The 106,501-nt window shown below is 73.2% G+C and carries 99 protein-coding genes, 2 pseudogenes and 1 riboswitch; of the genes and pseudogenes, 47 read left to right on the forward strand and 54 right to left on the reverse strand.

Features of this window, described 5'->3' with window-relative positions; all coding sequences use genetic code 11:
* Positions 1-129: 129 nt before the first annotated feature.
* Positions 130-1,344, reverse strand: coding sequence for an acyl-CoA dehydrogenase family protein (locus tag ACIRQY_RS17240; RefSeq protein WP_403926288.1), 1,215 nt, complete (start codon positions 1,342-1,344; stop codon positions 130-132).
* A 161-nt stretch (positions 1,345-1,505) separates the two neighbouring features.
* On the opposite strand from ACIRQY_RS17240, the gene ACIRQY_RS17245 reads away from it, so the two are divergent.
* Positions 1,506-2,153: a TetR family transcriptional regulator gene (locus tag ACIRQY_RS17245; RefSeq protein ID WP_351783693.1), complete on the forward strand. Its 648-nt coding sequence runs from the start codon at positions 1,506-1,508 to the stop codon at positions 2,151-2,153.
* Between the two features lie 194 nt (positions 2,154-2,347).
* Here ACIRQY_RS17245 and def read toward each other — a convergent pair whose 3' ends face one another.
* A complete protein-coding gene (gene def / locus ACIRQY_RS17250) occupies positions 2,348-2,908 on the reverse strand; it encodes a peptide deformylase (RefSeq protein ID WP_351783691.1) in 561 nt (186 codons plus the stop codon).
* Positions 2,909-3,034: 126 nt separating this feature from the next.
* Here def and ACIRQY_RS17255 point away from each other — a divergent pair, with 126 nt between their 5' ends.
* The 6 genes from ACIRQY_RS17255 (at position 3,035) to ACIRQY_RS17280 (ending at position 8,562) form a co-directional block, all read left to right on the forward strand.
* A complete protein-coding gene (locus tag ACIRQY_RS17255; protein ID WP_351783689.1) occupies positions 3,035-4,282 on the forward strand; it encodes a MurT ligase domain-containing protein in 1,248 nt (415 codons plus the stop codon).
* A gap of 20 nt (positions 4,283-4,302) precedes the next feature.
* The gene (locus ACIRQY_RS17260) at positions 4,303-5,031 is read left to right on the forward strand and encodes a glutamine amidotransferase (protein ID WP_351783687.1); all 729 of its coding nucleotides are present in this window, start codon (positions 4,303-4,305) and stop codon (positions 5,029-5,031) included.
* A 149-nt stretch (positions 5,032-5,180) separates the two neighbouring features.
* Entirely contained in the window at positions 5,181-6,206 is a 1,026-nt protein-coding gene (locus ACIRQY_RS17265; RefSeq protein WP_366442662.1) for a 6-phosphofructokinase, read from the forward strand.
* 106 nt (positions 6,207-6,312) lie between these two features.
* On the forward strand, positions 6,313-7,263 hold the full coding sequence (locus tag ACIRQY_RS17270) for a cytochrome c oxidase assembly protein (RefSeq protein WP_351783683.1): 951 nt from the start codon (positions 6,313-6,315) through the stop codon (positions 7,261-7,263).
* Positions 7,264-7,532: 269 nt separating this feature from the next.
* Positions 7,533-7,751: a hypothetical protein gene (locus ACIRQY_RS17275; RefSeq protein ID WP_351784028.1), complete on the forward strand. Its 219-nt coding sequence runs from the start codon at positions 7,533-7,535 to the stop codon at positions 7,749-7,751.
* Positions 7,752-7,857: 106 nt separating this feature from the next.
* Entirely contained in the window at positions 7,858-8,562 is a 705-nt protein-coding gene (locus ACIRQY_RS17280; protein ID WP_403926498.1) for a lysophospholipid acyltransferase family protein, read from the forward strand.
* Between the two features lie 168 nt (positions 8,563-8,730).
* Here the strand turns inward: ACIRQY_RS17280 and ACIRQY_RS17285 are convergent, their stop codons facing one another.
* From ACIRQY_RS17285 to ACIRQY_RS17315, 7 genes are all read right to left on the reverse strand, one after another.
* The gene (locus tag ACIRQY_RS17285) at positions 8,731-10,254 is read right to left on the reverse strand and encodes an alpha/beta hydrolase (protein WP_403926500.1); all 1,524 of its coding nucleotides are present in this window, start codon (positions 10,252-10,254) and stop codon (positions 8,731-8,733) included.
* Between the two features lie 234 nt (positions 10,255-10,488).
* Positions 10,489-11,232: an urease accessory protein UreD gene (locus tag ACIRQY_RS17290; RefSeq protein ID WP_403926503.1), complete on the reverse strand. Its 744-nt coding sequence runs from the start codon at positions 11,230-11,232 to the stop codon at positions 10,489-10,491.
* Positions 11,229-11,903 carry an urease accessory protein UreG gene (ureG, locus tag ACIRQY_RS17295; RefSeq protein WP_351783679.1) on the reverse strand — a complete coding sequence of 225 codons (675 nt, stop codon included), beginning with the start codon at positions 11,901-11,903 and terminating at the stop codon, positions 11,229-11,231. The genes ACIRQY_RS17290 and ureG overlap by 4 nt, the downstream gene beginning before the upstream one ends.
* Positions 11,904-12,121: 218 nt before the next feature.
* The gene (locus tag ACIRQY_RS17300) at positions 12,122-12,784 is read right to left on the reverse strand and encodes an urease accessory protein UreF (protein ID WP_403926295.1); all 663 of its coding nucleotides are present in this window, start codon (positions 12,782-12,784) and stop codon (positions 12,122-12,124) included.
* A gap of 13 nt (positions 12,785-12,797) precedes the next feature.
* Positions 12,798-14,519 (reverse strand): urease subunit alpha, encoded by a 1,722-nt coding sequence (locus ACIRQY_RS17305; protein ID WP_403926298.1) that lies wholly within the window; start codon positions 14,517-14,519, stop codon positions 12,798-12,800.
* Positions 14,512-14,844, reverse strand: a complete 333-nt coding sequence (locus tag ACIRQY_RS17310) for an urease subunit beta (RefSeq protein ID WP_384859603.1) — start codon at positions 14,842-14,844, stop codon at positions 14,512-14,514. The genes ACIRQY_RS17305 and ACIRQY_RS17310 overlap by 8 nt, the downstream gene beginning before the upstream one ends.
* A 14-nt stretch (positions 14,845-14,858) precedes the next feature.
* Entirely contained in the window at positions 14,859-15,161 is a 303-nt protein-coding gene (locus ACIRQY_RS17315) for an urease subunit gamma (protein WP_351783671.1), read from the reverse strand.
* Positions 15,162-15,721: 560 nt separating this feature from the next.
* A riboswitch (cyclic di-AMP (ydaO/yuaA leader) is annotated at positions 15,722-15,904 on the forward strand.
* 3 nt (positions 15,905-15,907) lie between these two features.
* Between ACIRQY_RS17315 and ACIRQY_RS17320 the strand changes: the two genes are divergently transcribed.
* Positions 15,908-16,384, forward strand: coding sequence for a C40 family peptidase (locus ACIRQY_RS17320; RefSeq protein WP_351783670.1), 477 nt, complete (start codon positions 15,908-15,910; stop codon positions 16,382-16,384).
* 327 nt (positions 16,385-16,711) lie between these two features.
* On the opposite strand, the gene ACIRQY_RS17325 is transcribed toward ACIRQY_RS17320, so the two are convergent.
* Together ACIRQY_RS17325 and ACIRQY_RS17330 are read right to left on the reverse strand one after the other, a co-directional pair.
* Positions 16,712-17,149, reverse strand: a complete 438-nt coding sequence (locus ACIRQY_RS17325; RefSeq protein WP_403926303.1) for an ATP-binding protein — start codon at positions 17,147-17,149, stop codon at positions 16,712-16,714.
* A gap of 169 nt (positions 17,150-17,318) precedes the next feature.
* On the reverse strand, positions 17,319-18,497 hold the full coding sequence (locus tag ACIRQY_RS17330; protein ID WP_403926306.1) for an 8-amino-7-oxononanoate synthase: 1,179 nt from the start codon (positions 18,495-18,497) through the stop codon (positions 17,319-17,321).
* Positions 18,498-18,640: 143 nt separating this feature from the next.
* Here ACIRQY_RS17330 and bioB point away from each other — a divergent pair, with 143 nt between their 5' ends.
* From bioB to ACIRQY_RS17350, 4 genes are all read left to right on the forward strand, one after another.
* Complete coding sequence (gene bioB / locus ACIRQY_RS17335; protein WP_403926308.1) at positions 18,641-19,885, forward strand: biotin synthase BioB; 1,245 nt, start codon at positions 18,641-18,643, stop codon at positions 19,883-19,885.
* Between the two features lie 68 nt (positions 19,886-19,953).
* The gene (locus tag ACIRQY_RS17340; protein ID WP_351784000.1) at positions 19,954-21,174 is read left to right on the forward strand and encodes an adenosylmethionine--8-amino-7-oxononanoate transaminase; all 1,221 of its coding nucleotides are present in this window, start codon (positions 19,954-19,956) and stop codon (positions 21,172-21,174) included.
* Positions 21,175-21,194: 20 nt separating this feature from the next.
* On the forward strand, positions 21,195-21,914 hold the full coding sequence (bioD, locus tag ACIRQY_RS17345) for a dethiobiotin synthase (protein WP_351783662.1): 720 nt from the start codon (positions 21,195-21,197) through the stop codon (positions 21,912-21,914).
* A gap of 113 nt (positions 21,915-22,027) precedes the next feature.
* Positions 22,028-22,198 carry a hypothetical protein gene (locus ACIRQY_RS17350; RefSeq protein WP_403926311.1) on the forward strand — a complete coding sequence of 57 codons (171 nt, stop codon included), beginning with the start codon at positions 22,028-22,030 and terminating at the stop codon, positions 22,196-22,198.
* A 46-nt stretch (positions 22,199-22,244) separates the two neighbouring features.
* Here the strand turns inward: ACIRQY_RS17350 and ACIRQY_RS17355 are convergent, their stop codons facing one another.
* The 4 genes from ACIRQY_RS17355 to ACIRQY_RS17370 all read right to left on the reverse strand — a co-directional run bounded on the left by ACIRQY_RS17355 (position 22,245) and on the right by ACIRQY_RS17370 (position 26,681).
* Positions 22,245-23,153, reverse strand: coding sequence for a hypothetical protein (locus ACIRQY_RS17355; protein WP_403926314.1), 909 nt, complete (start codon positions 23,151-23,153; stop codon positions 22,245-22,247).
* 294 nt (positions 23,154-23,447) lie between these two features.
* Positions 23,448-23,819: a hypothetical protein gene (locus tag ACIRQY_RS17360; RefSeq protein ID WP_403926317.1), complete on the reverse strand. Its 372-nt coding sequence runs from the start codon at positions 23,817-23,819 to the stop codon at positions 23,448-23,450.
* 1 nt (position 23,820) lies between these two features.
* Positions 23,821-25,308, reverse strand: coding sequence for an amino acid permease (locus ACIRQY_RS17365; protein ID WP_403926320.1), 1,488 nt, complete (start codon positions 25,306-25,308; stop codon positions 23,821-23,823).
* The gene (locus tag ACIRQY_RS17370) at positions 25,308-26,681 is read right to left on the reverse strand and encodes a glutamate decarboxylase (protein WP_403926323.1); all 1,374 of its coding nucleotides are present in this window, start codon (positions 26,679-26,681) and stop codon (positions 25,308-25,310) included. The genes ACIRQY_RS17365 and ACIRQY_RS17370 overlap by 1 nt, the downstream gene beginning before the upstream one ends.
* A gap of 447 nt (positions 26,682-27,128) precedes the next feature.
* Between ACIRQY_RS17370 and ACIRQY_RS17375 the strand changes: the two genes are divergently transcribed.
* The 5 genes from ACIRQY_RS17375 to ACIRQY_RS17395 all read left to right on the forward strand — a co-directional run bounded on the left by ACIRQY_RS17375 (position 27,129) and on the right by ACIRQY_RS17395 (position 31,779).
* Positions 27,129-27,473 (forward strand): VOC family protein, encoded by a 345-nt coding sequence (locus tag ACIRQY_RS17375; RefSeq protein ID WP_351783652.1) that lies wholly within the window; start codon positions 27,129-27,131, stop codon positions 27,471-27,473.
* Positions 27,474-27,686: 213 nt separating this feature from the next.
* Positions 27,687-28,352 (forward strand): methyltransferase domain-containing protein, encoded by a 666-nt coding sequence (locus tag ACIRQY_RS17380; protein WP_351783650.1) that lies wholly within the window; start codon positions 27,687-27,689, stop codon positions 28,350-28,352.
* A 174-nt stretch (positions 28,353-28,526) separates the two neighbouring features.
* Positions 28,527-28,952, forward strand: coding sequence for a GNAT family N-acetyltransferase (locus ACIRQY_RS17385; protein WP_351783648.1), 426 nt, complete (start codon positions 28,527-28,529; stop codon positions 28,950-28,952).
* A gap of 470 nt (positions 28,953-29,422) precedes the next feature.
* The gene (locus ACIRQY_RS17390) at positions 29,423-30,763 is read left to right on the forward strand and encodes a hemolysin family protein (RefSeq protein WP_351783646.1); all 1,341 of its coding nucleotides are present in this window, start codon (positions 29,423-29,425) and stop codon (positions 30,761-30,763) included.
* Positions 30,760-31,779 (forward strand): hemolysin family protein, encoded by a 1,020-nt coding sequence (locus tag ACIRQY_RS17395; RefSeq protein ID WP_351783644.1) that lies wholly within the window; start codon positions 30,760-30,762, stop codon positions 31,777-31,779. Before ACIRQY_RS17390 ends, ACIRQY_RS17395 begins: the two co-directional genes overlap by 4 nt.
* Positions 31,780-31,876: 97 nt before the next feature.
* Here ACIRQY_RS17395 and ACIRQY_RS17400 read toward each other — a convergent pair whose 3' ends face one another.
* Positions 31,877-32,902 carry a maleylpyruvate isomerase N-terminal domain-containing protein gene (locus ACIRQY_RS17400; protein WP_403926331.1) on the reverse strand — a complete coding sequence of 342 codons (1,026 nt, stop codon included), beginning with the start codon at positions 32,900-32,902 and terminating at the stop codon, positions 31,877-31,879.
* Between the two features lie 64 nt (positions 32,903-32,966).
* On the opposite strand from ACIRQY_RS17400, the gene ACIRQY_RS17405 reads away from it, so the two are divergent.
* From ACIRQY_RS17405 to ACIRQY_RS17420, 4 genes are all read left to right on the forward strand, one after another.
* Positions 32,967-33,749: an SGNH/GDSL hydrolase family protein gene (locus tag ACIRQY_RS17405; protein ID WP_403926334.1), complete on the forward strand. Its 783-nt coding sequence runs from the start codon at positions 32,967-32,969 to the stop codon at positions 33,747-33,749.
* 85 nt (positions 33,750-33,834) lie between these two features.
* Complete coding sequence (purB, locus tag ACIRQY_RS17410) at positions 33,835-35,277, forward strand: adenylosuccinate lyase (RefSeq protein WP_351783638.1); 1,443 nt, start codon at positions 33,835-33,837, stop codon at positions 35,275-35,277.
* Positions 35,278-35,339: 62 nt separating this feature from the next.
* Entirely contained in the window at positions 35,340-35,837 is a 498-nt protein-coding gene (gene mug, locus ACIRQY_RS17415; protein WP_403926338.1) for a G/U mismatch-specific DNA glycosylase, read from the forward strand.
* Between the two features lie 530 nt (positions 35,838-36,367).
* A complete protein-coding gene (locus tag ACIRQY_RS17420) occupies positions 36,368-37,519 on the forward strand; it encodes an ROK family protein (protein WP_351783634.1) in 1,152 nt (383 codons plus the stop codon).
* A 43-nt stretch (positions 37,520-37,562) separates the two neighbouring features.
* Here the strand turns inward: ACIRQY_RS17420 and ACIRQY_RS17425 are convergent, their stop codons facing one another.
* Positions 37,563-38,303: a GntR family transcriptional regulator gene (locus ACIRQY_RS17425; protein ID WP_351783633.1), complete on the reverse strand. Its 741-nt coding sequence runs from the start codon at positions 38,301-38,303 to the stop codon at positions 37,563-37,565.
* A gap of 503 nt (positions 38,304-38,806) precedes the next feature.
* Positions 38,807-39,685 (reverse strand): annotated as a pseudogene (locus ACIRQY_RS17430) (RNA polymerase sigma-70 factor); the annotation flags it as partial.
* Positions 39,686-39,808: 123 nt separating this feature from the next.
* On the opposite strand from ACIRQY_RS17430, the gene ACIRQY_RS17435 reads away from it, so the two are divergent.
* A complete protein-coding gene (locus ACIRQY_RS17435) occupies positions 39,809-40,639 on the forward strand; it encodes an alpha/beta fold hydrolase (RefSeq protein ID WP_403926343.1) in 831 nt (276 codons plus the stop codon).
* Between the two features lie 157 nt (positions 40,640-40,796).
* Here ACIRQY_RS17435 and ACIRQY_RS17440 read toward each other — a convergent pair whose 3' ends face one another.
* A complete protein-coding gene (locus ACIRQY_RS17440; RefSeq protein ID WP_403926346.1) occupies positions 40,797-41,906 on the reverse strand; it encodes an EamA family transporter in 1,110 nt (369 codons plus the stop codon).
* Positions 41,907-42,201: 295 nt separating this feature from the next.
* On the opposite strand from ACIRQY_RS17440, the gene ACIRQY_RS17445 reads away from it, so the two are divergent.
* The 9 genes from ACIRQY_RS17445 to ACIRQY_RS17485 all read left to right on the forward strand — a co-directional run bounded on the left by ACIRQY_RS17445 (position 42,202) and on the right by ACIRQY_RS17485 (position 56,020).
* The gene (locus ACIRQY_RS17445; RefSeq protein ID WP_403926348.1) at positions 42,202-43,830 is read left to right on the forward strand and encodes a hypothetical protein; all 1,629 of its coding nucleotides are present in this window, start codon (positions 42,202-42,204) and stop codon (positions 43,828-43,830) included.
* A gap of 120 nt (positions 43,831-43,950) precedes the next feature.
* Complete coding sequence (locus tag ACIRQY_RS17450) at positions 43,951-44,289, forward strand: PadR family transcriptional regulator (RefSeq protein ID WP_351783626.1); 339 nt, start codon at positions 43,951-43,953, stop codon at positions 44,287-44,289.
* Positions 44,286-45,161: a hypothetical protein gene (locus ACIRQY_RS17455; protein WP_403926351.1), complete on the forward strand. Its 876-nt coding sequence runs from the start codon at positions 44,286-44,288 to the stop codon at positions 45,159-45,161. Before ACIRQY_RS17450 ends, ACIRQY_RS17455 begins: the two co-directional genes overlap by 4 nt.
* A 442-nt stretch (positions 45,162-45,603) precedes the next feature.
* The gene (locus ACIRQY_RS17460) at positions 45,604-46,503 is read left to right on the forward strand and encodes a DUF4184 family protein (protein WP_403926353.1); all 900 of its coding nucleotides are present in this window, start codon (positions 45,604-45,606) and stop codon (positions 46,501-46,503) included.
* 105 nt (positions 46,504-46,608) lie between these two features.
* Positions 46,609-48,183, forward strand: a complete 1,575-nt coding sequence (locus ACIRQY_RS17465) for a PLP-dependent aminotransferase family protein (RefSeq protein ID WP_403926356.1) — start codon at positions 46,609-46,611, stop codon at positions 48,181-48,183.
* Between the two features lie 299 nt (positions 48,184-48,482).
* Entirely contained in the window at positions 48,483-50,078 is a 1,596-nt protein-coding gene (locus ACIRQY_RS17470) for an alkaline phosphatase D family protein (RefSeq protein ID WP_403926358.1), read from the forward strand.
* A gap of 69 nt (positions 50,079-50,147) precedes the next feature.
* On the forward strand, positions 50,148-51,566 hold the full coding sequence (locus ACIRQY_RS17475) for an SWIM zinc finger family protein (RefSeq protein ID WP_403926361.1): 1,419 nt from the start codon (positions 50,148-50,150) through the stop codon (positions 51,564-51,566).
* Between the two features lie 127 nt (positions 51,567-51,693).
* Positions 51,694-54,483: a DUF6493 family protein gene (locus ACIRQY_RS17480; protein WP_403926364.1), complete on the forward strand. Its 2,790-nt coding sequence runs from the start codon at positions 51,694-51,696 to the stop codon at positions 54,481-54,483.
* An 88-nt stretch (positions 54,484-54,571) separates the two neighbouring features.
* Complete coding sequence (locus ACIRQY_RS17485) at positions 54,572-56,020, forward strand: GNAT family N-acetyltransferase (protein ID WP_403926367.1); 1,449 nt, start codon at positions 54,572-54,574, stop codon at positions 56,018-56,020.
* Here ACIRQY_RS17485 and ACIRQY_RS17490 read toward each other — a convergent pair.
* Positions 55,938-57,158, reverse strand: coding sequence for an aminotransferase class I/II-fold pyridoxal phosphate-dependent enzyme (locus tag ACIRQY_RS17490; RefSeq protein ID WP_351783610.1), 1,221 nt, complete (start codon positions 57,156-57,158; stop codon positions 55,938-55,940). The two genes, ACIRQY_RS17485 and ACIRQY_RS17490, sit on opposite strands and share 83 nt — an antisense overlap.
* 59 nt (positions 57,159-57,217) lie before the next feature.
* Here ACIRQY_RS17490 and ACIRQY_RS17495 point away from each other — a divergent pair, with 59 nt between their 5' ends.
* Genes ACIRQY_RS17495 through ACIRQY_RS17505 form a run of 3 tightly spaced genes read left to right on the forward strand, consistent with a single transcriptional unit; the run spans position 57,218 to position 59,986 of the window.
* Positions 57,218-57,715, forward strand: coding sequence for an Lrp/AsnC family transcriptional regulator (locus tag ACIRQY_RS17495; protein ID WP_351783608.1), 498 nt, complete (start codon positions 57,218-57,220; stop codon positions 57,713-57,715).
* A gap of 40 nt (positions 57,716-57,755) precedes the next feature.
* Positions 57,756-59,468 carry a DUF885 domain-containing protein gene (locus tag ACIRQY_RS17500; protein ID WP_403926370.1) on the forward strand — a complete coding sequence of 571 codons (1,713 nt, stop codon included), beginning with the start codon at positions 57,756-57,758 and terminating at the stop codon, positions 59,466-59,468.
* A 32-nt stretch (positions 59,469-59,500) separates the two neighbouring features.
* On the forward strand, positions 59,501-59,986 hold the full coding sequence (locus tag ACIRQY_RS17505) for an Lrp/AsnC family transcriptional regulator (protein ID WP_351783998.1): 486 nt from the start codon (positions 59,501-59,503) through the stop codon (positions 59,984-59,986).
* Positions 59,987-60,113: 127 nt separating this feature from the next.
* Here ACIRQY_RS17505 and ACIRQY_RS17510 read toward each other — a convergent pair whose 3' ends face one another.
* From ACIRQY_RS17510 to ACIRQY_RS17520, 3 genes are all read right to left on the reverse strand, one after another.
* Complete coding sequence (locus ACIRQY_RS17510) at positions 60,114-63,176, reverse strand: AAA family ATPase (RefSeq protein WP_403926373.1); 3,063 nt, start codon at positions 63,174-63,176, stop codon at positions 60,114-60,116.
* Positions 63,173-64,402, reverse strand: coding sequence for an exonuclease SbcCD subunit D (locus ACIRQY_RS17515; protein WP_403926376.1), 1,230 nt, complete (start codon positions 64,400-64,402; stop codon positions 63,173-63,175). The genes ACIRQY_RS17510 and ACIRQY_RS17515 overlap by 4 nt, the downstream gene beginning before the upstream one ends.
* 418 nt (positions 64,403-64,820) lie before the next feature.
* Entirely contained in the window at positions 64,821-65,447 is a 627-nt protein-coding gene (locus ACIRQY_RS17520) for a YigZ family protein (protein WP_403926378.1), read from the reverse strand.
* Between the two features lie 124 nt (positions 65,448-65,571).
* Here ACIRQY_RS17520 and ACIRQY_RS17525 point away from each other — a divergent pair, with 124 nt between their 5' ends.
* Positions 65,572-66,015 (forward strand): CoA-binding protein, encoded by a 444-nt coding sequence (locus ACIRQY_RS17525; protein WP_403926381.1) that lies wholly within the window; start codon positions 65,572-65,574, stop codon positions 66,013-66,015.
* 944 nt (positions 66,016-66,959) lie between these two features.
* Here the strand turns inward: ACIRQY_RS17525 and ACIRQY_RS17530 are convergent.
* The 6 genes from ACIRQY_RS17530 to ACIRQY_RS17555 form a co-directional block, all read right to left on the reverse strand.
* Positions 66,960-67,805 carry a helix-turn-helix domain-containing protein gene (locus tag ACIRQY_RS17530; RefSeq protein WP_403926385.1) on the reverse strand — a complete coding sequence of 282 codons (846 nt, stop codon included), beginning with the start codon at positions 67,803-67,805 and terminating at the stop codon, positions 66,960-66,962.
* A gap of 13 nt (positions 67,806-67,818) precedes the next feature.
* Positions 67,819-68,340, reverse strand: coding sequence for a DUF6879 family protein (locus ACIRQY_RS17535; RefSeq protein ID WP_403926388.1), 522 nt, complete (start codon positions 68,338-68,340; stop codon positions 67,819-67,821).
* Entirely contained in the window at positions 68,312-68,554 is a 243-nt protein-coding gene (locus ACIRQY_RS17540; protein WP_403926390.1) for a hypothetical protein, read from the reverse strand. Before ACIRQY_RS17540 ends, ACIRQY_RS17535 begins: the two co-directional genes overlap by 29 nt.
* 260 nt (positions 68,555-68,814) lie before the next feature.
* Positions 68,815-69,378, reverse strand: a complete 564-nt coding sequence (locus tag ACIRQY_RS17545) for a YbaK/EbsC family protein (protein ID WP_403926392.1) — start codon at positions 69,376-69,378, stop codon at positions 68,815-68,817.
* A gap of 179 nt (positions 69,379-69,557) precedes the next feature.
* Positions 69,558-70,130, reverse strand: coding sequence for a helix-turn-helix domain-containing protein (locus ACIRQY_RS17550; RefSeq protein WP_403926506.1), 573 nt, complete (start codon positions 70,128-70,130; stop codon positions 69,558-69,560).
* 284 nt (positions 70,131-70,414) lie between these two features.
* Entirely contained in the window at positions 70,415-70,969 is a 555-nt protein-coding gene (locus ACIRQY_RS17555; RefSeq protein ID WP_403926395.1) for a hypothetical protein, read from the reverse strand.
* Positions 70,970-71,361: 392 nt separating this feature from the next.
* On the opposite strand from ACIRQY_RS17555, the gene ACIRQY_RS17560 reads away from it, so the two are divergent.
* Positions 71,362-72,177, forward strand: coding sequence for a thioesterase family protein (locus tag ACIRQY_RS17560; RefSeq protein ID WP_403926397.1), 816 nt, complete (start codon positions 71,362-71,364; stop codon positions 72,175-72,177).
* Between the two features lie 44 nt (positions 72,178-72,221).
* Here ACIRQY_RS17560 and ACIRQY_RS17565 read toward each other — a convergent pair whose 3' ends face one another.
* Entirely contained in the window at positions 72,222-72,485 is a 264-nt protein-coding gene (locus ACIRQY_RS17565) for a DUF6225 family protein (RefSeq protein WP_403926400.1), read from the reverse strand.
* A 24-nt stretch (positions 72,486-72,509) separates the two neighbouring features.
* Positions 72,510-73,256, reverse strand: coding sequence for an acyltransferase (locus ACIRQY_RS17570; protein ID WP_403926403.1), 747 nt, complete (start codon positions 73,254-73,256; stop codon positions 72,510-72,512).
* A gap of 131 nt (positions 73,257-73,387) precedes the next feature.
* Here ACIRQY_RS17570 and ACIRQY_RS17575 point away from each other — a divergent pair, with 131 nt between their 5' ends.
* On the forward strand, positions 73,388-73,915 hold the full coding sequence (locus ACIRQY_RS17575) for a gamma carbonic anhydrase family protein (protein WP_351796858.1): 528 nt from the start codon (positions 73,388-73,390) through the stop codon (positions 73,913-73,915).
* A gap of 220 nt (positions 73,916-74,135) precedes the next feature.
* On the opposite strand, the pseudogene ACIRQY_RS17580 reads toward ACIRQY_RS17575, so the two are convergent.
* Together ACIRQY_RS17580 and ACIRQY_RS17585 are read right to left on the reverse strand one after the other, a co-directional pair.
* A pseudogene (locus tag ACIRQY_RS17580) lies at positions 74,136-74,759 on the reverse strand (DedA family protein); the annotation flags it as partial.
* A gap of 230 nt (positions 74,760-74,989) precedes the next feature.
* Positions 74,990-75,442 carry a DUF4442 domain-containing protein gene (locus ACIRQY_RS17585; protein WP_351796257.1) on the reverse strand — a complete coding sequence of 151 codons (453 nt, stop codon included), beginning with the start codon at positions 75,440-75,442 and terminating at the stop codon, positions 74,990-74,992.
* 133 nt (positions 75,443-75,575) lie between these two features.
* On the opposite strand from ACIRQY_RS17585, the gene ACIRQY_RS17590 reads away from it, so the two are divergent.
* Both ACIRQY_RS17590 and ACIRQY_RS17595 read left to right on the forward strand, forming a co-directional pair.
* Positions 75,576-76,718: a hypothetical protein gene (locus tag ACIRQY_RS17590; RefSeq protein ID WP_403926408.1), complete on the forward strand. Its 1,143-nt coding sequence runs from the start codon at positions 75,576-75,578 to the stop codon at positions 76,716-76,718.
* Between the two features lie 250 nt (positions 76,719-76,968).
* A complete protein-coding gene (locus ACIRQY_RS17595; RefSeq protein ID WP_403926411.1) occupies positions 76,969-78,333 on the forward strand; it encodes an MFS transporter in 1,365 nt (454 codons plus the stop codon).
* Here ACIRQY_RS17595 and ACIRQY_RS17600 read toward each other — a convergent pair.
* Positions 78,295-79,140 (reverse strand): spermidine synthase, encoded by an 846-nt coding sequence (locus tag ACIRQY_RS17600; RefSeq protein ID WP_403926414.1) that lies wholly within the window; start codon positions 79,138-79,140, stop codon positions 78,295-78,297. The two genes, ACIRQY_RS17595 and ACIRQY_RS17600, sit on opposite strands and share 39 nt — an antisense overlap.
* Before the next feature lie 67 nt (positions 79,141-79,207).
* Positions 79,208-79,894, reverse strand: a complete 687-nt coding sequence (locus ACIRQY_RS17605; protein WP_403926509.1) for a DNA alkylation repair protein — start codon at positions 79,892-79,894, stop codon at positions 79,208-79,210.
* A gap of 427 nt (positions 79,895-80,321) precedes the next feature.
* On the opposite strand from ACIRQY_RS17605, the gene ACIRQY_RS17610 reads away from it, so the two are divergent.
* Complete coding sequence (locus tag ACIRQY_RS17610; protein WP_403926417.1) at positions 80,322-81,086, forward strand: TVP38/TMEM64 family protein; 765 nt, start codon at positions 80,322-80,324, stop codon at positions 81,084-81,086.
* A gap of 148 nt (positions 81,087-81,234) precedes the next feature.
* Here ACIRQY_RS17610 and ACIRQY_RS17615 read toward each other — a convergent pair whose 3' ends face one another.
* Positions 81,235-82,404: a thiolase family protein gene (locus tag ACIRQY_RS17615; RefSeq protein WP_403926420.1), complete on the reverse strand. Its 1,170-nt coding sequence runs from the start codon at positions 82,402-82,404 to the stop codon at positions 81,235-81,237.
* 135 nt (positions 82,405-82,539) lie between these two features.
* Between ACIRQY_RS17615 and ACIRQY_RS17620 the strand changes: the two genes are divergently transcribed.
* The 3 genes from ACIRQY_RS17620 to ACIRQY_RS17630 all read left to right on the forward strand — a co-directional run bounded on the left by ACIRQY_RS17620 (position 82,540) and on the right by ACIRQY_RS17630 (position 85,851).
* Complete coding sequence (locus ACIRQY_RS17620) at positions 82,540-83,010, forward strand: helix-turn-helix domain-containing protein (RefSeq protein ID WP_351796239.1); 471 nt, start codon at positions 82,540-82,542, stop codon at positions 83,008-83,010.
* An 81-nt stretch (positions 83,011-83,091) separates the two neighbouring features.
* Positions 83,092-83,964 (forward strand): undecaprenyl-diphosphate phosphatase, encoded by an 873-nt coding sequence (locus ACIRQY_RS17625; protein ID WP_403926424.1) that lies wholly within the window; start codon positions 83,092-83,094, stop codon positions 83,962-83,964.
* A gap of 351 nt (positions 83,965-84,315) precedes the next feature.
* Complete coding sequence (locus ACIRQY_RS17630; RefSeq protein ID WP_351796233.1) at positions 84,316-85,851, forward strand: alpha/beta hydrolase; 1,536 nt, start codon at positions 84,316-84,318, stop codon at positions 85,849-85,851.
* 78 nt (positions 85,852-85,929) lie between these two features.
* Here ACIRQY_RS17630 and ACIRQY_RS17635 read toward each other — a convergent pair whose 3' ends face one another.
* Positions 85,930-86,334 carry a PPOX class F420-dependent oxidoreductase gene (locus tag ACIRQY_RS17635; RefSeq protein WP_351796230.1) on the reverse strand — a complete coding sequence of 135 codons (405 nt, stop codon included), beginning with the start codon at positions 86,332-86,334 and terminating at the stop codon, positions 85,930-85,932.
* A 182-nt stretch (positions 86,335-86,516) separates the two neighbouring features.
* Between ACIRQY_RS17635 and ACIRQY_RS17640 the strand changes: the two genes are divergently transcribed.
* Positions 86,517-86,963 (forward strand): nuclear transport factor 2 family protein, encoded by a 447-nt coding sequence (locus ACIRQY_RS17640; RefSeq protein WP_403926428.1) that lies wholly within the window; start codon positions 86,517-86,519, stop codon positions 86,961-86,963.
* A gap of 226 nt (positions 86,964-87,189) precedes the next feature.
* Here ACIRQY_RS17640 and ACIRQY_RS17645 read toward each other — a convergent pair whose 3' ends face one another.
* The gene (locus ACIRQY_RS17645) at positions 87,190-88,095 is read right to left on the reverse strand and encodes a Gfo/Idh/MocA family protein (RefSeq protein ID WP_403926431.1); all 906 of its coding nucleotides are present in this window, start codon (positions 88,093-88,095) and stop codon (positions 87,190-87,192) included.
* Between the two features lie 135 nt (positions 88,096-88,230).
* Here ACIRQY_RS17645 and ACIRQY_RS17650 point away from each other — a divergent pair, with 135 nt between their 5' ends.
* Entirely contained in the window at positions 88,231-88,767 is a 537-nt protein-coding gene (locus ACIRQY_RS17650) for a DinB family protein (RefSeq protein WP_403926433.1), read from the forward strand.
* Positions 88,768-89,176: 409 nt separating this feature from the next.
* Complete coding sequence (locus ACIRQY_RS17655; protein ID WP_403926436.1) at positions 89,177-89,656, forward strand: hypothetical protein; 480 nt, start codon at positions 89,177-89,179, stop codon at positions 89,654-89,656.
* An 8-nt stretch (positions 89,657-89,664) separates the two neighbouring features.
* Here ACIRQY_RS17655 and ACIRQY_RS17660 read toward each other — a convergent pair whose 3' ends face one another.
* From ACIRQY_RS17660 to ACIRQY_RS17695, 8 genes are all read right to left on the reverse strand, one after another.
* On the reverse strand, positions 89,665-90,138 hold the full coding sequence (locus ACIRQY_RS17660) for a hypothetical protein (protein WP_402284122.1): 474 nt from the start codon (positions 90,136-90,138) through the stop codon (positions 89,665-89,667).
* Between the two features lie 69 nt (positions 90,139-90,207).
* On the reverse strand, positions 90,208-90,891 hold the full coding sequence (ung, locus tag ACIRQY_RS17665; protein WP_403926439.1) for a uracil-DNA glycosylase: 684 nt from the start codon (positions 90,889-90,891) through the stop codon (positions 90,208-90,210).
* Between the two features lie 85 nt (positions 90,892-90,976).
* Positions 90,977-92,554: an ABC transporter substrate-binding protein gene (locus ACIRQY_RS17670; protein ID WP_403926442.1), complete on the reverse strand. Its 1,578-nt coding sequence runs from the start codon at positions 92,552-92,554 to the stop codon at positions 90,977-90,979.
* A gap of 148 nt (positions 92,555-92,702) precedes the next feature.
* Complete coding sequence (locus tag ACIRQY_RS17675) at positions 92,703-93,470, reverse strand: SDR family oxidoreductase (protein WP_403926445.1); 768 nt, start codon at positions 93,468-93,470, stop codon at positions 92,703-92,705.
* A gap of 25 nt (positions 93,471-93,495) precedes the next feature.
* Positions 93,496-94,257, reverse strand: coding sequence for a 3-oxoacyl-ACP reductase FabG (fabG, locus tag ACIRQY_RS17680; RefSeq protein WP_351796206.1), 762 nt, complete (start codon positions 94,255-94,257; stop codon positions 93,496-93,498).
* Between the two features lie 181 nt (positions 94,258-94,438).
* Entirely contained in the window at positions 94,439-94,822 is a 384-nt protein-coding gene (locus ACIRQY_RS17685; RefSeq protein ID WP_403926448.1) for a DUF3037 domain-containing protein, read from the reverse strand.
* Positions 94,819-95,664 carry a HipA family kinase gene (locus ACIRQY_RS17690; protein ID WP_403926451.1) on the reverse strand — a complete coding sequence of 282 codons (846 nt, stop codon included), beginning with the start codon at positions 95,662-95,664 and terminating at the stop codon, positions 94,819-94,821. Before ACIRQY_RS17690 ends, ACIRQY_RS17685 begins: the two co-directional genes overlap by 4 nt.
* A 406-nt stretch (positions 95,665-96,070) precedes the next feature.
* On the reverse strand, positions 96,071-97,036 hold the full coding sequence (locus ACIRQY_RS17695; RefSeq protein WP_403926454.1) for an ArsR/SmtB family transcription factor: 966 nt from the start codon (positions 97,034-97,036) through the stop codon (positions 96,071-96,073).
* A gap of 84 nt (positions 97,037-97,120) precedes the next feature.
* Here ACIRQY_RS17695 and ACIRQY_RS17700 point away from each other — a divergent pair, with 84 nt between their 5' ends.
* Positions 97,121-98,194: an alpha/beta hydrolase family protein gene (locus ACIRQY_RS17700; RefSeq protein WP_403926456.1), complete on the forward strand. Its 1,074-nt coding sequence runs from the start codon at positions 97,121-97,123 to the stop codon at positions 98,192-98,194.
* Positions 98,195-98,547: 353 nt separating this feature from the next.
* Here the strand turns inward: ACIRQY_RS17700 and ACIRQY_RS17705 are convergent, their stop codons facing one another.
* The 8 genes from ACIRQY_RS17705 to ACIRQY_RS17740 form a co-directional block, all read right to left on the reverse strand.
* Entirely contained in the window at positions 98,548-99,243 is a 696-nt protein-coding gene (locus ACIRQY_RS17705; RefSeq protein WP_403926459.1) for a GNAT family N-acetyltransferase, read from the reverse strand.
* 692 nt (positions 99,244-99,935) lie between these two features.
* Positions 99,936-101,606, reverse strand: a complete 1,671-nt coding sequence (locus tag ACIRQY_RS17710; protein ID WP_403926512.1) for an alkaline phosphatase family protein — start codon at positions 101,604-101,606, stop codon at positions 99,936-99,938.
* Positions 101,607-102,423: 817 nt separating this feature from the next.
* Complete coding sequence (locus tag ACIRQY_RS17715; protein WP_403926462.1) at positions 102,424-103,059, reverse strand: contact-dependent growth inhibition system immunity protein; 636 nt, start codon at positions 103,057-103,059, stop codon at positions 102,424-102,426.
* 14 nt (positions 103,060-103,073) lie between these two features.
* Positions 103,074-103,382 carry an RNase A-like domain-containing protein gene (locus ACIRQY_RS17720; RefSeq protein ID WP_351795350.1) on the reverse strand — a complete coding sequence of 103 codons (309 nt, stop codon included), beginning with the start codon at positions 103,380-103,382 and terminating at the stop codon, positions 103,074-103,076.
* Positions 103,383-103,991 carry a hypothetical protein gene (locus ACIRQY_RS17725; protein ID WP_403926465.1) on the reverse strand — a complete coding sequence of 203 codons (609 nt, stop codon included), beginning with the start codon at positions 103,989-103,991 and terminating at the stop codon, positions 103,383-103,385. It abuts the gene before it with no gap.
* Positions 103,992-104,005: 14 nt separating this feature from the next.
* Positions 104,006-105,712, reverse strand: coding sequence for an RNase A-like domain-containing protein (locus tag ACIRQY_RS17730; RefSeq protein ID WP_403926468.1), 1,707 nt, complete (start codon positions 105,710-105,712; stop codon positions 104,006-104,008).
* Positions 105,712-106,011 carry a WXG100 family type VII secretion target gene (locus tag ACIRQY_RS17735; RefSeq protein WP_403926471.1) on the reverse strand — a complete coding sequence of 100 codons (300 nt, stop codon included), beginning with the start codon at positions 106,009-106,011 and terminating at the stop codon, positions 105,712-105,714. Before ACIRQY_RS17735 ends, ACIRQY_RS17730 begins: the two co-directional genes overlap by 1 nt.
* A gap of 43 nt (positions 106,012-106,054) precedes the next feature.
* Positions 106,055-106,489, reverse strand: a complete 435-nt coding sequence (locus ACIRQY_RS17740; protein WP_403926515.1) for a WXG100 family type VII secretion target — start codon at positions 106,487-106,489, stop codon at positions 106,055-106,057.
* Positions 106,490-106,501 lie beyond the last annotated feature (12 nt).

Raw genomic sequence — 106,501 nt, forward strand, 5'->3', positions numbered from 1 at the left:
TGCCGGCCGGCACGGGGGGGGGGGCCCGCCCGGGGGCCCGGGGCGGGGGGGCCCCGGGCGGGGGGGGGGCCCCCCGGGGGGGCCCGGGGGGCGGGGGGGGGGGGGGGGGCCCCCCGGGCCCCGACCTGTCTACTTGGCGAGGGCGCGGCTGATCACCATGCGCTGGATCTCGCTGGTGCCCTCGAAGATGGTGTAGATGGCCGCGTCGCGGTGCATCCGCTCCACCGGGTACTCCCGGGTGTAGCCGTTGCCGCCGAGGATCTGGATGGCCTGGGCGGTGACCGTCTTGGCGACCTCGCTGGCGTACAGCTTGGACATCGAGCCCTCGGCGTGGGTGAAGGGCCTGCCCGCCGTCGCCATCCAGGAGGCGCGCCAGACGAGCAGCCGGGCGGCGTCGATCTGGGTGGCCATGTCGGCGAGCTGGAAGGCGACGCCCTGGTTCTCGATGATGGGGCGGCCGAACTGGACGCGGGTCCTCGCGTAGTCGAGGGCCACCTCGTAGGCGGCGCGGGCGGTGCCGACGGCCATCGCGCCGACCGCCGGGCGGGAGGCCTCGAAGGTGGCCATGGCCGCGTTCTTGACGCGTTCCCCGCCCGTCTTCGCCTTCTCGCGGGCGCGGGCGAGGCGCTCGTCGAGCTTCTCCTTGCCGCCGAGGAGGCAGCCGCCCGGGACGCGGACGTCCTCCAGGACGACCTCGGCGGTGTGGGAGGCCCGGATGCCGTGCTTCTGGAACTTCTGGCCCTGGGAGAGGCCGGGGGTGTCCGGCGGGACGATGAAGGAGGCGTGCCCCTTGGAACCGAGTGCGGGGTCGACGACGGCGACGACGACATGGACGTTGGCGATGCCGCCGTTGGTCGCCCAGGTCTTGGTGCCGTTGAGCACCCAGGTGTCCGTGGCCCCGTCGTACACGGCGCGGGTGCGCATGGCGGCGACGTCGGACCCGGCGTCGGGCTCGGAGGAGCAGAAGGCGGCGACCTTGACGTCGGAGGCGTCGCCGTACATCTGCGGGATCCAGGTGCCGATCTGCTCCTCGGTGCCGTTGGCGAGGACGCCGACGGCGGCGAGGCCGGTGCCGACGATGGAGAGGGCGATGCCCGCGTCGCCCCAGAACAGCTCCTCCATCGCCATGGGGATGCCGAGGCCGGTCGGGTCGAAGAACTGCTGGGCGTAGAAGTCGAGGGAGTAGATGCCGATCTTGGCCGCTTCCTGGATGATCGGCCAGGGAGTCTCCTCGCGCTCGTCCCATTCGGCGGCGGCCGGCCGTATGACATCGGCGGCGAATCCGTGCAGCCAGTCGCGGACCTGTCTCTGGTCCTCGTTGAGTTCGAGCGTGAAGTCGCCCATACGTCCCTCCAAGGAGTACGTTACTTCCGGTAACAGCAGTCTGTTACCGGCTGGTAAGCGCTGTCAACCTGCGGCGGAACGATTCGCCCGACCGGCAGCGGAGAGCGGGCGGGTGTTACGTTGCGAAGCCTCAGGCAGACGCGGCGCGGGGAGACACGCTCATGGACATCGCACACCGGACCACCGACCGGCAGACGCCCGCCGACCAGCGGCGGCGCGAACTGCTGGAGGCGGCGGACCGGGTGGTGCTCAGGGACGGCCCCAAGGCCTCCATGAACGCGATCGCGGCCGAGGCGGGCATCACCAAGCCGATCCTCTACCGCCACTTCGGCGACAAGGGCGGCCTCTACCGCGCCCTCGCCATCCGGCACACCGACGCGCTCCTCGACGCGCTCAGGGCCGCGCTCGACGCGCCCTCCGACCGGCGCCGCCGGGTCGAGGCCACCCTCGACACCTATCTCTCCTCGATCGAGGCGATGCCCCAGGTCTACCGCTTCCTCATGCACCCGGCGGAGGAGTCCCACCAGACCGAGCGGGGCTTCGACGTCGGCCGCCACTCCGCCCCGCTGCTGCGCCGCATGGGCGAGGAGCTCGGCCGGGTCATCGCCGAACGCATCGACCTCGGGCCCGGCGCCGAGGTCCAGGCCCGGATCTGGGGCCACGGGATCGTCGGGATGATGCACGCCGCCGGGGACTGGTGGCTCGGCGAGCGCCCCTGCTCCCGCGAGGAACTCGTCCGGAGCATGGCGGACCTCCTCTGGGGACGGCTCGCCCAGGCCCCGGACCTGCCCGACGGCCCGGGCTTCTGACGGGCCCGCGCCCGCGATCGGGCCCGCACTCGCGACCGGGCCCGCGCCCGTGATCCGGCTCCCACGTGTGATCCGGTGTGATCCGGCTCTCGTTCCCGACCGGCTCCGCGCCTTCCGCGCCCGGGGACCGGAAGGCGCGGAGCTCAGGAACCCCGCCCCGCCCGGCGCCTCCCCCGGTCCCCCGTACCCGGTGCTCAGTCCTCCAGCACCGAGGACTTCGCGCCCCACGGCTGCTTGCGGATCGCGCGCAGCAGCCGTGACTTGCGCCACCCCGTGACGTGGTCCGCGTAGACCCCGCCGTCCAGGTGGTCCGTCTCGTGCTGGAGGCAGCGGGCGAAGAAACCGGTCCCCTCGATCCGTATCGGCGAGCCGTCGATCCGTACGCCCTCGACCACCGCGCGGTCGTGGCGGGGCGTCGGCGCCTCCAGGCCCGGCAGTGAGAGACAGCCCTCAGGGCCCCGGAACACATCACCGTCGGCGGCCACCAGGCGGGGGTTCACCACATGGCCCAGATGGCGGGTCTCCTCGTCGTCGGGGCAGTCGTACACGAAGACCCGCAGGCCCACACCGACCTGGTTCGCCGCCAGGCCCACACCGTGCGCCGCGTACATCGTGGCGAACATGTCCTCGACGAGACGGGCCAGTTCGGGGCCGAAGTCGGTGACGGGCTCGCAGGGGGCGTGCAGCACGGGGTCGCCGAGGAGGGTCATCGCTCGGACGTGGCCGGAACTGCCGGGGATGGGCCGGTTTCGCATGGCCGTAAGGGTACGGTCCGCCATGACCTCGGCGTTTCGCGCGTCCGCTCGGCGGTGCCGCTGTTCGGGCTGCTGACCGGATCTCGATAGGCTGAGCACGGACCGACGCAAGGAGGAACAAGAACGATGTCAGGACACCCCGGGAATCCAGAGCCGCTGTCGCCGCGCGCCAAGCTGGCCGTGACGGCGGGCAAGGCCGCGGCCGCGGTGTCGCGGGCGGCGGGGCGCGGCAGCGGATCGGTGATCGGCGGTCGGGTCGCGCTGAAGCTCGACCCCGACCTCCTCGGTCGGCTCGCCCAGCACCTGGACGTCGTCCTGGTGTCCGCGACCAACGGCAAGACCACGACGACCCGGCTGATCGCGGAGGCCCTGCGCGCGGCGGGACCCGTCGTCTCCAACGCCCTCGGCGCCAACATGCCCGCGGGCATCACCTCCGCGCTGGCCGGGGGCTCGGACTCCAGGTACGGCGTGATCGAGGTCGACGAGAAGTACCTCGCCGGGGTCGCCCGTGACACCACGCCCAAGGTGATCGCGCTGCTCAACCTCTCCCGCGACCAGCTCGACCGCGCGGCCGAGACCCGGATGCTGGCCGAGAAGTGGCGCGAGGGCCTCAACGGCACCAAGGCCGTGGTCGTCGCCAACGCCGACGACCCGCTCATCGTGTGGGCCGCCTCCTCCTCCGCCAACGTGGTGTGGGTCGCGGCCGGCCAGGAGTGGAAGGACGACGCCTGGTCCTGCCCCGCCTGCGGCGGTGTGATGCAGCGCCCCGGCGACGACTGGTTCTGCGGCGAGTGCGGCTTCCGCCGTCCCGCGCCGAGCTGGGCCCTCAACGGCGACCACGTCCTCGACCCGCACGGTTCGGCCTGGCCGATCCGGCTCCAGCTGCCCGGCCGCGCCAACAAGGCGAACGCCGCCACCTCGGCCGCCGTCGCCGCCGTCTTCGGGGTGCCGCCGCAGGTGGCCCTGGAGCGGATGTACCAGGTGCAGGCCGTCGCCGGACGCTACGACGTGGTCTCCTTCCAGGGCCGTGAGCTGCGGCTGCTGCTCGCGAAGAACCCGGCGGGCTGGCTGGAGACGTTCTCCCTGATCGACGGACCGCCCGCGCCGGTGATCCTCTCGGTCAACGCGCGCGGCGCCGACGGCACGGACACCTCCTGGCTGTGGGACGTCGACTACGGCCGTCTCGCCGGACACCCGATCATGGTGGTCGGTGACCGCAGGCTGGACCTCGCGGTCCGCCTGGAGGTCGCCGGAGTGGACTTCCGCGTCTGCGAGACGCTGGACGAGGCCGTCTCCATGGCCCCGCCCGGACAGATCGAGCTGATCGCCAACTACACCGCGTTCCAGGACGTCCGCCGCCGCGTCGGCAACTGACCCGCAAAGGACTTTGCAGCATGAGTGAGAGCAGCCTGCGGCTGGTCTGGGTCTACCCGGACCTGCTCAGCACCTACGGCGACCAGGGCAATGTGCTCGTGGTCGAGCGCCGCGCGCAGCAGCGGCGCCTCAACGTCGAGCGCGTCGACGTCCGCAGCGACCAGCCGGTCCCGACCTCCGGCGACATCTACCTGATCGGCGGCGGCGAGGACCGTCCGCAGCGGCTCGCGGCCGAGCGGCTGCGGCGGGACGGCGGCCTCAGCCGGGCCGCGTCCAACGGCGCCATCATCTTCTCGGTCTGCGCCGGGTACCAGATCCTGGGCCACGAGTTCATCAACGACCTCGGCGAGCGCGAGGCCGGTCTCGGCCTCATCGACGTGATCTCCACCCGGGGCGAGGGCCAGCGGTGCGTCGGCGACGTCCTCGCGGACATCGACCCGCGCCTGGGCCTCCCGCAGCTCACGGGCTTCGAGAACCACCAGGGCATCACCCACCTCGGCCCGTCGGCCCGGCCGTTCGCCCGGACCGTCTTCGGCAACGGCAACGGCACCGGCGACGGCACCGAGGGCGCGTACAACGAGACCGTCTTCGGTACGTACATGCACGGCCCGGTCATGGCCCGCAACCCGCAGATCGCGGACCTGCTCCTGAAGCTGGCCCTCGACGTGAACGCGCTGCCGCCGACCGACGACCGCTGGTACGAGGCGCTGCGCGCCGAGCGCATCGCGGCGGCCACCCAGCCCGCCTGACACGACCCGCGCGGGGCGCCGTCCACCCGTACGTTGTCCACTGTGCGGACATCCGGTTCGGCCCCGCCATCCTGCACAGATAGGGTGGCGGGGATCCAGCCGGACGACGGGGTCCGGGAGTCGGCCCACGTTGCAAAGGTTTTCGGGCTATGCGCATTGGCGTGCTCACCTCCGGCGGAGACTGCCCCGGTCTGAACGCTGTCATCCGTTCCGTCGTGCACCGCGCCGTCGTCGACCACGGCGACGAGGTGATCGGTTTCCACGACGGATGGCGGGGTCTCCTCGAGTGCGACTACCGCAAGCTCGACCTCGACGCGGTCGGCGGCATCCTCGCGCGGGGCGGCACCATCCTCGGCTCCTCGCGCGTCCAGCCCGCGCATCTGGTGGACGGCGTCGAACGCGCCAAGGGACACGTGGCCGACCTGGGCCTCGACGCGATCATCCCGATCGGCGGCGAGGGCACCCTCAAGGCGGCGAACCTGCTGTCCGAGGCGGGACTGCCGATCGTCGGCGTCCCCAAGACCATCGACAACGACATCGCCTCCACCGACGTCACCTTCGGTTTCGACACCGCCGTGACCGTCGCCACCGAGGCCCTCGACCGGCTGAAGACCACCGCCGAGTCCCACCAGCGCGTCCTGGTCGTCGAGGTCATGGGCCGTCACACCGGCTGGATAGCGCTGCACTCCGGCATGGCGGCGGGCGCGCACGCGGTCGTCGTGCCCGAGCGGCCCTTCGACATGGACGAGCTGGCCGCCCGGGTCGGCGAGCGCTTCGAGGCGGGCAAGCGGTTCGCGATCGTGGTCGTCGCCGAGGGCGCCAAGCCGCGTGAGGGCTCGATGGTGTTCCACTCCGGCGGCAAGGACGAGTACGGCCACGAGCGGTTCACCGGCGTCGCCAACCAGCTCTCGGTGGAACTGGAGCGCCGGCTCGGCAAGGAGGCCCGCCCGGTCATCCTCGGCCATGTCCAGCGCGGCGGCACCCCCACCGCGTACGACCGCGTCCTGGCGACCCGCTTCGGCTGGCACGCGGTCGAGGCGGCGCACCGGGGCGAGTTCGGCATGATGACCGCGCTGCGCGGCACCGACATCGAGATGGTCCCGCTGGGCAAGGCCGTGGAGACCCTCAAGACGGTCCCCTCGGACCGCTACGCCGAGGCCGAGTGCGTGCTCTGAGCGCCTCCGTCGCCTGACAACCGCCCCCGGTCGTGGCCGCGACCGGGGGCGGTTCTAGTCTGGTGCGGACAACAAGCGCGAATCGGGCTCCAGGAGTGCACACACGATGGATCACAGCGGGCACGGCATGACCACGGATCTGCCGCCGTTCACGCTGGGGCGGGCCCTGGAGTTCTCCCCCGACCTCTTCTTCCTGATCGGCTGCCTCACGGCGCTCGGTCTGTACGGGTGGGGCGTGACGCGGCTGCGGCGGCGCGGGGACGCGTGGCCGGTGAGCCGGACGGTGTTCTTCACGGTCGGCGTGCTGTCCGTGGCCCTGGTGATGTGCACCAAGCTCAACGACTACGGCATGGTCATGTTCAGCGTGCACATGGTGCAGCACATGGTGATCTCCATGCTGTCGCCGATCCTGCTGCTCCTGGGCGCGCCGGTGACGCTGGCGCTGCGGGCGCTGCCGGTGGCCGGGCGCGGTGCGACCGGCCCGCGCGAGCTGCTCCTGAAGCTGCTGCACAGCCGGTACCTGCGGGTGATCACCCACCCGGTGTTCACGATCTTCCTGTTCATCGCGAGCCTCTACGGTCTGTACTTCACGCCGCTCTTCGACACCCTGATGGCTTCGAAGCCGGGGCACATCGGGATGATGGTGCACTTCCTCATGGTGGGCCTGGTGTTCTTCTGGCCGATCATGGGCGTGGACCCGGGGCCGCACCGGCCGGGGTACGTGATGCGGATGCTGGAGCTGTTCGCGGGCATGCCGTTCCACGCGTTCTTCGGCATCGCGATGATGATGGCGACGGAGCCGCTGGTGGACGCGTACAAGAACCCGCCCGCCTCGCTGGGGATCGACGCGCTGGCCGATCAGAACGCGGCGGGCGGCATCGCCTGGGCGTTCAGCGAGATCCCGTCGGTCCTCGTGCTGATCGCGCTGGTCTACCAGTGGTACCACTCCGAGCAGCGGCAGGCGGTCCGCATGGACCGGGCGGCCGACCGGAACGGGGACAAGGAGCTGGAGGCGTACAACGCGTATCTGGCCTCGCTCCAGACGCGCGGGCGGTGACGCGCCCGCGCGCCTGACGCTTCGCCTCCGGGCCCGGAGCGGAGACCCTCACGGGGTCCCGTCCGGGCCCGGAGTCGTTTCCGGGGACGGGGCGAGGTTTTGTCGCGGCGGGGCGGAGGCGCTGTCGGGGCAGGTCAGGGGCGGGTGCGGGCGCCTTCGGGGCGGGTCCGGCGCACGCCGGAGTGTCTGGGGAGTAGCGCGCGCCCCCCTCGCGGGGTCACGATGGGCTGGACGGCTTCCGCGACCCCGGTCGGGAGAAGGGCGGACCGATGTCCGGTCCCACGAAGGCGATGGCGGCGCTGACCTGCGCCGCACTGGTGCTCACGACGGCGTACACGGTGGCGCTCGGCAGCAGCGGCTGGCTCTGGCTCGGCTGGGTGGTGCTCGCCGTGGCCACGATCGGGATGGCCGCGGCGGACGGTCAGGGCCCGTCGGCCCCGCGCGCCCGCCCCCCTACGGGCCGGGGCCCCGGCACCGTACGGCCCTGAGCCCTTCCCCTACGGGCCGGGCACCCGCCCGCTGGACCGTGGGGCCCCGCGCGGTGACCACGGGTGGACGGACGACGAACGGGGATGTCGCGTGTTCTACCAGCTGATGAAGCACGTCCTGCTCGGGCCCCCGCTGAGACTGCTCTTCCGGCCCCGGATCGAGGGCCTGGAGAACGTCCCCGAGGAGGGCGCGGCGATCGTCGCGGGAAACCACCTCTCCTTCTCGGACCACTTCCTGATGCCGGTGGTGCTCGACCGGCGGATCACGTTCCTGGCCAAACAGGAGTACTTCACCGGACCGGGACTCAGGGGGCGGCTGACGGCGGCGTTCTTCCGGGCGGCCGGACAGATCCCGGTGGACCGGTCGGGCAAGGAGGCCGGGAAGGCGGCGATCCGCGAGGGGCTCGGGGTGCTGGCCCGGGGCGAACTGCTCGGGATCTATCCGGAGGGGACGCGCTCGCACGACGGGCGGCTCTACAAGGGCAAGGTCGGGGTGGCGGTGATGGCGCTGACGGCGGGGGTGCCGGTGGTGCCGTGCGCGATGGTGGGGACCTTCGAGATCCAGCCGCCGGGGAAGGTCGTGCCGAGGATCCGGCGGGTCACGATCCGGTTCGGGAAGCCGCTGGACTTCTCGCGGTTCGCGGGAGCGGCGGACCAGCGGGCCGTGGTCCGCGCGGTGACCGACGAGATCATGTACGAGATCCTGCGGCTGTCCGGGCAGGAGTACGTGGACGAGTACGCGGCGGTGGTGAAGGCCGCGGCGCCGGACGGGGCGGCACCGGCGCGAGAGTTCCCGGGGCCGGAACAGTGAGGGCGCGTCCGCCGCGCACGGCGCGACCGCCCGGTCCGGTCGGCCCGGCGGCCGTGGCGTCCCCGGCGGGCACGGCGTCCCTGACGGCGGGCTCCTGGCTCGCGTCGCGGGGTGAGCGGGGGACGGCGGGAGGGGCGGCCGTCGGACGGCCGCCCCTCCCGTCACTCCTTACGGCCTCGGGGTGGCGTGCGGGGCGCAGGTCTGGTCCCTGGCGTCCAGCTTCCCGGTCAGCAGATAGTCCTCGACCTTGGTGTTGAGGCAGGGGTTGAGCAGGTTGGTGATGCCGTGCGAACCGGCGTCCCGCTCCGTGATCAGACGCGAGTTCGTGAACCGCTTGTGCAGCTCGACGGCGCCCTCGTACGGGGTGGCGGCGTCGCGCTCGGACTGCGCGATGAGCACCGGCGGCAGGCCCTTGCCGGTCTTGACCTCGGTCGGGCGCTGGCGCGGGCCCGACCAGGTGGCACAGGGGAGGTTCATCCAGGCGTTGGACCAGGTCAGGAAGGGGTACTTCTGGTGGAGGCGGGTGTTGTCCCGGTTCCACTTCTTCCAGCTGGTCGGCCAGGGGGCGTCGGCGCACTCGACGGCGGTGTAGACGGCGTTGCCGTTCTCCGAGGCGATGTTGCCCGCCGTGTCGGAGAGGTCGGCGGCGGCGGCGTCGATCAGCGGCTGCGGGTCACCGGCGGCGTAGGCGCTCCACGCCTCGGCCACGGGGGCCCACATGGAGTCGTAGTAGGGGGCGTTCTGGAAGAAGCCGATGAGCTCGGCGGGGCCGACCTTGCCGCCCAGCGGGTTCTTCTTGGCGGTGGCGCGCAGGGTGGTCCACTGCTGCTTGACCTCCGCCAGGGTGTCCCCGAGGTGGTAGGCGGCGTCGTTGTCGGCGACCCAGGTCATCCAGTCCTTGAGGCGGCCCTCGAAGGCGACGTCCTGGTCGAGGTTGACCTCGTACCAGATCTTGTCCTTCGACGGGTTGACGACGCTGTCGAGGACCATCCGGCGGACGTGGTCGGGGAAGAGGGTGCCGTAGACCGCGCCGAGGTAGGTGCCGTAGGAGACGCCGACGTAGTTGAGCTTGCGCTCGCCGAGGGCGGCGCGGACGACGTCGAGGTCGCGGGCGGTGTTGGGCGTGTTCATGAAGGGCAGCATGTCGCCGCTCTTCTCGGCGCAGCCCTTGGCGTACGCGGCGGCGAGCTTGCGCTGCGCGGTCTTGTCGGCCTCGGAGTCGGGAACCGGGTCGGCCTTGGGGCCCTTGACGAAGTCGGTCGGGTCGACACAGGAGATGGGGGCCGACTTGCCGACGCCGCGCGGGTCGAAGCCCACGAAGTCGTAGGCCTTGGCGGCGCTCGCCCAGATGGCGTTGTTGGTGGTGACCCGGCGCGGGAAGCGCAGGCCGGAGCCGCCGGGGCCGCCCGGGTTGTAGAGGAGCGCGCCCTGGCGCTCCGCCGGGGTGCCGGTGGACTTGACGCGGTCGACGGCGATCTTGATCTTCTTGCCGTCGGGCCTCGCGTAGTCGAGGGGGACGGTGACCCAGCCGCACTGGATCGGCTTCTCCAGGCCCCAGTCGGCCGGGCAGTCCTTCCAGTCGATGCCCGCGTGGGCGGCGCGCGCCGCGGCGACGGCGACGCCGATCGACTGGGCGTCCCGCAGGTGCCGGTTGCTGTCGGCGTTCGCCGCCGGGGCGGCGAGCCCGCCCATGACGAGCGTGCCGGCTATCAGGGTGCCGGCCGAGCCGAGCACTGCCGTGCGTCTCACGTGTCCTCCCCCAGTGGGGCGCCGCCCCCGTGGCAGCGCCGCTTTCGGTTGTCGGGGGATCCTTTCGCCTCGGGGGCTCACGATGAAAGGGCGTACACCTGTTTCTTTGCCGAACCAATAACCGGTGCCGCGTGTACCGCTGAGCGGTGACACCGCCCGGAGGCGTCCGGGGAACGGTCAGGACGGGGCGAGTGCCGCCGAGGCCTCGTCGAGGAGGCGGCGCAGGACCAGCGCGTCCGGCGCGACCGCGGTGACCAGGGCGGCGGGCCCCGCGAGAGGGGCCAACGCCGCGTACTCCCCCAGCAGCCGGGACTCCACCGGCTTCTCCTCGAACACCGGGTCCACGACGAGGAGTTGACCCACGGCCCGGTGCCCGCCCAGGACCGCGCCGCCGTCCCAGCCGTCGGGAGCGCCGGGGCCGAAGGCGAGTTCCTGGTCGAGCAGGGGCCGTCCCGCCCGGCGGACGGTGAGCCGGGTGGTGAGGGTGCCCGGTGGTTCGCCGTACCGCCCGAGGACCTGCTCCTCGCGCAGCACGAGCCGGGCCGTGGCCGCGAGGTCGACGACGGTCCGCATCCGCAGCTCCGAGCCCTGGACGGAGACCAGTTGTTCGGGCAGCCAGCGGAGCACCGCCCCCGCGCCGACCCGCAGCCGTACGTCGTACGTGGCGGGCCCGGTGTCCCGGCCCGGCAGGGCCAGGGTGGCGGCGGCCGAGTCGACGAGGAGCCGGGCCCCTTCCCGTACCTCGGCCTCGACGGCGAGCCGGTCACCGCCGAGCGGGGCGCTCATCGCCCCGACGACGGTGACCCGGGTGTACGGCCCCGGTGTCCTGGTGCGCCGCAGGGCGAGGGGGCCGTCGCTCACCAGGAGCGGCAGCCCGCCGTCGGCGTCAGCGGCGATCCGGGCGGTGGCGCGCAGGCTCACGCGGTCCATGCCCCGATCCGCTCCCGGACCCAGTCGACGACGGGGGCGACGCCGTTCTCGGCGCGCAGCGAGGTGAAGGCCACGGGCAGGTCGCCGCGCTGCTCCCCGGCGTCGCGGGCCATCCGCTCCAGGTCGGAGCCGACGTACGGGGCGAGGTCGGTCTTGTTGACGACGAGGAGGTCGGCGGTGGTGACGCCGGGGCCGCCCTTGCGCGGGATGTCGTCGCCGCCCGCGACGTCGATGACGAAGATCTGGGCGTCGACGAGGCCCCTGGAGAAGGTGGCGGTGAGGTTGTCGCCGCCGGACTCGACGAGGATGAGGTCGAGCGGCCCGACCGCGTCCTCCAGTTCCTCGACGGCTTCGAGGTTGGCGGAGATGTCGTCGCGGATGGCGGTGTGGGGGCAGGCGCCGGTCTCGACGGCGCGGATGCGCTCGGGCGGCAGGACGGCGTTGCGGAGCAGGAACTCGGCGTCCTCCCGGGTGTAGATGTCGTTGGTGACGACGGCGAGGGAGAGGGTGTCGCGCAGGGCCCGGCAGAGGGCGGCGACGGTGGCGGTCTTGCCGGAGCCGACGGGGCCGCCGAGTCCGATGCGCAGGGCGCGGCGGGTGCCGTCGGGGCGGTGGGCGTCGGCGGAGACAGCGCCGTGGTGGTGTCCGTGGTCGAGGTGCATGGGGCGGCTCCCTGGTGTGCGGGCGGGTCGTGGACGTGAGGGTGGAGGTGGAGGTGGAGGTGAGGGTGGGAGTGAGGGTGGGGTCGGGGTCCGGCGGACCGGCCCCGGGGTCAGGTGGCGGTCACGAGGTGGCCGGAGCCGGTCGGAGGACGGCCCCGGGGGCGGCCCTGAGGCGCCACGAGGCCGCCTGAGACCGCCATGAGGCCGTCACGAGGCCGTCATGAGGCGAAGAGGCGCACCGGCCAGGCGGCGTGCTGTTCGGCGGTGAGGTCGAGCAGGGGCGCGGAGGCCGCGGGCAGGGCGTCGACGCCCTGCCGGGCGGCCGCCACGGCCTCCGCGGCGACCTCGTCCATCTCGGGGGCGAGGCGGGCGAGGACGGCGGTGGCCTGGTAGGGGTCGAGGCCGAGGAGGCGGACGACGGCGGTGGCCGGTCCGCCCACGGTCTCGTACACGACGCAGTGGGCGGCGTCCCCGGGGCCGAGCCCGGCGGCGCGGGCGGCGGTGCCGAGGACGACGGGCTGATGGGCGCCGCGCGGGAACAGCGCGGCCAGCGCGTCGAGTTCGGGGCCGGGCCAGGCGGCGCGGGCGGCCCGCATCATCTGGCGGCCGAGCCTGCGCGCGGCGGCGCGCAGGGCGGGCGAGGGGGTGCGGGCGTCGGCCGCCGCGTCGAGTCCTGCCGGGTCGAGTCCGTGCGCGGCCCCGGCGGCCAGCGCGGCGGAGGTGAGGCCGGTGGTGCGCAGTCGGCCGCGGCAGAAGGACTCCAGTCCCGCGGCGTCCCGGATGCGTCCGGCGCGGACGGCGGCCTCGGCGCCGCCCGAGTGGGCGTGCCCGCCGGCGGGAAACCGTCCGTCGGCGAGCACCAGCAGTGCGGAGCGTGTCATGGAGGGGGCGCCGTCAGAAGAGGAAGTAACGCTGGGCCATGGGCAGTTCGGCGGCGGGTGCGGGTTCGACCACTTCGCCGTCGATGCTCACCGAGAAGGTGTCGGCGTCGACCTCGACCCGGGGTACGGCGTCGTTCTCGACCATGTCCGCCTTGGTGACCCGTCGGGTGGAGCCGATGGCGGCGAACTCCTTGTGCAGTCCGAGCCGCTGCGGGAGGTCGTCCTCGATGGCCGCCTGGGCGACGAAGTTGATCGAGCCCGCCGCCGCCGCCCGGCCGAGCGCGCCGAACATGGGGCGCGGCAGCACCGGCTGCGGGGTGGGGATGGAGGCGTTGGCGTCGCCGAGCTGCGCGTACGCGATCTGTCCGCCCTTGATGACGAGGAGCGGCTTCACGCCGAAGAAGGCGGGTTCCCACAGGACCAGGTCGGCGAGCTTGCCGGGTTCGACCGAGCCGATGACATGGCCCATGCCCTGGGCGACGGCCGGGTTGATCGTGTACTTGGCGACGTAGCGGCGGGCCCGGTGGTTGTCGGCGCGGCCGTCGCCGGGGAGGGCGCCGCGCCGCTTCTTCATGACGTGGGCGGTCTGCCAGGTGCGCATGATCACTTCGCCGATGCGTCCCATGGCCTGGGAGTCGGAGGAGATGATCGAGATCGCGCCCAGGTCGTGCAGGACGTCCTCGGCGGCGATGGTGGAGGGCCGGATGCGGGACTCCGCGAAGGCGAGGTCCTCGGGGACGGCCGGGTTGAGGTGGTGGCAGACCATCAGCATGTCGAGGTGTTCCTCGATGGTGTTGACGGTGTGCGGCCGGGTCGGATTGGTGGAGCTGGGAAGGATGTTCGGCTCCGAGACCACGGTGATGATGTCGGGGGCGTGCCCGCCGCCCGCGCCTTCGGTGTGGTACGCGTGGATGGTGCGCCCGGCGATGGCGGCGAGGGTGTCGCCGACGAAGCCCGCCTCGTTCAGGGTGTCGGTGTGGATGGCGAGCTGGGCGCCCGTCTCCTCGCAGACGCCGAGGCAGGCGTCGATGACGGCGGGGGTGGCGCCCCAGTCCTCGTGGATCTTGAACCCGAGTGCTCCGCCGCGCAGTTGGGAGTGCATGGCCTCCCGGGACATGGTGTTGCCCTTGCCGAGCAGACCGATGTTGACGGGGAAGGTGTCCAGCGCCTCGAACATCCGGGCCATGTGCCAGGGGCCGGGGGTGATGGTGGTGGCCTTGGTGCCCTCGGCGGGACCGGTGCCGCCGCCGACGAGCGTGGTGACGCCGGTGGCGAGGGCCTGCTCGACCACGGTCGGGGAGATGAAGTGGACATGGGTGTCGACGGCGCCCGCGGTGACGATGCGGCCGTTGCCGACGATGACCTCGGTCTCGGGGCCGATCACCAGGCCGGGGTGGACGCCGTCCATGGTGTCGGGGTTGCCGGCCTTGCCGAGGGCGACGATCCGGCCGTCCCTGATGCCGATGTCGGCCTTGACGATCCCCCAGTGGTCGATGACCACGGCGCCGGTGATGACGGTGTCGGGGGCGCCCTCGGCGCGGGTGGTGCGGGCCTGGCCCATCGACTCGCGGATGACTTTGCCGCCGCCGAAGACGGCTTCGTCCCCGGCGCGGCCGGGGCCGCCGCTGCGGTCCTCCTCGATCTCGACGAAGAGGTCGGTGTCGGCGAGCCGGAGGCGGTCGCCGGTGGTGGGGCCGAACAGGTCGGCGTAGACGGCGCGGTGCAGATCAGGCACGGGAGTCCTCTTCGTTCGCGTCCAGGGGCCCCGCGGTCTCGCCGCGCAGACCGGGGACGATCCGGCGGCCGGTGAGGGGGACGAGTTCGACCTCGACGGGGATGCCGGGTTCGAAGCGGACGGCGGTTCCGGCGGCGATGTGCAGCCGCTGTCCGCGCGCGGCGGCTCGGTCGAACTCGAGTCCGGGGTTGACCTCGGCGAAGTGGTAGTGGGAGCCGACCTGGACGGGCCGGTCGGCGGCGTTGAGCACGGTCAGACGCGTGACGGGGCGCCCCTCGTTGAGGGGGACGGGGCCGTCCGCGTACAGGATCTCTCCGGGGATCATCGGCGGCGGTCCGTTCAGACGATGGGGTCGTGGACGGTGACGAGCTTGGTGCCGTCCGGGAAGGTGGCCTCGACCTGGACGTCGTGGATCATCTCGGGGACGCCTTCCATGACCTCGTCGCGGGTGAGCACCTCGCGGCCCGAGGCCATCAGTTCGGCGACGGTGCGGCCGTCCCTGGCGCCTTCGAGGACATGGGCGGTGATCAGTGCGACGACCTCGGGGTGGTTGAGTCGCACACCGCGCGCCCTGCGCTTCTCGGCCACGTCCGCGGCCACATGGATGAGCAGGCGTTCCTGCTCGTGCGGGCTCAGTTGCACACTTCCACCTCACAGTCGTCTGCCGGGACGGGACCCGGACAGCTGCGGACCCTACCGACCTTCAACACCTTGTTGAAATGCTGGAACGCGGTGCAGCGGCAGACATTGCACGTTAGGGCGGAAGTTTTTCCGGCTGGTTAACTACGCCTTTGCGATCGCATGATCATCGGACCGCCGACGGCCTCCACGGAACCGGCCCCTCCCCCTCCCTGACGGGTTGACATCCGGCCGTGTCGCGTCGAGGGCCGGACGGCCGACACGCGTCGCAGATTCCCTCCCCCGTTCGGAGTAGCCGCCGAGTCGATGTTCAGACCGGTCAACTTGCGCCACTGATGTACGCATCTGGCGGAATCGAACGTTCCATCGCTGGTGCGGGACTCGCCGGGGGTATCTCCGATGATCACGAAACCCTCCTGTCCACCCGAATGGATCAGTCGTGAGGAGCCTCACATATCGCCGTTTCCGCTCGGATTTCAGCCCCGGTGTGGGTCAAGATCCCTGTCGACGACAAGCCCCCGCCGCCGCGGCGGGGCGGTCCGGGCGGACGCCGAGTCCTGCCGCTGTCCCGGACGTCTGGTCGACAGGATTGGACCGGCAGGAGTGGAGGACCCGATTTTTACGGGGCGAACGCGCTGTTTCCCACAGCGGGGCCGCCCCTTGGGGTGAAGCCGCAGCCGCGGCCGGGCATCTTCGCCTGCCCGAACCCGACAGGTCATCCTTCACAGGCGGCTGACGAAGGGTTGCGCATGACTGCGCAGATGCACGTCCCGTCCCTGCTGTCCCGGGTCGGAGCCGTCTCGGCTCTCACTCTCGCCGCCGTCGGCGGCACGCTGCTCGCACCAGGTGCGGCGCCGGAGGCCCAGGCAGCGACGAACTACGCGAACAAGGCACTGAGCGTCGCCGCGTCCAAGAAGGGAGCACCGTACCGGTACGGGAGCGCCGGACCCTCCAGGTTCGACTGCTCCGGTCTGACGCTCTACGCGTACCAGAAGGCGGGCAAGTCGCTGCCCCGCACCGCGCAGCAGCAGTACAACAGAACCACACGCGTCTCCGCCGCCTCACGGCAGAAGGGGGACCTGGTCTTCTTCCACTCCGGCGGAAGGGTCTACCACGTGGGCATCTACGCCGGGAGCGGCAAGATCTGGCACTCGCCCAAGACGGGGTCCTGGGTGAAGCTCGACAAGATCTGGTCGTCGAAGATCTACTACGGCCGCGTCCGCTGACCCGGCGGAACCGACGGCCCGTCCGTGAGCCGGTCCGGCGGAACTGACGGCGCCGGTCCGTGAGCCGGTCGGGCGGAACCGACGACCGGTCCGTGAGCCGGGCCGTGCGGGATGCGGTGGCGCCGCCGCATCCCGCACGTCCCCGGACCGCCCCTGGCGGTACGGCCCCGGCGACCGCGCGTCCCCGCGGCAGCCGCCCCGGGTCGCCGCGCCCTCGCGGCCCCGCTACGACCGGACCGGGCGGGGCGACGGGTCCCGCCCGGGCGGGGTGTCGGCTCGGCGGACGGCCCGTCCGGGCCCGGCGGACCCGCCGCCCGCGCGGGTCCGTCAGCGGTCGGTCGGCGGGGCCGGGGTCCACGGGAGGGAGATCCGGACCGTCTTGCCGCCCTCCCGGATCGGGGTCACGGTGAGACGTCCGCCCGCCTCCGCCGCGAGGACCCTGACGATGACCATGCCCCTGCCGTTGTCCTGCTGGACCGCGGCGGGCAGACGGCGCGGCAGCCTCGGATGACTGTCGGTGACACCGATGTACAACTGCTCCTCCCGGTCGAGCCGGAGGCCCACCGTGAAGGTGGGCGACTGGCCGAGGGTGTGCAGCACGGCGTTGGTGGCCAGCTCGGAGACGATGATCCGGATCGCGTCCGCGGTCTCCGTGGCGTCGTCCAGGCCCCAGCCGCCGAGAACCTCCGCCACGAACCGCCGGGCCGTGGCCACCGAGGCGGGTTCGCTCGGCAGAGTGACGGATGCTTCCTGCTGGTCTGCCATGGCGGCGCCGTCCCTTTCCCGCCGGGGCCGCTGCCCCGGATCGCACTGCGCGCCAGACTGCCACCGATCGGGCCGCGCCGGGAGACGTTCTCCCAAGATATGTCCCCATCTGTCGCCCGAAGCGGTGAACGCGAAGGCCCCGGGACACACCGGGCCGCCGCCCGCCGGGTCAGCCGGCCGGTGCCGTCCGCAGGATCGTTTCCACCGCGTACGCGATCCGCTCGTCCGTCAGATCCGCGCGGGCCGTGAGCCGTAGCCGCGAGACGCCGTCGGGCACGGAGGGCGGCCGGAAGCAGCCGACCGAGAGCCCCCGCTCCCGGCAGTCCGCCGCCCAGCGCAGCGCCGCCCCGGGGGAGGGCGCGCGCACCGAGACCACGGCCGCGTCGGGCCGGGCGGCCGTCAGACCCGCCCCGGTGAGGAGCCGGTGCAGGGTGGTCGCGACCGTGCGGGCCCGCTCCGCGAGCCCCGGTTCGGCCGCCAGCACACGCAGGGCCGCCAGCGCGCCACCGGCGGCGGCCGGGGCGAGACCGGTGTCGAAGATGAAGGTGCGGGCCGCGTTGACCAGGTGCTCGATCACCCGGGCCGGGCCGAGGACCGCGCCGCCCTGGCTGCCGAGGGACTTCGACAGGGTGACGGTGGCCACCACGTCCTCGTCGCCCGCGAGCCCGGCCTCGTGGAGGGCCCCCCGGCCGCCGTCGCCGAGGACGCCCAGGCCGTGGGCGTCGTCCACGACCAGACCGGCGCCGTGCGCGCGGCAGGCGGCGGCGAGCGCGGACAGCGGCGCCCGGTCACCGTCGACGGAGAACACGGAGTCGCTGACGACCAGGGCCCGCCGCCCCGGATGCGCGTCGAGGGTCTTGCGTACGGCCTCCGGGTCGGCGTGCGGGACGACGGCGGTCTCGGCGCGCGCCAGACGGCAGCCGTCCACGATCGAGGCGTGGTTGGAGGCGTCGGAGACGATCAGGGCGTCCCGGCCGCCCAGCGCGGTGAGCGCGGCCAGGTTGGCGGTGTAGCCGGAGGAGAGGACGAGGGCGGCCTCGAAGCCGCAGAAGTCGGCGAGTTCGCGTTCCAGCCGGGTGTGCAGCCGGGTGGTTCCGGTGACGAGCCGGGAGCCGGTGGAGCCCGCGCCCCAGCGGCGCGCCGCCTCGGCCGCCGCCCCGGTCACCTCGGGCCGTCGGGTCAGGCCGAGGTAGTCGTTGCCCGCCAGGTCCAGGAGGTCGGACTCGGCGGCGCGGGGGCGCAGCACCCGGACGAGACCGGCGTCGGCACGGCGGCGCGCCTCGGCGTCGGTCCAGTCGAACGCGGTGCGGCGCGGGCCCGCGGCCCGGGTACCGTCGGCCTGTGACATACGGCGTTCCTTTTGTAGGCAGCGCACAGACCCTAGCCAACGGAGGCCGGGGTGGGGATGTGGTCATCCACACACCTCCTTCGGAGCCGTTTGTTCGGTTCCTCCTTGGCCCGGGGGCGGGCGGTAGGACAGGATCAGCGGTTATGGACCTGCTGAACACGCTGGTGGAGAAGGGGCTGCGGCGCGAGCTGCCGACCCGTGGAGAAGCACTCGCCGTCCTGGCGACCTCGGACGACGAACTGCTCGATGTGGTGGCCGCCGCGGGCAAGGTGCGCCGCCAGTGGTTCGGGCGCCGGGTGAAGCTCAACTACCTGGTGAACCTGAAGTCCGGACTGTGCCCCGAGGACTGCTCGTACTGCTCGCAGCGGCTCGGCTCCGAGGCCGGGATCCTCAAGTACACCTGGCTGAAGCCGGACGAGGCCTCCCGGGCCGCGGCCGCGGGTGTCGCGGGCGGCGCCAAGCGGGTGTGCCTGGTGGCCAGCGGCCGCGGTCCGACCGACCGGGACGTCGAGCGGGTCGGCAGGACCATCGAGGCCATCAAGGAGGGCAACGAGGGCGTCGAGGTGTGCGCCTGCCTCGGGCTGCTCTCGGACGGGCAGGCGGAGCGGCTGCGGGAGGCGGGCGCCGACGCGTACAACCACAACCTCAACACCTCCGAGGGGACGTACGGGAAGATCACCTCCACCCACACCTACGCGGACCGGGTGGACACCGTCCGCAAGGCGCACTCCGCCGGGCTCTCCGCCTGCTCGGGGCTGATCGCGGGCATGGGCGAGAGCGACGAGGACCTGGTCGACGTCGTGTACGCGCTCCGCGAGCTGGACTCGGACTCCGTACCGGTCAACTTCCTCATCCCCTTCGAGGGCACCCCCCTGGCCAAGGAGTGGAACCTCACCCCGCAGCGCTGTCTGCGCATCCTGGCGATGGTCCGGTTCGTCTGCCCCGACGTCGAGGTGCGGATCGCGGGCGGCCGTGAGGTGCACCTGCGTTCGATGCAGCCGCTGGCCCTGCACATCGCGAACTCGATCTTCCTCGGCGACTATCTGACCAGCGAGGGCCAGGCCGGGCAGACCGACCTGGACATGATCGCGGACGCGGGCTTCGAGGTGGAGGGCGCGGGCACGACCACGCTGCCGCGGCACCGCGCGGACGCGCTCGCGGCGGCCGGGGGCGGCTGCGGGACCGCCGCGTCCGGCTGCGGCCCGGCGGACGCGACGGCGGACGGCGCGGCGGCGGGCGGCTGCGGCGGGCACGCGGGGGCGGGCGGCGGCTGCGGCCCCTGCGGCGGGCACACCGCGCCGGAGGCGCCCGCGCCGAAGGAGGCCAGGACCGACCTGGTCGCCGTGCGCCGCCGGGGCGCGGGCACCGACCTCGCCCCCAACGCCTAGGAACCACCGTGCGCAACGACGAACTCGTCGCCCTGGACCGGGCCCACGTCTGGCACCCCTACGGCCCCATGCCGGGCCGTACGGACCCGCTGGTCGTGGCGTCCGCGTCCGGGGTGCGCCTGCGGCTCGCCGAACCCGCCGAGGGGCACGACGAGCTGATCGACGGCATGGCCTCCTGGTGGTCGGCCGTCCACGGCTACAACCACCCGGTGCTCAACGCGGCGGCCCACGACCAGCTCGGCCGGATGAGCCACGTCATGTTCGGCGGACTCACCCACGAGCCCGCCGTCCGGCTCGCCGCCCGGCTCGTCGAGATCACCCCCGAGCCGCTGCGGCACGTCTTCCTCAGCGACTCGGGCTCCGTCTCGGTCGAGGTCGCCGTCAAGATGTGCCTGCAGTACTGGCGTTCGCTCGGACGGCCCGAGAAGCACCGGCTGCTCACCTGGCGCGGCGGCTACCACGGCGACACCTGGCAGCCCATGTCGGTGTGCGACCCGGAGGGCGGGATGCACGAGCTGTGGACCGGCGTGCTCCAGCCGCAGGTGTTCCTGGACGCCCCGCCCGCCGCGTACGAGGAGGAGTACGCGCGGCGGCTGCGGGAGGGCATAGCGCGGCACGCGGGAGAACTCGCCGCCGTGATCGTGGAGCCGGTGGTGCAGGGCGCGGGCGGGATGCGCTTCCACCACCCCGACTACCTGCGGGTGCTGCGCGAGGCCTGCGACGCGCACGACGTGCTCCTCGTGCTCGACGAGATCGCCACCGGGTTCGGCCGCACCGGCACGCTCTTCGCCGCCGGTCAGGCCGGGATCTCCCCCGATGTGATGTGCCTGGGCAAGGCGCTGACCGGCGGATACCTGTCGATGGCGGCGACGCTCTGCACCGGCCGGGTCGCCGACGGGATCTCCCGGGGCGAGGTGCCCGTACTGGCCCACGGGCCTACCTTCATGGGCAACCCGCTGGCGTCCGCCGTGGCCCTCGCCTCGATCGACCTGCTGCTCTCCCAGGACTGGGCGGGCGAGGTCGAGCGGATCGAGGCCGGGCTGCGGGAGGGCCTGGCGCCCGCCGCCGCGCTCCCCGGGGTGCGGGAGGTGCGGGTGCTGGGCGCGATCGGCGTCGTCCAGCTCGACCGTCCGGTCGACATGGCGGCGGCGACCCGCGCCGCCGTCCGGGAGGGCGTCTGGCTGCGCCCCTTCCGGGACCTGATCTACACGATGCCGCCGTACGTGACGGGCGACGAGGACCTGGCCCGGATCTGCGCCGCCGTCCTCGCCGCCGCGACGGCGGGCTGAACGGAAGGACCGGTACGTCCATGGGAATCGTCGTCGTCAGCGGTACGGGCACGGAGATCGGCAAGACGGTGGTGACCGCGGCGGTGGCCGCCGTCGCGGGCGCCGCCGGACGCTCGGTCGCCGTCCTCAAGCCCGCGCAGACCGGCCTCGGGCCGGACGAGCGGGGGGACGCCGACGAGGCCGTCCGGCTCTCGGGCGCCGCCGTCTCCGCCGAACTGGGCCGTTTCCCCGAGCCGTTGGCCCCCGGCACGGCGGCCCGGCGGGCCGGGCTCGCGCCGGTGGGCCCCGGGGAGGTCGCGGCGGCGGCCCGGAAGCTGGCCGCCGAGCACGACCTGGTGCTCGTGGAGGGGGCGGGCGGGCTGCTCGTCCGCTTCGACGAGGAGGGCGGCACCCTCGCGGACGTGGCCGCGCTGCTCGGCGCCCCGGTCCTCGTGGTGGCCCCGGCCGGACTCGGCACCCTCAACTCCACGGCCCTGACGGCCGAGGCGCTCGCGGCACGCGGGATCGAGCAGTTGGGCGTGGTCATCGGCAGCTGGCCGTCCGCGCCGGACCTGGCGGCCCGCTGCAACCTGGCGGACCTTCCGGAGGCGGCGGGCGCGCCCCTGCTCGGCGCCGTACCGGAAGGCTCGGGAGCGCTGGACCCCGTGGCCTTCCGGGCGGCGGCGGCCGACTGGCTGGCCCCGGCGCTCGGCGGCACCTGGGACGCGGCGGAGACGACGGAGCGGTTCGCCACCGGATGACGGGCACGGGCCCGCTCCCGGGGCGGGCCCGACCCATCGGCGGACCCGGCGGGACAGCGGACCCGGCGAGACGGCGTCCCACGACTCGCCCGGCCGGTCGGCCGGTCGGACCCGTGAGCCTCGACCGGGGCGGGCCGTCGCTCGCGGAGACCGCGCTGTCCGTCCTCGGTGAGCCGGTCGCGTCGGACAACGGGCGCGGCGGTCACCGCCTGCGGGACGGGCGGCTGCCGATCCGGTCCGTCAGGGCCCCCGCGCCCGCCGCCCCTTCGGGCGCCGGGGCGTGAACGGGCTTGGCCGGGCGGCCTTTTGAGCCGTCCGGCCGTCGCGCGGTCAGTGGTGCGCGTGGGCGCCGTGGTGGTGGCTGTCGTGCTCGGGCGCGGCCCGGTGGCCCGCGTCCGGGGTGGGGGCGGTGGCCCGTACGGTGAACTCGGCGGTGCGGACGAATCCGCCGTGCTTGAAGTCCAGGTACAGCCGGTAGGTTCCGGCCGAGGGCGCGGACGCGAAGAAGGTGATCCCGGGTCCGGGGGCGGTGACGCCGTCGCCGGGTGCGCCCTCCGGGTGGACGTGGAGGTAGCCGAGGTCGCCGACCCGCAGGGCCACGAGGTGTCCGTACGCGGCCAGGTAGGGCTGGAGGTCGGTGACGGGCTCACCGTCCCGGCTGACGGTGAGGGTCAGTTCCCCCGTCTCGCCGACGGGGAGTTCGCCGTCGAGGGTGACGGTGTAGTCGTCGACGAGGGCGGTCCCGGTGGCTTCGGGGAGCGGCTTCGGGGCGTACGGTCCGGCGACGGCGGCGTCGATCCCCAGCGTCATGGTGCCGTCGTGGCCGACCGGGTGGATGTCGGTGAAGAACCGCCAGTCCCCCGGTTCCAGGGTCAGTTCGACGCTCCAGGTGCCTTCCTCGTCCCGCACGGGGTGCACGTGCTGGAAGCCCGCCGTGTCGCGCCGGACGGCGATGAAGTGCAGTTCCTTCTCGTGCTCGGCGAGGAAGCGGGTGACGGCCAGTCCGTCGGGGCCGATGATCCGGAAGCCGATCGACTGGACACCGGCGGTGAGGACGGTCGTGTCGAGTTCGAGGGAGTACCCGTTCTCGGAGACCGACAGGCCGCCGGGCCGGGACGCGCCGTGAGCGGCGTGGGCCGCGTGATCGCCGTGGGCCGCGTGGGTGCTGTGGGCCGCGTGGGTGCTGTGGGCCGCGTGGGTGCCGTGCTCGGACTGGTCGTGGCCGGTGTGGTTTCTCATGACGTCTCCCTGTGGTCGGTGCGCCCGCCGCTGTCGTCCGTGCGGTACATCCATCGGAACCATATACCCCCTGGGGGTATTCCGCGAGCGGCCGGGAACGCTCCCGGGACTTCCGGCCGATAGGCGCTCCCCGCCATCCGCCAAGGCGGACGGGGCCCATGGGGAGCGGCTCTCCGGGCTTCCCCCGTACGGGTTCGACGGCGGCGGCTCCGTACCCGTACGGGCGTCACGATGTCCACCGCCGTACGGCTCGGGGCACCCGCCCCGGCGGCGGGCGGCGGGCACCCCGGCGCCTCAGCGGTTGACGCGGCCCACGAGGTCGCCGAAGGCGCCGAGCCGGTCCGGGCAGTAGACGTCGACGACGAGACGGTCGTAGGCGATCAGGTCGTCGGCGTGCTCCTCCGGCGTGGCGGTGAGGGTGGCCCGCCCCCAGCCCAGCAGGAGGCCGGCCGGATTGCCGTCGAGCGCGGCACAGAGGGCTCCCCCGTCGTCGCCGTAGAGCGACTCGGCGACCGCGGGGGTCATACCGGAGGCGACACCGGCCGCACGCGCCTTCTCCGTGAACAGCGCGGCCTTGACCTCCTTCGCGCGGGAGTCCGACGCGCATCCGGTGAGCAGGACGAGGACGGCGAGCGGCAGGGCCGTGACGGCCGTGAGGCGACGCATGTCAGCCCTCCGTCGGGGTGGTCGGGGCGGGGGCGGTGGCGTCGGAGTCGACACGCCGCCCACGGTTCCAGCCGGGTCTGCGGAAGCGGTAGAAGAGCAGCGGCGGCGTCCCGAGCGCGACGATCACGACGAGCATCATGACCGGGTAGAGGTGCGGCGGGATCCCGGACAGCCCCTGGGGAGGGACGAAGCCGAGCGCGAAGGCGGCCGCCGAGGCGGCGAAGCCGATGCCCGCCACCAGCTTGATCGCCGGTACCCGGTAGGCGCGTACCACGTCGGGGCGCAGCCCCCGCAGCCGTAGCGCGGAGACGAACATCAACATGTACATGATCAAGTACAGTGCCGCCGCCATGTCGACGAGGGTGAAGAAGGCCGTCGAGACGTTGGGGATGGCGATGAACAGGGCCGCCAGGGCCGTCACGATCAGGCCCTGGACCAGGAGGATGCTCTGCTGGACACCGGCCTTGTTGCGCTTCTGCATCCACGGGGGCATGAGCCCCGTCTCCGCGGCGGCCAGCACGCCCTTGCTCGGGCCCGCGATCCAGGTGACCACGGAGGCGAGGGCGCCGACGGCGATGGCGGCGGAGACCACCGCCGTGGCCCACGGGACGCCCCAGTGGTCGAAGAAGACCTTGAAGGCGAGGTTGATGCCTGTGGTCAGGCCCAGTTCGCCCTTGGGGACCGCGAGCGCCACGGCCAGGGTGGGCAGGATGAACACCCCCAGGATTCCGGCGACGGCGATGAACACCGCCTTCGGATATCCCTTGCCGGGGGCGCGCATGTCCGTGGCGTGGACGGCGTTGACCTCCATGCCCGCGTACGCCAGGAAGTTGCTGACGATCAGCACCAGGCTGGCGAAGCCGGTGAACGGCGGCACCACGTCCCCCCAGTGGAGGGGGACCTGGCTCTCCTGGCCGGTGCCGAGCCAGCAGGCACCGAGCACGATGAGCAGGACGCCGGGGGCGATCGTGCCGATCAGACCGCCCCACGACCCGACCTTGGCGAAGAGGTTCCCGCCCCGCAGGGTCAGCGCGGTGGACGCCCAGTACAGGACGACGATCACGATCGCGGTGTAGAGACCGGAGCCGGACAGGTTCTGGTCGGCGAGGACGAAGGTGAAACTGGCGGCGATGAAGGCGAGCTGGACGGGGAACCAGACGACGTTCTGGATCCACTGGAGCCAGATCGCGACGAAGCCCCAGCGCGCGCCCATCGCCTCCCGGACCCAGACGAACACCCCGCCGTTCCAGCCGGTCGCCAGCTCGGCCGCCACCAGGGCCACCGGGACCAGGAAGAACAGCGCCGGGATGAGGTACAGCGTGATGCTGCCGAGGCCGTAGGTGGACATCGTCGGCAGGCTGCGCAGGCTCGCCACCGCCACCACCGTGAGGACGGCCAGATTGAACACCGAGAGGTACGCGCGCGGGCGCGGGGGTACGGCCGCCGCGGCGGGCCCCCGCTCCGCCGGAGGCGGAGTGACCGCGGCCATCAGTGGTGGAACCCGGAGACACGGCCCTCGGAGGGCATCGGTGCGCTGAGCCCGTCGAGGAACCCGACGGCGTGGCGGATGTCGTCGAGGAGGGAGCGGGCGAGGTCCATGCCCAGCCCGTTGCGCACGACCACGCGCTGCACGGTCAGATCGGCGAGATCGTCCGGCAGCGGGTAGGCGGGGACCTGCCAGCCCTTCAGGCGCAGCCGCTCGGACAGGTCGTACAGCGACCAGTTCCCGGTGTGGCCCGCCTTCTGCCGCCAGGCGAAGACCGGAATGTCCGAGCCGTCGTTCCACAGCTCGAAGGCGTCCATGGCGCCGACGCCTTCCGCGAGGAACCGGGCGACGTCATGGCTGGCCTTCTGCACCGCCCGGTACCCGGCCCGGCCCTGCCGGAGGAACTGGTAGTACTGCAGGAGGACCTGGGCCCCGGGGCGCGAGAAGTTCAGCGCGAAGGTGGGCATGTCACCGCCCAGGTAGCTGACGCGGAAGACCAGGTCCTCGGGGAGCAGGTCGGCGCTGCGCCACACCACCCAGCCCAGACCGGGGTAGACCAGCCCGTACTTGTGGCCGGAGGTGTTGATGGAGTGGACCCGTTCGAGCCGGAAGTCCCACACCAGGTCGGGCTGGAGGAACGGGGCGATCATCGCGCCGGACGCGCCGTCGACGTGCAGCGGGACGTCCAGACCGGTGTCGCGCTGGAGGGCGTCCAGGGCGGCGGCGATCTCGCGGACCGGCTCGTACACACCGGTGTACGTCACGCCGAGGATCGCCACGACACCGATGGTGTTCTCGTCGACGTACGAGGCCAGGTCATGGCCGTCGAGGCACGTGTGGTCCTCGGTGATGGGTACGTACCGGGGCTCGACGTCCCAGTAGTTGCAGAACTTCTCCCACACCACCTGGACGGCCGACGACATCACGAGGTTCGGCTTGTCGGCCGGTTTCCCCGCCGCCCGGCGGGCGTGCTGCCAGCGGCGCTTGAGCGCCAGGCCCGCGAGCATGCACGCCTCCGACGAGCCGACGGTGGACGTGCCGACGGTCCCGGCCGGGTCCGGCGCGTTCCACAGCTCGGCCAGCATCTTCCAGCAGCGGTCCTCGATCGCCGCCGTCTGCGGGTACTCGTCCTTGTCGATCATGTTCTTGTCGAAGGCGTCCGCGTACAGCTTCGACGCGTACGGGTCCATCCAGGTGCCCACGAACGTCGCCAGGTTCAGCCGCGAGTTGCCGTCGAGCATGATCTCGTCGTGGACGATCTGATAGGCCGTCTCCGGAAGCATGGACCCGGCCGGGATCCGGAACCTGTCCGCCACCGCCGTCTCTCCCGGACGGGCGAACAGCGGGTTCACCTCCACGATGCCGTCATCGGCCATGACACCCCTTCCTCGCGCGCTTTTTCGCCCGCATCCTCCCCTTCGTCCCGCCGCTCGCCAGGGAGACCTGCGTCGGCCGGAAGGACGGAGCGCCGTCTTTCACCGGGATGGCGGCTTCCGCCGGGGCGGCGGCCCCCACGGCTCCGGACCTGGCCCCAGGGCCCGTCCGACCATTCCCGCCCGCCTCACGACGCCATGCACGCACCTGACGCCGCGCGGCCGCCCTGCGGGCGACGACGGGAAGGGTCGGACGGGCCCCAGGGCGTGTTTCAAAAGTGGCGCCGTCTGCCCGGAGGGCAGGCCTGGCGGCGTCTGGTGCGTGCGATCGCAAGGCGGAGGGTCGCCCCGATACTGGATGTATCGCGGCGATCCCGACAACGCGGCGAGCGTGCGTGCCAGGCGTCGCCAGGCAGGCGGGACTCTCGAAACACGCCCTAGGGTGGGGACATGCGCGCTCACGTCCAGGAGATCGTGTTCGACTGTGCCGGTCCGGCCGCGCTCGTCCGTTTCTGGGCCGGGCTCCTCGGCGGGGAACCGGTCGACCGCGGCGACGCCTGGTCGTACGTGGACCCGCCGGACTTCGTCCGGCTCGCCTTCCAGCGGGTGCCGGAGGGCAAGGCGGTGAAGAACCGGGTCCACCTCGACCTGGCGGTCGAGGACCCCGGCCGGGCGGCCGAGGAGGCGTCCCGCGCGGGCGCGGTGCGCGTGGGCGGGCCCGTGACCGACCCCCAGGGCACCTTCCAGGTCATGCGGGACCCGGAGGGCAACGAGTTCTGCTTCGTGACCGGCTGAGGAAGGCCGGATGTCCCCGCCGCTCCGTGACCGGCCGAGGGGGTCCGAGGCCCTCACGCCGCCTGCCCACCGGCCGAGGAGAAAACCGACGCACCACGTCGGCGGGGTCTGCCCCATGACCGTCCGAAGGGGCCCGATGCCCCCACGCCGTCTGGTCGCCGGCCGGGGGACCCCGACGCACCGCACCGCTCCGTGACCGGCCGAGGAGGCCCGATGAGTCCGCGCTCCACCGCACCGGCGTCGCCGCACGTCCACCATCCGCTGTTCGCCCGTTTCTACGCCCGGGTCAGCGTCTCCGCCGACACCAGGGGCGGGATCGCCCAGCTCCGGGCCGAGCTGCTCTCCGGGCTCTCCGGGCGGATCGTCGAGATCGGTGCCGGGAACGGGCTGAACTTCGCCCACTACCCGGCGGGCGTGACCGAGGTGGTGGCCGTGGAGCCGGAGGCCCGGCTGCGCCGCCTCGCGGAGGAGGCCGCCGCGCGGGCGCCCGTCCCCGTCACCGTCCTGCCGGACACGGCCGAGGCCCTGTCACCGCCCGACGCCTCCTTCGACGCGGCGGTGGCCTCCCTCGTCCTCTGCACGGTACGGGACCTCCCCCGGGCCCTCGCCGAGCTGCACCGGGTGCTGCGCCCCGGCGGCGAGCTGCGCTTCCTCGAACACGGGGTGGCGGACACCCCCGGTCTCGCCCGGGTGCAGCGGGCCCTGGACCGGACGGTCTGGCCGCTGCTCTTCGGCGGCTGCCACACCGCCCGTGCCCCGCTCGACGCGATCGGGGCCGCCGGGTTCGTGCCGGGGCCGTACCGCTCCTTCCACATCCCGGAGAAGGGCCCCCGGCTGCCCTCGTCCCCCTGTGTCCTCGGGGTGGCGCGGCGGCCGTAGACGCCGCCGGACGCACGAGTCGCGGGGCTGCGGGCGCGCGGAACGGCGGCCGGGCAGCCCGCGCGCGCCGGAGCACCCCACACCTCCCGTCCCGCGCCCCCCTGTGCGTCCCCGTGCGTCCCGGCAGCCGGAACCCCGTGGCACCGGCGTGGCCCTCCGTGATGGGATCCGGCCATGATCGATCTGCTGATACGTAGTGCCACCCCCGACGACGTCGACGCCGTGCTCGCCTTCTGGCGCGAGTCCGCCGAGGGGACGTCCGTCTCGGACGACGCGAGCGGGGTGACCGCGCTGGTCGAGCGCGACCCCGAGGCCCTGCTCCTGGCCGTGGCCGACGGCCGGATCGTGGGGTCCGTCATCGCGGGCTGGGACGGCTGGCGCGCCACGCTCTACCGGCTGGCCGTGCTGCCCGCGTACCGCCGCCGAGGCATCTCCACGGCGCTCCTGAAGGCGTCCGAGGAACGGTTCCTCGCGCTCGGCGGGCGCCGGGCGGACGCCATGGTCCTGGAGTCGAACGAGACCGGGCAGCGGCTGTGGGCGGCGGCGGGGTACGAGCGGGAGGTCCGCTGGCGCCGGTGGGTCAAGCCGCTGGCCCGCTGACGAGACGCCCGGCCCGAGGCCCCGGGCTCCGGAGGGCGCCGACCGGACACCCGGCCAGGATGTCCGGTCGGCATCGGGCCCGCGTCGACCGGACACCCCGGGACAAGGCGTCCGACCGGTACGGGAGACCATGCCGGTACGGGGTGCCCCACCCGGGCACCCCGTACCGGGAGGGGGTACCGACCGGGCATCCCGGGGCAGAGGTATGCGCGTCGGCGAGGGCGTCCCGGGGCAGCGTGGTCCGCCGGTGCCGGGCCGGTCGGCCCGGCACGTGTGTGTCAGGGCTGATCACCATGGCCTTTTGCGGGTCCTTTACCATGGTTGCTCATCCCGCCACCCACGACCGAAAGGTGTGAGCGTCCGCCCATGGGCGAGCCTCCCAGTAGTACTGTCCCCCGACGCACCGGAACCGGCGGCCGACACCGCGCGGTCCTCCGCCCCCTGACTGATCATGGGACGGAGGTGAACCGATGACCGAAGTGCTTCTGCTCCTCCTGGCGCTGCTGCTCGCCGTGGCGTGCGGCGCCTTCGTCGCGGCGGAGTTCTCGCTGACGACCGTGGAGCGCTCCGACCTGGAAGCGGCCGTCGAGCGCGGCGAGCGCGGCGCCGCCGGGGCCCTGAAGGCCGTCCGGTCGCTCACCTTCCAGCTCTCCGGCGCCCAGCTCGGCATCACCGTCACCAACCTGGTGGTCGGCATGCTCTCCGAGCCCTCGATCAGCAAGCTGATCCGCGGTCCGGTCGAAGCCGTCGGCCTCTCCCCCTCCGTCGCCTCCTCGGTCGCGCTGGTCCTGGGCACCGCCCTGTCGACCGTCGTCCTGATGGTGGTCGGCGAGCTGGTCCCGAAGAACTGGGCGATCTCCTCGCCCCTCGCGGTCGCGAAGGTGGTCGCCACCCCGCAGCGCGTGTTCACGGCCGCGTTCAAACCGCTGATCAGCCATCTCAACAACACCGCGAACCGGATCCTGCACCGTCTCGGCATGGAGCCGACCGAGGAGCTGGCGTCCGCCCGTTCCCCGCAGGAGCTGGTGGCGCTCGCCCGGCACTCCGCCAAGGAGGGCGCCCTGGAGGCGGACACGGCCGAGCTGTTCGTCCGTACCCTCAATCTGGCCGGGCTGACCGCGGAGAACGTGATGACGCCCCGCGTGCAGGTCACCGCCCTGGAGGTGCAGGCCACCGCCGAGGACGTCGCCAACGCGACCCGGGCGACCGGCCTGTCCCGCTTCCCCGTCTACCGGGGCAGCCTCGACGCGGTGGTCGGCATCGCGCACATCAAGGACGTCCTGGCGATACCCGCCGCGGAACGGCCCCAGCGCCGGATCGGGGAGCTGCTGCGCGAGCCGCTGCTCGTCCCCGAGACCCTCACGGTCGACCGGCTCCTGGACCGGCTGTCCGGGAAGCAGACCATGGCCGTCGTCATCGACGAGTACGGCGGTACGGCCGGGGTCGTCACCCTGGAGGACATCGTCGAGGAGGTCGTCGGCGAGGTCCGCGACGAGCACGACCCGCACGAGACGCCCGACCTGGCGCGGGCGGGCGAGGACGCGGACGGGCGCGAGCTCTGGTCCGCCGACGGCGCCGCCCGCACCGACCAGGTGGGGGCGATCGGGCTGCGCGTGCCGGACGGCCCGTACGAGACGCTCGCCGGGGTCCTCGCCCATGAGCTGGGGCGCATCCCGGCCGTCGGCGACAGCGTGGAGCTCGCCGGGTGGCGGCTCGACGTGGTGGACGCCTCGGGCCGTCGCGCGGCCCGTGTCCTGCTGCACGAGCCGCCGCCCGGCTCCGCGGACGAGACCGGGGAGGCCGGCCGATGATCGTCGTCCAGTTGCTGATCGGCCTGCTCACGCTGGTCGTCAACGCCTTCTTCGTCGGCGCCGAGTTCGCCCTGATCTCGGTCCGGCGCAGTCAGATCGAGCCGCTGGCCGAGGCCGGGAACCGGCGGGCGCGCAGTGTCATCTGGGGTCTGGAGCACGTCTCGGCGCTGCTCGCGGCCGCCCAGCTCGGCATCACGCTCTGCACCCTGGTGCTCGGCATCGTGGCCGAACCGGCCATCGCCCATCTGCTCGAACCAGTGTTCGACGCTGTCGGTGTGCCGCACGGCCTGGTCCATCCGATCTCCTTCGTGATCGCGCTGAGCGTGGCCACGTATCTGCACATGCTGCTCGGCGAGATGGTGCCGAAGAACATCGCGCTGGCCGAGCCGACGCGCACCGCGCTGGCCCTCGGCCCGCCGCTGGTCACCCTGGCGCGGACCCTGCGGCCGGTGATCTTCACGATCAACACCTTCGCGAACACGCTCCTGAAGCTGTTGCGGGTGGAGGTCAAGGACGAGGTCGCGGCGACGTTCTCGGACGACGAGCTGGCCCGGATGGTCACCGACGCCGGTGACGCCGGTCTGCTCGACGACCGGGCTACCGAGCGGCTGCACGACGCCCTCGAACTGGGCCGCCGTCCGGTGCGGGACGTCGTGATGCCCTCGGAGCGGGTGGTGTACGCGCAGGTGGGCACCACTCCGGAGGAGCTGGAGGCGCTGTCGGCGCGGACGGGCTTCTCCCGTTTCCCGATGGTCGACTCCGAGCGCCGCATCCTGGGCTATCTGCACGTGAAGGACGCCCTGGACGTGACGCCCCGGGACCTGCCGTTCCCGGTGTCGGCGCTGCGGCCGATCGCCCGGGTGCGGGCGGCCACCCCGCTCGACGACGTCCTGACGGCGATGCGCCGCAGCCGGACGCACCTGGCGGCGGTGCTCGACGAGAACGACAGGCCCGCCGGGCTCGTCACGATGGAGGACGTGCTGCGCGAACTGGTGGGGCGCCCCGCGGCGCCGTGACCGACCGCGCGACGAGCGGACCCCGAGGGGCCCCGGGAGTGATCCCGGGGCCCCTCGGGCGTTCCTGTGCCTCTGACCGGGCCCCGGAAACACCCGGTCAGAGCGCGGTGGCGGCCAGCCAGGCGTCGAGCAGTCCCGTGTCGCCGGTGCGCCGGAAGCGGGGGTCGGCGGCGGCGAACCGGCCGTGCAGGAGGAGCAGCAGCTCCCCCGCCCCCGCGTCGACCCGCACGGCGGGGACGGCGGGGCCCTCACCGGCCCCACGGGTCCAGGTGAACCCGCCGCCGCCGAGGACCAGGGTCCAGCCGGTGCCGGTGTCGTGGGCCGTGAGCCGGATCACCGCGCCGTCGCGGTCGAGCTGGGCGAGGGCTTCGGCGGCCCGGGGGACGTACGGCAGCTCGGCGAGGAGGTCGTCGACGGCGTCGGCGGCGGTACGGGGGTCGGCCGGGCCCGGTTCCCCGTGGAGCGCGATCCCGGCGTCCGCCAGGTGCACGAGGGTCTCGCGGAGCAGCCGGGCCGGGTAGGAGCGCACGTGCGGGTCGCCGCCGGGGGACCAGACGGGTGCGTCCGGGTCGGCCGCCCGCAGGGTGCGGACGGTGGCGTCGGCGGTGGTGGCGAGCCAGTCGGCGTAGGCGGCGGGCTCGGCGGGCAGACCGAGCGGCAGGTCGCCGGGCAGGACGCGGGCGCCGGCCCGGGTCCGCACCAGGTGTCCGGCCCAGTGGTGGAGGGTGCCGAGGTCCCGGGTGAGGTCCGCGAGGGTCCGGCCGGGGCGGGTGGACACGGGGGTGGCGGGGTCGGCGTCCCGGACGGCCGTGACGAAGCGGCGGGCGTGTTCGGCGACGGCCTCGCAGGCGTCGGTGTGGATGTCCTCGGTGAGGCCGAAGCCCTCGGAGAGGGTCAGCAGCTCGTCGCGCCAGGGGCCCTCGGGGTGGCGCAGGGCCACGGCGCGGAACAGTCCGTCGAGGGTCCGCCGGTCGGCGGGCGGGAGCGCGCCGAGGACGTGCCCCGTCAGCTCCAGCCACTCGACGGCGGTGTCGGGGTCGAGGACCTCGTCGTCGCAGGCCGCCACCGCCGTCACCAGCTCGGCCAGCGCCTCGGCCAGTGCGCCCGTCAGCGCGTCGCTCATCGGGTCTCCCCTCCCGGGATGCTCCACGGCACCCGCGCATACCGCGCGGTATGATCGCTCCGCCATGGAGATGAATGCCACGTACAACAGTCTTGTCGCCGTCGGCGACAGCTTCACCGAGGGTATGTCGGACCTGAAGCCCGACGGCTCCTACCGCGGCTGGGCGGACGTCCTCGCGGGCCGTCTCGCGGGCCGCTCCCCCGGCTTCCGGTACGCGAACCTCGCGGTGCGCGGCAAGCTCATCGGACAGATCGTCGAGGAACAAGTCGGCCCGGCCGCAGGCATGCAGGCCGATGTGGTGACCCTGGTCGGGGGGCTCAACGACACCCTGCGGCCGAAGGTCGACATGGTCCGGGTGCGGGACCTCCTCACCGAGGCAGTGGAACGCCTCACACCCGCCTGCGGGCAGCTCGTCATGATGCGCAGCCCGGGACGCGACGGCCCGGTCATGAAGCGTTTCCGGCCCAGGATGGAGGAGCTGTTCGGCCATGTCGACGCGCTGGCCGCCCGGCACGGGGCGCTCGTCGTCGATCTGTACGGGGCTCCCGCGCTCGGCGACCCCCGGCTGTGGGACGTGGACCGGCTCCATCTGACGGCCGACGGGCACCGGCGGGTCGCCGAGGCGGTCTGGCAGTCGCTCGGCCTCGCGCCCGAGGAGGACTGGCGCACCCCGCTGCCCCCGGCCGCGCCCCCCGGCTGGGCGGCCCGGCGGGTCACCGACGCCCGGTTCGCCCGGGAGCACCTGGGCCCCTGGATCGGCCGACGGCTCACGGGCCGCTCGTCCGGCGACGGGCGGGCGCCCAAGCGCCCCGAGCTGCTGCCGTACGAGCCCCCGGCCGTCCCGTGACGGCCCGGGTGACCTGCGTCTCGTAGCAAGCTCCAGTCCGGCCCGTGGCGCTGGCCTGCAGGAATCACCAGTAGAATGCGTCCACGTGACTGCTGTGACTGCGAAGCCCCGCATCCCCAACGTTCTGGCCGGCCGCTACGCCTCCGCGGAGCTCGCCGTCCTCTGGTCCCCCGAGCAGAAGGTGAAGCTGGAGCGTCAGCTGTGGCTCGCCGTGCTCCGCGCGCAGAAGGACCTCGGGATCGAGGTGCCGGACGCCGCCCTCGCCGACTACGAGCGGGTCCTCGACCAGGTCGACCTGGCCTCGATCGCCGAGCGCGAGAAGGTCACCCGGCACGACGTGAAGGCCCGGATCGAGGAGTTCAACGCCCTCGCCGGTCATGAGCACGTCCACAAGGGCATGACCTCGCGCGACCTCACCGAGAACGTCGAGCAGCTCCAGATCCGGCTCTCCCTCGAACTGGTACGGGACCGCACGGTCGCCGTCCTCGGCCGTCTCGGCAAGCTGTCCGCCGAGTACGCGGAGCTGGTCATGGCGGGCCGCTCGCACAACGTGGCCGCGCAGGCGACCACCCTCGGCAAGCGTTTCGCGACCGGCGCGGACGAGCTGCTCGTGGCGTACGCGCGGCTGGAGGAGCTGCTCGGCCGCTACCCGCTGCGCGGCATCAAGGGCCCGGTCGGCACCGCGCAGGACATGCTGGACCTGCTCGGCGGCGACGCGGGCAAGCTCGCGGACCTGGAGCGGCGGATCGCCGGTCACCTCGGCTTCGCGCAGGCCTTCACCTCGGTCGGCCAGGTCTACCCGCGCTCACTCGACTACGACGTGGTGACCTCGCTGGTGCAGCTGGCCGCCGCCCCGTCGTCGATCGCCAAGACGATCCGGCTGATGGCGGGCCACGAGCTGGTCACCGAGGGCTTCAAGCCCGGCCAGGTCGGCTCCTCGGCGATGCCGCACAAGATGAACACCCGCTCCTGCGAGCGCGTCAACGGTCTGATGGTCATCCTGCGCGGTTACGCGTCGATGACCGGCGAGCTGGCCGGTGACCAGTGGAACGAGGGCGACGTGTCCTGCTCCGTGGTCCGCCGGGTCGCGCTGCCCGACGCGTTCTTCGCGCTGGACGGCCTCCTGGAGACCTTCCTGACCGTCCTCGACGAGTTCGGCGCGTTCCCCGCCGTCGTCGCCCGCGAGCTGGACCGCTACCTGCCGTTCCTGGCGACCACCAAGGTCCTCATGGGCGCGGTGCGCGCGGGCGTGGGCCGCGAGGTCGCCCACGAGGCGATCAAGGAGAACGCCGTCGCCTCGGCCCTGGCCATGCGCGAGCGGGGCGCCGAGCGCAACGAACTGCTCGACAAGCTGGCCGCCGACGCGCGCATCCCGCTGGACCGGGCGCAGCTCGACGAGCTGATGGCCGACAAGCTGTCCTTCACCGGCGCCGCCGCCGAGCAGGTCGCCACCGTGGTCGCCCGCGTCGAGGAGATCCTCAAGCGGCACCCCGAGGCCGCCGCCTACGCCCCCGGAGCGATCCTCTGACCGGTGCCCCCCGGTTCACCCAGGAGCAGCTGGAGGCCGCCCGTGACCGCGTCGTCCCCGACGTGGCCGCGGGCGGCCTCTCCGTACTGTTCTGCGGGATCAACCCGGGTCTCATGACGGCGGCGACGGGCCACCACTTCGCCCGCCCCGGCAACCGCTTCTGGCCGGTTCTCCACCTGTCCGGGTTCACCCCGAGACGGCTGCGCCCCGACGAGCAGGAGGAACTGCTCTCGTACGGGCTCGGGATCACCAACGTGGCGGCGCGGGCGACCGCCCGGGCGGACGAGCTGAGCCCCGAGGAGTTCCGGGAGGGCGGCCGGATCCTGGCGGAGAAGGTCGAGCGGCTCGCGCCGCGCTGGCTCGCGGTCGCCGGAGTCACCGCGTACCGCACGGCCTTCGGCGAACCGAAGGCCGCGATCGGACCGCAGCAACGCGTGATCGGAACCACCCGGGTCTGGGCGCTGCCCAATCCGAGCGGCCTCAACGCGCACTGGACGGCGGAGACGATGGCCGGGGAGTACGCCCGGCTCCGGGAGGCCGCGGGGCTGCCGGAGGCGTAGCCGCGGAGGAACCCGGGGCCCGGCCGACGAGGACCGCAACGCGTTGGAGGGGTGGTACCTCGCCGAGGTCGGGCCGGACGCGGACGGTTCCGCCCGGCCGCGTCCGCTGTGGATCGCTGTCGCCCACGACCTGGGCCCGCCCTCGGGGACACGGTCGTCGCGCGGGCGCCCGGACCCTCCTGGACCTTCCGCCGGTCCCGGGAGGGGGCCAGGGACGTCTCCCCCCCAACACCCGGTGATCATGGGCTTCACCCGGCTCCGCGACAAGCGGTACGACGTCGATCCGTTCCTCTTCCCCGCCGGGACCGGCGGGAGTCCGCTCGGCGGGCCCGACGTCCGGGGAAGCTTCCGCCGCTTCGTCGACCCGGCGGCCGGATACGCCCGAGGGGGCCGCCGACATCCTCGGGCGCGCACCGGAACATACCGGTCCGTCCCTTGCGTCCCCGACGGGGTGAGGGGTGGCACTCGCCCGGACCCGTCCCATTGAGTACCATCCGCCCAGAGAGGTGCGCGAGCTGGGAGGACACACTGTGGGGCGGCTGACCGGCGGGGATCCCTCTCTGCTTCGGCGGATCAACTCCGCGGTGGTGCTCCACGCCCTCCGGGGCGCGTACGCGCCCACACTCACCGATCTGACCCGGATCACCGGTCTGTCGCGGCCCACGGTCGAGGGCGTCGTCGAGGGGCTCATGGAGGCCGGTCTCGTCGTCGAGGCGGCGCCCGAGGAGGGCGGGGCCCGGCGCCAGGGCCGTCCGGCGCGGAGGTTCCGCTTCCGCGCGGAGGCCGGGCATCTGCTCGGCATCGAGATAGGCCCGCACCGGGTGGCGGCGCTCCTCTCCGGTCTGGACGGCCGGATCATCGGCGCCGGTTCGCGCGAGGTGTCGGAGACGGCCCCGGCGGACGAGCGTCTGGACCGGGTCCGCGCGGTCGTGGCCGACGTACTGCGCAGGGCCGGGGTCGCCCGGTCCAATCTGCGGGCCGTCGGTGTCGGCAGCCCCGGCATCGTGGAGGCCGACGGCACGGTCCGCCTCGGCACGGCCCTGCCGGGCTGGACGGGCCTCGCCCTGGGCGAGCGGCTGCGGCGTTCGTTCCGGTGCCCGGTGATCGTGGAGAACGACGCGAACGCGGCGGCCGTCGCCGAGCACTGGAAGGGCGCGGCGACCGACTCCGACGACATCGTGTTCGTGCTCGCGGGGCTGAGCCCGGGGGCCGGTTCGCTGATCGGCGGACGGCTGCACCGGGGGTTCGGCGGGGCGGCCGGGGAGATCGGCGCGCTGCACCTGCTCGGCCGGGGCGTCACGCCCGAGCACCTGCTGTCCACCACGGACGAACCGCTGCACCCGCTGGACGAGCAGGCGGTCGCCGAGGTGTTCGCGCTGGCCCGCAAGGGGGACGCCCGCGCGGAGGCGGCGGTGGAACGGTTCATCCAGCGTCTCGTCCACGACGTGGCGGCGCTGGTCCTCGCGATAGATCCGGAGCTGGTGGTCGTCGGCGGCTGGGCGGCCGGTCTGGACGGCGTGCTGCCGCCGCTCCGGGAGGAACTGGCACGGTTCTGTCTGCGACCGCCCCGGGTGGCTCTGTCCATGCTCGGCGAGGCGGCGGTGGGCACGGGCGCCCTTCGCCTGGCCCTCGACCACGTCGAGGAACAGCTCTTCGCGGTCGACGGAACGGCCCGCCGCTAGGTTCAGCGGGCGGGCCGTGGTCCGAAGGAGTCCGGTGCGGTTGCTACGAGGCCATCAGCAGGTCGACGGAGTCACCGAAGGTCAGTCGGCAGGTGTCGGCGCGGTAGGTGGCGACGGAGACGGCGGCCGTACGCCCTCCGGAGAGGTAGCGGGTCGTCACGACGAGGACCGGCGCGCCCGGCAGGCGGTCGAGTTCCCTGGCGTCGTCCGCGCGGGCGGAGCCCAGCTCCACGGAGCGGTCCTGGCCGTCGAGGGCGAGGTGCTGGAGTTCGCGCAGCACCGCGCGGGCGCGGGCGGCTCCGGGGGGCGCGTCTATGGCGCTGAGACCGGGGACGGAGTCCGCCGGAACGTAGAGCAGCTCGGCGGCGACGGGCCGTCCCTGGCTGAAGCGGAGGCGGCGGACGACGTGCACCCGCTCCTCGGCTCCGCTGTCCAGGACCCGTGCGACGGCGGCCGGGGCCACGTCGGCCGCGGAGTCCTGCGGCAGCCAGGCCTCGTCACCGACGCCCGGCCAGGCGTGCTGCGTGGTGGAGACGTCGACGCCGACGCGCGGCGGGGCGACGGTGGTGCCGACGCCGCGGCGCCGCTGGAGCCGGCCTTCCAGTTCCAGTTGCTCCAGTGCCTGCCGGAGCGTGGCACGGGCGACGCCGAAGCGTGCCGCGAGCTCGCGCTCGTTGGGGAGGACCTCCCCGACGGCGAACTCCGAGTCGAGTGCTTCACCGATCACTGTCTTGAGGTGCTGGTACTTCGGTTCCGGCACCGATGCCAGCTGCGTGGTCCCCACCCTGATCCTCCGCAATTCGCCGTGTCCCGCGGCGTTTCCGCGCCCTTGTTTATTAAAGGTTCCTGCACTAACTCTGCGACCATAAGGCGAGCACACCCCTTGGTCAAGACCAATCCTCGGCCCTCCGGGCCCAAATGTGGACCTCTGACCTAGATCGTTCACAGGACGTTCGCGGTCCCGTGAGCCCCGCGCAGCAAAAAGCCCCGTCTCCTGGTCGGGAGACGGGGCGAGTTCCGGCCGATCGGCGCGATCACGGTGCGGGAAGGGGCCGGGAGGAGACCTCAGGGGGCCCCGGGGCCCCCGAGTCCTCCGGGACCGGCGGGCCCCTCGGGGCTGATGAGACCTTCGGGATCAACGGGTCCCTCAGGTCCGGTGAGGCCTTCGGGATCGACGGGTCCCTTGGGATCAGCAAGCCTCCCGGGGCCGGTCCCGCCGGACTCGCTGGTCCCGCCGGTCCCGTCCGTCCCGCCAGTCCCCTCGGTCCCGCCGGTGAGACCGGTGAGACCGGTGAGACCGGTGAGCTTGTCGGGGTTCCGGATGATGTAGACGCACTGCACGCGTCCGTCGCGCACCTCGATCTGCACCAGGCTGTCGGGCCGCCCGTCGAGGAGGCCGACGACCGCCGGAGCCCCGTTGACCTCGACGAGACGCAGATCGTAGAGGGTGTCCGCGCCCTGCGAGGTGGCGGCGAGGAATCGGCCGATCTTGTCGGCGCCCTCGATGATCCGCAGGGGTGCCTTCGCCTTGCCGCCGCTGTCGCCGACGAGGCGCGCGTCCGGGGCGAGCAGGGCGAGCAGCCCGCCGAGGTCGCCGCCCGCCGCCGCGGTGAGGAACCGCTCCGTGAGGTCGCGCCGCTCGGCCGGATCGACGTCGTAACGGGGCCGGCCCTCCTCGACGTGCCGCCGGGCCCGCCCCGCGAGCTGCCGCACGGCCGCCTCCGTACGGTCGAGCGCGGTGGCGATCTCGCCGTACGGGAAGCCGAAGGCCTCGCGCAGCACGAAGACGGCCCGCTCCAGGGGCGAGAGCGATTCGAGGACGACGAGGACGGCCAGCGAGACGGAGTCGGCGAGCAGGGCCCGCTCGGCGGTGTCGGGCGCGGCCGGGCCGAAGTCGGTGACGACGGGCTCGGGCAGCCAGGGGCCGACATAGGACTCCCGGCGCGCCTGGGCCTGACGGAGCCGGTCGAGGGCGAGCCGGGTGGTGATCCGCACCAGGAAGGCGCGGGGTTCACGGACCTCGGCCCGGTCCCCGCCCGTCCAGCGCAGCCACGCCTCCTGGACGACGTCCTCGGCGTCGGCGGTGCGGCCGAGCATCCGGTAGGCGACGCCGAGGAGCATCGGCCGGTGCTCCTCGAAGACTTCGGTCAGGGTGTCGGTCGGGATGTCGGTGGGCACCCGTCCATCCCAGCCCACCCGGGGCGCGCTGTCCAGTTCCGGCCGCCCTCTTGAACTCGTGGCTACCGATCGGTAATTCTCGCGTCGAGACCACCAGGACAAGGAGTCCGCATGCCCGAACGGATCACGCTCACGACCGGGACCCCGGCGGGCCCCCGCCCGTTGACCCTCACGTACGAACGCCGTGGCACGGGCGAGCCGTTGCTGCTCCTGCACGGCATCGGGCACCACTGGCAGGCCTGGGAGCCGGTGCTCGACGTGCTGGCCGCCGACCGTGACGTGATCGCCGTCGACCTGCCCGGCTTCGGGGCGTCGGACGCGCTGCCCGAGGGCTGCGCCTACGACCTCGGCACGGTGGGCCGGGTGCTCGACGCGTTCGCCGGGGCCCTCGGCGCCGAACGGCCGCACGTGGCGGGCAACTCGCTCGGCGGGCTGCTCGCCCTCCACCTCGGCCGGGAGGGCCGGGCCCGCTCGGTCACCGCCCTCTCCCCCGCCGGCTTCTGGTCGGAGGCCGAGCGGCACTACGCCTTCGCCACGCTGCGGGCCATGCGGGGCGCGGCCCGGTCGTTGCCGGTGCCGCTGATCGACCGGCTGTCCCGGACGCCCGCCGGGCGCACCGTGCTCACCAGCACCATCTACGCGCGCCCGGGGCGCCGTCCGGCCGGGGCCGTCCGCGCGGAGACGCTGGCGCTGCGCGGGGCCCCCGGCTTCGCCCGGACCCTGGCCGCCGGCCGGGACGTGGTGTTCGGCGACGACATGCCGGGGGTGCCCGTCACCGTGGCCTGGGGCACCCGTGACCGGCTGCTGCTGCCCCGGCAGGGCGTCCGTGCCAAGCGGACGCTCCCCCGCGCGCGGCTCGTACGGCTGCCCGGCTGCGGCCATGTGCCCATGAACGACGATCCGGCCCTGGTCGCCCGCGTCCTGCTGGACGGGAGCCGCTGACCGGGTGGTGGGGGTGAGCGCTCGGACAGTGGAGGCTGGGTCGTGGGGGGGGCGCGCCGGCCCTCGGTCACGAGGATCGCGGTCGTGGGGATCGCGGTCCTGAGGGTCCCGGTCTCGGGGATCCAGGGGATCCAGGGGATCCAGGGGATCCAGGAGTTCAGGTGGCCTCGGCGGTCGCCGTATCCGTCTCGGTCGTCTTCGTGCCGGTGGTCCTGTCCGGGCGGTCGAGGGGGTCGGTTCCCGGGCGGTCGGGCTCGTTCCGGTGGCCGACCGGGCCTCCCGCCTCGCCCCGGTCGCCGACGGATCCCCCCGGCTCGTTCCGGTCGCCGACCGGGCCCGCCCCGGCCCCGGCGGGCCCGTCACGGTGGCCGGGTGAGGCGGGCCCGGTCCTGTTCCGGCGGCCGATGAGTCCGGTGCCGACGGCGGCACCCGCTCCCACCAGGAGGCTGCCCGCCGCCTGCGGGAGGCCGAAGGAGCCGCCGCCGACCAGGGCGGCGCTGAGGGCGGCGGCGATCGGGATCGCCCCCGTGAAGAGGGTGGCCCGCTCCATGCCGACGCGCTGGACCCCCATGTAGAAGAGGACGAAGCCGACCACGGTGGCCAGGATCGCCTGCCACAGCAGGGCTCCTGTCTCGACTCCCGTCGGCATCCGGACGAAACCGGAGCCGTCGACGACCAGCCCGACGAGTGCCGCCTCGACGGCGCCCACCCCGCAGACGGTGGCGGTGAGCAGCTTGGGGCCGAGCAGTCTGAGCACCGGGACGGCCAGCACGGTGAACCCGACCTCGCCGAGGAGCGCCGCCACCGACCAGCCGATCCCGGCCAGGTCGGTGCGCCCCCAGCCCTGCACGGTGAAGGCCCCCGCGGCGACGAGCAGAGCTCCGTACAGGACGACGGGGGCGGGCCTGCGGCCTTCGACGAGCGGGACGAGGACGGCGACGACGACCGGGGCGCAGCCGACGAGGACGCCGGGCACGGCGGGTTCGGCGGTCCGTTCGGCGGCGAGGACCGCCAGGTTGAAGCCGATCATGCCGACGGCGGCGAGGGCGGCGAGGCGGCCCCAGTGACGGGCGGTCAGGGTGCGCAGCGGGGCGAGCCCGCCCCGGCCGAGCAGCGGGAGCAGGAGCAGACAGGCTGCGGCGTAGCGCAGTGCCTGGCCACCGGCGTACGGGTAGGCGCCGAGGAGGCTGTTGGCGGTGAAGGAGGCGCCGACGAGGGCGTAGGCGAGGGTCACCAGGAGGACCCCGCGCAGGGCGTTCGCGTTCATGCCTCCGACGCTAGGAAGCGGAGTGGTCCGGTTGAAGGTCCACTTCCGTCGTGCCATCGGGGACCACTTCGCCGGGGCACGGGTCTCCGGGCCGCTCACGGGTCCCCGGCCGGGCCGGGCTCCGGCGGCGCGGACGGGCTCGCCGTCGTGCCTTGTCCCGTTTCGGTCAGTGCGCGGCGGTTTCGCGCCGGTCAGGTCGATCGGGGCTTCTCGGGGTGTTCGTCGAGTGCTGTGCTGAAGGGGCCGCGTCCGTCGGGGCGCGCGTCCGCACGCCAGAAACAGGGGGTCTTCAGCGGTGGCTTCTCTGAACTACGAAATCCTCACCGACCCGGTTCCGCTCCAGGTGCCGGAGGCGGGCGAGGAGGTCCGGGGGACGGTCCACATCGTCGTCTCCAACCCGACCTTCAACGACGTGATCTGGCACTCCGTCACGATACGGGTGCCCGTCGGGCAGGGGGACGGCGATCTGACGGCCGACCCGAAGGCGATCAAGGTCCGGGTCGGACAGAACACCGCGACGAGGCCGGGCGAGGAACCGGCCGTCCACTGGGACCTCGACGCCGGGGTCCTCACCGTGACCGCCAAGGACAACACGTACTTCCAGGAGGCCGGGGCCCTGGCCCTGGTGCTCGACGGTTTCCCGGTCTCCGACAAGCCGGGGCTCGTCCTGCTGCACGTGACCGAGCGGGCCGCGAGCGGCGTCTACGTGCAGAAGTACCCCGTCACGCTGAGCCTGCTCAAGCAGGAGGCGAGGGTGCCGCGCAACTTCCGCCCGAAGCAGTCCCTGGTGGCCTCGGGCCAGGACGTCGTCCTGCGCTGGGACGGGCCCGCCACCCTCACGTACGCGATCCAGGGTCCGGACGGTTCCCTGGAGGCCGTCACGTCGACGAAGGGCCCGGACGGCTGGGAGTGGTCGCCGAAGCCCGGCCAGGAACCCCAGCGGGACGCCACGTACACCCTGCTGGCCAGGGCGCCGGGCTCGCAGCGGCCGGGGTACTACCTCACCACCGGCGTCCATCTGCGCAGTCCCGAGTTCGAGACCGTGACCGCGACGGACGGGGTGCGCGCCCCGTGGGTCGAGGGGACCTCGGACAAGGGCCGGGTCGTGTTCACCTCCGGGGGCGTCCGGGTCCTCGACGACGCCCAGGCGCTCGGCACGGTCTCCGCCGCGACCGTGGACGCCGAGACCGTGGCCGCGACGTCGGTGCGCGGGCGGGACAGCGGTGCCGGGTGGATCAGGTTCCCGTCCGACGGGATCACGGTCGGCCACGGCGGCGGGGGCGACCTCGGGACCGTCACGGCGGACAAGGTCCGGGTGAACGGCGTCAACACGACGTGGGTGGGGGACGTCGACGGCGGCAAGGGATGGATCGAGTTCCCGCAGTCCGGGGTCAGCGTCCGCAAGGACGGGCGGAAGGAGTGGGGCCTGGTCTCCGCCGACAAGGCGGATCTGAACGGCGTCAACACCAAGTGGGTGCAGGGGCCCACGGCCGCCGACGGGTGGATCGAGTTCCCCGCCGCCGGGCTGAACGTGTTCCAGGGCGCGGGAAGCCGTCAGTGGGGAACCGTCGCGGCCGACACGGCGGATCTCAACGACCTGGTCACCCATCGGGCCCGGGTCAAGGAACGGCTCACCCTCCAGGGCGGGCTGACCGTCGACAACGTGCTGGAGACGCAGGACGGTCCGCCGAGGCTGATCGTCCACGGGCGTCTGGACGCGGAGGGGCCCGTGCACGCCGCCCAGCGGATCGATGCCGCCTCCGACCTCGTCGTCCGGGGGAACGTGCGCGTCGACGGGAAGACCAACGCCAACGGACACCTGTCCGTCCGCAACGGCACGTCCTGGATCATGCACACCAACGACGAGCTGATCGCGGTCCAGGCCAACCTCCGCGTCCACGGCGCCTTCCGCGCCGACAGCTGACCGCGCGCCGACGACGGTCCGGTCGTTCCGCCGTGGCCACCGGCCCGGCGGAACGGCCCCCGTCGGGTGGCGGTGCGCCGGGAGACGGTGGTGGTCCGCCGGGCGGAATACTCTGTTGCCATGAGTGAGAGAGGGATGCAGGAGCTGGCGCTGCTGTTGCTGACCGCGCTGGCGAACGAGCCCCGGCACGGTTACGCCATCGCCCAGGAGGTCAAGGCGATCACCGACGGCCGGGTGGTGCCCCGTACGGGGGCGCTCTACGGGGCGCTCGACAGGCTCCTCGACGAGGGGCTGATCACGGTGGAGCGGGAGGAAGTGGTGAGCGGCCGGGCGCGCCGCACCTTCGCGCTGACCGCCTCCGGCCGGGAGCGGCTGGCGGCCGAGGCGGACCGGCTGGCCGCGACGGCACGGGAGGTCCGGCGGCGGCTCGCGGCGGGCGGTGCGGCGGCCCCGGCATGATCGACCGGGTCCTGCGTCTCTATCCGGCCGGATACCGGTCCGCGTACGGCGAGGAGATCGCCGACGTGCACCGGGAGATGACCACGGGCCTGCCCCGCGCGGCCCGGCTGCGCGCCGACGCCGATCTGGCCGGACACGCCCTGCGGGTGCGGCTGCGGCTCGACTCGGCGTCCCCCGGCGGACGCTTCTTCGCGCTGGCCGCCCCGTTCGCGCTCGCGGTCGCCGCGGTGGCCGACGGTCTGGTCCTCACCCGCTGGTACGAGGGGCTCGTCCGCTCCCCGGCGCCCGCGTGGCTCCAGCTCACCCACACCGACGCCCTCTGGGGACTGCACCAGCTGTTCGCGGCCCTGGTGTGCGTCGGCGCGGTCGTCGCCCTGTCCGGCCGGTGGGTGCCGGGGGTGTCCGTGGCCGCGTGCGGGCTGCTGGGGGAAGCGGTGCAGGGAGCCCTCGCACCGGAGGTGACCAACGGGTCGCCGTTCGCTCCCGCCATGGCGCTGCTGACCCTCGCCACGGTACTGGCCTGTCCGGTGGACCGGCGGCCCGACTGGGAACTGTCGGCGCTCGCCGGGACGGTCGCGGCCGTGGGGTGGTTCCCCGTCGTCGCCCTGGACACCGGGGTGTTCGGCGTGACCACGGACTACGACGCCTGGCCGGTGCTGGTGCTGGCCGCCGCCTCGGTCACGGTCGCCCTGCGCCGACGGTCCTCCGGGGTACGGGAGACCGGTGCGGCGGCCGTGGCCGCGCTGCCCCTGGTCACCGGCGCCCTCACCTGGGCCCACTACGCCCCCTGGCCCTTCGTCGGCCTGCTCCTTGTCCTGCCGCTGGCGGGCGCGCTGACGGCGGGGGTGCGGGCGGTGCGGCGACGACGGTGAGCCCACCCCTCCGTCGTTCCGGCCGACCGGAGCGGAGCCGCCTTCCCTTCGACGGGGAGGCGGCTCCGTCGTTTCCACGGGGAGGCGGTTCTGTCGTTTCCACGGGGAGGCCGCTCCGTCGTCCGGGGCGCGCCGGGTAGGTGCCGCGCCGGGATGTGGGGGGGTGTCGCCCCGGTGGAGCGGGGCGGGCCGGGGATCTCGGGGACCGGGATCCGAGAGACCGGGGCGCTGGAGAGGGCGGGGCTCCGAGGGACCGGGGTCCGGCGACCGCAGGACCGCATTGCCATAGTCCGTTGAACTGAATACTCTACTCAACGTATCGTCGCCGCGCGCCGTACGCGTGCAGGCCCGTGCCCGCCTCCGGCGCGGCTGCCGCCGACCCGCGCCCGCGCCCTCCCGCCCGTATCCGTGGCTCCGCACTCCGCACAGAGAGACCGTCGTCGTGCCGTTCACGCTCTCCCACCCCGCCGCCGTCCTGCCCCTGCTGCGGCACCCGTTCGTCCCTCCGGCCCTGGTCGCCGGGGCCATGTCCCCCGACGTCCCGTACTTCCTGCGGGCCGTCGGCATCTACTCGGACAGCGCCCAGGACGCGTACGAGCCCCTTCTCAACGCCACCAACACCCACTCCCCCGGCTGGGGACTGGCCGTCGACCTGCTCTTCACCCTCTGCCTGATGGCCGCCTACCGGCTGCTCCGCAGACCCGTCGCCGCCCTGCTCCCCCTCCGTATCGGCCCGACCGGCCCCGTACCGGAATCCCGCCCGCGCACCCCCGTCCGGTACGGCTTCTGGCTGCTCCTGTCCGCCTTTCTCGGCATCGCCTCCCACCTGCTGTGGGACTCCTTCACCCACGCCGACGGATTCCTCGTCACGCAGGTGGCGGCGCTGCGCCACCCGGCCTTCGGCGGCCTGACGGTCGCCCGGCTGCTCCAGTACGTGAGCACCGCCGGGGGCCTGCTGGCCATCGGCGCGCATCTGTGGCGCCGCCGGACGCCACACCCGGGGAAGGGCATCACGCCCCGGCCGCGCCCCCGCGCACGGTGGGGCGTGGCCGTCGTCCTCGCCGGGACGGCCCTGCTGGGCGGAGCCGTACAGGCTCGCGCCGACTTCCCGCTGTACCGCTACGAGACCGTGGCGGACCTCGACCGTCCGGTCGCCCGGGTCTTCGAGGACGGCTCGACCGACACCAGCTACCCCACCCGGACCGTGGAGGCTCCCTGGGGCAGGGTCGCCGAGGGGGTGCTGACCGGCGCGGCCAAGACGGCGGGCGCCGCGTTCGCCGTCGCTCTGCTGGTCTACTCCGCCGGATGGCACGCCCGGCGCTCCCTCCGGCGGAACCGCTGACACCGGAGCGGCATCATGGAACCCGGCGTCGGGGGACGGCGACCGGAACCGGGCAACACCCCCGGGCGAAAGGGTTCCGGGGGAACGGCGGGAGGGCCGGAGGAGATGACGAGCCAGGGGAAGGCCGCCTGGGAACTGCTGCTGCCCGCCGTCGAGGCACCGGCCCGGCGGCGCGGCAGGGCCCTCCAGGAGGCGCTGCGCGAGGCGGTCCGCTCCGGGCGGCTCTTGGCCGGGACCCGGCTGCCGTCGACCCGCGCGCTCGCCGCCGACCTCGGCGTCTCCCGGGGCCTCGTCACCGAGGCGTACGAACAGCTCACCGCCGAGGGGTACTTGCGCAGCGGCCGGGGCGCGGGCACCTGGGTGGGCGAAGCCGCGAGGAGCCCCGCGCTGCGGCCCGGCGGGACGGCCGCCGCCACGCGCGCGCGTGGCGGCGGGGAGACAGGAGCGAGCACGGCGGGCCGTGACGGGCAGGGGACGCCCCCGGGCGGATTCGCGCGGGGCGGACACGTCGGGGCCGGACAGATCGGGACCGGGCACGTCAGGGCCGGGCACATCGGGGCCGGGCACGTCGGGGCCGGGGTGCGGGTGGACTTCCGGCCCGGTACCCCCGACCTCTCGCTCTTCCCCCGCGCCGCCTGGTCGGCGGCACACCGGGCCGTCCTGTCCCGGCTGCCCCACCCGGCACTCGGCTACCCGGACCCGCGCGGGCTGCCCGAACTGCGCGAGGTTCTGGCCGGGATGCTGACCAGACGGCGGGGCGTCGTCGCCGATCCGGAGCGGCTCGTGGTCTGCTCGGGCGTGGCGCAGGCGTCGACGCTGCTCGGGTTCGTCCTGCGGGCCCGGGGCCTCGACACGATCGGCATCGAGGACCCGGGCAGCCCCGAGCACGGCCGGCTGTTCGCCTCGACGGGCCTGGACACGGTGTGGCTTCCGCTGGACGAGGAGGGGCTGCGGCCCGGGGCGCTCGCCGCGTCCGGCGTACGGGCGGTGGTCGTGACGCCCTCCCACCAGTTCCCGTCCGGGATCGGCTGGTCGGCGGAGCGCCGGGCGGAACTGCTCGACTGGGCGCGGGCCGTCGACGGATACGTCATGGAGGACGACTACGACGGCGACTTCCGGTACGACCGGGCCCCGGTCGGCGCGCTCCAGGGCCTCGATCCGGAGCGGGTGGTCTACGCGGGATCGGTCAGCAAGTCGCTCGCGCCCGGTCTGCGGCTGGGCTGGACACTGGTGCCTGAGGCACTGCTCGACGAGGTCGTCGAACGCAAGCGGACGATGGACCTCGGCAATCCGGTGCTCGACCAGGCGGTGCTCGCCGAGTTCGTGGCGCGCGGCGGGTACGACCGGCAGCTGCGCCGCTGCCAACGGGCCTACCGGGAACGGCGGGACGCGCTGCTCACCGCGCTCGCGGAGCACCTGCCGGGGACCAGGGTGAGCGGGATCGCGGCCGGGCTGCACGTCATCGCGCGCGTACCGGGCCGGTTCGGCCCGCCGGAACGGTTCCTGGCGCGGGCGTCGGCGGCCGGGGTGGCGCTGCGGGCCCTGGAGGAACACGGCACGGCCCGCCCCACGGACGGGGACGTGCGCCTGGTCGTCGGGTACGCGCATCTGCCGCCGTCGGCGCTGACGACGGGCGTCCGCCTGCTGGCGGAGGCGGTCGGGGCGACCGGGGAGGGATGACCCGGGGCAGGGCGGATCCGAGACGGGACCCGCCCACAGAACCCGGCGCCGACGCCCGCTCGTACGGCATGGCACGGCACGGCACCGGCACCCGGCACCGGCACCACCAGTACCGGCACCGGCACCGGCACCCGGCCGTGTCACTCAGCCACGTCGAAGCCCCCACCGGCCTCCGGGCAGCGGTGCGGGCTCCGGTGCCGGCCGTCTGTTCACGCGGGGTTCGCGCGGGCGCCGTTCCCGGTCGTTAGGCATGGGGTGACGTACCGACCGCCAGGACACGACCCCCGGAGGCCCCTTCCATGTCCCAGCCCGTACCCGGCAGTTCCCCCTCCCCCGCGCGTCGAGGCGTGCTGCGCGGTTCGCTGGCGGCTTCCGCCGCCCTCGCGCTCGGCGGTGCCGTCGGCCCCGCCGCACCGGCGTTCGCGCTGTCGGGCCGCCCGGGCGCCGCGTGGGGCGTGCGGGCGGGTGACGTCACCGCCTCCTCCGGTCTGGTCTGGGTGCGTGCCGACCGGCCCGCGCGGATGCTGGTGGAGACCTCGGCGACGGACTCGTTCCGCCGGGTGCGCCGTCACCACGGGCCGCTGGTCGGCGCGGGCACGGACTTCACCGGCACCACGGCGCTGTGCGGCCTGCCCGCCGGGGAACAGGTCCACTACCGGGTGACGCTCGCGGACCCCGACGACCCGCGCCGCACGGGCGAGCCGGTCACCGGCACCTTCCGGACGGCTCCGGAGCGGCGCCGGGACGGGGTCCGTTTCCTGTGGTCGGGGGACATCGCCGGGCAGGGCTGGGGCATCAACCCGGACATCGGCGGATTCCGCGCGTACGAGGAGATGCGCCGTCTGGACCCCGACTTCTTCCTGTGCAGCGGCGACTCGATCTACGCCGACGGAGTGATCGAGCCGCGCGTCACCCTGCCGGACGGCCGGATCTGGCGGAACGTCACGACTCCGGAGAAGGCGAAGGTGGCGGAGACGCTGGACGAGTACCGGGGCAACTTCCGCTACAACCTCCTCGACCACAACGTCCGCGCCTTCCACGCGCAGGTGCCCTCGGTGGTGCAGTGGGACGACCACGAGGTGCGCAACAACTGGTACCCGGGGCAGATCCTGGACGACGCGCGGTACACGGAGAAGGACGTGGACGTCCTCGCCTCGCGCGCGTTGCGCGCGTTCACCGAGTACACCCCGGTGTCCACCCTCCACGCGCGCGGTGGCTCCCCCGGCGGCCGGATGCACCGGGTGGTGCGCCACGGCCCGCTCCTCGACGTGTTCGTCCTCGACATGCGTGCGTACCGGAACGCCAACTCCCCCGGACGTCAGCCGGACGACACCACCGGCATCCTCGGCGCCGAGCAGCTCAGGCGGCTGAAGCGGGAGCTGGCCGCGTCCACGGCGGTGTGGAAGGTGATCGCGGCGGACCTGCCGCTCGGTCTGGTCGTCACGGACGGCGCCGCGGACTTCGAGGCGGTGGCGCAGGGCGACCCGGGCGCCCCGCTCGGGCGTGAACTCCAGATCGCGGAACTGCTGCGGTTCGTCAAGCACCGGCGGGTCACCGGCACGGTGTGGCTGACGGCGGACGTGCACTACACCTCGGCCCAGCACTACGCGCCCGAGCGCGCGGCCTTCAAGGACTTCGCGCCGTTCTGGGAGTTCGTGTCCGGGCCGCTGGCCGCCGGTGGCTTCCCCGCGAACGCGCTGGACGCGACCTTCGGACCCGAGCGGGTGTTCGTCCGGGCGCCGGAACGGGCGAACGTGTCGCCGATGGAGAGTCCGCAGTACTTCGGGGAGGTCGACATCGACGGGCACAGCGGCGAACTGACCGTCCGGCTGCGGGCCGAGGGCGGGGCCGTCCTGTTCACGAAGGTGCTCCAGCCGGGGCGGGTCGGCCAGTAACTCCTGGTCGGGGGCGGTGCGGTGGCCGGAGCAGGGCCGTTGTCAGTGCCTCGCCCTACCGTCGTAGACATGACGCGATCCGTACAGGCGCTCGCCTACGTCCGCCCGTCCGCGCTGGAGTCCACGGGCTCCGGCCGGCTGCTCGGCCTGGAGACGGCGGGGGGCCTCACGCCCCGGGGTGCCGAGGCCCATCCCCGCTTCTTCTCCGGCTTCCTGGCCGCGCCGCAGGTCGCCGCCCGTGGTCTGCTCGCCGTCGCCGACGTGGCGGCGGCCCGCTACCACCAGCGGATACGGCCCGGGTCGCTGGACCCGGTGGTGACGGGGAACGGGGACCGGCTGCGGTTCGAGTCCTTCTCCGGCTGCGGCGGGGTGTACGCGCGCCTGGACATCCTCGAAGAGGGCCTCGGGGGTGCGGAGACGGGACACGGGACGACGAACGTCGACGTGAACGACCCGCTGCGCGAGGCGCTGTCCCGGATGACCGGGGACGATCCGCTGCATCTGCGGGTCGGCCCCGAGGAGCTGGCGGTGACCACGCTGACGGGGGCGGTCGTGGAGAAGAAGGTCCCGCTGCCGGACCGCTGGCTGCGGGGCTTCGCCGAGGCGCAGGTCGCCTCGGCCCGGTTCGACCTGCGGGCCGGACTCTCCGGGGCGGAGGCGGTGCGGTTCCTCCGGTCGCTGCCGCGCGGCCAGGCCCGGGGGCGGGGTCCGCTGTGGGTGACGCGGTCCGGCCGGACCCTGCGTCCGACGACCCGGCCGGGGGCGGACGCGGTGTGCCTGCCGGGGCCGGACCGGCTGGTCGCCCTGGAGCGGGTGCTGCGGTACGCGACGGGCCTGCGGGTGTACGGGCCGGTGCCGGACGGCGCCCTGGCCACGTCCAGTGCCTGGGAGGTGGCCCTGCCGGGGATGCGGCTGACGCTGACGCTCTCGCCCGACCCGGCACGGGGCTTCTCCGGCGAGGGAGGGGTCCTGGAGGCCCTCGCCACGGAGGAGGCGGCGCAGGACGCCGAGCTGGTCTCGGTCCTCCTCGCCTGGGAGCCCAGGATCGACCTGGCGGAGCTGGCGGCGCGGGCCGGACTCGGCATCGGCCGGGTGCGCGCGGCCCTGGTCCGGCTCGGCACGGCCGGGCGGGTGGGGTACGACGTGGCGGACGCGGCCTACTTCCACCGGGAGCTGCCGTACGACGCGGACCGCGCCGAGCGGCACAATCCGCGTCTGGTGGGCGCCCGGCGGCTGGTCTCCGAGGGCGCGGTGGAGCTGGACGGCCCGCTGGCCACGGTGGTCTCGGGCGAGCGGCGCTACCGGGTGCGGGAGTCGGACGGGGTGCTCAGCTGCACCTGCCCGTGGTGGGCGGACCACCAGGGCAGGCGGGGCCCGTGCAAGCACGCGCTCGCGGTGCGGATGGTCCGCCGGGGCGCGACGGCCGCCGCCACCGGGCCCGCCGAGACGCCGGTCGGCGGACGGAGCGCCGGTGACCGCAATGGCTGAGCCGACCGGAGCTGCTGGAGTGGTCGGAGCTGCTGGGGTGGTCGGGGCAGCTGGGGTGGTCGGGCTCGCCTTGGCGAAAGGGGCTGCTGGGGTGACAGGGACGGCTGGAACGACAGAGGTGACCGGGGTGGCTGCGCCGACCGGAATGACCGGGGCGATCGAGGTGGGGAACGGCATGACGGGTGACGGGGTGGACGGGGTGACCGTGAGCGGTATGGACGTGGACGGGGACGTCGTGGCGGGGGCGGACGGTGCCCGGGACGCGGAGGGCCCGGGTGGGGCGACGGCGGTCGACGTGCTGCTCGACGCGGTGCGCGCGGGCCGGGCCAAGGAGGTTCCGGCGCTCCTCGCACCGCTGGACGCGGCGGCGCGCAGGACCGCGCTGACCCGGCTGAAGGCGCTGCGCTCCGAGGTCCGTTCCTGGGAGTGGCGGCGGTGGGACGAGGCCTCCCGCATCCGGCGGGCCCTCCATGTGGCCGGGGCGGGCTGCCACCCGGGGGCGGCGGCGGCCGCGACCTGGCTCGGCGGGCGCGATCTGCTGAGCTGGCGCCGGGAGGACGGCTTCCTGGTCCTGAAGGTGCTGGAGGGGCGGGACGCGGAGTGGCTGGCGGACGTGGCGGGACGGCTCGCGGCGCGTCCGGCCGTCGCCGAGAGCTGCTACGGCCTGATCCACGCCCTGGTGGAGCGTTCCGGGTGCGCGGTGCCCGCGACCGACGGCTATGTCCTCGGCTGGACGCGGTCCCTGACCGGCAAGCAGCTCCTGGAGCGGCTCCGGGCGGATCCGCACACCCCGGTCCTCGTGGCGCACGCGCTGGCGATGCCGGAGACGCCCGAGCCGCTGGCCTGGTCGGGCGGGCCGGACGATCCGGCGCACTGGCCGACCGCGCTCTCGGTGCTCGTCGCGGAGGGCGTGCTCGACCGGGCCCGGGTCGTGGACCTGGCGGTGTCCCGGCTGCTGCGCGGCGGACGCCCCCGGAACCTGCGGTGCGCGACGGAGCTGCTGCGGATCGTGGCACCGGACGCGGCCGAGCGGCGGGAGCGGGTCGCGGACTGGGTCGCGATGGCCTCCGACGGCCCTGGGCCGGTCGCGGGGTACGCGCAGGAGGTGCTGGCCGGGCTCGCCGCCGAGGGGGCGCTGTCGGCCGGGGTGCTGGCCGAGATGACGGGCGGAGTGCTGTTCCGCACCGAGAAGAAGCTCGTACGGTCCCAGCTGACGCTGGTGGGGAAGGCGCTGGCGCGGGAGCCGGGCGCGGCGGGCGAGCTGCTCCCGGCGCTCGCGGAGGCGTTCGGGCACGAGGACACCGTGATCCAGGAGCGGGCGCTGAAGCTGGTGGCCCGTCATGTGGGCGCGGTGGACGCGGCCGTGCGGTCCGAGCTGGCCGAGCGGGCGGGGCTGCTGAGCCCGGTGCACCGGGAGGCGGCCGTCGCCCTGTTCGGGGAGGTCTCCGACGAGGGCGCGGGGGGTCCGTACGAGGAGATCCTGCCGCCGGTACCGGCACCCGAGCCGGTGGCCGCGCCGCCCTCGACGGTCGAGGAGCTGGTCGAGGAACTGCTCGTGAAGGGGCTGGACCGGGACGCGGAGCGGTTCGAGCGGGCGCTGGACGGTCTGGTGCGGCTCGCGCACCGGGACAGGGCGGCGGTCGAGGAGGCGGTGCGGGAGGCGTTCCCGACGGGGTCGTGGAAGTACGAGCACTACTTCGCCCACTCGACGCGGGACGTGCGGGTGGTGCTGGCGGGGCTGCTGGGCTTGGTGTCGGAGTCCCGGATCGCCAAGGGCCGGGCGGCGGGGCGGCAGAGGTCGGACTGTTTCCACGAGGCGCTGACCGGGGTGACGGACGCGCGGCTCTGGGAGGCGGCCGATCTGGTCGGCACGGACGCGCTGCCGTTCCTCCTCGCCTCGCCGACGCTCGGTTCCGGGCAGGTCGAGCCCCTGGTGCTCGTGGAGCGGCTGCGGGAGTACCGGGACGCGGGGGTGGAGCCCGCCCCGGCGGACTTCGCGCAGGCGCTGTTGCGGGTCGGGCGGACCGGCGCTCCGGCCGCGCGGGCGGCGGAGGAGGCGGCGGCGCTCCGTACGGCGGCGGGGTCGCGGCTCGCCGCCTGGCTGGGGACGGCGGAGCCGGTGGACGCGCGGGTGCGGTTCTTCCGCCGGGACGGCGGCCGGACCTCCGACAAGTACTGGCTGACCGACCGGATCGTGGTGGAAGTGGCCGAGCAGCGAACGGTCCGGAAGGAGTTCCCCGCGGCGTTCCGGTGGCTGGGCGGGGAGCTGTACGCGACCCCGCGCCGCTGCCGTCACTGGATCACGGACCGGACGCACTGGACCGGGGTGCTGCCGATGGACCGTGAGACCCTCGCCGCCGCCGTGCTGCCGAGTCTGGCCAACGGGATGGAGTCGGACCAGGAGGGGGCGACGGAGCCGCTGACGGCGCTGGCGGAGGCGGACGGGCCGGTGGGGCGGGCGGTGGCGCTCGCCCTGGCGCTGGGCCTCGGTTTTCTGGACGCGGACGACCGGCTGCGGGCGGTGGACGCGCTCCTGGTCCTCGCGGCGCGGGGCGATCTGGACGCGGGGGCGCTGGGGGCCGAGCTGTCGTGGCTGGTCGCGGAGGGTTCCGTGAAGCCGAACCGGCTGGCGGACGCGCTGCGGACGGCGGCGGCGACGGGGGCGTACGGGACGGTGTGGGCGGTGCTCTCCACGGTCCTGCCGGAACTGCTGGGCGCGGTGCGGCCGGTGCGGGGGCTCGGCGAGGTGCTCGCGGTCGCGGCGGACTGCGTGGAGCGGTGCGGTGCGGTCGGCGAGGTGGCCGGTCTCGATGCGGTCGCCTCGGGGCGGGGCGCGTCGCAGTTCGTCGTGCAGGCCAGACGGCTGCTGGGCGCGCTCCGCCAGGGGGCCGATCAGACCTCGACAGAAACGGTCTGAATCGCTCTTTATCCTGCTAGAGCAGCGCTTAACCCGTCAGTCACAGAGCGTTCGTGATCACGCAACACCGCTGGGTCACAGTGAGGTCATGACCGATGTGACGTCCTCGAAGAGCACCCGCCGCCCGCACCACTGGCGGCACGACCTGATCGAGCTGGCCGCCCTGTTCACCGCCGTGGTGGTGGCCGACACCATCGCCAAGACCATCGCCAAGGGCCCCGACGGCCGCTACCTCCTGGTGTTCTCGGCGATCGCGCTGGTCGCCACCGCCGCGTTCCACACCTGGTGGGCGCGGCGGCACGGGCACCCGAGTCATGCCCCGCCCGCCGGTCACCCCGGCGGGCACTCCGCCACCGGCCCGTCCTCGGATCCGGCGGACGGCTCCGCGGAGGCACCGGACGCCACGGCCGGGTCCGGGGAGTCCGCCGGGACCGTGCTGTGGCGGATGCGGACGACCGTCGCCGACACGCCGGGCAGCCTGGCCGCGCTGTGCACGGCCCTCGCCGGGCTGCGCGTCGACATCCTGACCCTCCAGACGCATCCACTGGCCGACGGCACGGTCGACGAGTTCCTGCTGCGCGGCCCCGCGGGCCTCTCCGCCCGGACCCTCGCCCGGGAGACGGCGGCGGCCGGCGGCCGGGACACCTGGACCGAGCGGGCCGACGCCCACGACCTGGTCGACACCCCCACCCGGGTCCTGGAGCTGGCGACCCGTACCGCGCTCGACGCCGCCGAACTGCCGCTGGCGCTGCGGCGGCTCCTCGGGCGCTGCACCCTCCACTCCGTGCCCGCCGTCTCGCTGACCGGCCGCTCCACGGGTGAGCCCGTCCCGGTGGAAGGGGTCCTGGAGGAGACGGTGATGCGACTGCGCGACCCGCACGGCGGCACGCTCGTCGTGGAGCGGCCGTACCTGCCCTTCACCCCCACCGAGTTCGCCCGTGCGCGGGCCCTCGTGGAACTCGACGCCCGGCTCGGCCCCCGCGTCCCGCACGGCCGGGACGTCCTGACCCTCCCCGAGGGCAACGAGATCACCGTCCGCCGGGCCGACCGGCGCGACCTCCCGGCCGCGCGCGCCATGCACGACCGCTGCTCGCCCGGCACCCTCGACCGGCGCTACCACGGCCCGGTCGGCGACGCCGACCGCTATCTCGACCACCTGCTCAGCCCCCGCTTCGGCCGTACCCTCGCCGCGCAGACCGCCTCCGGCCGTCTCGTCGCCCTCGGGCACCTGCTGTGGGACGGCGACGAGACGGAGGTGGCGCTCCTGGTGGAGGACGACTGGCAGCGGCGCGGCGTCGGAGCCGAACTCCTCGGCCGTCTGGTGGCGATGGCCGAGGAGGCCGGCTGCGCGAGCGTCTACGCCGTCACCCGGGCGTCCAACACCGGGATGGTGGCCGCGATGCGCGCCCTCGGCCTGCCCCTGGACTACCAGATCGAGGAGGGCACGCTGGTGATCACCGCCCGGCTGGCCCCGAAGCCGTCAGCCCGGCCGAAGCGGGAACAGCGTCCGGAAGGGGCCCGGCGGGCGGAGCGCTGAGCGCCCGGCTCAGGTCGCGCCACAGGTCGTCGACGTCCTCCAGGCCGACCGACATCCGGAGCAGCCGGTCGCTGACGCCCGCCGAGCGCCGGTCTCCCTCGGCCACGATCCGGTGGCTGATGGAGGCCGGGTGCTGGATGAGGGTGTCGACGCTGCCGAGGCTGACCGCCGGGGTGATCAGCCGGACGCCGGAGATCACGTCGTACGGGTCCCCGTACACCTCGAAGGCGATCATCGCGCCGCCGATCCTGGGGTAGTGGACCCGCTCGACCCGGGGATCGGTGGTGAGCCGCCGTACGAGCTCCGCCGCCGTCGCGGACGCCGCCCGGACCCGTACCGGCAGGGTCGACAGACCGCGCAGCAGCAGGTATCCGGCGAGCGGGTGCAGCACCCCGCCGGTGGCGAAGCGGACCTGGCGCAGGGTCCGGGCGAACTCCTCGTCGCAGGCGACGACCCCGCCCATGACGTCGCCGTGCCCGCCGAGGTACTTGGTGGCGCTGTGCAGCACGATCCGGGCGCCCAGCCCGGCCGGGCGCTGGAGCACCGGGGTGGCGAAGGTGTTGTCGACCAGCAGGGGCACCGAGCCGCAGGAGTGCGCGAGGGCGCGGATGTCGGCCTCGGCGAGGGTGGGGTTGGCGGGCGACTCGACCATGACGAGGCCGGTGTCGGGCCGGATCGCCGCCGCGATGCCCGCCGGGTCGGTCCAGGTCACCTCGGTGCCGAGCAGTCCGGCGTCGAGGAGGTGGTCGCTGCACCCGTAGAGGGGCCGGACCGCGACGACGTGCCGCAGGCCCTGGCTCGCGCGGGCGAGCAGCACGGCGGTGAGGGCGGCCATGCCGCTGGCGAAGGCGACGGCGGCCTCCGTTCCCTCCAGCCGGGCGAGGGCCTCCTCGAAGCGGGCGACGGTGGGGTTGTCGAGCCGGGCGTAGACGGGCGGGCCGTCGAGCCGGGCGCCGGTGGTGGCGAACTCGTCGATCCGGGCGGCCTCCGCCCGCGCGTCGTACGAGGGGTAGGTGGTGGACAGGTCGAGCGGCGGTGCGTGCAGCCCGAGCCGGGCGAGGTCTTCGCGGCCGGCGTGCACGGCTTCGGTGGCGAGGGCCCTCGGGGTGGCCGAGGTGCCGTAGTCCATGGCGTCCATGGCGGAACTGTGAACGAATACCGGAAAGTAGTACGGAAGTCCCGTGCTACGTTCGGCAGATGGCCGATTCTGTCGTACTGGACACGGTTGATCTGCACATTCTTCGCCTCCTGCAGAACGACGCCCGGACCACCTACCGCGAGCTCGCCGCAGAGGTCGGGGTGGCTCCTTCGACCTGCCTGGACCGGGTGGCCCGGTTGCGGCGCACGGGTGTGGTGCTCGGGCACCGGCTGCGACTGGATCCGGCCAAACTCGGCCGGGGGCTTGAGGCGCTGCTGCTCGTCCAGGTCCGCCCCCATCGGCGGGAACTGATCGCTCCGTTCGTCGACCGGATCCGGGCGCTGCCGGAGTCCCGGTCCCTGTTCCATCTGACGGGACCCGACGACTACCTGGTGCACGTGGCGGTGGCGGACCCTTCCGACCTGCAACGACTCGTGCTCGACGAATTCACCTCGCGCCGGGAGGTGGCGCGCGTGGAGACCCGGCTGATCTTCCAGCAGTGGGAGTGCGGGCCGCTCCTGCCGCCTTCTTCGGCCCCCTCCATGTCAGCCGACTGAGCCCGGACGAGGGTGACGCGGGCCCGCGGAAGGCGTCAGGATGGCCCCCATGCCAGAGACTTCCCCCCACCCCCTGCCCCGCCAGGTCGCCGACAACCACGTCGACGCACTCATCGCCCTCGACCCGATCACCGGTACGTATCTGGGAGTCGCGGAGAGCGCAGGGCAGCTGCCCGACTTCTCCCCCGCCGGTCAGCGCGCGGTGGCCGACCTCGCCCGGCACACCCTCGCCCGGCTCGACGAGGCGGAGCGCGCGCCGGGCGCGGACAGCGAGGCGGAGCGCCGCTGCGCCCGGCTGCTGCGGGAGCGCCTGACGGCGGAACTCGCCGTGCACGAGGCCGAGGAGAATCTCTGCGCGGTCAGCAACATGCGGTCCCCGGCGCACAGCGTGCGGATCGTCTTCACCGTGATGGCGACGGAGACCGAGGACGACTGGACGGCGGTCGCCTCCCGGCTGCGGGCCGTTCCCGCCGCCCTTGAGGGGTACCGCGCCTCGCTCGCCCTGGGGCTGGAGCGGAAGCTGTTCGGCGGTCCCCGGCCGACGGCCACGTTCGTCGGCCAGCTCACCGAGTGGGCGGGCGCGGACTCCGGGGCGCCCGGCTGGTTCGAGGAGTTCGCCGCCGGGGGTCCCGACTCGCTCTCCGACGACCTGCGCGCGGAGCTGACGAAGGCGGGCCGGGGCGCCACCGAGGCGGTGCTCGCGCTGCGGGACTGGATGCGGGACGTGTACGCCCCCGCCGTGGCCGGTGCCCCGGACACGGTGGGCCGTGAGCGCTACCAGCGCTGGACCCGCTACTTCAACGGCACCGACCTGGACCTCGACCAGGCGTACGCGTACGGCTGGACCGAGTACCACCGGCTGCTCGGAGAGATGCGGACCGAGGCCGAGCGCATCCTGCCGGGGGCCGGTCCCTGGGAGGCGCTGGCCCATCTCGACGAGCACGGCACGCACATCGAGGGCGTGGAGGAGGTACGGGTCTGGCTCCAGGAGCTGATGGACGAGGCGGTCGAGGCGCTCGACGGCACCCACTTCGAACTGGCCGACCGGGTGCGGCGGGTGGAGTCGCGGATCGCCCCGCCGGGCGGTGCGGCGGCGCCGTACTACACCGGTCCCTCGGAGGACTTCGCCCGGCCGGGACGGACCTGGCTGCCGGTGGACGGAGCCACCCGCTTCCCGGTGTACGACCTGGTGTCGACCTGGTACCACGAGGGGGTGCCGGGCCATCACCTCCAGATCGCGCAGTGGGTGCACGTCGCCGACCGTCTCTCCCGCTACCAGGCGACGATCGGCAAGGTCAGCGCGAACATGGAGGGCTGGGCGCTCTACGCGGAGCGGCTGATGGACGAGCTCGGCTTCCTGCCCGACGCGGAGCGGCGGCTGGGCTACCTCGACGGCCAGATGATGCGCGCCTGCCGGGTGATCGTGGACATCGGGATGCACCTGGGCCTGGAGATCCCGGCGGACTCGCCGTTCCACCCGGGCGAGCGGTGGACCCCGGAGCTGGCGCAGGAGTTCTTCCAGCGGCACAGCAGCCGTCCGGCGTCGTTCGTGGAGAGCGAGATGACCCGCTATCTGTCGATGCCGGGGCAGGCCATCGGCTACAAGCTGGGCGAGCGGGCCTGGCTGCTCGGCCGGGCCAACGCGCGGGCGGCGCACGGCGGGGCGTTCGACGCGAAGGCCTGGCACATGGCGGCGCTCTCGCAGGGGCCGCTGGGTCTGGACGACCTGGTCGAGGAGCTCTCCCGGCTCTGAGGCACGACCCTGGGGATTCCCCGGTGGTCGACTTGATCGGCCGGGGAATCCCCTGCTATCCCTGCCTCGTGAGCACCGCATACGTTCCCGACGCCACCGACTGGCGCATCCTCGAAGCCCTCCAGTCCGAGGGCCGCGCCACCTTCGCCGAACTCGCCCGTACGGTGGCGATGTCACCGTCGGCGGTGACCGAGCGGGTCCGGCGCCTGGAGGAGACCGGGGTGATCACCGGGTACACGGCGGTCGTCGACCAGGAGCGGCTCGGGCTCTCCGTCCTGGCCTTCGTACGGCTCCGTTACCCGAACGGCAACTACAAGCCGTTCCACGATCTGCTCGACACGACGCCGGAGGTCCTGGAGGCGCACCACGTCACCGGTGACGACTGTTTCGTGCTCAAGGTCACCGCGCGCTCGATGCGGCACCTGGAGGAGATCACCGGGAAGATCGGCGCGCTCGGCTCGGTGACGACCAGCGTCGTCTACTCCTCGCCGCTGGCCCGGCGCCCCATCGGCCGCTGACGGCGGCCCGGTCCCGGAGGGCGGGGCCGCCGTGACGGCGGGGCCGGGCCCGGTGGGGCCGGGCCCGACAGGGACGTGCCCGGTGTCCGGCGTGCGGGGCCCGGTGGGGCCGTGTCCGTGGCCGGGCTCAGCCGCCGAGTGCCTCGGCGCCGGTCCGCAGCCGTACCTCGGAGCCCTTCCTGGCCTTGACGAGCTCCAGCTGGGCCGGAACGCGGCGGCGCAGGTCGGCGACATGGCTGACGATGCCGACGCTGCGGTCCCGCTCGCGCAGCGAGTCGAGGACATCGAGGACCTCGTCGAGGGTCTGTTCGTCGAGGCTTCCGAAGCCCTCGTCGATGAAGAGGGTGTCGAGCCGGACCCCGCCCGCCTCGTCGCTGACGACATCCGCGAGGCCGAGCGCGAGGGCCAGCGAGGCGAAGAAGGTCTCGCCGCCGGAGAGGGTCGCGGTGTCGCGTTCGATGCCGGTCCAGGCGTCGACGACGTGCAGGCCGAGTCCGGCCCTGCGGCCGCCGGAGCGGGCGTCGGAGTGGACGAGGACGTAACGGCCCGCGGACATCCGCTGGAGGCGGGCGCTGGCGGCGGCGGCGACCTGTTCGAGGCGGGCGGCCAGCACGTACGACTCCAGGCGCATCCGGCGTTCGTTCTCGGCGGAGGTGCCCGCCGTGAGGGCGGCGAGCCGGGCGACCCGGTCGTACTCCTCGCGCAGCGGCCCCAGACGGCGGACCTCGGCCATGGCCTGCCGGGAGAGGGCGGCGAGTCCGGTGGCCCGGTCGCGGGCGGCGGTCAGCACGGAGGAGGCGTCGCGGAGCGCGCGTGCGGCGGCAGTGTCGGCGGCGGCGGCGCCCGCCGGGTCGGCCGGGGGGAGCCCGGCGGCGGCCGCGGCGCCGGGCTCGGTGAGCCGGTCCTCGACGAGGACCGCCTCGGCCCGCCAGGCGTCCAGGCGGTGCTGGTGGTCCCGGCGTTCGCCGTCGGGCAGCAGGGCGGCGGCGGCCTCGGCCGGAGTGGTGAAGCCCGCCCGGTAGGCGGCGTCCGCGAGGCTGCCGTCGGCCTCCTTGAGCCGCTCGGCAGCGAGTTCGGCGGCGCGGACGGTCCCGGTGGCGTCGGCGAGGAGTTCGATGCGCCGCTCCAGGAGGGCGGCGTGTTCGGCGACCCGGGCGAACGTGCCCCGGCCCAGGGCGATCTCCTCCTCCAGGGCGGTGGCCTCGGCGTCCAGGGTCTCGCGCCGTGAGGTCCGCGCGGCCACCCGGCGCTCGGCCTCCCGCTGCGCCGAGGCCCGGCCCTCGTGCTCCCGCTCGGCCCCCGCCAGGGCCTCCCGCGCGCTGTGGCTCCGGGCGGCGAGCGCGTGCGCCTCGTGGTGACGACGCATCAGTTCCTCTACCTCAGCGTCGAGTTCGGCGACCGAGGGGCCTTCGGCCGGGTCGGTGGTGGAGTCCGCCGCGCCGGGCGGGCCGTCCGCGAGGGCCTCCGCGCGGGCGGCGGACCAGGACTCGCGGACGACGGCACGTTCGTTCTCGGCGGCGGTACGGAGTTCGTCGGCGCGGGCGTAGGCCGCGTAGGCGGCTTCCTCGGTGGCGCGGTCGACATGGCCGGCGGTGGTGCGGGCGGGCGCGGGGTGCGCGGTGGAGCCGCACACCTGGCAGGGCTCGCCGGCGGCGAGGGTGACCGCGAGTTCGGCGGCGATGCCCTCCAGACGGCGGGACTTGACGTCGAGCCAGTTCTCGTGGGCGGTGTTGCGGTGTTCGCGGGCGTCCGCGAGACGGGCCCCGGCCGCTTCGGCGTCCTCGGCGAGGGCGTCGCGGCGGCGGGCGGCGGCGAGTCTGCGGCGGGCGGGTTCCAGGCGCCCGGCGAGGTGCTCGGCGCGGGCGGCGGCGTCCCGTGTCTCCTCGACGTGGCCGGTGAGCGCGGTGCGGCGCGCCTCCCAGTCGGCGAGCCAGTCGGCCGTGTCGCGGAGGACGGCTTCGTCGGCGCGGGCCTCCCGGGTGAGGACGGCGCGTTCCTCGGCGATCACGGCGGCCCGGTGCTCGGCGCGGCGGGCCGCCGCGAGCCCGCCGAGTTCCCCGCGCAGCCGGTGTTCGAGGGCGGTGAGCTGTTCGGCCCCGGCGTCGGCGAGGTCGGGCGGCAGGAGGGAACGGGAGCGGGTACGGGCGGCGCGGGCGGTGGTGTCGGCGCGTTCGGCGTCCTGGCGCAGGGCGAGCGCGGGGGCCACCCGGTCCGCCTTGAGGGCCCGGTCGAGGGCGGTCCGGAGCCGGTCGCGCTCCGGGGCGTGCGCGGCGAGGCGCTCCTCGCGCCGGAGCGCGTCGGCGTGCCGTTCCTGGCGGACGGCGAGGTCGTTCTCGGTGTCGAGCGCGGTACGCGCCGAGGTCTGCCGGGCTTCGGCGGCTTCGAGCCGTACGCGGGCGATGTCCAGGGTCTCGCGGGCCTCGGTGCGGGCGACGGCGGCCCAGGTGAGGACGGCGTCGGCGAGTCCTGGTTCGCCGGGCCGCCCGTCCACGGGGGTGCGGGCGGCACCGAGGCCGACGGCCGCCTGGCCCATGCGGTGGGTGAGGGCGAGGAGGCGTTCGTCGCCCTCCTCGACCTGCCGCTGGGCGTGACGGCGCAGTTCGGCGAGGCGTTCCTCGACGGCGGCGAAGCGGCGGGTGTCGAAGAGACGGCCGAGGAGTCTGCCGCGGGCCTCGGCGTCGGCGCGCAGGAACCGCGCGAAGTCGCCCTGGGGCAGCAGGACGACCTGGCAGAACTGCTCGCGGCTCATGCCGACGAGCTGGGTGATCTCCTCGCCGGTCTCCTGGTGGGAACGGCTGAGGCCCTGCCACGCGCGCGTGGCGGGGTCGTACTCGCGCAGCCAGGTCTGGGCCTTCTCCGTGGTGAAGCCGCCGCCGCGCTTCTTGGGGCGCTGCTGGGCGGGGCGCCGGGTGATCTCCAGGCGCCGGTCGCCCACGGTCAGTTCGAGGACGACCTCGGTGGTGGTGCCGACGGGCGCGTGGTCGCTGCGCAGGGAGGCGCCGGGGGTCTGGCGGGCGCCGGGCACGCTTCCGTAGAGGGCGAAGCAGACCGCGTCGAGGACGGAGGTCTTGCCCGCGCCGGTCGGTCCGTGGAGGAGGAAGAGACCGGCGGACGACAGGGCGTCGAAGTCGACGGTCTGCCTGCTGCCGAAGGGGCCGAACGCGGTGATCTCCAGACGGTGCAGCCTCACCGGTCCCCCTCCCGCTCGGCCGTGCCGGTCCGTACGTCGTCGAAGGCGCCGTACAGGACCGTCCGCTCGGCGCCGTCGAGGGCGGCGCCGCCGCGCACATGGGCCACGAAGTCCTCCGCGATCTGCTGGTCGGTGCGGTCCCGGAGGCGGGCGCCGTAGGAGGTGGCGGGGTCGTCGGCGGTGCGCTCGGGGTCGAAGACGAGGTGCAGGGCGTGCGGGAAGCGCTCGGTGAGCCGGGCCATGGGTTCGGCGGGGCGGACGGGGTCGGTGAGGGTGGCTTCGACCCAGGACGTCTCGTGGCGGGTGAGCGCGGGGTCGTCGAGGAGTGCGTCGAGCCGTCCCCTGATCCGGGCGAGGGCGCGCGGGACGGGGCAGTCGAGGCGTACGGCGGAGACGATCGCCCCGCCGGAGGCGTCGGGCGCGGCGGGCGCGGCGGGCGCGGAGTCTTCAGGGGCGGGCGCGGCGGCGGGGCCGAGGTCCACCAGCCACATGGTCTTGCGGTGGTCGGCCTCGGAGAAGGAGTAGGCGAGCGGGGAGCCGGAGTAGCGGACGCGCGGGGTGACGGTCTGGCTGCCGTGCAGGTGGCCGAGGGCGACGTAGTCGACGCCGTCGAAGATTCCGGCGGGGACGGCCGCGACGCCGCCGACGGTGATGTCCCGTTCGCTGTCGCTGGGCTCGCCGCCCGCGACGAAGGCGTGGGCGAGGACGACGGAGCGGGTCCCGGCAGGCCGGGTCGCGAGGTCGGCGCGGACCCGGTCCATCGCGGCGGCGAGCACGGCCTCGTGTCCGGCCTTCTCCGCGCCGAGCCGTTCCCTGACGAGGGCGGGTTCGAGGTAGGGCAGGCCGTAGAGGGCGACGTCGCCGTGTCCGTCGGCAAGGACGACGGGGGTGCCCACGGCCGCCGGATCGGTGCGCAGGTGGATGCCGGCCCTGTCGATGAGTCCGGCGCCGACGCCGAGGCGGCGGGCCGAGTCGTGGTTGCCGGAGATCATGACGGTGGGCACCCCGGCCTCGGCGAGGCGGTGCAGGGCGGTGTCGAAGAGTGCGACGGCGGGCAGCGGGGGCACGGCCCGGTCGTAGACGTCCCCGGCGACGAGGACGGCGTCCACCCGGTGCTCGTGGACGGTGGCCACGAGGTGGTCGAGGAACGCGGCCTGGGCTTCGAGAAGCCCGACGCGGTGGAAGGACCGGCCGAGGTGCCAGTCGGAGGTGTGCAGGAGCCTCACGGTGCCGTCGTCCCCCGCATGTGTGCCGCTCCTCGCCGCCGGTTCCGGTCGTGTGTGCCCTCCACGCTATCCCGCCGGGGGGTGTGACCGGGGCCTCATGCCCAGGGTGGTCGTGGGGACGGATCTCGCTCCGGTGGCGGGTCCCGGCGCGGTCCCGGTCGCGACCGGGGTTCGGCCCCGGGATCCGGCCCGGCCCCGGTCTCGGCTTCAGCCGGGGTCCGGTCCCGACCGGTGTCAGTCCCTGGGTCCGGTCCGGTCCGGTCCCAGTCCCGACCGGTGCCAGTCCCTGGGTTCGGTCCAGTCCCGGTCCCGACCGGTGTGCGTCCCGACCCGGGCCCGGTCTCCGGATGCCCCCGGCCCCAGCGCTCCGACCCCTCGAACGGCTCCGGCCGGGCCACGCGGCCCGGCCGCGGTGGCGTCACGCGTCGCCGTACGCCTCGCCGCCGATCTCGCACGACGCCGTGCCCGCCGTGGCGTCCGCGAGCCAGGCGCGGAAGGCGGGGACGTCGGCGTCCGGGAGGCCGATCTCGATCGTGACGGCGTCGGCGTACCGCACGTCCCGGACGGCCCGGCCGGTCGCCCGCAGGTCGTTCTCCAGTTTGCCCGCCCGCTGGTGGTCGACGGTGACGGTGACGAGCCGGAAACGCTGCCGGGTCACCGTGCCGAGCGTGTCGATGGCCTCGCCGACCACTCCGCCGTAGGCGCGGATGAGCCCGCCCGCGCCGAGCTTCACCCCGCCGTAGTAGCGGGTGACGACGGCGGCGACGTACCGCATGTCCCGGCGCAGCAGCATCTGCAGCATGGGCACCCCCGCCGTGCCGCCGGGTTCGCCGTCGTCGCTGGCCTTCTGGACGGAGGCGTCGGCGCCGAGGACGTACGCGTAGCAGTTGTGGGTGGCGGTCGGGTGCTCCCTGCGGACGCGCGCGACGAACTCCTGCGCCTCCCGCTCGTCGGCGACGGGCGCGAGCGCGCAGAGGAAGCGCGAGCGGTTGATCTCGGTCTCGTGGACGCCCTCGCGGGCCGGGGTGCGGTACTGCTCCTGCATCCGACCAGCGTACGTTCCCGCCGGGACCGGCCCTCCCGGCGGGAATCAGGTCCCGGGGCGGCTCGTTGTCGGGGAGGAAGGCGGTCGTCAGGACGGGCCGCGCCGAGGAGAGGCAGTACGAGCGATGAGCGGCGACACGACGACCACCACCGACCCGGCCGGGTACTCCGCGTCGGAGGCGGTCCGCAGGATCCTCACGTCCACCGGGGACACCTGGGCGGTGGTGGGGCTCTCCTCGAACACGGCGCGCGCGGCGTACGCGGTCGCGGCCGTCCTCCAGCGCTTCGGGAAGCGGATCGTCCCGGTCCACCCGAAGGCGGAGACCGTCCACGGCGAGAAGGGGTACGCCTCGCTGGCGGACATCCCGTTCCCGGTGGACGTCGTGGACGTGTTCGTGAACGCCGATCTGGCGGGCGCGGTCGCGGACGAGGCGGTCGGGATCGGCGCGAAGGCGGTCTGGTTCCAGCTGGACGTGATCGACGAGGCGGCGTTCGAACGCACCCGCGCGGCGGGCCTCGACATGGTGATGAACCGCTGCCCGGCGATCGAGATCCCCCGCCTGGGTTAGGGCGTGTTTCGAAAGTCCCGCCTGCCTGGCGACGCCTGGCACGCACGCTCGCCGCGTTGTCGGGATCACCCCGATACATCCAGTATCGGAGCGACCCTCCGCCTTGCGATCGCACGCACCAGACGCCGCCAGGCCTGCCCTCCGGGCAGACGACGCCACTTTTGAAACACGCCCTAGCGGTACGGAGGTGCCCTGGTCACGCTTCTCCGAAGGATCGGGCCCAAGGCACTCAGTGGCCGGGCGGGGCGCATCGTCGACGTCCTCTACGCGGGCAGGGCATGGATCCGACCTCACCGGTCCACGCCCTGCCCGCCTTCCGCGCCGTCAGTGGCGAGCTGTCCGCGCGGGTGCGACCCGGCCCCGCGAGCTCTCCCCGGAGTCCGGGACCGGAGCTGTCCGCCAGGTACGACCACAGCGACGTCTTCAACAGTCCTGGCGAATATCGCGTGCCCTGTGCGCCCCTTGTGGCTCATGCACTCGACGTCTACCGCAGCCGCATCCGGCGTTGGCGCCACCGACCATCCGCACTCCGGCCGCAGGCATCGGGCCGTGACCGTTGCCTCTGAATCCGGGTGTCGGCCGATGCTGTGCGTCTCGAAGCGCAGCACTGCGCGACTCACCGCTCCACTGCCGGAACCGGAGTGGTCACGACCCGGATGGCGTCCATCTCCGCCGGAGTGGGGGGGACGCAGATTCTCCGGGGCGCTCATCCACTCCCTGCCACCACCAGGCGGGCGCAGGTGAGTCCCCTGGAGATCACTGTCGACGACACGGCCGATACGACCGTTCCCGTCGACCACGAACCGCCCCGTCGCGGGCTGCCAGCCTTCGGGCGCCTGCGTCTGCTCACCGTGATCGGGCATGTGCTCACCGTCCTCTTCAGCGATGAAGGTAGGCGGGAGCCGCTTTCCGATTCCACGCAGTTCTACAAGGTTCTACGGCAATCAGGATGCCGGAATGGCACTGGCGATGATCCGGTACGCGTCCTGACCGAACACAGCCGCCTGTGTCATCTCGACGTGGGCGGTGACGTACTTCGCCACCTCTGTGGGGGCTGTGATCGTCAGTGCGGCCGTGAGGAGCTCGACGAACACCTTCTCGTCGTCATACACGGTGAAGGTCTCAAGCGGCCACCTGGCGGCGCCGACGCTGGGAATGACACCCAGCGAGACCGCGGGATACCGACCGGCGTCGAGAAGATGAAGGAGCTGCTCCGTCATCACGTCGGATCCACCGATGTGCCGTCGAAGCGCCGACTCCTCCACGACGAAGGCGAACGTACGCCCCGGCTCCGTGATGATCGCGGCTCGGACCAACCGGGCAGACACGGCCTCGTCCACGTCGTCGCGCGTACCGTGAACGCTTGCCACGCTCCGCAGGAGCGCCGTTGCGTAGCTGCGGGTCTGGAGATGCCCCGGAATCACTGTCGAGCTGTAGACGCGAAGCTGAGTCGTCTGCACATGCGGAGGGATGCGGGACTCCTGGAGGCGGCGCAGGCCCGTGCGCTGGACTCGGCGCCATTCCAGGTACATGGAGTCGGCGGTCCGGTTGGCCGCCAAGAGATCGGGGATACGTTCCTCCGCGTCACATGCCGTACACCACGCGCGAATGTCGGCGTCGGAGGGTGGCGTTGTGGCGCTCTGAAGCCTGGAGACCTTCGACGGCAGCCAGCCGGCCCTCTTGGCCACCTCTCTACCCGTCAGCCCGGCGTCCCGGCGAATCTCCTGCAGCTGCCCCGCTATGGCACGGCGCGCAGCATCGAGGGCCGGAGACGGGTAGGAAGGCTGCACGGACGCGTGCCCGTCAGATCTGGAAAGCCGAGTGCGGGACTGCGCGCTCCCAAACGGCCTCGAACGCCTCTGCATGCCGCTCGACGACATCTCTGCGGTCTTCCATGACGTCGGCTACGAACCGCCCCTCACCGCTGAAGAGTCCGTAGCGAGCAATGCGGCCATCGAAGATCCACAGGTCTCCTGGAAGAAGCAGGTCGGTACTCATGCGTCGCGGCAACCACCTGACTTCCTCGCCGGCCGCAAGGTTCTGCGGCGTACACGAATGCTCGTAGCGGATGTACTCGCTGACCGGCTCGGACACCACGCGCGCTCGGCGCACGGCCACACCCCTGCCAACGGCGTCCGCGACCACCTGATGGAACGGGGTCCACCAGGACTCACGGTCGTCGTGGTCGTACCGCCACCCCGCCCGCCAGGCCGCGAACTCGGCGTCCTCTTCCACGACTCCGTACACGTCGCGTGTCTCCAGGTGTACCGCGGACTGGTTGCTCGCCGCGATCAGCTCAGCGAAGGTCGGCACCTTCGGCGGCATCGCACGCCTCCCTGATCTGCTGCACCATGCGCACGGGCAGCCGGACGACTGCCTCCGTGCCCGGAATCGATCCCGTCAGGAGGCATTCTGCCTGGAGCGTTTCGTCAGCCTTCCATCCCTGGAACACGAACTCCCCTTTGTCCTCGTCGAGCCACACTGTCGGGCAGTGCTCGCCGTTGGTGTCGGGGTCCTTGCCGAACGATCGTAGAGCCACGAGTTCTCCCCGTTCGTGTCGGTTGCGCAATGTTCTACGACATTCCCGCCTGAGTCACCGGACGTCAAGAGGGCCAACTAGTAAGCGGCCAGGGTCGAAACGCAGAAAACCCCTACCCACTTCGGGCAGGATGCCGGTGAGTGCGCTCGGCAGTGGAAAGGAATGCCGTACCCAGGGCCGCGCGCCTCGGTTCCGTGTCCGGAGACCCTGGCGGGCGCCCCCGGGCTCCGCCCGCTCGACTGCCGCCGGTGCTTCGGTCCTCAGCCGAGTGGGACGCCCAGGCCCTCCATGACGGTCACGCCCGGCAGCTGGGCGAACGCCTTGCCCGGCAGGATGAGCTTGCCGCGCCTGCGCCCGCTGCCGACGAGGACCCAGTCGGTGTCGACGACGGCGGCGTCCACGAGGAGCGGCCAGTCCCCGGGGAGGCCGATGGGGGTGATGCCCCCGTACTCCATGCCGGTCTCGCCGGTCGCCGTGTCCATCGGGGCGAAGGACGCCTTGCGGGCGCCGAGGTGCTTGCGGACGACCCCGTTGACGTCGACCCGGGCGGCGGACTTCACGACGCAGGCGGCCAGTGTGGTCGTGTCGCCCCTGCGGCCCGCGACGACCACGCAGTTGGCGGAGGCATCGAGCAGTCCGGGCCCGTGGTGCTCGACGAAGACGGCCGTGTCGGCGATGGCCGGATCGGTGTCGACGTACAGCAGCTGCTCGGCGGGGACGGGGCCCGTCCAGGCCCGGACGGCGGCCGCGACGGGTCCGGTGAGCAGGTCGAGACGCTCGGCGGCGGGGGCGGCGTCTTCGAAGGATCCGATGGGTGCGCGCATGAGCACACGCTAACAACCGGCGCTCCGCTCGGGACCGTTCGTCCCAGCGTACGGATCGGACCGGAGTACGGGCCGTCCCAGCGTACGGATCGGACCGGAGTACGGGCCGTCCCAGCGTACGGATCGGACCGGAGTACGGGCCGTCCCAGCGCATGGATCGGACCGGAGTACGGGCCGGATCAGCGTACGGGCGGGATGGAGACCGCCATCGTCATCTCCACCGGGGCGGTCCCGTCGTTGCGGTACGCGTGTGCCGTATTGGCCTCGAAGACGGCCGAGGTGCCCGAGGGCAGGGTGTGCTCCGCGCCGTCCACGACCAGGGTGAGGACGCCGGAGGTCACGCTGAGCAGTTCGACCGTGCCGTCGGGATGCGGGTCGGAGGCGCTGCCGTCGCCGGGCATGAGGGTCCAGGACCACAGTTCCAGGGGGCCTCGTGCCTCGGTGCCGACGAGGAGCGTGGTCTGGCTGCCGGTGGAGGTGGACCACATGCGCACGGCCTGCTCCGGCGGGACGAGCCGGACCTGGGGGCCCTGCTCGTGGTCGAGCAGGGTCGTGATCGAGACACCGAGCGCGTCGGCCAGTTTGACGGTGGTGCCGACGCTGGGGTTGGTCCGGGCCTGCTCGATCTGGATGATCATGCCTCGGCTGACGCCCGCACGGGCGGCGAGGGCGTCCAGGGTGAGCGCCCGCTCCTTGCGCCAGCGCTTCAGGTTCCGGGCTAGCGACTGCGTGAGCTGGTCGAGGTCCGACACGTTCCGTCCCATGTCCTGGATGAAAGAGTCCAATGGAGTGAACTACGGTGGGATGTACCGCATGGTTCACCGCACTGTACTGCCCGTGTGGCCTTCCGGGCCCCGCACGGGCCGTGCCGTGCGCGTCCGCGAGGGCGTGGTCGCCGTCGTGGGATCGCCTCCGGAACCCTGTCCGAGGCCCCCGGAGCCGTATCCGGCCCCGAGCTGTCCCCAGGAAGTGCTCCCCGAGTCGCGTCCGGGTCTCCCCCGCCACCCGGCCACCCGTATCACCCCCGGCTCGTCCGTCACCCCGGCTCGCCCGTCTCCTCGCCGTCCGCGGCGGTCAGCGCCTCGGCGATCATCCGGGTGGCGAAGGCGCGGTCCCCGGTGACCCGGTTGATCAGTTCCGCGAGCAGGAAGGCGGTGGCCTCCAGGGAGTTCATCTCCTCCGGCGTCCACTCCCCGTACTGGCGGCGCCACAGGCTGGGGCTCAGACCGGTGCCCGCCGCGACGACGAGGCCCGCCATGGTGGGGACGGTCTCGGGGCGGATGCTCCGGGGCATCATCCGCATCGTGGTCACCAGATTGGGGACCACGTACTCGATGACGTCCTGGTCGTGCTGTTCGCAGGCGCTCCGCAGCCACTTCATGAACATGAAGACGAGCGTGCACGCTCCGTCCAGCAGGTCCTGGGCGCCCGTGGGGCCGAGGGACCGGATGAACTGCCCGTCGAGACGCCGCTGTTCGTCCGCGTCCATGACCTGGCCGTCATAGACGGACTTGAGCCTGGAGTCGATCACCAGGAGCGCCGCACTCACATCCCCGGCGGGTGCGTAGCGGGGGTCGCAGGACGATGGCACAGGAGTCCTCCTCACGCGGGCCGCGACGGGCCGCGCGGCACGATTGCACGGTAGTCCGCCGATCGGACCGGTTCCGGCGATTCCGCGGGGAAGACCCCCAGGGGTGAACCGGGCCCGCGCGACGACGGAAGTCACCTGCGGAGCAGGGCGCCTGACGCGCTGTGCGGGAGATCACACCGCCGACGAGGACGGCGCTCCCTACGATGCGTGAGAGATACAGCTACCCCTGCGCTCCCTCTGTCGGCGCGCTCCCCCGGCCCGCCCGCCCCCTCGCGCTCTGCCCCGCTTCGCCCCATCACGCGCCCCTTCTCCATCCCGCTCCATCACGCTCCCCCCCCTTCTTCTCCATCCCGCTCCACCCCGCTCCGTCCCGCTTCAGGAGGCCCGATCCCGTGACCACAGGCGCCCTCGCTCCCGCGAGCTACTACGAGCGGACCGGTGAGCACCACTTCAAGCCCACGGCCCACGCGGGCGGCGCGTGGAGCGCCGACGAGCAGCACTTCAGCCCGCTCTCGGGGCTCGTCGCGCACACCGTGGAGCAGCACCTCGCGGCCCGGCCCGCCACCGCGCACGGACCGCTGCTCCTGTCCCGGATCAGCTACGACATCCTCGGCAGGATCGCCCTCGACGAGTGCGCGGTCACCGTGGAGACCCTCCGCCCCGGGCGGACCATCGAACTCCTCGAAGCGACCGTCACCATCGGCGGGCGCGCGGTCGTGCGCGCCCGCGCCTGGCTGCTCGCCGCCCAGGACACCTCGGCCGTCGCCGACAGCCCCGTCGAGCCGCTGCCCGCCCCCGACGCGCTCGACCGGTGGGCGATGGGAGCCGCCTGGAACGGCGGGTACGTCTCCTCGATCGAGGTGCGGCGGACGCCCACGGTCCGCAGGGGGCGCGCCACGGCGTGGCTGTCCACGCCCCTCACCCTGGTCGCGGGCGAGGAGGTCGGCCCGCTCGCCTCGTACGTGACGCTGGTGGACACCGCGAACGGGATCGCCGTGCAGCAGGACCCCGGTGCCTGGATGTTCCCCAACCTCGATCTGACGATCCATCTGCACCGGCAGCCGAGGGGCCGCTGGACCGGCCTCGACACGACGGTCGTCTTCGGGCCGTCGGGGCAGGGGCTCACCAGCAGTGTCCTGCACGACGTCCACGGGCCCGTGGGCCGCGCGGAGCAGATCCTCACCGTCCGTCCGCAGTCCGGGAAGTGAGCCGCCGGGCGGTGCGGGGGATTCCCGGCCCGGTCACTGCCCGGTCACTCCGGCACCTCGTACCGCCCGCCGGGCCACTGGGCGAACAGGGTGTGCTCGACGTCCTTCCGGGCGGGCCCGGACCCGGTCGCGGGCCGGTACCGCGTGACGGCCGCGTACCCCACGAGCACCTGGTCGTCGAAGTCCTCCGCGTCCGGCCGGGGCGCCACCCCGATGTACAGGGGCGTGTCGTCGGGGACGTCCTTCAGCGCCTCGCGGAGCTGTCCCGCGGTCCATATGACGGGGTCGTGCTCGAAGGTCTCTGCCATGGGGCGAAGGGTACGGGCCGGGGCTCAGCCGGTCCGCTGGACCTCCCACGCGGCCAGCGCGGCGAGCTGTTCCGGGGTCACGTGTTCCGGGATCGGTACCGGGGCCGGGGTGCGGAGCGGGGGCTGCCAGCCCTTCTCGGGGTCCCAGCCGCGGACGATCCGGGCCGGGGCGCCGGCGACCACCGAGTGGTCGGGCACCTCTCCCCGTACGACCGCGCCCGCCGCGACGACCACGTTCCGGCCGAGCCGGGCGCCGGGCAGGACCACCGCGCCGGTGCCGAGCCAGCAGCCGGGCCCGATGGAGACGGGTGCGGAGCGGGGCCACTGGCGGCCGACCGGCTCGTCCGGGTCGTCGTAGCTGTGGTTGGTGGAGGTGATGTAGACGTACGGACCGCAGTAGGTGTCCGAGCCGATGGTCACCTTCGCGTCGGCGATGACATGGCTGCCCCGGCCGAGGACGACCCCGTCACCGAGGGTCAGGACCGTGTCCTTCCCGAGGTCGAGGTCGGGCAGCATCCCCGCCGTCAGCGTGACCTGTTCGGCGATGATGCAGCACTCGCCGACCTCGATCCACGGCTCGCCGAAGACGGTGCCCTGTGGGAAGGCGAGCCGGGTGCCGGCGCCGAGGCGGCGGAAGCGGAGCCTGCCGGGGTGCTCGGCGGTGACCGATCCGGTCTCCCGCACCCAGCGCCAGCCGCCCTGCACGGCTCGGGTGAGAACCCGGCGCCGCCAGGCGGACAGGGAGGAGAACGTGTTTCTGTTCCTGGGCACCCGGCCACCGTAGTCGGCGGTGTCGTGCCTGTTCGGTGCGGTGCGCTGTGATGTCCGTCATGAGCACGGCATAGGCTGCCGCCGGGGGCACCCCCGGGCGCGGCACGACGGCTGACGATCAGGAGCGAACGATGACAGAGGCGTTGATCAAGGGTGTGGGCGGCAAGGAGCCCCGGATCGACCCGACCGCCTTCACCGCGCCGACCTCCGTGGTGCTCGGCGAGGTGACCCTCGGCGCGCGGGCCAGCGTCTGGTACCACGCGGTGCTCCGGGCGGACTGCGGGGCCATCGAGATCGGGGAGGACTCCAATGTGCAGGACAACTGCACGGTGCACGTCGATCCCGGCTTCCCCGTCTCGATCGGCGCGCGCGTGACCGTCGGCCACAACGCGACCGTGCACGGCTGTGTCATCGAGGACGACGTCCTCGTCGGCATGGGCGCGACCGTCCTCAACGGCGCGCGGATCGGCGCCGGTTCGCTCGTCGCCGCGCAGGCGCTCGTCCCGCAGGGCATGGAGGTCCCGCCGGGCTCGCTGGTCGCGGGCGTCCCGGCGAAGGTGCGTCGCCCGCTGACCGAGGAGGAGCGGGCGGGCATCCGGCTGAACGCCGAGATGTACCTGCACCTCGCCAAGGGCCACGCGGAGGCCTTCGAGGACTGAGCCGTCGGGCCCCACGGACACGGGACTGAGCTGTCAGGGTCCCGCTGGTACGGGGAGGGGGGGGGGGCCCGCGCCCGGGGCCCCCCCCCCCCCCCCCCCCCCGGGCCCCGCCCCCCCCCGGCCCGGGGGGGGGGGGGCGGGCCCCCCCCCGCCCCGCCCCCCCCCCCCCCCCCCCCGGGGCGGGCGCCCCCCCGCCCCCCCCCCCGGCCGGGCCCGGCTCCGGGGACCCGGACCGCTCCGCCGCCGCCTTCTTGGCGCGGTTCCTGATGATCAGCATCGAGGCGGCGCCGATCAGCAGGGCGAGGACGAGGCCGAGCCAGGAGAAGCGCTTGAGCCAGGCCTCCGCGACGATGCCGACGGAGTAGATGACGGCCGTGGTGCCGCCCGCCCACAGGATGCCGCCGAGGACGTTGGCGACGAGGAACTTCCAGTACGGCATGTGCAGCACGCCCGCCAGCGGCCCGGCGAAGATGCGGAGGAGGGCGATGAAACGACCGAAGAAGACCGCCCACATGCCCCACTTCCGGAAGGAGCTCTCGGCCAGGCCGATGTTGGCCTCGCTGAAGTGTCTGGGGAACTTCCTCTCCAGTCTGGCGAGCAGCGGACGGCCGCCCTTGCGGCCGATCGCGTAACCGATCGAGTCACCGACGATCGCCCCGGCGACGGCGCAGGCGCCGAGCACGTACGGGTCGATGTCGCCGTGCTGCGAGGCGAGCAGCGCCGAACTGACGAGGACGATCTCACCGGGCAGCGGGATGCCCAGGCTCTCCAGCCCGATCACCACCCCCACCAGGGCGTAGACGGCGATCGCGGGGATCGTCTCCAACCACTCCTGGACGTGCACGCGGCTTCCTCCCGTTTCGGCTGCCCGGCCGCGCCCGGCCCGTGGTCGGGGCCGGGCCGCCGTCGTGCCCGGCCGGGCACGACCGGGGCACTCTACCGGTCGGGGCGACCGCGCCGGGCCGCCGCCCACCGGGGAACGCGGACCGCCCCCGCACCCCCCGGGAAGGGGTACGGGGGCGGTGCGGGACGCACTCCGCCGCCCCGGGGCCACCGGGCGGCGGACGGCGGGTGTCAGGACTTCGGGCGGAGGGTCCAGACGACCGTCATCTCTCCGGTCACGGCGCCGTCCTCACGGGTGATGTCGATCCGTACCGGGAACTCGGGGCGCTCTCCGGCGTCGAGTTCGGCGATCACCTCGTCGGCGGGGCGGCCGAGGGTCGCGGTGGCGGTGACGACGCCCATGGCCAGCTTCTTGTAGCCGATCTCGGCGCGGACGGCGAGCGGGACCGCGCGGCCCAGCTGGGCGCCGAAGGCGGCGAGCACGATGGCGCCGCTGGCGGACTCGGCCAGGGTGAACATCGCTCCGGCGTGCGGTCCGCCGACGTGGTTGCGGTAGGCGGGCTGGTCCGGCAGGCGGACGACGGCGCGCTCGGCGGTGGTCTCCAGGAACTCCAGGTTCAGGGTCCCGGCCATGGGAACCGTGGCGGCGAGCATCTCGCCCACGGACATCTGGTCTGCGCTCATGGACCCCGATGTTACCCACCGGTAGAAGTCTTGGCCATCCCTTCTCACGCCTTGTGTGGAGGAGGGGTCCCGCGCGCGCGTGCCCGGGGGCGGGCGTGGTCCGGTCGTCCCCGCACCTCTATGGTTACTGGCCATGTGGCCAGGACAGCAGCCGCCCGGGGGCGAGCAGAACCCGCAGGACCCGAACCAGAACCCCTATCAGCAGCCGGGGTACCAGCAGCCGAACCCGTATCAGCAGCCGCCCGGCCAGCCGGGTTACCCACAGCCGCCGGCACAGCCCGGCCATCCGCAGCCGCCCACGCAGCCCGGATACCCACAGCAGGGATACGGACAGCAGCCCGGGTACGGGCAGCAGCCGGGGTACGGGCAGCCGAACCCGTACCAGCAGCCGACCATGCCGCAGCAGCAGTACGGGGCGCCCGCGCCCGGCGGGCCCGGCGTCCCCGGCGGGCCTGGCGGCTCTCCCGGCGGCGGGAAGAAGAGGACCGCTCTGGTGGCGGTCGTCGCCGCCACCGCCGTGGTGGTAGCGGCGGGCGCCACCGCCTTCTTCGTCCTCGGCAAGAAGGACGACGGCGAGAAGCCCGTGGCCGACGACCGGAAGCCGTCCGTGACGGCTTCCGCCCCGACGGACCCCAGCTCTTCGCCGACCCTCGCCAACCCGCGTGACGGCGCCGCCCAGCAGCCGACCGTTCCGGGCTGGAAGGTCGTCCACAACCCGAAGTACGGCACCCTCTTCGACGTACCGCCGGAGTGGGAGGTGCAGAAGCCCGGTTCGCTCACCTTCTTCGACGACGAGAAGAAGAACGACGGCAGCCCGCTCGTCACCATGTCGAGCCCCACCCGGCTCAAGAGCCAGTGGTGCACCTACGACGTCGACAAGAACGGCCGCGACGAGAGCTGGAGCCTGAGCACCGCGGGCACCAAGGGCGGCCAGGGCGCCAAGAACACCGACGCCGCCTCCCGCAGCGAGGCGGGCACCTGGGTCTGGGGCGGCTACGCGCAGCACATGCCGCAGAGCACCATCCAGATCAGCAAGCCCGTCCCGTACACCACCGCGTCGGGCCTCACCGGCAGCCTGGCCACCGCCAAGGCGCCGAACGTCAAGAAGCGCAACAAGTGCGAGACGGACGGCAAGTCGTACGCCTTCACCTTCAAGAACGCTCAGGGCGACTTCTCGACGTGGGTCCTCTACGGTGCCGCCGGTGTCGCCGACGAGCTGCCGGACACCGTCATCCGGAAGATCCTCTCGACGGTCCGGCTCGCCCCGTCGTCCTGAGCCCGTACCGCCTTCCGGCCGTCCTTCGGGCCGCCTGAGGCCCGGGCCGTCCGAGGCTCGGGCCGTCCGCGTACGGCACCCGGCCCGGTGCGCGCTCCTTCCGCGCACCGGGCCCTTCCGCGCACCGGGTCCCGCCCGTCCGGCGCGCCCCGGCCGCCCCGGCCGTGTCCGTCCGCCGGAGCCGTCCGCCGGAGCCCTCCTCCCCGAAATCGGGTTGGCGCCCGAGGGTGCCGACAGGGATAGTCCCGGGGTGAGCACCCCCGCCGACGCCTCCCCCGGCCGCACCCCGCACCGTCCCGGCCGCCGCCCCGAGTGGGCCGGCCGCAACTACGTCCTCCTCACCGCCGCCACCGTCGTGACCAATCTCGGCACGCACGGCGCGCTGATCGCCACGACCTGGGCGGTGTTCGAGTCCGGCGGCGACGCGGGGGACGTCGGTCTGGTGGCGATGGCGCGCTTCCTGCCCCTCGTCCTCTTCCTGCTGGTCGGCGGCGCGGTCGCCGACCGGATCCCCCGGCATCGGGTGATGGTCGCCGCCAACGTCCTCAACTGCGTCTCCCAGGCCGTCTTCGCCGTCCTCGTCCTCACCGGCGAGGCGCAGATCTGGCAGATGATGATCCTCACCGGGCTGTGCGGCACCGGGCAGGCGTTCTTCAACCCGGCGGCCGAGGGGATGCTGCTGTCCACCGTCACCGGGGAGCAGGCGAGCCGTGCCTTCGCCGTCTACCGGATGGCCATGCACGGTGCCTCCATCGGCGGCGCCGCGCTCGGCGGCGCCCTCGTCGCCTTCGTCGGACCGGGCTGGGTCCTCGTCATCGACGCGGTCGCGTTCGCGCTGGCGGGCGGGCTGCGGGCCTTCCTCGACGTGAGCGGCATCCCGGACCGGGCGCCCGGCGGCGGCCTCTTCGCGGACCTGCGGGACGGCTGGCGGGAGTTCGTCGGCCGCCCCTGGCTGTGGTCGATCGTCGCCCAGTTCTCCGTGGTGGTGGGCCTGATCGGGGCGGTCGAGGCGGTCTTCGGGCCGATGGTCGCCCGGGACGAGCTGGGCGGCGCGCGCCCCTGGGGCATCGCGCTCGCCGCCTACGGCGCGGGGACCGTGGCCGGTGCCGTCCTGATGGCCCGGTGGAAACCGCGCCGGATGCTGTTCGTCGGGACGCTCTGCGTCTTCCCGATCGCGCTGCCCTCGGCCGCGCTCGCCGTGCCGCTGGACGTGGTGGGGCTCACCGCGGCGATGTTCGTCAGCGGGGTGGCGATCGAGGTGTTCGGCGTGTCGTGGATGACGACGATGCACCAGGAGATCCCCGAGGAGAAGCTGTCCCGGGTCTCGGCGTACGACTGGTTCGGCTCGACGGCCCTGCTGCCGCTGACGACCGCGCTCGCGGGCCCGGCGGAGAGCGCGTTCGGCCGGAGCGAGGCGCTGTGGGGGGCGGCGGCGCTGATGACCCTCGTCACCGCGCTCGTCCTGCTGGTGCCCGACGTGCGGAACATGACCCGGCGCCCGCGCTCCGGGAAGCCCGGCGGGACGCCGCCGGTCCCGGAGACGGCGCTCTCCGGAACCGGCGCGGGGACCGCGGGGTCACCCGATACCGAAGGCGCCCTCCGGCGGAACGGGTGAGGGTACGGCCCCGGCGTCGAGGACCGGTTCCGCGTCCCCGGTGAACCGACGGACCTTCTCCCCGTGCTCCACGCGCGCGGGGAAGGCGTCCGCCGCCGCCCGCCGCGCGAGGCGGGCGGTGTCGAGTTCGCGGGCGGAGGCGACGAGGACCGCGTTCCCGAAGCGGCGGCCGCGCAGCACGGCGGGTTCGGCGACCAGCGCCAGTTCCGGGAAGACGGTGGCGAAGGTGGCCAGCTGGGAGCGGAGGAACGCGAAGGGAGCCCCGTCGGCCAGATTGGCCGCGTAGACGCCACCGGGCCGCAGGACGCGCCGCACCTCGCGCGCGTACTCCACGGAAGTGAGGTGGGCGGGCACCCGCGAGCCGCCGAAGACGTCGCCGACGATCAGATCGGCCGAGGCGGCGGGGGCGGCCTCCAGCCAGCGCCGGGCGTCCGCGCCGTGCACCGTGATGCCGGAGCCCTCGGGCAGCGGCAGGTGCTCGGCGACCAGGGCGAGCAGCCCGAGGTCGGCCTCCACCACGTCCTGCCGCGAGCCGGGCCGGGTGACGCCGACGTACCGGGGCAGGGACAGCGCCCCGCCGCCCAGGTGCAGCACGTCCAGCGGGGCGCCCTCCTCGGCCGCGCCGTCGACGACGTGCGCGAGCCTGCGCGCGTACTCGAACTCCAGGTGCGCCGGGTCGTCGAGGTCCACGTACGACTGGGGAGCGCCGTCGACCGTCAGGAGCCAGGCCTGCTCCCGGTCCACGTCGGGCATGAGGCGTGCGGTGCCCTGGTCGGTCTCGCGCAGGACGGGAAGGTGCTCGTTCACGCCCTCATTCTGCCGGGACCCGGGCGCGGCTCCGCCGGAGAGGACCCTGCGGAGCCCGCGGGGACGTTCAGAGGTGCTTGGTCGCCTCCCGCACCGAGAGCGGGGAGAGTTCGCCCCCGTGGGCGGCGACGAAGGCCCGGACCTCCGCCGGGGACGTCTTGGCGTACTCGCGCAGGCTCCAGCCGATGGCCTTGCGGAGGAAGAAGTCCGTGTCGGGGGCGCGCCGCAGACAGTACGTGAACAGGCGGTCGGCGTCGGTGTCCGCCTTGAAGCGGAGCTGGTGGAGGAGGGCCGTCCGGGCCACCCAGGGGTCCTCGTCGCCGATCCACTCGTCCATGCGGGCGGCGAGGGCGCGATCGGCGGCGACGAGCCCGCCGACGACATGGGCGGCGAGGTGGTCGACCGTGTCCCACCATGAGACGGTGGTGACGAGACGGCGGGCGACGGGCAGGAAGCCGGAGGAGCAGCGCCGGACGTGACGGCGCAGGTAGTCCACGGCGAAGTAGTGGTACTCGCGCTCGGGCAGGGCGAAACAGCGCAGGGCGACGGCGGCGCAGTCCCGCTCGTCGGGTCGGGCCGTGCCGTCGAGGACGGTACGGGAGAGGGCGCGGCGCTCGGGGGTCCGCAGCCCGAGGAAGGGAGCGACGCCCTTCATGTACGCGGTCATCTCCTGCGCCCGGAAGGGGTTCCCGGCGGCGGGAAGGACGTCGGTGAGCCGTGCGAGGAGGACGTCGGCGAGGGCGCTGTCGGGCACGGAACCGTCGTCGCCGACGGCGGGGTCGGGGGCAGAGGCCCGGTCGGGGGCGGGGGCGGGGACAGAGGCGGAGTCGGGGGCGCCGTCACCGGGAGCGGCGCGACGCGGCGCGGCGGAACCCGTGACGGTCGTACGCGGCTCGGGGCGCCCCGGGGCCGTACGGACGGGGGTCGGGCGGCCCGAGGCCGGGCGGCTCTGAGCCGTCCCGGCGGGAGCCCGGTCCGGCTCGTGGCGGCCGGGGGCCGCGCCGTCGCGGGGCGGGTGGGCCGCGCCCGCCGGGGCCGGTTCCGGGCCGCCCGTGGGGCCGGGTTCCGGCCGTGCGGTGTCGCTCATGGGGTCTCCCTGCCCTGCGGTGCGCCGGGACCGGCCCGTGCGGACATGACGCACATTACGGCGATCATACGGAGGCGTCCGTTACTCTCCCCGAATGCTCGCTCCCGCACCCCGGCCGCCGGGCTCCCTCGCCCTCCGCTGCTCCCGGGTCCTGCTCTCGCCCCGCGCGCGGCTCTCGCTGCTCGCCCTGCTGTTGCTCTCGGCGGGTTCCCTCGTGCTGCTGTACGAGCCGCAGCGGCTGCTCTCCTCGGGCTGGCGGTCCGGTGCGGACGGGACGGGCGCGGTGCTGCTGTTCGCCCTCGCGTACGGGGCGTGCACGGCGGCGTTCGTGCCGAGGCCGGTGCTCAGTCTGGCGGCGGGCGCGCTGTTCGGGTCGGCCTTCGGTCTGACGGCGGCGGTCGCGGGGACGGTGCTGGGCGCCGGGATCTCGTTCACGCTCGGCCGGGTCCTGGGGCAGGACGCGCTGCGGCCGTTGCTGCGGGGACGGTGGCTGGCGGCGGCGGACGGGCAGCTGAGCAGGCACGGGTTCCGTTCGATGCTGGCGATCCGGCTGTTCCCCGGGGTGCCTTTCGCGGCGGCGAACTACTGCGCGGCGATCTCGCGGATGGGGTACCTGCCGTTCCTCCTGGCGACGGCGCTGGGCACGGTGCCGAACACGGCGGCGTACGTGGTGGCGGGCGCCCAGGCGGACTCGCCGGGCTCCCCCGCGTTCCTCTTCTCGGCGGGTTTCATCGTCGTCTCGGGCCTCGCCGCCGCGGTGGTGGCCTGGCGCAAGCGGCACCGGCTGCGGGGCACCGCCCCGGTTCCGGCGCCGGTACCGGGCGTGGCACCGGAGCCGGTGGGCGGCGCCGCGCGCTGACCCCCGGGGGGGCGGGCCCACGTACGGCCGCGCGGGCGCCCACGCCCGTACGGGAGCACAGCGTCCACACGGATTCCGGCGACCGCGCGGACCCGGCACGGCACCCGTACGGACCCTGGCGTCCGTACCGACCCGGCGCCCGTACCGGTCAAAGTGCCTCGACGATCATCGCGTTGGCCAGGCCGCCCGCCTCGCACATCGCCTGGAGTCCGTAGCGGGCGCCCCTGGCCCGCAGGGCGTGCACCAGGGTGGTGGTGAGCCGGGTGCCGCTGGCGCCCAGGGGGTGGCCGAGGGCGATGGCGCCGCCGTGCACATTGATCTTGTCGGGGTCGGCGCCGGTCTCCTGCCGCCAGGCGAGGACGACGCTGGCGAAGGCCTCGTTGATCTCGAAGAGGTCGATGTCGTCGAGCGAGAGTCCCGAGCGGCGCAGGACCTTCTCGGTGGCGGGGATGACACCGCTGAGCATGAGCAGCGGGTCGGAGCCGGTGACGGCGAAGGAGTGCAGCCGGGCGAGGGGGCGCAGGCCGAGGCTCCGCGCGGTGTCGGCGGCCATCACGAGCACGGCGGAGGCGCCGTCGTTGACCGGGCTGCTGTTCCCCGCGGTCACGGACCACTGGATCCGGGGGAAGCGGGCGGCGAAGCCGGGGTCCTCGAAGGCGGGGCGGAGCCCGGCGAGGATCTCGGGGGTGGTCGTGGGGCGGACGGACTCGTCGCGGCGGACGTCCCCGTACGGGACGACCTCGGCGTCGAAGAGTCCGTCCGCCCAGGCGCGGGCCGCCCTGGTGTGCGAGGCGGCGGCGAAGGCGTCCATGGCCCCGCGTCCGAGGGACCACTCGGCTGCGATCAGTTCGGCGCTGATGCCCTGCGGGACGAGGCCCCCGGGGTAGCGCTCGGCGACACCGGGGCCGAAGGGATCGGCGCCGGGCGGCACGTTGGACCACATCGGGACGCGGCTCATCGACTCGACCCCGCAGGCCACGGCGATGTCGTACGCCCCCGAGAGGACTCCCTGCGCGGCGAAGTGGACGGCCTGCTGGGAGGAACCGCACTGACGGTCGACGGTGGTGGCGGGCACGGATTCGGGGAATCCGGCCCCGAGCCAGGCGTAGCGGGTGGTGTTCATCGCCTGTTCACCGACCTGGTCGACGGTCCCGCCGATCACGTCGTCGACGAGGGCGGGGTCGATGCCGGAGCGTTCGATCAGGGCACGCAGGGTGTGGGAGAGGAGGGCGACGGGGTGGACGCCGGACAGGGCTCCGCCCGCCTTGCCCCTGCCGATCGGGGTCCGGACGGCTTCGACGACGACGGCGTCACGCATGACAGGGCTCCTGGGTGGGAGAAGTGGACCGGCACTCGTCAGTGACATGACCCAGCGAGTTCGACTTTCAAACTCACTCAGGCCAGTCGATTGGATTTCCGGACCCACTGCCCCGGGCTGTCCTACCCTGACCTCATGAAGGCCGCGCCCCGCCCCTGCTCCATCGCCGACACCCTCGCGCTCGTCGGCGAGAAGTACTCGCTCCTCGTGCTCCGTGAGGTCTCCCTCGGCGTGCACCGCTTCGACCGGATCGCCCGCAACACAGGCGCCCCCCGCGACATCCTCACCTCCCGCCTCAAGCGCCTCGTCGAGGCGGGAGTCCTGGAGAAGGTGCCGTACAGCGAGCACCCCCCGCGCTTCGAGTACCGGGCGACCCCGGCGGGTGAGGAGCTCCAGCCGGTCCTGATGACCCTGATGGCCTGGGGCGACCGCCACCTGAACGCGGACGACCGCCCGGTCGTCCTGGAGCACCGGTGCGGCGAGGAACTCAGCCCCCGGGTGGTGTGCGCGCACTGCGGCGACGAGGCCGACGGCGACTCGCTCAGGGCCCGTGTCCGGGCTCCGGGCTGGACCGTGACCGGCCCGACGCACCCCCGGCCGGTCTGAACACCTGCCCGTCACTTCGGGGGAGTACGCTGCGCTCGACCTGCTGACCGCACACGTACATAACGGGACGGCCCTAGCCCCATGAGTTGGTTCGAATCGTTCATCCTCGGGCTCGTCCAGGGGCTGACGGAGTTCCTTCCCATCTCCTCCAGCGCGCACCTCCGTCTCACCGCCGCGTTCGCCGGCTGGCACGATCCGGGAGCGGCCTTCACGGCGATCACCCAGATCGGCACGGAGACCGCGGTGCTGATCTACTTCCGCGAGGACATCGGCCGGATCGTCTCGGCCTGGTTCCGCTCGCTCACGGACAAGGCGATGCGCTCCGACCACGACGCCCAGATGGGCTGGCTGGTGATCGTCGGTTCGATCCCGATCGGCGTCCTCGGCATCACGCTGAAGGACCAGATCGAGGGACCCTTCCGTGATCTGCGGCTGATCGCCACCACCCTGATCGTCATGGGTGTCGTGCTCGGTGTCGCGGACCGGCTGGCCGCCCGCGACGAGGCCGGCGGCCGCCACCGGGTGGTCCGCGAGCGCAAGACGCTCAAGGACCTCGGCGTGCGGGACGGGCTCATCTTCGGCTTCTGCCAGGCGATGGCCCTGATCCCCGGCGTCTCCCGCTCGGGCGCGACGATCTCCGGCGGTCTGCTCATGGGCTACACCCGCGAGTCCGCCGCGCGCTACTCCTTCCTCCTCGCGATCCCCGCCGTCCTCGCCTCGGGCGCCTACGAGCTGAAGGACGCGGGCGAGGGCCACGTCTCCTGGGGGCCGACGATCTTCGCCACGATCGTCGCCTTCGTCGTCGGATACGCGGTGATCTCATGGTTCATGAAGTTCATCACCACCAAGTCCTTCATGCCGTTCGTGATCTACCGGATCCTGCTCGGCATCCTGATCCTGATCCTGGTCGGCACGGACGTCCTGAGCCCCCACGCGGGCGAGTCGGCGGGCTGACCGGGGCCGCGAACACCACCGCGCCCGCGCCGAAGCACCGCGCGAACGGTGCGGGAGCACTTCACGGAGGGTCCGCACGGCACAGGCCGCGCGGACCCTCCGCGCGTGGGCCGACGACACGGCCGACAGCCAGGCGAACGGGCCCGGCGGAAAGCCCCGTGGGGCGCCCAGGGGGCAACCCGCCCGCCCAAGAAGCAAGAACCGAGGAACCAGGGGCCGGGGCCGGACCGGACCAGACCAGGCCAGGGGCCAGGGGCCAAGGCCAGGCGTCCGAAGAGGCAGAACCCCTTGTTACGTTCCCACCATGGGCTCATGGAGGCACCGTCATACGGGAGCGGAAGAGTCCCCCGCGTGAACACGAGCCCGCACCCGCGCCAGAGCCCGGACCCCGTCTCGGCACCGCCCCGTTCCCCGGGACGGCGAGCCCTCTCGGCACGTCTCCTCCTCGTCCTGTCCGCCGCCTCCTTCGTCGCGGCCTCCTTGGCCGCCCCCGGGACGGCCGTCGCCCAGCAGCCGCCCGGCGCCGTCGCCTCCGTACCGCCGATCGACTGGGGCGCCTGCCAGGCCGAACCGCCCTACCCCGAGCCCAGCCCGCGCGCCGAGTGCGCCACGGTGGAGGTGCCGGTGGACTGGTCGAAGCCGGACGGCCCCAAGGTCGGCATCTTCGTCGCCCGCCACCGGGCCACCGACCCCGCGCGCCGGATCGGCGTCCTGATGTCCAACCCGGGCGGCCCCGGCGCGCCCGGCTCCGACGACGCCCTGTACGCCGACGACCCGGTCAGCGGCTACACCCCCGACATGCTCCAGCGCTTCGACATGGTCGGCTTCGACCCCCGTGGCGTCGGCCGCAGCCAGAACGCCACCTGCGACGAGAGCCTCATCGGATCGATCCCGGCCCGCCCCCGCGACGCGGCCGAGTTCGCACGGATGCGCGTCCTCAACGGGCAGCTGGCGGACAGCTGTCTGCGGCAGACCGGGCCGCTCGCCGCCCACATGGACGGGGAGACCGTGGCCCGTGACATGGACGCGATCCGCGCCGCCCTCGGCGAGAGCCGGATCAGCTTCATCGGCCACTCCTACGGCACCTTCCTCGGCGAGCGGTACGCCCGGCTGTTCCCCGGCAGGCTCCGCGCCCTGGCGCTCGACAGCGCCATGGACCCGGACCGGTCGAACGTCGAGCGCTATCTCACCGACGGCGCCGTCACCGTCGACACCGCCCTCAAGCGGTTCGCGGCCTGGTGCGAGAAGGACACGTCCTGCGCGCTCAACGGCAAGGACGTCCTCGCCGTCACCGACGGGCTGTTCGCCCGCGCCGACGCGGGCAAGCTCCGCGATCCGGGCCCGAACGGCCCGACGCGCACCAAGGTGAGCGCCGACCAGCTCACCGACTTCCTGACCTTCGCCGCCGGCAAGGGCGGCTGGGAGGAGGCGGCGAGGCAACTGGCCGCCCTGCACTCCGGCAAGGGCGAGGTCTTCTGGATGCCCTCCGGCAGGGACATCGCCTCGCGGCTCGTGCTGTGCCGGGACTACGACTTCCGGATCCGCGACCACGCCGAGTACCGGGCCATCCTCAAGCGGGTCGCCAAGGCCGCCCCGCACGTCCGCTACAACTCCCAGTCCCTGGACACCGTCCTCGGCTGCCAGGGCTGGACGATGCCGCCCAAGCCCGCTCCGGCCCAGGCGGCGGGCCCCCTTCCGCCCGTCCTCGTGGCCAACGCGACCCTCGACCTCGCGACCCCGCTGCCCGGCGCGCGCCGCATGGCACGCTCGTTCCCGAAGGCCACCGTGTTCACGATGGACGTCGTGGGCCACTGGCTCTACCGCAGGGGCGCGACGGTGGAGGCGATGCGGGTGATCGACGCCTACCTCACCGACCCCAGGGGCTGACCCGGAGCGGCACGGGAGAACGCCGGTGCCCCGCCGCCCGTCAGGGCCGCGGGGCACCGGGCACGGTCCCGGCGGGGCTCAGAGCCGCCCGACGACCTTCCGCGGGGTGATGCGGACGACCACGCGCTGGGCGTCGTCGACCGCGTCCGGGTTGAACTCGCGGTACTTCTTGCCGACGTACTTCACCGAGAGCTCGTCGATCAGCTCCTGACCACCCTCGGTGCCGAGCTCGGCGGTGCCGCGGATCTCGGCGTACTCGTACGGGGAGTCGAAGGGCTGGAGCAGCACGGTGACCCTCGGATCGCGGCGCAGGTTCTTCTCCTTGCGCCGCCCCACGGTCGTCGAGATCAGCACGTCGTCACCGTCGCGCTTCACCCACACCGGGGACACCTGAGGGCTTCCGTCGGGCTGGATGGTGGCGATGGTGACAAAGACGGGGCTGTCGAGCAGTTCCTTGAGCCTGTCGCTGAGCTCAGCGGACACGGTGGCTCCCTTCGGACGCGTACGGATGTCGCTCCCTCTCCTACCCCATCCCGCCCCGGTTCCCCGGCAACCGGCCCGCCCTCGCCGTGGCGCGCCCGGGACGGGCGACGGTCTCCCGGCAGGACGGGGCCGTGTCGTGCACGCCCCTTGGCGCCCGGCGGGCCCTGCCGGACACTGAGGTGATGACGCAGCGCGTGGACCTCTCCGCCGTGATGGACCGGCTCGCCCTGGACGATCTCGTCACCGGCTACGCGACGGCCGTGGACGACGGTGACTGGCCCGCCTACCGGGCCCTGTTCACCCCCGACGGCCGTGCCGACTACCGGGGCTCCGGCGGGATCGAGGGTCCCGCCGCCGAGGTCGCGGAGTGGCTGGCCGCGACCATGCCGCTGTTCCCGGTACGCCAGCACCTCATCGTGAACCGCCGGGTCGGCTTCCGGACCCCGGGCGGTTTCCCGGCGACCGGCGACCTCGCCGACGTCGACGCCGCCTACGTCAATCCGATGCGCTTCGCCTCCGGCGAGGACTTCGTCTGCGGCGGGCGCTACGCCTTCGGCGCCCGCCGGACCACGGACGGCTGGCGCCTCCGCTCGGTCGTCGTGGACGAACGGTGGCGCCGTACGGGCTGAGGCACCCGAGGCCGCCCCCGTACGGCCCCAGTGCTCTCCGGGCGGCCCGGGCACCGTTCTCCGCCGCTGCCCCCGGTGAGCGAACCCCTCGCGCGAAGGCGCACCGGGAGGCCGTGCCGGGCAGGCCCGGCGGACGGCTCCGGCAGGTCTGCCCTGTCCGGACACCGTCGGCCGACCGCGCACCGGAACCGGAACCCGTGTCAGGGGTCGCGGACCGCCCGTCCTTTCAGGACGCCTGGGTCAGCGACTCGCGGACGACCCGCTCGCACAGTTCGTGCGTGGCCAGCGCGTCCCGCGCGCTCAGCACCCGGCCCTCGCGCACCGCGTCGAGGAAGCCGAGCACAGCCTGCTCGATACCGCGCTGCCGGGCCACCGGCACCCAGTCGCCGCGCCGCCGCAGGGTCGGCTGGCCCTTGTGGTCGACCACCTCGGACAGATTGAGCACCTGGCGCTTGGTGTCCTGCCCCGAGACCTCCAGGATCTCCTCCGTGGAGCCGTTCATCCGGTTCATCATGCCGATGGCAGTAAAGCCGTCACCGGAGAGCTGGAGCACCACGTGGTGCATGAGCCCCTCCCGGATCCTGGCCCGCACGTCGACGTGCTCGATGTCGCCGGGCAGCAGGAACCGCAGGGTGTCGACGACATGGATGAAGTCGTCGAGGACGAAGGTGCGCGGGTCCTCGGGCAGCCCCACCCGGTTCTTCTGGAGGAGGATCAGCTCGCGCGGGTGCTCGACGCACTGCGCGTACCCCGGTGCGAGGCGCCGGTTGAAGCCGACCGCCAGGGAGACCGAACGCTTCTCGGCCAGTTCCACGATCCGCTCGGAGTCCGCGTACTCGTACGCGAGGGGCTTGTCGACGTAGGTCGGCACGCCCGCTTCGATCAGCCGTTCCGCGATCTCCGCGTGGGCAGCGGTCGACGCGTGCACGAAAGCGGCGTCGAGCCCGGCGGAGAGCAGCGAGCCGAGGTCGCGGTGGCGCTGCCCGGCGGGCAGGTGCAGGGTGTCGGCGACCCGGTCGAGGGTCTCGGCGGTACGGGTCTGGAGGTGGAGCTCGACACCCGGGAGGCTGCCGATCACGGGAAGGTACGCCTTCTGCGCGATGTCACCGAGTCCGATGCAGCCAACCTTCACGTGGTCTCCCTCGTCGTGTCCACCGGCCCCGCGCACAGGGGCCGTTCCCGCTGGTCAGCTTACGCGGACCGGTTCGCGGGCCGACGGCGGCCGCCCGGCGGAAAGCGGTGGCGCCGCCGGGAGGCTTGGGGCACGATGCCGCGCATGACCATCGAAAGCACGGCCTCCGTCCCCCGCGTCGACCCCGGCACCACCACGGGAGAGCGCGAGGCGCTGGAACAGTGGCTCGACTTCCACCGCACGACCCTCGCGATGAAGTGCGAGGGACTGACCGACGCCCAGCTGCGCACCCTCTCCGCCCCGCCCTCCGACCTCAACCTGCTGGGTCTCGTCCGTCACATGGCGGAAGTGGAGCGCGGCTGGTTCCGGGAGATCCTCGCCGGTGAGGAGGTCGCGTACATCTACTCCACGGAGGAGGACCGCGACGGGGACATCCACGTCTCGGACGAGGACACCTACGAGGAGGCCCACGCCACCTGGCAGGCGGAGATCGCCCATGCGCGGAGCCTCGCCGCCGCCCATGAGCTGGACGATCTGGGCGCCGGCACACACCGGACCGGGAAGTCCTTCAACCTACGCTGGATCTACCTCCACATGATCGAGGAGTACGCCCGCCACAACGGCCACGCGGACCTCATCCGCGAGCGCGTGGACGGCGTGACCGGCGACTGACCAGGGTCCGGCACCCGGGTCCGGTCCCGAGCAGCCCCGTGCCCGGCCCCAGGTCGGGTCAGGAACCCGGCCAGGTCCGGGACCCGGCCCAGGTCAGATCCGAGACCCGCCCAGGTCAGATCCGGAACCCGGCCCGACCGGGGTCTGCCCGGTCCGGGGTCCGCTCTGGCCCGCTACGGGCCCGGCCCAGTAGGTAGTCCGGCCCGGTACGGTCCGGGGTTCGCCCGGCTCCAGCCCCGGGTCCGGCCCACGCCCCCGACCGGGCCCGGCCCTGCCCCGGGTCGTACCGACAGGGCCCGAGACGTACGGTCCGGCCGGTCAAGCCCGCCGTCCTGCGCCCTCACCCGTGCGGGGCATTCCCCGCCGGTAGGGGCGCGGGGATCCTCGTCGGCCCAGCAGAGTGGCGCGGGTGCATGGAACCCGAACCACAGCGAAGATCCTGGCCGGGGCGGCCGTGGCCGCCCTCGCGGGATGCGTGTCGGTGGACGCCCCACCGGTCCCGCCCTCCCCCGCGCCCGCCACGGACTCCCTCCGCCCCGCCCAGGCGGTGGCGCCGCAGATCGTCGAGGGCCCGGCCCGCGAAGCGCTCGAAGCGGCGCTCCCCGCTCCCCCGCCGTCCCCCGTGCCCCGCTCCGCGCCCCCGGTCGAGCCCCACCGCCGGGCACTCCCGCCCCGGCCGGAGGCGGCGCGCCCGGCGGCCGTACCTCCGCGCCGGGAACGGCCCCGCCCGGCGGCTCGGCCGGCGCTCCCCGAGCCGCCCGTGCTGACGGGACTGCCGAGGACGCCCCCGGTGTCCCGGGCGGACGTGTGCGCGCTGGGCGAGCGGTACGGGGGCTGGCGGCCCGGCAGTGACCAGTCGAGGATCTGCCACGGTGTGTACGGCCGCTGAGCGTCCCGTCACAGCCCCCTGAGCCGCAGCTCGAGGCGTTCGATCGCCGCCCGCACCCCGTTGCCGTAGCCGTCGTCGTCCAGGTGGTCCGAGGCGACACGGGCCCGGTCGAGGTGGACCCGGGCGGCGTCGGGCTGCTGGAGCTTCACGTAGTCGGCGGCCAGGTTGAGGTGGAGGGAGGGGTACAGGGCCCGGAGCGCGGCGGCCGAGTCATGGGCGGCGACCCGTTCCTCGACGAGGCTCCCGGCCGCGCTCAGGGCCCGTAGGTCCCAGGCCAGCTCCGTGTCGGGGTCGTCCTGGGCGTCTGCCATGTAGTGGGCGAGGGTGCAGCGGTGGAGCGGGTCCCCCTCGGGGCCGATCTCCTGCCACAGCAGACCGAAGCGGTTGCGGGCCTCCTCGCGGTCGCCGCCGTGGAGCAGCATCATGGCCTGCCCGATCCTGGTCATGACGCCGTCGTCCGACACCTGCTGCTGCTCGGTCACCGCGACCTCCACCGCTTCGCCCACTGGGAGGCCGACGCTAGCCGTCCCCGCCCCGGATCGGGCCGAGGCTCAGCCGAGGTCCGGGACGCGCCAGTCGATCGGCGCGTGTCCCTGGGCCGCGACGGCCGCGTCGATCTGGGTGAAGGGCCGCGAACCGAAGAACTTCTTCGCCGACAGCGGCGAGGGGTGGGCGCCCTTCACCACCACGTGCCGCTCCTCGTCGATGAGCGGCAGCTTCTTCTGCGCGTAGTTGCCCCAGAGGACGAAGACGGCCGGGTCGGGCCGCGAGGCGACGGCGGTGATGACGGCGTCGGTGAACTTCTCCCAGCCCTTGCCCTTGTGCGAGTTCGCCTCGCCGGAACGGACCGTCAGGACCGCGTTGAGCAGGAGGACGCCCTGCTCGGCCCACGGCATCAGATAGCCGTTGTCGGGGACGGGGTGGCCGAGCTCGGCCTGCATCTCCTTGTAGATGTTCCGCAGGGAGGGCGGGGTCTTCACTCCGGGCCGCACGGAGAAGCAGAGCCCGTGGCCCTGCCCCTCGCCGTGGTAGGGGTCCTGACCGAGGACCAGGACCTTGACCTTGTCGTACGGGGTGGCGTCGAGGGCGGCGAAGACCTCGTCCTTCGGCGGGAAGACCGGTCCCCTGGCGCGCTCCTCCTCGACGAACTCGGTGAGCTGGGCGAAGTAGGGCTTCTGCAGTTCCTCGCCGAGGACACCCCGCCAGGACTCGGGCAGCATGTTGGTATCGGTCACGGTCGACAACCTCCGGTGGACGTTCCTGTCTACGCCGCAGAACCTACCGGGGGCCACTGACAACGGCCCCCGGCGGTCCGTTCTCCTACCAGCTGGCCCGGCGGTTCAGCTCCCAGAGCTGCATGACCGTCTGCGGGTCGAGGGCGCGCTCGCCGCCGCCGATGTCGTCACGTGCCGCGATGTAGAGCTTGCCCTGCCACAGCGGCAGCAGCCGGACGTCCTGGACCATGATCTCCTGGGCCTCCACGAACTCGTTCGTGACGGTCCCCCGGTCGCTCTCGCGGCGGGACTTGGGGATGAGGTGCTTGGTGATCCGGTCGCTGATGTACGGGGTGCCGAGGACGTTCTCCTTGCCGAGGAACGGCGCGACGAAGTTGTCCGGGTCCGGGAAGTCGGGGAACCAGCCGCGGCCGAAGACCGGGTACTCGCCCTTCTGGTATCCGGCCTGGAACGCCGTCCAGGGCTTGCCGCGCAGGGTGATCCTGAAGAGGCCGGACTCCTCCAGCTGGCGCTTCAGTTCGGCGAACTCGGCGGCGGTCGAGGAACCGTACCGGTCCGTCGTGTACCAGAAGGTCAGCTCCACGGGATCGGTGATGCCCGCGTCCCGCAGGATCTTCTTGGCCTTCTTGGCGTTCGGCGCGCCGTAGCGGTCGAAGAACTTGGTGGTGTGAGCGGCGATGCCCTTGGGCACCATGGAGTACAGGGGTTCGGCGGTGCCCTGGTAGACCTTGTTCACCAGTTCGTCGCGGTCGACGAGCTGGGCGATGGCCTGGCGGACGGGCAGTTTCGCGGCCGTGGGGTCCTCGGTGTTGAAGACGAGGTAGCGGATGTCCGCGCCCGTCGACTCCACGATCTGGAGACCCTTGTTCTCCGGCTTGTCGTCCTGGAGGGAGACGACCTCCTCGGCGGTGAGACCGCGGTAGGTGGCGTCGATCTCCTTCTTGCGGAGAGCCGCGACCATCGCTTCGGACTGGTCGAAGTACCGGATGGTCACGCCGCCGTTCTTGCGGTCGGCGAAACCCTTGTAGGTGGGGTTCTTCGTCAGCTGCGCCGTCTTGCGCTCGGCGTACGAGTCGAGGACGTACGGTCCCGAGCCCACGACCTTGCCGTCCTTGCGGAGCCGGTCGGCCGGGTACTCGGCCGGGTCGACCAGGGACATCGCCGGGGTGGCGAGGATGAACGGGAAGGTCGCGTCCGGCTTGTTGAGCCGGAAGACGACGGTCCGGTCGCCGACCGTCTCGATCTTGCCGAGCGAGCCGAGCATCCCGTTGGGGCCGCCCTTGGCGTCGATCGTGCGGATGCGCTCGATCGAGTACTGCACGGCCTTGGCGTCCAGCTTGTGCCCGTTCGAGAACGTGAGGCCCTCGATGAGCTTGCATTCGAAGACCCGGCTGGAGGTGTCGGTGAACTTGCAGTCGGCGGCGTCCGACTGTGGAGTCGTACTGCCCGTCGGGAAACTCACCAGGGTCTGGAAGACATTCCTGAAGAGCTCCCAGGAATTGTCCCAGGCGGCGGCTGGGTCAAGCGTGGAGGGAGAACTCGTCGTACCGATGACGATTCTCTGATCCCCGGGGGATTCACTGTCCGAGAAGACACCGCATCCGGTCACCAGGGATATGGACACAAGGGCTGCAGCGGCCTGCAGACTGGTCCGGTTGAACACGTGCACGCTCCTCGTTCAGCCAGGGGTCGGCCGACGATACCGCAGCACCCCGCCAGGTCAATCGTCCGGTCTGACGGGGCACTTGAGGCATTCGACCCTCAACCGGGCCCAATCCGGACACTCATTCCAGAAAGTGTCCGGATATCGGTCACCCGACTCCGGCGTTCAGGAAAATCCCGCCGTCGACGACGAGCGTCTGCCCGGTGATCCACTCCGACTGCGCCGAAGTGAGGAAGGCCGCCGCGCCGCCGATGTCCTCGGGCTCGCCGAGGCGGCCGAGCGGATAGGCGGCCGCCGCCTCGGCCTCCCGGCCCTCGTAGAGCGCCTGCGCGAATTTCGTCTTGACCACGGCCGGAGCAATGGCATTGACGCGCACGAGCGGCGCGAATTCATGCGCCAGCTGAAGGGTCAGATTCACCATCGCGGCCTTGCTCATTCCGTACGCGCCGATGAAGGGCGAGGCGGAGACACCGGCGATCGACGCGATGTTCACGATCGCGCCGCCGTGCTCCTTCTGCCAGGCGTGCCAGCTCCGCTGGGCGAAACCGAGCGCGGAGACCACGTTCGTCTCGAAGACCTTGCGGGCCACGCCGAGGTCGAGATCGGCGAGGGGCCCGAAGACCGGGTTCGTACCGGCGTTGTTGACGAGGAAGTCGAGGCGGCCGAAGCCGTCCATCGCCGCCTCGACGGCGACGGCCTGATGGGCCTCGTCGTGGGCCTTGCCGGGGACGCCGATCGCCCGGTCGGCGCCGAGGCGCTCCACGGCCGCCTTGAGGGCCTCCTCGCCGCGTCCGGTGATGACGACCCGGTCGCCCCGGGCGACGAGCGCCTCGGCGACGCCGTATCCGATGCCCCGGCTCGCGCCGGTGACGAGGGCGACCCTGCCGGACAGCTCCGGGCGTTCCTGTGCGGTCATGACCTGCTCCTCTCGCTTCCGGACGTCAGTTGAGCGGGCCGCCGGCCACGTACATGACCTGACCGGAGACGAAGCCCGCGTCGTCGCCGGCGAAGAAGGCGATGGCGTTCGCCACGTCCTCGGGGCGGCCGACGCGCTGCACCGGGATCATGGACGCGGCGGCGGCCTGGAAGTCCTCGAAGCCCATGCCCACGCGCTCGGCGGTCTGGGCGGTCATCTCGGTGACGATGAAGCCGGGCGCGACGGCGTTGGCGGTGACGCCGAACTTGCCGAGCTCCTTGGCGAGCGTCTTGGTGAGGCCCTGCAGACCCGCCTTCACGGCCGAGTAGTTGGCCTGGCCCCGGTTGCCGAGGGCGGACGAGGAGGAGAGCGACACGATCCGGCCGAAGCCCGCGTCCACCATGTGCTTCTGACAGGCCTTCGCCATCAGGAAGGCACCCTTGAGGTGCACGTTCATGACGAGGTCCCAGTCCGACTCGGACATCTTGAAGAGCAGGTTGTCGCGGAGCACGCCCGCGTTGTTGACGAGGATCGTCGGCGCGCCGAGCTCCTCGGCGACCCGTGCGACGGCGGCCTCGACCTGGGCCGCGTCGGACACGTCGCAGCCGACCGCGAGGGCGGTCCCACCGGCCGCGGTGATCTTCTCGACGGTGTCTCCGCAGGCCGCCTCGTCGAGGTCGAGCACGGCGACGGCACGGCCCTCGGCCGCCAGACGGATCGCGGTGGCGGCGCCGATGCCCCGGGCGGCACCCGTGACGACGGCTACGCGCTGCTCGGTGGTGGACATGCTTGGTTCTCCTCGCCCTTGGAACGTCCCTGGTCGCGGCCGAACCGGTCGCCGCTCCTGCGTCCCGCACATGAGCGACCGCTTAGTATCGTCCGCAGGACGAGACGCTAGAAGCCACGGCACCCGGTGTCAACGGCCCACCGGGTGCACCTGGTCACTCCCCGTCCCCGGGCGGACGCGGTCAGCGCACCAGGATGTCCAGGAGCCGCTCCACCTCGGCTTCGGGGTCGGCCGTCAGACCGGTGTGCACCGGTCCCGGCTGGACGACCGTGGAACGCGGCGCGATCAGCCAGCGGAAGCGCCGTCCGGCGTCGTCTCCGGCCGCCTGGCCCGCGTCATCGCCGCCCAGACAGACCTCCTCGACGGCCCTCAGCGCGGCCAGGACGCCGGTGACGTCGGCCGTCGGGTCCAGGACCGAGAGCTTCGCCTCGTCCAGGTGCGTACGGGCGGCCACGAAGGACCGGGCACGGCAGTAGACGACCACTCCCGCGTTGAAGCACTCGCCGCGCTCGACCCGCGGCACCACGCGCAGCAGCGCGTACTCGAAGACATCGCGGTCGGTCACGGGGTGCTGTCCTTCTCGGTGGGGTGCGGCCGGGGCGCGAGACGCTCGGCGAGCCAGCCGGGCGGCCGCTGCGGCCGGTCCTCCCTGCGCGGGCCCAGGGTGATCCGCTCGTGGATGCTCGCGGCGCGCGGCAGGAGCGCGTCCACGTACGCGGCGCGCAGTTCGTCGGTGCTCGTGAAGCCGGGCTCGTCGACGAGCCACTCGTCGGGCACGTCGGCGGCGACCTCGTCCAGGAGCGCGCGCGTGACCAGCGGCGCCAGCTCGGCGGCGGCGGTGGCGACGTCCGGCGCGAACGGGGCGAGCACATGGTCGGAGGCGTCGTACGGCTTGGCGGCGGACACCCGGGCGCCGGGCCAGTTGTGGTGCCAGATCATGGTGGCGCCGTGGTCGATCAGCCACGGGTCGCCGTGCCAGACGAGCATGTTCGGGTTGCGCCAGGACCGGTCGACGTTGTTGACGACCGCGTCGAACCAGACGACCCTGCCCGCCTCCGCCGGGTCCACCTCGTACGCCAGCGGGTCGAAGCCCAGCGAGCCGGGCAGGAAGTCCATCCCCAGGTTGAGCCCGCCGCTCGCCTTGAGCAGCTCCTGCACCTCCTGGTCGGGCTCGGAGAGCCCGATGACCGGGTCGAGCTGGAGGGTGACCAGCCGGGGCACCCGCAGCCCGAGCTTCCGGGCGAGCTGCCCGCAGATCACCTCGGCGACGAGGGTCTTGCGGCCCTGCCCGGCGCCGGTGAACTTCATGACGTACGTACCGAGGTCGTCGGCCTCGACGATCCCGGGGAGCGAGCCGCCCTCACGCAGGGGCGTGATGTAACGGGTCGCCACGACCTCTTCCAACACTGTCCCAGGCCACCAATCTCTTCAGCCAGTCGATCCACGGACGACCTCTCCGGGGCCCGCAGGCAGGAATCACCGGTCAACGGCGCCGGGGAGAATCCGGGGAGTTTCGGCCGAGGAGCCGGTGCCCCCGCACCCCGAGCAGACCGTCGATGGCGCCGCGCCCCTTGCCGCCGGCCTCCGGCCTCCGGCGTGAAGTGAGCATAGTAACCGAGGGTGATCGTCGGCGAGGAGTGTCCGAGCCACTGAGCCAGGGTCACGACGGACTCTCCGGCTCCCACATGATCGAGGCGTAGGTGTGCCGAGGCACGTGGAAGCCGTCCTTCGGGCCCGCCGCCAGGGCACCGGGGCCGGATGGGGACGGCTCCGGGAGCGGACCCTGCGAAGGGCGGACGGCCAGTGTGGTGGACTACGGCGGCCAGGCGCCCACGACCAGGGTGCCGAGGGCCGTGCGCTGGTGGGTGACCGAGCGGCCTGTGCGGGTCGTCGTCGCCATCCCCGCCGATCTCAGCGCGGCCGCGTGGGACGAGGCCGTCGCGTTGCTGACGTGGAGGGCGCGGGCCAGGGACGTCGTGGTGTGAGGTTCGGCGAGGAGGCGCAGGGCATCCAGCCGGGTGCGTCCCAGGACGGCAGAAAGGGCCTCGGCTGAGACGCCCGGGCCCTCCGCGGTGGGCGGGAGCCCGGGACCGGCCGGGTACGTCAAGACCGCGGGGTGGCCCGGGGTGTCGTGGAGAAGCGGGCCCGCCGGGTGGTGGAAGGTGGGCAGCAGAACCAGGCCGCGCCCGTCGAGGCGGATGTCGCGGTCCGGTGCCGCGCCGGGCCATTCCCACACGCCCTCGTGGAGCCGGCTGCCCGGGGCCAGGCCGGTCAGGGTGGCGGCCACGCCGTGCTCGGCGACCGTCAGGGCGTAGCCGGTGAACTCCTCACGGTGCAGATCCTGTACGACGGACCAGACCGGGGCGAGTACCGATTCGTACGCGGCCTGCTGGGCGCGGCGCAGGGTGCGCCAGGCCGTCTCGTCGCCCGCGTGCAGGTCACGGATCCAGCGGGGCGCGGGCGTCGTTCCGTAGACCCGCCGAAGCTCGGAGCGGATGAGACAGGGACTGCCGGCGCGGACCTGTTCGAAGGCGTCGGCCATGGTGTCGCCGAGGACATCGAGGAAGGAAGGCGGGCGGCCCCCTGGAATCAGTTCGGCGAGCGGGTCGGTCGCGGCCGGGAGTGTGCGCAGGACGCGTCCGCGCCATGGGGTGAACAGCGGCCCGCCCAGCTGGGCCACGGCTGTCGTCAGGGCTGCGTGCAGTTCCTGGAGCGGCGCCGGGCGGGGTGCGAAGCGGGTCAGGGCGAAGTCCTTGGCGGTGAAGTGGATGCGCAGCACCTTCACAACTCCTCGTCCTGGGCAAGGATTTCGGCCAGGGCCTGAACCTTCGCACCGTGCGGGCCCCGCCCCAAGGATGCCCGTATGACTTCTCGACGCACTCTTCTGAAGGGCACCCTGTTCGGGAGTGCCGCCGCCCTGCTGCCCACGGCCGCGTCCGCCTCCGGTGGCCGCTCGGTCCTCCGGCTGCCCGCGCCCGTCGGCCCGTACCCCGTGGGCATGCGGAGGGTCCATCTGGTGGACCCGTCCCGGACCGACCCATGGGTGGGCGGCCCCCGGGAGTTGATGCTGACCGTCCTGTACCCGGCCCGATCGGTACGCGGCTTTCCCCGGGCCCCGCAGCTCACCCCGGCCGAGGCCGGGGAGTTCGCCGAGTACGCGCCACGCGTTCATCCGGGGCTGCCGGAGCCGGGAGCGGTGGACTGGGGCGCGGTCCTCACCCACGGGTACGTGGGCGCGCCGCCGCTGCCCGGGCGGCGGCCGGTGCTGGTGTACTCACCCGGCGGTGGTGACTCCCGCACACTCGGTACAAGCCTCGCCGAGGACCTGGCGAGCCACGGCCGGGTGGTCGTCCTCGTCGACCACCCCGGTGACGCTTCCCAGGTGGAACTGCCCACCGGGATGCGGACGACCGTCCTGATCGGACCGCCGGACCCTGCGACGTTCCGCACGATGGTGGACACCCGGATCGAGGACCTCCGCCTGGTTCTGGACCGGCTCGGCGACCTGCCGCTCGCACCGGTCATGGACTCCAGCCGGATCGGGATGTACGGGCACTCCGCGGGCGGCACGGCGGCGGTGTACGCGGCCCGTGGCGACCGCCGGGTCGGCGCAGTGGTGAACCTTGAGGGCTATCTCGACCTGTACCCGACGCCGGTCGTCCTCGACCGGCCGCTGCTGCTGTTCCGCACCGACGGATTCGACGGCGCCGCCCGTGTCGATTCGTCCTGGGCCGGCGTTCCCGGCCACCGCAGGCTGCTCCCCCACGCGAACCACTGGGCGTTCACCGACTACGGCTCGCTCGTCCCTCGGCTCCGGACTTCCGGTCTCGTGACAGCGGCGGCGCGGACCGCGCTCGTCGGCACCGGTGACCCTGTGGCGACACTCGCTGAGGTACGGCGCCGGGTGGGGACGTTCTTCGCCCGCCGTCTCTCGTAAGAGGGACTGCGACGCGGCGGGCGGACAGCGGCGGACGCGCCTTCGCCCACCGCCCGATCGACCGTGGAGCACGACACCCCGGACAGCACTGCCGGCAACCGATGCGACGGTCTCCAGCGCGGTGTCACCAGGGTGACCAGGACCCGGTCGGTGAGCACCAACCGGTGGTCCGGCCCCGTCCCGGCCGTCCGCGACCGACTGTGCCCGCGCCGCTCAAGCCGGTCACAGTCCCGGGCCACCGGTCACAGTCCCGGGCCTGCGACCACGGCCTGGCCGACTCGGCGATCAGGCCACCCAGGAGTTCCTTCGAGATCCCGCACAGGGCAGGATCGGATCAGGTCGCGCGGACCCCGTCAGACGTCACATTCCGGATGTCCCTGCGCGGCTCTTCCCGTTCCGGTACCGGGGCGGCTGCCAGAGGCCCGATCACGGATCTCCCGATCACCGGACGCGGGTCCGGACGCCCACTCCTCGTCGAGGATGCTGAAGACCTCGGAGTCCCGCCAGCCGTCCCGGATCAGCGCGGTGTGCCGGTGGCGGCCTTCATGGGTCATGCCGAGCTTGCCGAGCACCCGGGACGACCCGAGGTTGCGCGGATCGCAGGTCGCGTAGATCCGGTGCAGCCCCAACTGACCGAACCCCCTGCTGAGCAGTTCCCCGCCGATGGCCGTGCCCACGCCTCGCCCCCACACACGGGGATGCACCAGGTAGGAGATCTCGCCTTGGCGGTGGACCCGGCTGCGGACCTTCAGCTCGCCGATACCGATGAGGTCGTCGTCGAGGCAGACCGCGTACGCGAACCTCGTCCGAGGAGACCGCAGCCGGTCATCCGACGCGGACCGGACGAAAGCACGCGTCTGTTCCTCGGTGTTCGGCCCCCATGCCTGGTAACGGCAAGCCTCCGGACGGCCGGCGAAGGCATGCACGGCCTGGCAGTCGCGGACAACGAGCTCGCGCAGGGTCACCGAGGCTTTGATCACAAGCCGATTCTGCCGTGAGAACACCATCGGCTCCAGCGCCGAACTCACGGAAATCGATCCCAGGCTCAAGAGCCCGCCGGGAGGACTTCTCTGCCGTATCCGGACATTCGACTATCAGGCGGACGGGGTTGCCGCTCGCGCCTGGGGGATACACGGCACCATCCTCGATGGTCCGCTCGCTACGGACAGCACGTCCACCCCTGGTGGAACGTCAATGGACTGGTGGGATCACACCGCGCTTGCCAACTCCTCACGCCTGTACGTGTGCCTCGGCATGAAGAATCCGGAAGAAGCGGGAGCACGGTGCGGGTCTGCCGGGATGACTGGATGACCTGGATCGCCGCGTGACTTGAGGGGCCCGGTCTTTCCGTTGCACGAGACGGAGAGACCGGGCCCCGTTGACTGCTCACCGGTCCGGGTCACCAGTCGGACGCCGACCCGAGGCGGCGGCGAGACCCTGGCGGCCACCGGGCCCGGCGACCCGAGGGGAGCACATGCGGTCCAGATCGATGACGAGGTCCCTCGTCGGCTTCACCATCGCCGTTGGCATCGCCGTCGGTGGGTCGCCGGGCGCGGCCTTCGCGACGCCCTCGCCTGCCGCCCGGCAGGCGCCGACGCCGACGCCGACATCTTCGAAGCCATCGGAAAGACGTGATCGAGCGGGTGGGTTCGGCCGTCCCGGCCAGGCCGGGAACAGGACCGACGGGTGACCGGCAGCATCCCGGCGGCCCGGGGCCACCGTCGGCCCGGGGCCTGCCCGGTCAGGACAGCGGCAGGGCTCGTCCGTCCAGTCCGTCCGCCGGTGACGGGACGATGCCCAGCTTCCGCAGGACCGTCGGGAGGATGTCCACCGCCCGCCCCGGGGTGTCCGGGGTGGCGCCGCGCCCACCGGGGGTGCGGAAGATCAGGGGAATCCGCTGGGCCTGCCGCTGGGCACCGCCGTGGTCCCCCGCCACCCCGTAGCTGACGTCGTCCTTGAGCAGCCCGATCACATCGGGCCCGTAGGGCGCCGCCATGGTGTTCACCAGCTCCTGGCCGTGCCGCTGCCACCAGTCGCGCTCACCAGGGGTCATCCGTCGGGGCGCCGCGTGCGCCAGCCGGTAGCGGTCTCCCTCACGGGTGTACGAGGCGATCACATCGGGCAGTTCCGCCATCGCGGACGCCGCCCTCCGCTTCGCCGCGGGTGAGGTGTCGGTGAGCCAGGTGCGCACGGCGCTGTCCTGGTACGAGCCGGCCACGTTCCCGGTGCGCACCAGCGGGTCCAGGGCCGGGGCCGGGTCCAGGAAGTCCCCCTGGGCGGAACGGCCGTAGAACCAGTTGTAGTCGCCGCGACCCGCCGCGTTCACCCCGTGGAAGCGGGTGGCGGGCATTCCGCCGTGGTCCGTGGTGAGGACCACCAGGGTCTCGTCGTCCTGTCCGAGCGCCTTCAGCCGGTCCAGTACCCGGCCGATCTGGGTGTCCACGTTCCGGGCGAGATACCGCAGATGCGCCATCTCCTCGTCGGAGCCCGGCGGGTACACGGCGTCGTCGGTGATGCCACCCCACATGTGACCGGCCTTGTCCACGCCCGGGAAGGTGAGCAGCATCCCCGACCAGTCCTCCCGTTCCATCATCGCCATGCCGGCGTCGGCGACCCAGGTGTCGCCGCCCAGGTGGGCCGGGTCGCGGCCGGGGATGTAGTGGTTGCCGTCGAGCGGATACATCCAGGCCGGCGCGGTGTCCGAGGTGCCGTAGTCCAGCGCGGCCGCCGAGTCCACGTAGAACCGCCCGCAGGCGGGGGCGCTCAGATAGCTCGGCACGGCCTTCCCTGCGGGTCCGCGCCAGGTCTTCGCCCCGTCCGGGCCGCAGGCGAACTCCCGCCCGGAGAAGGTGACCTGGATGTCGGTGCCCGAGCCGCCGGAGACATGGGTGGCGTACGTCTTGCCGCCCACGGTGACGACCTTCCGGCCGGGGAAGGCGCGGTGCAGGTAGTCGCCGAGTTTGGGAGACCCCGTGCTGCCCATGAGGGTGTCCAGCTGGGTCCGTCCCAGCCCGCTGGTGATGTGGAGTCTGTCCTTCCCCTCGCCCAGCAGGTTGTCCGTGTCGCGGTAGACCTCGTCGGCCCAGCCCATGTCCCGGGGCAGCTGGCCCGAGGTGATGACCTGATGGCTGACCACGGTCTCGGAGGCCATGTGGCCGAGGTACGCGGAAGGGAACGAGGTGCTCTCCCGGAGCAGCGCCCGGGTGCGGCGCATGTCGAAGAGGTCGACGTACTCCGGGCGGAACTGGTCGACCACCAGCGTGAGAACTCGCTGGACCCGCGGGGAGCGCTCCGGGGGCCTGGTCGCCGGTTCGGCCGCGGCCGTACCGGTGAGCAGCAGTGCGGTGGCGAGGCCGAAGGCGGCCCAGCGGGCACGGAGCCCGGTGGGGCCGCGGCCGGTGCGCGATGTCATTGTCACAGCAGGTAACCATAGGAGGGCGCAAGGTGAGAACGAAGGGCGCACGCCGACCGGCACACGGGTCTCGGACACCCCCGGTACGCCCCCCCTCGGCGGTTTCGAGATGCCGCTCCCGGCCCGCCACCCGGTCCGGGAGGGCGCTGTCCGGCCCCTTTGGCGCGCCACCTGGTCAGCTGTTCGACACTGACGAGGCGGGCGGGGGCGCTGGGCGGGAGGGTTCGGGCCGTCCCGACAAGGCCGAAACCGTACCCCGGTCGGCCTGGGTCCCGACCTGACGGCTCCGCGCCCGGGCCGACCGGCATCCCCGAACCCCCCTCGCCACGCTCTGGAGCGACGGCCGAACACGTCCCGCGACGGGGGACTCGCCACAGTCCCCATGGGCCTGGGGGCCGCCGTCCACGGCAGCGAAGGTGAGGCCGCCGCCCCATGGGAGGCGTCCGGCCAGGGCTCGTACAGTCACGGGTGAGACGGAGAAGACCGCCCCGGCGGCCCCGGCGGCCGCTGGTGGGGACTCGCCTCGACCAGCCGAGCGTGCGGACGGTCTTGGCCGAGCAGGGCTTCGTCGGCCCGTTGGTCGACTGGACAGCCCAGGTCCTCGGGCGCGAGCACGAGAGAGTCCGCACAGAGCCTGGCGAGTACGGGTTCCAGGTCCAGCCGAAGGGGCAGACGGTCGGGCGCGTGCCGGCGTGGTTCACCGCCGGCCGACGCCTCGCCAGGGACTACGAGACCGGCCCCGCTCACCCGAAGGCGATGAACCGATGGGCGATGACCGGCACCATGGTCCGCGGACTCACCTCGGCCGGTCGCCGGGTCACTTCAGCCGGTCCGCCACTTCGGCCAGCCAGCTGCCCGGGCCGAGGGGCTCGGGCGGGTCGACCTCCGTCCCGAGCTCGACCAGGGCCAGGGCGAGGTCGGACTCGTCGAGGGGGAGGCTCAGCAGGTCGCGGAGTTCACCGACGAGCTGGGCGACCAGGCCCGTGTCCGTGGTCGCCAGGTAGTCGGCGAGGGCCGCGTCGTGGTCCCCGAACTCCTCCGGCATGTCCTGGCCGAACCAGCCGCCGAGGAACTGGCCCAGTTCCGGGAAGCGGGCGTGCCACTCCCAGTGGGTGCGCGGAGTGGCCGGCGGCGGCGCCTGGCCCGTCTCGACGCTGGCGCGGAGCCGGTCGGCGAGCCCCCGCAGCCAGTCCTGGACCTCGTCGTCGGGCAGACCCACGTCCGGCACCGGGTAGTACTCGCCGAGCCGCACGCGCAGCCGCCCCGGCGGGTTCTGGGCGTACTCGCGCAGCTGGTGCTCGGCGACGCCGATCACCCAGGGGCGGGTGCGCCAGCAGTGCCGGAGGTACGCCTCCAGAGCCTCGGGGTCGTCGGCGCGGCGGCCGAGGTGCGCGCGGACGACCTGGTCCAGCTCGCCGTACTTCCGGTCGTGGTCGAGGGGCTTGAGAGGCATCGGCGGCGGCTTCCCTACAGGTCGATCGGGACGGTGGAGTGCACGGTGAAGCCGAGGGGTCCGGTCTCGCTGCGCCGCAGCACCACCCGGGCGGCGCGCACCTCCACGGCGTCCCGGCCGGCGAGTGCCATCGGGTCGGTGAGCACCTTCCCGACCGGCTCGGGCCGCGAGGGCCAGGCAGCCTCGATGGTGAGCCGCCGCCGGGTGGACTGGGCGAGCCAGCGGTGGATCACCTGCTCGTTGCGGGTCACCACCTGCTGGGTGGCCCACTGGGCGGTCTCCCGGTCCGGGTAGGTCGCGGCACGGTTCCGGCGCGCGGTCATTCAGTGCTCCCGCCGCATGTGGTCGTCGACGGTGGCCGTGATCGAGAGGAGCGCGTCCCGCGTGGCCCAGGACAGCCGGGGGCGCAGCCCCTCGGCGCCGGGGAAGAGGACACGGGCCCGCTGCGCCTCCCCGGCGTACCCGGCGGCGAGCTCGGTGCAGAACGGGTGCTCGTTGCCGAGGAGGGTCCGCACCGTCTCGCCGACCGGTCCCGGCTCGTCCATGAGGATCGCGTCGAGGCCGAAGAGCAGGGGAAAGGTCCGAAGGAATTCCCAGCCGTCCATCGGGAGTTCCGAGAATTCCGCCGCACCGGCCCTGTCCCGTTCGCGGAGTGATTTCGCGAGCGTCCGGAGGAATTCCGCCGGATCCGCGTCGCCTGCGGCCCGCGCCGCCTTCTCGCGGAACGCGGCCGGGGCGTCGCCGAGCCCGTCGGCGGCCGCTTCCAGGGCGCCCGCCGCCGCGTACGCCGAGCAGTTCCAGTGCGCGACGGCGTCGCCGCGCACCAGCCGTACATACCGCCCGAGCTCGGCGTCGAGGGAGAGTCGGCCCGCCGAGTCCCGTACCGACAGGGCGAGGTCGAGGAGCCGGACCACCGGCCCGTCCGAGAACATGGCACACACCTCTCTCACGGTCCCTTGTGCGGCATGGCGGTGAGCACGATGAACGGCGGATCGAGATCGTGCTTGTAGATGAGCCGCACCTGGGCCCACTCCTTGTCGGTGGCCCGGGCGTTCATGCCGTCGTTAGTGTAATCGTCGCGCGAGACGCTGCCGCCGACCTTCTCCCCTGGGAATTGGAGATAGAGCGGGGGCTGAATCTCGGACTTGTTGGGGTCGTAGTTCGGATTGGTCTGCATCTTCCTGCGGGTGCTGTCGATCCAGTCCGCGATCCGGTTCTCGTTCGCGTTGTCGCTGATCACCGCCTGGGTGAACTTCTGCGCCGAGGCGAGGTCCGTGAACGACGACGCGGCGGGTGCGCCCGGCTGGTCGCGGAGCCGCATCCGCAGCTGGTCGTCGGTGAGCCCGACGTGCTTGTCGATCGGGTGGCTGTCGTAGAGCCCTTCCTGGCTCGCCAGGTCGATCGGGTAGTAGAAGTCGTCCTCGTTCTGCCCGGGCACCACGAACATGTGCTCGTGCTTGAAGTCGTTGAGCGAGCGCGCGCCGAAGGCCTGTGCCCTGGCCTGCTCGGACTGGTAGGTGGGGACGGCCCGGTGCGCCTCCTCCAGGGCGTCCGTCAGCTTGTCGAGCCGCGCCACGACCGCCCGGCACTCGTTCTCGTACGTCGTCACGGCCCGGTTCATCGCGGCCTGGTCGATCTCCAGCGTGATGTTGACGCCGAGGTCGCGGCCCATGGACAGGACGCTCCTGCCGATCTTCTTGAGGTCGCCCATGTCGAGGCCGTCTTTGATGTTCGGCAGGGCGTCCCAGACGGCCTTCTTCCAGATCCGCCACAGCTCCTGGCGCATCTTCGCCGCGGCCTCGACGAAGGCCCGCAGCGCCTGGCTGACCTCCTGGGTGGTGTCGAACAGGACGCTCATCACGGGGTGGCTGGCGCTGGTACCGGCCGAGGTCCCCGCACCGCCGGAGTCGTGCTTCCACTGGTACCCGGCGGTCGACGTGCCCCAGGCGGTGGTGCCCCACAACGAGCTGGTGAAGGTGCGCATGGCCGCCTGCCATTCGCCGTTGTTCGGGTCGGAGATCGAGCCGACGGCCTGGTTGAGCATCCCCTCGGCCTGCCCGAGGGCGAACCCGGGCCGGAGCCACGCCAGCGCCAGCTTGTCGATCTCCAGGTAGTCGGGCAGCGGCAGGATGTCCGCCGCCTTGCCCCAGCGGAAGACGTGGTGCAGCAGCTTGCGGACGATGTCCATCGCCCAGTCCGGGACGCCTTCGAGCAGCCAGGAGATGAGGCCGCTGGAGTAGTCGTCCATGTCGCCCCACTTCAGATCCGTGATCCGGGAGTAGCGGGGCGGCGAGTCGATGACGTGGGGGAGCGGGAACTGCTGGGGCTGGGCGGTGCCGGAGGGGTGGCTCGCGGCCTCGGCCCGCGCGTAGTTGTTGGCGGTGGTGACGAAGCCGGTGGCGACGCCTCCGATACCGGCGACGGCCTTGGCCCAGGTGTCGAGGAACGTGTTGCCGACCTTCACGTACGAGGCGGAGACGGCTTCGGCCGCCGGTCCGTAGCCACCGCAGTCCATGTACTGGCTGATGTCGGCCAGGAAGTCCCGGGCGGCCTTGTCCAGCTGGCTCTGCTGGACGGCGACGGTCCCCGCCACGCCGTTCAACCGGGTGGGCGTGACGTCGAATCCGGTGCCCGGGGCGGCGGGGGTCCCCATCAGGCAGCCCCCCAGCCGCGCAGCACGGCGCGGTGAGCGGCGCCGTAGTTGACCTGCCCGTTGGTCACGACCTCGTGCAGCCACTTCTGCGCGGCCTGGAGGTCCCGCATCTGACGGTCCCACTGGTCGAGCTCGTCGACGAACGCTTCGCGGGCCTCGCCGTCCCAGGCGAGCACGACCTTCTCCGCGCGCCGGTACAGCGTCTCCAGCTCGCTGTTGAGCCGGGTGAGGATGTCCTCGAGCTCGGTGGCGAGATCTCCCAGCGTGCCGAAGTCGACACCTATGTGGTCGTCGGACAAGAGAGCCCCCGTGGTCCTCGGGTGATGGGTTCGTACCGCGTGGTCAGACGTCCAGGATGCCGCTGCGCGGCCCGGCGGCCGAGGCCTGCGGAGCCTGGAGCTTCGCGGCCTCCGCGGCCACGTCCACGGCGCTCTCCGCCTGTCGCAGGCGCCGCAGGTTCTCCATCTCCCGCTCGGTGAAGCCGTCGCGGCTCAGCCGCACGGCCTGTTCGAGGACGACGAGGATCTCGCGTATCCGTACGGCGTCCTCGGACGCGGCCCGGTGCAGGGACCGGTACGCCCTCCCGGTCCCGCCCTTCCAGCCGGCCTCGATCCGGTCGACGACGCCGTCCATCCGCCGCACCTGGCCGTCGATATGACGCCGCATCGAGTCGATGTCGTCCGCCAGCCTCGTCAGACCGCGTTTGAGATCTGCCGTGTCCCGTTGCTGAAGGGCTCGTTGAACTCTCTGTGAGCGGCGTTGGGGGTGGGTACCCATCGGACCTGACGG

This window comes from Streptomyces sp. NPDC101490 (genome assembly GCF_044767145.1).
GTDB lineage: Bacteria > Actinomycetota > Actinomycetes > Streptomycetales > Streptomycetaceae > Streptomyces.

Bases quoted from the DNA above. Each gene is read 5' to 3' on its own strand.
- ACIRQY_RS17375 (WP_351783652.1), top strand. From the start codon at position 27,129: ATGCGCGCTCACGTCCAGGAGATCGTGTTCGACTGTGCCGGTCCGGCC.
- ACIRQY_RS17620 (WP_351796239.1), top strand. From the start codon at position 82,540: ATGAAGGCCGCGCCCCGCCCCTGCTCCATCGCCGACACCCTCGCGCTC.
- ACIRQY_RS17245 (WP_351783693.1), top strand. From the start codon at position 1,506: ATGGACATCGCACACCGGACCACCGACCGGCAGACGCCCGCCGACCAG.
- ACIRQY_RS17310 (WP_384859603.1), bottom strand. From the start codon at position 14,844: ATGATCCCCGGAGAGATCCTGTACGCGGACGGCCCCGTCCCCCTCAAC.
- ACIRQY_RS17585 (WP_351796257.1), bottom strand. From the start codon at position 75,442: ATGAGCGCAGACCAGATGTCCGTGGGCGAGATGCTCGCCGCCACGGTT.
- ACIRQY_RS17520 (WP_403926378.1), bottom strand. From the start codon at position 65,447: ATGCAGGAGCAGTACCGCACCCCGGCCCGCGAGGGCGTCCACGAGACC.
- ACIRQY_RS17365 (WP_403926320.1), bottom strand. From the start codon at position 25,308: ATGGCCGCGGTCACTCCGCCTCCGGCGGAGCGGGGGCCCGCCGCGGCG.
- ACIRQY_RS17340 (WP_351784000.1), top strand. From the start codon at position 19,954: ATGCCGGGCCGTACGGACCCGCTGGTCGTGGCGTCCGCGTCCGGGGTG.
- ACIRQY_RS17390 (WP_351783646.1), top strand. From the start codon at position 29,423: ATGACCGAAGTGCTTCTGCTCCTCCTGGCGCTGCTGCTCGCCGTGGCG.
- ACIRQY_RS17490 (WP_351783610.1), bottom strand. From the start codon at position 57,158: ATGGACGCCATGGACTACGGCACCTCGGCCACCCCGAGGGCCCTCGCC.
- ACIRQY_RS17455 (WP_403926351.1), top strand. From the start codon at position 44,286: ATGATCGACCGGGTCCTGCGTCTCTATCCGGCCGGATACCGGTCCGCG.
- ACIRQY_RS17385 (WP_351783648.1), top strand. From the start codon at position 28,527: ATGATCGATCTGCTGATACGTAGTGCCACCCCCGACGACGTCGACGCC.
- ACIRQY_RS17565 (WP_403926400.1), bottom strand. From the start codon at position 72,485: ATGGCAGAGACCTTCGAGCACGACCCCGTCATATGGACCGCGGGACAG.
- ACIRQY_RS17675 (WP_403926445.1), bottom strand. From the start codon at position 93,470: ATGACCGCACAGGAACGCCCGGAGCTGTCCGGCAGGGTCGCCCTCGTC.
- ACIRQY_RS17330 (WP_403926306.1), bottom strand. From the start codon at position 18,497: ATGTCACAGGCCGACGGTACCCGGGCCGCGGGCCCGCGCCGCACCGCG.
- ACIRQY_RS17360 (WP_403926317.1), bottom strand. From the start codon at position 23,819: ATGCGTCGCCTCACGGCCGTCACGGCCCTGCCGCTCGCCGTCCTCGTC.
- ACIRQY_RS17715 (WP_403926462.1), bottom strand. From the start codon at position 103,059: ATGCCTCTCAAGCCCCTCGACCACGACCGGAAGTACGGCGAGCTGGAC.
- ACIRQY_RS17700 (WP_403926456.1), top strand. From the start codon at position 97,121: ATGACTTCTCGACGCACTCTTCTGAAGGGCACCCTGTTCGGGAGTGCC.
- ACIRQY_RS17625 (WP_403926424.1), top strand. From the start codon at position 83,092: ATGAGTTGGTTCGAATCGTTCATCCTCGGGCTCGTCCAGGGGCTGACG.
- ACIRQY_RS17255 (WP_351783689.1), top strand. From the start codon at position 3,035: ATGTCAGGACACCCCGGGAATCCAGAGCCGCTGTCGCCGCGCGCCAAG.
- ACIRQY_RS17450 (WP_351783626.1), top strand. From the start codon at position 43,951: ATGAGTGAGAGAGGGATGCAGGAGCTGGCGCTGCTGTTGCTGACCGCG.
- ACIRQY_RS17370 (WP_403926323.1), bottom strand. From the start codon at position 26,681: ATGGCCGATGACGGCATCGTGGAGGTGAACCCGCTGTTCGCCCGTCCG.
- ACIRQY_RS17355 (WP_403926314.1), bottom strand. From the start codon at position 23,153: ATGAGAAACCACACCGGCCACGACCAGTCCGAGCACGGCACCCACGCG.
- ACIRQY_RS17720 (WP_351795350.1), bottom strand. From the start codon at position 103,382: ATGACCGCGCGCCGGAACCGTGCCGCGACCTACCCGGACCGGGAGACC.
- ACIRQY_RS17405 (WP_403926334.1), top strand. From the start codon at position 32,967: ATGGAGATGAATGCCACGTACAACAGTCTTGTCGCCGTCGGCGACAGC.
- ACIRQY_RS17590 (WP_403926408.1), top strand. From the start codon at position 75,576: ATGTGGCCAGGACAGCAGCCGCCCGGGGGCGAGCAGAACCCGCAGGAC.
- ACIRQY_RS17285 (WP_403926500.1), bottom strand. From the start codon at position 10,254: ATGGGCGGGCTCGCCGCCCCGGCGGCGAACGCCGACAGCAACCGGCAC.
- ACIRQY_RS17545 (WP_403926392.1), bottom strand. From the start codon at position 69,378: ATGCGCGCACCCATCGGATCCTTCGAAGACGCCGCCCCCGCCGCCGAG.
- ACIRQY_RS17650 (WP_403926433.1), top strand. From the start codon at position 88,231: ATGCCGCGCATGACCATCGAAAGCACGGCCTCCGTCCCCCGCGTCGAC.
- ACIRQY_RS17710 (WP_403926512.1), bottom strand. From the start codon at position 101,606: ATGACATCGCGCACCGGCCGCGGCCCCACCGGGCTCCGTGCCCGCTGG.
- ACIRQY_RS17725 (WP_403926465.1), bottom strand. From the start codon at position 103,991: ATGTTCTCGGACGGGCCGGTGGTCCGGCTCCTCGACCTCGCCCTGTCG.
- ACIRQY_RS17275 (WP_351784028.1), top strand. From the start codon at position 7,533: ATGTCCGGTCCCACGAAGGCGATGGCGGCGCTGACCTGCGCCGCACTG.
- ACIRQY_RS17495 (WP_351783608.1), top strand. From the start codon at position 57,218: ATGGCCGATTCTGTCGTACTGGACACGGTTGATCTGCACATTCTTCGC.
- ACIRQY_RS17610 (WP_403926417.1), top strand. From the start codon at position 80,322: ATGCTCGCTCCCGCACCCCGGCCGCCGGGCTCCCTCGCCCTCCGCTGC.
- ACIRQY_RS17280 (WP_403926498.1), top strand. From the start codon at position 7,858: ATGAAGCACGTCCTGCTCGGGCCCCCGCTGAGACTGCTCTTCCGGCCC.
- ACIRQY_RS17740 (WP_403926515.1), bottom strand. From the start codon at position 106,489: ATGGGTACCCACCCCCAACGCCGCTCACAGAGAGTTCAACGAGCCCTT.
- bioD (WP_351783662.1), top strand. From the start codon at position 21,195: ATGGGAATCGTCGTCGTCAGCGGTACGGGCACGGAGATCGGCAAGACG.
- ACIRQY_RS17320 (WP_351783670.1), top strand. From the start codon at position 15,908: ATGACTGCGCAGATGCACGTCCCGTCCCTGCTGTCCCGGGTCGGAGCC.
- ACIRQY_RS17535 (WP_403926388.1), bottom strand. From the start codon at position 68,340: ATGCCGCCGAAGGTGCCGACCTTCGCTGAGCTGATCGCGGCGAGCAAC.
- ACIRQY_RS17485 (WP_403926367.1), top strand. From the start codon at position 54,572: ATGACCGATGTGACGTCCTCGAAGAGCACCCGCCGCCCGCACCACTGG.
- ACIRQY_RS17475 (WP_403926361.1), top strand. From the start codon at position 50,148: ATGACGCGATCCGTACAGGCGCTCGCCTACGTCCGCCCGTCCGCGCTG.
- ACIRQY_RS17640 (WP_403926428.1), top strand. From the start codon at position 86,517: ATGACGCAGCGCGTGGACCTCTCCGCCGTGATGGACCGGCTCGCCCTG.
- ACIRQY_RS17435 (WP_403926343.1), top strand. From the start codon at position 39,809: ATGCCCGAACGGATCACGCTCACGACCGGGACCCCGGCGGGCCCCCGC.
- ACIRQY_RS17395 (WP_351783644.1), top strand. From the start codon at position 30,760: ATGATCGTCGTCCAGTTGCTGATCGGCCTGCTCACGCTGGTCGTCAAC.
- ACIRQY_RS17615 (WP_403926420.1), bottom strand. From the start codon at position 82,404: ATGCGTGACGCCGTCGTCGTCGAAGCCGTCCGGACCCCGATCGGCAGG.
- ACIRQY_RS17575 (WP_351796858.1), top strand. From the start codon at position 73,388: ATGACAGAGGCGTTGATCAAGGGTGTGGGCGGCAAGGAGCCCCGGATC.
- ACIRQY_RS17470 (WP_403926358.1), top strand. From the start codon at position 48,483: ATGTCCCAGCCCGTACCCGGCAGTTCCCCCTCCCCCGCGCGTCGAGGC.
- ACIRQY_RS17325 (WP_403926303.1), bottom strand. From the start codon at position 17,149: ATGGCAGACCAGCAGGAAGCATCCGTCACTCTGCCGAGCGAACCCGCC.
- ACIRQY_RS17465 (WP_403926356.1), top strand. From the start codon at position 46,609: ATGACGAGCCAGGGGAAGGCCGCCTGGGAACTGCTGCTGCCCGCCGTC.
- ACIRQY_RS17730 (WP_403926468.1), bottom strand. From the start codon at position 105,712: ATGGGGACCCCCGCCGCCCCGGGCACCGGATTCGACGTCACGCCCACC.
- ACIRQY_RS17300 (WP_403926295.1), bottom strand. From the start codon at position 12,784: ATGACACGCTCCGCACTGCTGGTGCTCGCCGACGGACGGTTTCCCGCC.
- ACIRQY_RS17500 (WP_403926370.1), top strand. From the start codon at position 57,756: ATGGCCCCCATGCCAGAGACTTCCCCCCACCCCCTGCCCCGCCAGGTC.
- ureG (WP_351783679.1), bottom strand. From the start codon at position 11,903: ATGCACCTCGACCACGGACACCACCACGGCGCTGTCTCCGCCGACGCC.
- ACIRQY_RS17270 (WP_351783683.1), top strand. From the start codon at position 6,313: ATGGATCACAGCGGGCACGGCATGACCACGGATCTGCCGCCGTTCACG.
- ACIRQY_RS17400 (WP_403926331.1), bottom strand. From the start codon at position 32,902: ATGAGCGACGCGCTGACGGGCGCACTGGCCGAGGCGCTGGCCGAGCTG.
- ACIRQY_RS17440 (WP_403926346.1), bottom strand. From the start codon at position 41,906: ATGAACGCGAACGCCCTGCGCGGGGTCCTCCTGGTGACCCTCGCCTAC.
- fabG (WP_351796206.1), bottom strand. From the start codon at position 94,257: ATGTCCACCACCGAGCAGCGCGTAGCCGTCGTCACGGGTGCCGCCCGG.
- bioB (WP_403926308.1), top strand. From the start codon at position 18,641: ATGGACCTGCTGAACACGCTGGTGGAGAAGGGGCTGCGGCGCGAGCTG.
- ACIRQY_RS17525 (WP_403926381.1), top strand. From the start codon at position 65,572: ATGAGCGGCGACACGACGACCACCACCGACCCGGCCGGGTACTCCGCG.
- ACIRQY_RS17265 (WP_366442662.1), top strand. From the start codon at position 5,181: ATGCGCATTGGCGTGCTCACCTCCGGCGGAGACTGCCCCGGTCTGAAC.
- def (WP_351783691.1), bottom strand. From the start codon at position 2,908: ATGCGAAACCGGCCCATCCCCGGCAGTTCCGGCCACGTCCGAGCGATG.
- ACIRQY_RS17380 (WP_351783650.1), top strand. From the start codon at position 27,687: ATGAGTCCGCGCTCCACCGCACCGGCGTCGCCGCACGTCCACCATCCG.
- ACIRQY_RS17260 (WP_351783687.1), top strand. From the start codon at position 4,303: ATGAGTGAGAGCAGCCTGCGGCTGGTCTGGGTCTACCCGGACCTGCTC.
- ACIRQY_RS17240 (WP_403926288.1), bottom strand. From the start codon at position 1,344: ATGGGCGACTTCACGCTCGAACTCAACGAGGACCAGAGACAGGTCCGC.